Below are 115,343 nucleotides of genomic sequence, written 5' to 3'. Positions count from 1 at the left end.
ATTGACGCCACGGATCGCGGCCACCCGCCCGCGCGAGACGGGCTGGCGGTAGGCGATGACGGCGAGGGTCTCGAGGGAGGCCTGGGTGAGGCGCGCGGTCTGGCCGTCGACGACGAAGCGGCCGACGACGTCGGCGTACGCGGGTGCGGAGTAGACGCGCCAGCCGCCGGCGACCTCGCGCAGCTCGAAGCCGCGCGGGCGCCCGCCTCGCGCCCCCGCGTAGTCCGCGGCGAGCTCGGTGAGCAGCTCGACGACCTGGCCGGTGGGCAGGCCGAGGACGCCGGCGAGCTGGGCTGCGGGGACTGGCTCGTCGACGACCATGAGGATCGCCTCGAGGGCGGCCAGGTGCTCGCGGGGCATGACGTCGTCGGGCACCGCCTCGTAACGGGGTGCCTCCTGCTCGGCGGCCTCAGTCATCCGTGGGTTCCTCGTCCTCGTTCTCAGCGTCGTAGTCGTCGGCGACGGCGACGTCGCCCTCCTCGCTGCCCGACCACCGTACGGTGAGCTCGCCCAGCGGCTGGGCCTGGTCGAAGGCGATGGCGCCCTCGCGGAAGAGCTCGAGCAGCGCGAGGAACCGGGAGACGACGACGGCGGTCGACTCGGCGTCGGCGGTGAGCGCCCGGAAGGTGGCGGTGCGCTGGCGGCGCAGGCGGTCGACGATGAGGGCGGCCTGCTCGCGCACGGGCACGACCGGCGCGTGGAGGTGGCCGAGGTCGACCTGCGGCGGGCCGGGGCGCGGGGCGAAGGCCGCGGCGGCGAGCTGGGCGAGGCGCTCGGGGCCGACGCGGATGACGAGCTCGGGCAGCAGGGCCGCGAAGTGCGGCTCCAGGGCCACCGAGCGCGGGTAGGAGCGGGTGCCCACGGCCCAGCGGCGCTCGAGGTCGCCGGCGACCTCCTTGTAGGCGCGGTACTGGAGGAGCCGGGCGAAGAGGAGGTCGCGGGCCTCGAGGAGCTCGAGGTCCTCCTCGTCCTCGACGCTGCCGCGCGGCAGGAGGCGGGCGGCCTTGAGGTCGAGGAGCGTGGCGGCGACGACGAGGAACTCGCTCGCCTGCCCGAGGTCCCACTCCGCCTGGTCGGCGAGGTGGGCGATGAACTCGTCGGTGACCTTCGCCAGCGCGACCTCGGTGATGTCGAGCTTGTGCTTGGCGATGAGCGAGAGCAGGAGGTCGAAGGGGCCGGAGAAGTTCTCCAGCGTCACCGCGAAGGCGGTGCGGTCGGGCGCGGCGCCGGCGGCCGCTGGCTGCGGGGTGGGGGGTGCGGCCGCGGCCGCGTCAGGCGACGTCACCGCGGGCGACGAGCTCACGGGCCAGGCGCCGGTAGGCGTGCGCACCGGCGTGGTTGGGTGCGTAGCTCGTGATCGGCTCGGTGGCGATGGTGGCGTCGGGGAACTTGATGGTGCGGGCGATGAGCGTGTCGAAGACGCGGTCGCCGAAGCCCTCACGGACCCGCTCGAGGACCTCGCGGGCGTGGAGGGTGCGGCCGTCGTACATGGTCACGAGGATGCCGTCGAGCTGGAGGCGCGGGTTGATCCGCTCGCTCACCTTGTCGATGGTCTCCATGAGGAGGGCGACGCCGCGCAGGGCGAAGAACTCGGCCTCGAGCGGGATCATCACCCCGTGCGCCGCGGTGAGGGCGTTGACGGTGAGCAGGCCCAGCGAGGGCTGGCAGTCGACGAGGATGAGGTCGTAGTCGTCCAGGACGGGGCGCAGCACGCGGGTGAGGGCCTGCTCCCGGGCCACCTCGGTGACGAGCTGGACCTCGGCGGCGGACAGGTCGATGTTCGCCGGGACGATGTCGAGGTTCTCGACCGCCGTCTCGTGGATGATCTCCCGCACGTCCGAGCGCGGCTCCATGAGGACGGAGTAGATCGTGCGGTCGAGCTCGTTGGCGTTGACGCCGAGGCCCGCGGAGGCGGCGCCCTGCGGGTCGAAGTCGACGATGAGGACGCGGCGCCCGTACTCGGCCAGCGCGGCGCCGAGGTTGATCGTCGTCGTCGTCTTGCCGACCCCGCCCTTCTGGTTGCACATCGCGATGATGCGCGCCGGGCCGTGGGCGTCGAGCGGCGCCGGCTCGGGGAAGTCGGCGACCTGCCCGTCGCCGGAGGCGTCGATCAGGGTCGGCTGGTGTGCGTCGCTCACCCCTCCACGTTAGTTCGCCGACACCGTCCGAAGCGAGCGGCACGCGGAAGCACCCCCCCACTTCCCGCCGACGCACCCCTCCTCCCCCGCCGACAGCACACTTACCGCCGACAGCACACTTACCGCCGACAGCACACTTACCGCCGACAGCCGGAGTCTCCGCGACGTCGCCCCCATCCTCGCCGACAGCCGGAGTCTCCGTGAGCAGGAGCTCGTCGGCGGACGTCGGCTGCCGGTTCAGTGACGGGCCGGGAGGTCAGGCGCGGTGGCGGCCGGTGGGCTCGTCCGGACCGGGCTGCTCCGCCCCGGCGGCGGTCGTCCCCGTGCCGTGCCCGCTGCCGCCGGCGTTGCCGACCGCGTTGACGCCGTCCGTCCCGCCCGTGCCGTGGGTGGTGGTGCTCGTGGGGCCCGTCGCGGTGGTGCCGGTGCGGTCGTCGGTGCCGATCCGCTCGTCGGCGGCGTCCCGGCCACGCTGGATCTTGTCGGCGTGCTTGCCTCCGGTCACCTTGTTCGCGAGGTTCGCCGCGCCGTCGAGCACCCGGTCGCTCGTCTGCTCGCCCTTGTCGCTGCTCAGGGCGTCCTTGGCCTTCTTGGCCATGTCACCAAGTCCCATGAGTCCTCCTCGGTCGGGGTGCAGCCAGGATGGGCGCCACGGGCGGGGGCCGCACGCCGAGCACAACCGCAGCCGATGTGCCTGCGGGACTGACGCGGCGCACCGCAGTGCAGGGAGGCGCCGGGTCGCGACCAGCGCGGAGAATCCAGCTCTCGGCGGTAAGTGTGCTGTCGGCGGTAAGTGTGCTGTCGGCGGTAAGTGTGCTGTCGGCGGTAAGTGTGCTGTCGGCGGTAAGTGTGCTGTCAGCGCGGAGGGTGTGTCAGGCGCGGGCGCGGGGATGGGCGGTGGCGTAGACCTCGCGCATCGCCTGGACGGTCACCTGGGTGTAGATCTGCGTCGTCGTCACCGAGGCGTGGCCGAGCAGCTCCTGGACGACGCGCACGTCGGCGCCGCCGGCGAGCAGGTGCGTGGCGAAGGAGTGGCGCAGGGTGTGCGGGGAGACGTGCTCCCCCAGGCCGGCGCGAGCGCCGGCGGTCTGCAGCACCGCCCAGGCGCTCTGCCGGCTCAGCGGCCCGCCGCGCTGGTTGAGGAACAGGGCCGCGGTCCCCCGGCCGGCGCGCGCCAGCTCCGGGCGGGCCCGCACGACGTAGGCCTCGACCGCCTCGATCGCGTAGCGCCCCACCGGCACCACCCGCTCGCGCCGGCCCTTGCCGAAGAGGCGCACCGTACCGCCGTCGAGGTCGAGGTCGTCGGCGGACAGCCCCACGGCTTCACTGATCCGGGCACCGGTGCCGTAGAGGACCTCGAGCAGCGCCCGGTCGCGCAGCGGCACCGGCCCCTCACCGAGGGACGCGGCCTCGAGGAGCCGTTCAACGTCGTCGGTGCTCAGTGCCTTGGGCAGCCGCCGCGTCGTCGAGGGGGCACGCACGTCCGCGCTCGGGTCGTGGGCGGCCTGGCCCTCGAGGACGGCGAAGCGGTGCCAGCCCCGCACCGCCACCACCGCCCGTCCCGCGGAGGAGACGGCCAGCGCGCGGCCGCCGTCGGACCCGGTGCGTAGCGCCTCGACGTACTCCGCGACGTCGCTCTCCGCGACCTCCCCCAGCTCCCGGCGGCCCCGCGCGGCGAGGTACGCCGCGTAGCGGCTGAGGTCGCGGCGGTATGCCGAGAGGGTGTGCTCGCTCAGGCCCCGCTCCACCCCGAGGTGTGCGAGGTACTCCTCGAGGGCGCGCTCGAGCGGCGCGGGTCCCGGCCGCGCGGCAGACGTCGTCGTCGTGCCCGTCACGTCGGTGCCTACAGCGGGAGGAAGGGGTCGACCGCGACGGCGACGAAGACGATCGTCAGGTAGGTGATCGAGGCGTGGAAGACCTTCATCGCCGCGAGCTTGCCGCGCTCGGGGTGGCGGGCGCGGGCCAGCAGCCGCAGGCACCCGGCGATGAACCACGCCCCTGCCGCGCCGGCGATGACGGCGTACACCCACGTCATCCCCGCGACCGGCACGAGGACGAGGGAGCAGGCGACCATGGCCGCGCCGTAGACGAGGATCTGGACGGCGACCTTCGTGTCCGAGGCGACGACGGGCAGCATCGGCACCTCGGCGCGCGCGTAGTCCTTCTTGAAGCGCATGGACAGGGGCCAGTAGTGCGGCGGCGTCCAGAAGAAGATGATCCCGAAGAGCACCAGCGCCGGCCACTCCACCGTGCCGGTCACCGCGGACCAGCCGATGAGCACGGGCATGCAGCCCGCCGCGCCGCCCCAGACGATGTTCTGGGTGGTGCGCCGCTTGAGCAGCAGCGTGTAGCCGACGACGTACATCGCGACGGCGGCGAAGGAAAGCCATGCGGACGCCCAGTTGACGAGCAACCCGAACCAGAGGAACGAGAACACCCCGAGGACGACGGCGAAGACGGTCGCCTGCCGCACGGACAGCACGCCGGTGACGAGCGGGCGCTGCTTCGTCCGGTTCATCAGCCGGTCGATGTCCCGGTCGATGATCATGTTCCACGTGTTCGCCGAGCCGGCGGACGCGTAGCCGCCGATCATCGTCGCGACGGTGAGCCACAGGCCCGGCCAGCCGTCGGCGGCGAGGAAGAGCGTGGGGACGGTCGTGATGAGGAGGAGCTCGACGATGCGCGGCTTGGTCAGCGCGACATAGGCCTTGACGCGGTCGGCGCGGGTCGTCGTCGGTCCGGACGGGCCGGGGCTGGACCGCAGCGTCGATCGGTCGGACACGTGGGGTGCCACCTCCTCGGTCTGGCGCCCGGGCGCCGGCTGCACACTACGCACGCGTCGTTCACATCCAATCTCGCGCTCCGCCTGTCGCGCGGGCAACCCCCATCCTACGGGGCCGTCCCCCGGGCGGGGCCAGTCATCCGCGCCGGAAGCGGGTGGCTACTTGCTCACACCGGGTGCGCCGTGTGCACCATCTGGCAACAATCTCACTGGGGTGGGCGGCGGCGATAGGGTCGACACATCCGTAGACGTACCGGCCGGGGTCCCGGCCGGCCGTGACCCACACCGAGGGAGACCTAGTGAGCGACACCAGCACCCAGGCCGGGTGGACCGACCTCGACCGTCGGGCGGTCGACACCGCGCGCATCCTGGCAGCCGACGCCGTCGAGAAGGTCGGCAGCGGCCACCCGGGGACGGCGATGAGCCTGGCCCCGGCGGCCTACCTGCTCTACCAGAACGTCATGCGTCACGACCCCGCCGACCCGCACTGGCTCGGCCGCGACCGCTTCGTGCTCTCCGCCGGGCACAGCGCGCTGACGCAGTACATCCAGCTCTACTTCTCCGGCTACGGCCTCGAGCTCGACGACCTCAAGGCGCTGCGCACCTGGGGCTCCAAGACCCCCGGCCACCCCGAGTACCGCCACACCGAGGGCGTCGAGGTCACCACCGGGCCGCTGGGCCAGGGACTGGCCAACGCCGTCGGCATGGCCGTGGCGTCCCGCCGTGAGCGCGGCCTGCTCGACCCGGAGTCCGGCGCGGGCACCAGCCCCTTCGACCACCACGTGTACGTCATCGCCTCCGACGGCGACCTCCAGGAGGGCGTCACCTCCGAGGCCAGCGCCATCGCCGGCGTGCAGGAGCTGGGCAACCTCATCGTCATCTGGGACGACAACCGGATCTCGATCGAGGACGACACGAACATCGCCTTCACCGAGGACGTCCTCGCGCGCTACGCCGCCTACGGCTGGCACACCGAGCGCGTCGACTGGACCGACGGCGGCACCGGCTACACCGAGGACGTCGACGCCCTCGCCGCCGCCATCGCGGCCGGCAAGGCCGAGACCAACCGCCCGACGATCATCGCGCTGCGCACGATCATCGGCTACCCCGCCCCCACGAAGCAGAACACCGGCGCCATCCACGGCTCCGCGCTCGGTGGCGACGAGGTCCGCGGCCTCAAGGAGGTCCTCGGCTTCGACCCCGAGCAGACCTTCGAGGTGAGCGACGAGGTCATCACCCACGTGCGTCAGGTCCGCGACCGCGGCGCCGCCGCCCGCGCCGAGTGGGAGACCTCCTACCAGGCGTGGCGCACCGCCAACCCCGAGGGTGCGGCGCTGCTGGACCGCCTGCGCAACCGTGAGCTGCCCGAGGGCTGGGCCGACGCGCTGCCCACCTTCGAGGAGGGCAAGGCCGTCTCCACGCGCTCCGCGTCCGGCTCCGTGCTCAGCGCGCTCGCGCCCGTGCTGCCCGAGCTGTGGGGCGGCTCGGCCGACCTCGCCGGCTCGAACAACACGACGATGAAGGGCGAGCCGTCCTTCCTCCCCGTCGAGCGCTCCACGAAGATGTTCCCCGGCAACCCCTACGGCCGCACGCTGCACTTCGGCATCCGTGAGCACGCCATGGGCTCGATCCTCAACGGCATCACGCTCCACGGCCTCACCCGCCCCTACGGCGGCACCTTCCTCACCTTCTCCGACTACATGCGCCCGCCGGTGCGTCTGGCCGCCCTCATGGGCATCCCGAGCACCTTCGTGTGGACCCACGACTCCATCGGGCTCGGTGAGGACGGCCCCACCCACCAGCCGATCGAGCACCTGGCCGCGCTCCGCGCGATCCCGGGCCTCGACGTCGTTCGTCCCGCCGACGCCGCCGAGGTGGCCGTCGCGTGGCGCACGATCCTCGAGAACACCGAGCGCCCCGCCGGCCTCATCCTCACCCGCCAGAACGTGCCCAACCCGGCGCGCGGCACGGGTGCGGCCGAGGGTGACACGCTGGCCAGCGCCGAGGGTGTGGCCCGCGGTGCCTACGTCCTGGCCGAGGCGACCGGCGGGACGCCGCAGGTCATCCTCATCGCCACCGGCTCCGAGGTACAGATCGCGCTCGAGGCCCGCGAGACCCTCCAGGCCGAGGGGGTGGCCACGCGCGTCGTGTCCATGCCCAGCCGCGAGTGGTTCGCCCTCCAGGACGAGGCCTACCAGGAGGAGGTGCTCCCCGGTTCGGTCAAGGCCCGCGTCTCCGTCGAGGCCGCGATCGCCCAGGGCTGGCACGAGATCGTCGGCGACGCCGGCCGCTGCGTGAGCATCGAGCACTACGGCGCCTCGGCCGCCTACGAGCGCCTGTACGAGGAGTTCGGCATCACCGCCGAGGCGACCGTCGCCAAGGCGCGTGAGTCGCTGGCCGCGGCCGGCCAGGACTCCCCCGGCACCGAGCAGGACGCCGCCCCGGGCGGCACGGGCGACCTGCCCAAGTAGTACCCCTGGGCCCCGGCGGCACCCCGCCGCCGGGGCCCACCCCACGCGAGGAGGAGCAATGACGAACCACCTGGCCGAGCTGAGCGAGCTCGGGGTCTCCGTCTGGTTGGACGACCTGTCCCGCGAACGCCTCGAGGGCGGTGGGGCCCAGTCCCTCGCCTCGCTCCTCACCGAGGACCACGTCGTCGGCGTGACGACGAACCCCTCGATCTTCGCCGCGGCCCTCTCCGAGGGCACCCGCTACGACGCCGACCTCGCCGCCCTCGCGGCCGACGGCGCCGACGTCCCCACCGCGATCACCGCCCTCACCACCGCCGACGTCCGCGCCGCCTGCGACCGCTTCCTCGAGGTCTTCGAGCGCACCGGCGGCGTCGACGGGCGCGTGTCGATCGAGGTGGACCCGTACCTCGCGCACGACACCGAGGGCACGATCGCCCAGGCCCGCGAGCTGTGGCAGCTCGTCGACCGGCCCAACCTCCTCGTCAAGATCCCCGCCACCGTCGAGGGGCTCCCGGCGATCACCGAGGCGATCGCGGAGGGGATCAGCGTCAACGTCACGCTCATCTTCTCCCTCGACCGCTACCGCGCCGTCGCCAAGGCCTACACCGACGGCCTCGAGCGCGCCCAGCTCGCCGGCGTCGACCTGTCGACGATCCACTCGGTCGCCTCCTTCTTCGTCTCCCGCATCGACGCCGCGGTCGACAAGAAGCTCGACGCCATGGACGACGACGACGCCCGCGCCCTGCGTGGGCAGGTCGCCGTCGCCAACGCCCGCCTCGCCTACGAGGCCTTCGAGGACATCTTCGGCACCGAGCGGTGGGACGCGCTGGCCGAGGCCGGGGCGCACCCGCAGCGCCTGCTGTGGGCCTCCACGGGCGTCAAGGACCCCGCCTACCCCGACACCCGCTACGTCGACGAGCTCGTCACCTCCGGCGTCGTCAACACGATGCCGGAGGCGACCCTCCGCGCCGTCGCCGACCACGCGCAGCTGCACGGGGACACCGTCCGCGGCCGCTACGACGAGGCCCGCGAGGTCCTCGACCGGCTCGAGCGGCTCGGGATCTCCTACACCGAGGTCATGGACACCCTCGAGACGGAGGGCGTGGAGAAGTTCCAGCAGAGCTGGGACCAGCTGAGCGAGCGGGTCACCACCGGCCTGCAGGCACCGGGCCGGCAATGAGCCCCGGGGTCGTCACCTGGGCGGGTGAGGAGGGCACCGCCGTCGTCGAGGTGAGCGCGACCGGTGCGGCGGCCCAGGCCGTGCACGACGCCGTCCCCGCCCTCCTCGAGGAGCGGGTCGCCTCCCGGCTCGCGGCCCAGGACACGGGCCTGTGGGGCGAGGAGGTCGCCCCGCACGTGGCCGACCGGCTCGGCTGGACCGACCTCCACCAGACCTCCCGCGAGCTCGTCGGACAGCTGACGGCGCTGCGCGAGGAGCTCGCGGCCGAGGGGCTGGACAGGGTCGTGCTCGCCGGCATGGGCGGCTCGTCCCTGGCGGCCGAGGTGATCACCGGCACGGTCGGGGCGCCGCTCACGGTCCTCGACTCCACGGTCCCCACGCAGGTGGAGCGCGCTCTGGAGGGCGACCTCGCCCGCACCGTGCTCGTCGTCGCCTCCCGCTCCGGCACCACCGTGGAGACCGACTCCCACCGGCGCGCCTTCGTCGCGGCACTCCACGCCGCCGGCCGGGACGCTGCCCGGCACGTCGTCGTCGTCACCAAGCCCGGCTCGCCGCTCGAGGAGCTGGCCCGCGAGGAGGGCTACCGCGCCGTCTTCACGGCCGACCCGCGGGTGGGCGGGCGCTTCTCCGCGCTCTCCGCCTACGGTCTCGTGCCCAGTGCCCTGGCGGGCGTCGACGTCGGCCGCCTGCTCGACGAGGCCGCCGAGGTCGCGCCCTTCTTCGGCGAGGACACCGAGGCGAACCCCGCGCTCGTCCTCGGCGCGGCGCTGGCGGCCACCCGCCCGCTGCGCGAGACCGTCCTCCTCGTCGACGCAGGCAGCGGGCTCTACCACTTCGGCGCCTGGGCCGAGCAGCTGCTCGCGGAGTCGCTGGGCAAGGACGGGCGTGGGCTCGTGCCCGTCGTCGTCGACGAGCACGCCCCCGAGCTCGCCGCGGACGGCACGCTCCCCGTGCTCCTGCCCCCCCTCACCGACGACGACGCGTCGGCCGAGCTCGACGACGTCGCCGACGACGCACGCCGGGTGGCCGTGAGCGCGGACCTCGACACCGCGGCCGAGTCCACGGAGGTCACGGTCGCCGGCTCCCTCGGCGGGATGTTCCTCCTGTGGCAGCATGCCGTCGCCGTCGCCGGGCGCCTCCTCGGCGTCAACCCCTTCGACCAGCCCGACGTCGAGGCGACGAAGGAGGCCACCCGGGAGTTCCTCGGCGGCATGCCCTCCCTCGAGCCGCCCGCGTTCAGCGACTCGGGCGTCGAGGTGCGGGCCCCGCGCGCCCTCCTCGCGGGCGCCCGGACCGTGCCCGACGCCGTCACCACCCTGCTCGACCAGCTGGACCCGGAGCACGGCTACCTCGCCGTCCTCGCCTACCTCGACAGCGAGGGACGCGCCGCGGAGCTGCTACGGGGCGTGCGCGACGCCCTGGCCGCCCGCGCCGGCCGCCCGGTGACCTTCGGGTGGGGGCCGCGCTACCTGCACTCCACCGGCCAGCTCCACAAGGGCGGCCCGCCCCACGGCGTGTTCCTCATGATCACCGGCGGAGTCCCCGCGCACGTGTCCGTGCCGGGGCGGGACTTCGACTTCGCCGAGCTCGTCACGGCCCAGGCCGACGCCGACGCGCGCGTGCTCACCGGCCTCGGCCGGCCGGTGCTCCGCCTGCGCGTGGACACCCCCGACGCCCTCGCCTGGCTCACGGGTAGTCTGACGCGCCGGACCACCTGACACAGGGCCGTGAGGAGACCATGAGCACCGCACCGACCCCACCCGAGAACCTGCTGCGCGACCCCAGGGACCGGCGCCTGCCCCGCATCGCGGGGCCCGCCGGCCTGGTGATCTTCGGCGTCACCGGCGACCTCGCCAAGCGCAAGCTGCTCCCGGCGATCTACGACCTCGCCAACCGTGGCCTGCTGCCGCCGTCCTTCGCGCTCACCGGCTTCGCGCGGCGCGACTGGTCGACCGAGGACTTCGCGCAGATCGTCCACGACGCGGTGCGCGAGCACGCCCGCACGGAGTTCAACGAGCGGACCTGGGAGCAGCTCGCCTCCGGCTTCCGCTTCGTCCAGGGCGAGTTCGACGACGACGCCGCCTTCGACACGCTCGCCGAGACGGTCGCGGCCCTCGACGCCGAGCGGGGCACGGGCGGCAACCACGCCTTCTACCTCTCGGTGCCGCCGCGCTCCTTCCCGCTCGTGCTCAACCAGCTCAAGCGCTCGGGCCTGTCCAAGCCCACGGCCGACACGTGGCGCCGGGTGGTCATCGAGAAGCCCTTCGGGCACAACCTCGAGTCGGCCCGCGAGCTCGACGCCGTCGTCTCCCAGGTGTTCCCCGAGGACTCGGTCTTCCGCATCGACCACTACCTGGGCAAGGAGACCGTCCAGAACATCCTCGCGATGCGCTTCGCGAACCAGCTCTTCGAGCCGGTGTGGAACAACCACTACGTCGACCACGTCCAGATCACCATGGCCGAGGACATCGGTATCGGCAGCCGCGCCGGCTACTACGACGGCATCGGCGCCGCCCGCGACGTCATCCAGAACCACCTCCTCCAGCTCCTCGCGCTGACCGCGATGGAGGAGCCCTTCTCCTTCGACGCCGACTCCCTGCGCCGCGAGAAGGAGAAGGTGCTCTCCGCCGTCCGGCTCGGGGAGGACCTCGGGACGACGACGGCGCGGGGCCAGTACGCCGCCGGCTGGCAGGGGGGCGAGCACGTGCGGGGCTACTTCGACGAGGACGGCATCGCACCGGACTCGATCACGGAGACCTACGCCGCGATGCGCCTGGAGGTCGACTCGCGCCGCTGGGCCGGGGTGCCGTTCTACCTGCGGGCCGGCAAGCGGCTCGGACGGCGCGTCACGGAGATCGCCGTCGTCTTCAAGCGCGCCCCGCACCTGCCCTTCGACCTCGGCTCGTCCGGCGAGCTCGGGCAGAACGCCATCGTCTTCCGGGTCCAGCCCGACGAGGGCGTGACGATCCGCTTCGGCGCCAAGGTCCCGGGCACCGCGATGGAGGTGCGCGACGTGTCGATGGACTTCGGCTACGGCAACGCCTTCACCGAGAACTCCCCCGAGGCCTACGAGCGGCTCATCCTCGACGTCCTCCTCGGCGACCCGCCCCTGTTCCCCCACCAGCGGGAGGTCGAGCTGTCCTGGCAGATCCTCGACCCCATCACCGAGTTCTGGGAGTCCACCGGGCAGCCAGAGCCCTACCGCCCCGGGTCCTGGGGCCCGGCGGGCGCCGACGAGATGCTGGCACGCGACGGCCGCCGCTGGCGGATGCCGTAGAGGAGACGAGCATGATCACCACGATGCACGCGACGACGGCGGCCGCGGTCAGCAACCGCCTCGCCTCCATGCGCCGCTCGAGCGGCGCCAACACCTTCACCCGGGTGCTCACCCTCATCATCGTCGCCGACGACCTCGACGGCGCCGAGCACGGGATCCGCGCCGCCAACGGCGCCTCCCGGGAGCACCCCTGCCGGATCATCGCCGTCGTCCCGCAGGACGGCGAGGGGCCGGCGAGCATCGACGCCGAGATCCGCGTGGGCGGGGACGCCGGGCTGAGCGAGGTCGTCATCCTCCAGCCCAACGGCGAACCGGCCGACGCGGTCGACACGCTCGTCATGCCCCTTCTGCTGCCGGACGCGCCGATCGTCGTGTGGTGGACCGGTCAGCCGCCCGCCGAGCCGAGCCGCGACCCGCTGGGCGCGATGGCGCAGCGCCGGATCACCGACGTCACCGCCTCCGCCGACCCGCTCGCCACGCTCCACTCCCTCGCGCCGGGCTACGCCCCCGGCGACACCGACCTCGCGTGGGCCCGGGTGACGCTGTGGCGCGGGCTGCTCGCCGCGACCCTCGACGAGCCGCCCCACGCGCCGATCACCTCGGCCCGGGTGACCGGTGCGGCCGGCCGCCCCTCGGTGTACATGCTCGCCGCGTGGCTCGCCGACTCCCTCGGCGTGCCGGTGGAGATCGGCGTCGAGGAGTCCACCGCCGTCACCCGGATCGACCTCGAGCGCGAGCCCGGCCCGATCACCCTGCGCCGCACGCCCGGCACGAGCGTCGCCTTCCTCAGCCGGCCCGGCCGCATCGACCAGCGCATCAACCTGCCCGAGCGCACGATCGCCGACTGCCTCACCGAGGAGCTGCGCCGGCTCGACGCCGACGAGACCTACGGTCGGGCGCTCACGCGCGGGCTCCCCCTCGTCGTCCCCGCGGAGGTCCGCTCATGAGCACGCACGCCCCCGTCGTCGTCCACCCGGACGGCGAGCTCCTCGCCCGGGCGACGGCGGCCCGCTTCCTCCTCGCGCTCGTCGACGCGCAGTCGGTGTCCACGCCGGTGCACGTCGCCCTCACCGGCGGCAGCATCCTCGTCGACGTCCTGCGCGCCGTGGCGGCCGACCCGCTGCGTGACGCCGTCGACTGGGGCTCGGTCCACGTGTGGTGGGGCGACGAGCGCTTCGTGCCCGCGGGCCACGAGGACCGCAACGACGTCGACGCCGCCGCGGCGCTCCTCGACCACCTGCCGCTGCGGCCCGAGCACGTCCACGCCGTCCCCGGCCCCGACTCGGTGGCCGACGTCGACGCCGCTGCGCGTGCGTACACCGAGGAGCTGGCGCGGTACGCCGCGCCGGGCGCCACGGTGCCGGAGATCGCCGTCGTCCTCCTCGGGATGGGGCCGGACGGGCACGTCGCCTCCCTCTTCCCCGGCCGGCCGAGCCTCGCCGAGGAGTCCCTCGGCGCCCTCGCCGAGCCCGACTCCCCCAAGCCCCCGCCCGAGCGCGTCAGCCTCACCCTGCCGACGCTGAACGCGGCGCACCAGGTGTGGCTCGTCGTGTCGGGTGAGGGCAAGGCGCCCGCGGTGGCCGCCGCGCTGGCCGGGACGTCGCTGCCCGAGGAGCAGGGTGGCACCGGCGACGGCGAGTCCGTCCCCGCCGGCCGCGTCCAGGCTGCGGGCCGCACCCTCTGGCTCGTCGACCTCGCCGCGACGTCCGCCCTCCCCTGACCCGGGCCACCCCTCATCCGCCGAGAGCACAGTTACCGCCGACAGCACAGTTAATGCCGAGAGCCGGATCCTCCGTGGAGGATCCGGCTCTCGGTGCGTGCGGGGGTGCTGCTAGCGGGTGGAGCCGCCGCGGCGTTCGCGGAGGGCGGTGAGCGCCTCCTCGAGGAGGGCCTCGCCGTCGGCGTCGGTGCGACGCTCCTTCACGTACGCGAGGTGGGTCTTGTACGGCTCGTTGCGCGGGGGCTCCGGCGGGGCGTCCCGGTCCTGGCCGGCGGGCAGCCCGCAGCGCGGGCAGTCCCACGTCTCGGGGATGACGATCTCCGGCTCCTTGGCGAAGCTGGGGCTCGTCTCGTGCCCGTTGGCGCACCAGTAGGACATCCGGATACGAGGGGCGGCCTCGCCGCGCTCGGCCTCGCCCATGGGGCCCGCTCCGACGCGGGACCCGCGGATCGCACTTCCTCCAGCCATGGTTCGTTCTCCCCGCTCAGACGAATCGCTGCATGAGACCGAGCAGGATGATGGCCGTCGCCCAGAGGACGGAGATCCCGATCGTGATGCGGTTGAGGTTGCGCTCGGCGACCCCGGAGGAGCCGATCGAGGAGCTGATCCCGCCGCCGAACATGTCCGAGAGGCCACCGCCCTTCCCCTTGTGCATGAGGATGGACAGGATGAGGAAGATGCTGGTGAGGACCAGCAGCACCTCGAGAATGATCCGGAGGGCATCCACGAGCCGGAGGCTCCTTTCGGTGTCGGGCGGGCGGCCAGGGCCGCAACTCGTCAAGGATAGGTGATGACGCGCACGTCGCGGACCACCTTGGACGTCGACACGCCACGGTCCCCGGGTGCGTGCACCCGGGGACCGTGGCTGAGCGTCAGGCGTGCTGCTGGTAGCGGACGATCGCCGCGAACTCCTCGGCCTGGAGGCTGGCGCCCCCGACGAGGGCGCCGTCGACGTCCTCCTTGGCCATGATCGAGGCGACGTTCCCGGACTTCACCGAGCCGCCGTAGAGGACGCGGACGGAGTCGGCGACCTCCTGGCTGTAGAGCTCGGCGAGGCGGCCGCGGATCGCGCCGCAGACCTCCTGCGCGTCCTCGGGGGTGGCGACCTCGCCGGTGCCGATGGCCCACACGGGCTCGTAGGCGATGACCGTCTTGGCGGCAGCCTCCGCGTCGAGCCCGGCGTAGGCGCCGTCGACCTGCGCGAGGGTGTAGGACACCTGCTCGCCGGCCTGGCGGACGTCGAGCCCCTCACCGACGCAGATGATCGGGACGATCCCGTGCGCCAGGGCAGCCTTGGCCTTCGCCCCGACGAGGGCGTCGTCCTCGGCGTGGTACTGCCGACGCTCGGAGTGCCCGACGACGGCGTAGCTCACGCCGAGCTTGGCGAGCATCGCCGCGGAGATCTCGCCGGTGTAGGCGCCCTTCTCGTGCGCGGAGACGTCCTGGGCGCCGTAGCGGACCTCGAGCTTGTCGCCGTCCACGAGGGTCTGCACGGAGCGCAGGTCGGTGAAGGGCGGGACGACGACGACCTCGACGGCCGAGTAGTCGTGCTCCTTGTCCTTGAGCTCCCAGGCGAGCTTCTGCACGAGGTGGGTGGCCTCGTGGTGGTCGAGGTTCATCTTCCAGTTGCCCGCCATGAGCGGGGTGCGGTTGGTCATGGGCTCAGTCTTCCAGAACCGCGACGCCGGGCAGGACCTTGCCCTCGAGGAACTCGAGGCTGGCGCCGCCACCGGTGGAGATGTGGTCGAACTTCGACTCGTCGAAGCCGAGGACGCGGACGGCCGCGGCGGAGTCGCCACCGCCGACGATGGTGAAGCCCGCGGCGTCCTGCATGGCCTGCGCGACGGCCTTGGTGCCGGCGGAGAAGGCGTCGAACTCGAAGACACCCATCGGGCCGTTCCACACGACGGTCTTCGCGTCGGCGATCTTCTCGGCGAAGAGGCGGCCGGACTCGGGGCCGATGTCCAGGCCCATCTGGTCGGCGGGGATCGCGTCGGCGGGGACGACGGTCGCGGGGGCGTCGGCCTTGAACTCCGGCGCCACGACGATGTCGGTAGGCAGGACGATCTCGACGCCGTTGGCCTCCGCGTCGCGCAGGTAGCCCTTGACGGTCTCGACCTGGTCCTCCTCGAGGAGGGAGGTGCCGACGTCGTAGCCCTTGGCCGCGAGGAAGGTGAAGACCATGCCGCCGCCGATGAGGAGGCGGTCGGCCTTGGTGAGGAGGTTGCCGATGACGCCGAGCTTGTCGGAGACCTTCGAGCCGCCGAGGACGACGACGTAGGGCCGCTCCGGGTCGCCGGTCGCCCTGCTCAGGGAGTCGATCTCCTTGAAGACGAGGGTGCCGGCCGCGTGCGGGAGGCGCTGGGCGACGTCGTAGACGCTGGCCTGCTTGCGGTGGACGACGCCGAAGCCGTCGGAGACGTAGGCGTCGGCGAGGGCCGCGAGCTCGTCGGCCAGCGCGCCGCGCTCGGCCTCGTCCTTGGAGGTCTCGCGGGCGTCGAAGCGGATGTTCTCGAGGAGGAGCACCTGCCCGGGCTCGATGTACTGGGCCTTGGCCTTGGCGTCCTCACCGACGGTGTCCTCGGCGAGCAGCACCTCGCGGTCGAGGAGCTCGCCGAGCCGCTTGGCGACCGGGGCGAGGGAGTACTTGGGCTCCGGGGCGCCCTTGGGGCGGCCGAGGTGCGCGGTGACGATGACCTTCGCGCCGGCGTCGAGCAGGGCGTTGAGGGTCGGCAGGGCGGCGCGGATGCGGCCGTCGTCGGTGATCGTCGTCCCGTCGAGCGGGACGTTGAAGTCGGAGCGGACGAGGACGCGCTTGCCGCGCAGGTCGCCCAGGGTGTCGATGGTCTTCATGGCTCTCCTAGGGAAGGGTCCGGACGCACGAACGTCCGCGTGCCGCGTTCGGCGGCACGCGGACGTCCGTGTTCACTGCGGGAGGCGGTGCCTCAGAGACGCTCGCCCACGTAGGTGGCGAGCTTGACCAGCGAGCTGGAGTAGCCGAACTCGTTGTCGTACCAGCTGAGCACCTTGACCTGGTCGCCGATCACCTTGGTGAGGCCAGCGTCGAAGATCGAGGTGTGCGGGTCACCGACGATGTCCTGGGAGACGATCGGGTCCTCGGTGTACTTGAGGATGCCCTTGAGCTCGGGGCTCTCGGCGGCGGCCTTCATCGCGGCGTTGACCTCCTCGACCGTGACCTCCTTCTCGACCGTGAAGGTGAGGTCGGTGGCGGAGCCGGTCGGGGTCGGCACGCGCATGGCGTAGCCGTCCAGCTTGCCCTTGAGCTCGGGGAGCACGAGGGAGACGGCCTTGGCCGCACCGGTGGTGGTCGGGACCATGTTGAGGGCGGCGGCGCGGGCGCGGCGCAGGTCCTTGTGGGGGCCGTCCTGGAGGTTCTGGTCGGCGGTGTAGGCGTGGATCGTGGTCATGAGGCCACGGACGATGCCGAAGTTCTCGTGCAGGACCTTGGCCATCGGGGCGAGGCAGTTGGTCGTGCAGGAGGCGTTGGAGAAGATGTGGTGCTGCTCGGCGTCGTAGTCCGTGTGGTTGACACCCATGACGAAGGTGGCGTCCACGTCCTTGCCGGGCGCGGAGATGATGACCTTCTTGGCACCGGCGTCGAGGTGGGCCTTGGCGGCGTCACGGGCGACGAAACGGCCGGTGGACTCGATGACGATGTCGACACCGAGCTCGCCCCACGGGAGCTGGGCCGGGTCCTTCTCGGCGGAGACGTGGACCTTCTTGCCGCCGACGGTGATGGAGTCCTCGTCGTAGGAGACCTCCTGGTCGAGCACGCCCATGATCGAGTCGTACTTGAGGAGGTGGGCGAGGGTCTTGTTGTCGGTGAGGTCGTTGACGCCCACGATCTCGAGGTCCGCACCGCTGTTGAGCGCGGCGCGGAAGAAGCTGCGGCCGATGCGGCCGAAGCCGTTGATACCGACGCGGATGGTCACTATGTCCTCCTCTAGTGCGCCGCTCGGCGCACACACAAGTCGACTGCGGAAGTAGCGCCTGAGGGGCGCTGTGGCGGGCCCGCCGTGGGGACTGGGCCGCCAGCACCACCAAACCTACACCGGGACAAAAGGGGCCGCAGGGACGTAGGTCCGACGTGGACACCGGCGATCCGTCCGCTCTGGGCGAACCGCCCGCCGCCGAGCGTGACGCGGTTCACGCGCGGGCTCAGAGGTCGTACATGTCCGGGGTCAGCACGGCCTCGGTGTCACCGATCCCGAGCTCGTGGGCACGCTTGTCCGCCATGGCTAGCAGCCGCCGGATCCGGCCGGCGATCGCGTCCTTCGTCAGCGGCGGGTCGGACAGCGCCCCGAGCTCCTCGAGGCTCGCCTGCTTGTGCGCGAGACGCAACTGGCCGGCCTGGAGGAGGTGGTCGGGGACGCCCTCGCCGAGGATCTCGAAGGCGCGCTCGACGCGTGCGCCGGCGGCGACCGCGGCGCGCGCCGAGCGGCGCAGGTTCGCGTCGTCGAAGTTGGCCAGGCGGTTCGCCGTGCCACGCACCTCGCGGCGGGTGCGTCGCTCCTCCCAGGTGAGCACGGTGTCGTGCGCGCCCATCCGGGCGAGGATCGCGGAGATGTCGTCACCGTCGCGGACGACGACGCGGTCGACGCCGCGCACCTCGCGCGCCTTGGCGGACACGTCCATCCGGCGGGCCGCGCCGACGAGCGCGAGGGCGGCCTCGGGCCCGGGGCAGGTGATCTCGAGGGCCGAGGAGCGGCCGGGCTCGGTGAGCGAGCCGCGCGCGAGGAAGGCCCCGCGCCACGCGGCCACGGCCTCACCGACACCGCCGGACACGACGCCCGGGGGCAGGCCGCGCACGGGGCGGCCGCGGCCGTCGAGCAGGCCGGTCTGGCGGGCGAGGGACTCGCCGTCCTTGACGACGCGCACGACGTAGCGGTTGCCCCGCTTGAGACCACCGCCGGAGACGACGACGACGTCGCTCGAGTGGCCGTAGAGCTCCGCCATCGCCTGGCGCAGGCGCCGGGCGGCGACGCCGACGTCGAGCTCGGCCTCGATGACGATGCGCCCGGAGATGATGTGCAGCCCGCCCGCGAAGCGCAGCATGGCAGCGACCTCGGCCTTGCGGGCGGACATCTTGTCCACCTGCAGCCGGGCCAGCTCGTCCTTGACGGACGCCGTCAGCGACATGGCCGACTTCCTCCCACTCACCGTGCTCCCTCGTCCCTGGGCCCCCGCACGGGGGCCAGCCTGCACCTTCTCATGCCCTGCGGCGCGATCCTCACCCTGCTCCCGTGGCCTCCCCCACATCACCCAGCACGCCGTCGAAGGCGTCCCGGTAGGCCGCGGCCAGCCGCAGCGGGTCGTGCCGGGGCGTCCCGTCGCCCGCGCTCACCTGGCGCAGCAGCACGCGTGCACCGAGCTCCCGCGCCGTGGCGAGGAGGCCGTCGATGTCCTCGACGGCGGCCGGGTCGGCGATGACGACGTCGATGCGCAGGTCCGGCGCGTGCTCGAGGAGCGTGTGGAGGTGGTCGGCGGCTGACATGCCCTCGGTCTCCCCCGGCTGGGCGGAGAGGTTGAGGGTGACGGCTCGCCGCGCGTCCGTCTCCTCGATCGCCCGCGCGAGCTCGGGGACGAGCAGGTGCGGGATGACGGAGGTGTACCAGGAGCCCGGGCCGAGGACGACCCACTCGGCCTCGCGCACCGCCCGGACCGCCTCCGGGTGGGCGGGGGGCTCCTCGGGGATGAGCCGCACCGAGCCGATGTTCCCGCTCGTCACCGCGACCCGGGACTGCCCGCGGACCACGCGCTCCTGCTCCGAGGCGCCCATCCGCACGCGCGCCTCGATGTCGAGCGGGACCGAGGCCATGGGCAGCACGCGACCGCGGGCGCCGAGCAGCCGGCCCACCCAGTCGAGGCCGGCGACCTCGTCACCGAGCAGGTCCCACAGCGCGACGATGAGGAGGTTGCCCAGCGCGTGGCCGTCGAGCGGACCCGCGGAGCTGAAGCGGTGCTGGAGGACGTCGCGCCAGGTCAGGCCCCACTCGGAGTCGTCGCACAGCGCGGACAGCGCCATGCGCAGGTCGCCCGGGGGGAGCTTGCCCAGCTCGTGCCGCAGGCGGCCGGAGGAGCCGCCGTCGTCGGCGACGGTGACGACGGCGGTGAGGGCGCTGCACACGTGGCGCAGCGCCCCGAGGGTCGCGGCCAGACCGTGCCCACCACCGAGGGCGACGACCCGCGGCCCCCGCGCGCCCGCCGTCGGCCACTGCTCGGCGCTCACTCCCGCCCCACGTCGCGGTGGAGGGTGCGGACCTGCAGCCCGTGCTCCCGCAGGCCCGCGGCGATCTCCTCGGACACGGCCACCGAGCGGTGGCGTCCGCCCGTGCAGCCGACGGCGATCGTCACGTAGTTCTTCAGCTCGCGCTCGTAGCCGGCGATGACGGGCTCGAGGGTCTCGACGTAGCGGTCGATGAACTCCCGGGCGCCGGGCTGGTCGAGGACGTAGCGGTTGACCGCCTCGTCCTTGCCGGAGAGGTGGCGCAGCTCGGTCACCCAGTACGGGTTGGACAGGAAGCGGACGTCGACGACGTGGTCAGCGTCGAGGGGCAGGCCGTGCTTGAAGCCGAAGGAGACGAGGGTGATCTGGACCGGCTGCGCGCCGGCCTCCCCCACCCGCTGGCGGATGTGCCGGGCGAGGTCGTAGGGGCTGAACTTCGTCGTGTCGATGATGGTGTCGGCGCGGCGGCGCAGCTCGGCGAGCAGCTCGCGCTCCTGGGCGATGCCGTCGAGGATGCGGCCGTCCCCCTGGAGCGGGTGGGCGCGGCGGACCTGCTCGTAGCGGCGGACGAGCTCGGCGTCGTCGGCCTCGAGGAAGAGGATGCGGTAGTCCAGGCCGTGGCCGCGCAGCTCGTCGAGGACGTTGAGGAGCTCGGCGAAGAACTCCCCGCTGCGGACGTCGACGACGGCGGCGAGGCGCTGGACCCCTCCCCCGGACGCGGTCATCATCCGCGCGAGCGGCTCGAGCATGCGCGGCGGCAGGTTGTCGACGACGAACCAGTCCATGTCCTCGAGCGTGTTGGCGACCCGGGTCCGCCCGGCACCGGACATGCCGGTGATGATGAGGAGCTCGCGGCGGTCAGCCTCGGGGGGCGTCGTCTCCGCCTCGAGGAGCGGGATCCCCTCGGGAACGGTCTGCGGGCTGCGCTCGTCGCCCTCGTCGGCAGGGCGCTGTCCTCCTGAGGTGCTCATCCCTCTAGGATGCCAGGCCGGGACCGCCGCCGTCCGCGTCCTCGGCGCCGGCGGGCTCCTCCGGCGAGGCCCCGGTGCCGTCCTCGGCGGTGGGCACGGTCGGTGCCGTGGGCGCGGTCCGCAGGGCGTCGACGACGGCCTGCGCGGTGCGCGGGCCCAGGCCCTTGACGGCGGCGACCTCCTCCGCCGTCGCCTTCCGCATGGCGGCCACCGAGCCGAAGTGGTCGAGCAGCGCCTTGGCGCGGGTGGGCCCGAGCCCGGGGACCTCGTCGAGGACCGACCTGGTCATCGCCTTGCTGCGGCGGCTGCGGTGGGCGGTGATCGCGAAGCGGTGGGCCTCGTCGCGCAGCCGCTGGAGGAGGAAGAGCCCGGGGCTGGTCCGGGGCAGCACGAGCGGGAAGTCCTCCCCCGGCAGCCACACCTCCTCCAGGCGCTTGGCGAGCCCCACGAGGGCGACGTCCTCGACGCCGAGCTCCTCGAAGACCCGCTGCGCGGCGGCGACCTGCGGCTGGCCGCCGTCGACGACGACGAGGTTGGGCGGGTAGGCGAAGCGGGTCGGCTTCCCGGTCTCGGGGTCGACCGGACCCGAGGTCAGCGGCTTGCCGTCGTCGTCCACCGCGCCCTCGCGCGCGGAGCGGTAGTGGCGGAAGCGGCGGGTGAGGACCTCGGCGATCGCCTCGGTGTCGTCCCGGGCCCCGCTGCCGTCCACGCCGCGGACGACGAAGCGCCGGTAGGCGTTCTTGCGCGGCAGGCCGTCCTCGAAGACGACCATCGAGCCCACCTGGTGGGTGCCCTGCGTGTGCGAGATGTCGTAGCACTCGATGCGCAGCGGCGCCTCCTCGAGGTCGAGGGCCTCGGCGAGGTCGGCCAGCGCCTGGGAGCGGGTCGTGAGGTCACCGGCGCGCCGGCTCTTGTGGAGCACGAGGGCGTGCTCGGCGTTGCGCTGGACGGTCTGGGCGAGCGCGCGCTTGTCGCCGCGCTGCGGGATCCGCACCGAGACCGCCGAGCCGCGCAGGCCGCTGAGCCAGTCCGTCACCTGCGGGAGGTCGGCGGGCAGGACGGGCACGAGCACCTCGCGCGGGACGGCGGAGGTGCGCGCCGACTCGGCCTCGTCCTCCGTGTCGGTGCCGAGGTCCCCGTAGACCTGCTGGAGGAGCCGCTCGACGAGCTCGGCGTCGGTCACCTCCTCGACCTTCTCCACCACCCAGCCGCGCTGGCCGCGGACCCGGCCGTCACGGACGTGGAAGACCTGGACGGAGGCCTCGAGCTCGTCGGAGGCCATCGCGAAGACGTCCGCGTCCGTCCCGTCGGGCAGGACGACCTCGTTCTTCTCGACGACGCGCTGCAAGGCACCGAGGTCGTCGCGCAGGCGCGCCGCGCGCTCGAAGTCGAGCTCGCCGGCCGCCTCCTTCATCTCCTTCTCGAGGCGGCGCACGAAGGGGCGGGTCTGGCCGCCCATGAAGGCGCAGAAGTCCTCGGCGAGGCGGCGGTGGTCCTCCACGGAGATGCGCCCGACGCAGGGCGCGGAGCACTTGTCGATGTAGCCGAGCAGGCAGGGCCGGCCCGAGCGCTCGGCCCGGCGGTACACGCCGTTGGAGCACGTGCGCACGGGGAAGACCCGGAGCATGAGGTCGACGGTCTCGCGGATCGCCCAGGCGTGGCCGTAGGGGCCGAAGTAGCGGTTGCCCTTGCGCCGGGCGCCGCGCATGACCATGGCGCGGGGCACCGTCTCGGACATCGTCACCGCGAGGTAGGGGTAGGACTTGTCGTCGCGGTACTTGATGTTGAAGCGGGGGTCGTACTCCTTGATCCAGGAGTACTCCAGGGCGAGGGAGGCGACCTCGGTCTCGACGACCGTCCACTCGACGGAGGCCGCCGTCGTCACCATCTGCCGGGTGCGCGGGTGGAGGTTCGCGATGTCCTGGAAGTAGCTGCCCAGCCGCGAACGGAGGTTCTTCGCCTTGCCGACGTAGATGACCCGGCCGTGCGCGTCGCGGAACCGGTAGACCCCGGGCGATGTCGGGATGTCGGACGGTCGCGGGCGGTAGGTGGACGGGTCGGCCATGCCCCTCAGCCTACGTGCGCCCCCCGGGCGGGCGGCGCCGGCTGCACCCGGACGGGGCAGCTGAGGGAGCGGGCGATGTGGTTCTGCACCCGGGCGTCCTCGTGGAGGCGCGCGGCCGCCTCGTCGCTGATCGGGTCCGCGTAGGTGACGCGGGGGCGGAGCACGATGTCGGAGAAGGGACCCGAGTTGGCACCCTCGATCCGCTCGGTGGCGGTCGCGACGTCGGTATAGCCGACGACGACGACGCCCTGGGCCGCCGCCGTCCGCAGGAACCAGAGCATCTGGGACTGCGAGACCGCGCCGACGAAGAGCTCCTCGGCGCGGTAGCGCGACACGTCGGCGGCGACCTTGCGGTCGGAGGTCGCGAGCAGCGTGGGCTTGCCCTCGACGCGCACCTCGTGGTCCCGGGAGTAGGAGGTGTAGCTCCGCGTCCCGGTGTCGTCCGCGCCGGTCCAGTCGACGGTCACCGTGTAGGTGTGGAGTGCGCCCATGGCGCCACCCTAGCCCGCTGTGACGGCCGCCACCCCGGCTTTGTCGACCTCCAGCACCTCGGCGAGGAACCGGCCGGTGTGGGAGCCCTCGACGGTCGCCACGTGCTCCGGGGTGCCCTCGGCGATGACCGTGCCACCGCCCGAGCCGCCCTCGGGGCCCATGTCGATGACCCAGTCGGAGTTCTTGATGACGTCGAGGTTGTGCTCGATGACGATGACGGTGTTGCCCTTGTCGACGAGGTTCTGCAGCACCTCGAGCAGGCGGCGGATGTCCTCGAAGTGCAGGCCCGTGGTCGGCTCGTCGAGGACGTAGGCGGTGCGGCCGTTCGTGCGCCGCTGCAGCTCGGAGGCCAGTTTGACGCGCTGCGCCTCACCACCGGAGAGGCTGGTGCCGCTCTGCCCCAGGCGCACGTAGCCGAGGCCGACGTCGACGAGAGTGTTGAGGTAGCGGGAGATCTTCTGCGAGGCGGAGAAGAACTCGGCGGCCTCGGAGATCGGCATGTCGAGCACCTCGGCGACCGTCTTGCCCTTGAAGCGCACCTCGAGGGTCTCGCGGTTGTACCGCGCCCCGTGGCAGACCTCGCAGGGGACGTAGACGTCCGGGAGGAAGTTCATCTCGATCTTCAGCGTGCCGTCGCCCTTGCACGCCTCGCAGCGCCCACCCTTGACGTTGAAGGAGAAGCGGCCGGGCCCGTAGCCGCGGACCTTGGCCTCCGGGGTGTCGGCGAAGAGCTTGCGCACGTGGTCCCACACGCCGGTGTAGGTCGCCGGGTTGGAGCGCGGCGTACGCCCGATCGGGCTCTGGTCGACGTGGACGACCTTGTCGAGGTGCTCGAGGCCGGTGACGCGGGTGTGGCGCCCGGGGACGCGGCGGGCGCGGTTGAGCTCGTTCGCCATCACCGTGTAGAGGATGCCGTTGACGAGGCTCGACTTGCCCGAGCCGGACACGCCCGTGACGGACGTGAGGACCCCGAGCGGGAAGTCCACCGTGACGTTCTTGAGGTTGTTCTCCCGGGCGCCGACGACGCGCACCTTGCGGTTCTTGTCGACCGGACGACGGGCCTCGGGCTGCGGGATGGACCGCCGGCCGGAGAGGTAGGCGCCGGTGAGGGACTCCTCGTTCGCCAGGAGCTCGGGCAGGTGGCCGGAGTGGACGATGTGGCCGCCCTGCTCCCCCGCGCCCGGGCCGATGTCGACGATCCAGTCGGCAACGCGGATGGTGTCCTCGTCGTGCTCGACGACGATGAGCGTGTTGCCGAGGTCGCGCAGCCGCACGAGGGTGTCGATGAGCCGGCGGTTGTCGCGCTGGTGCAGCCCGATGCTCGGCTCGTCGAGGACGTAGAGCACGCCGACGAGTCCCGAGCCGATCTGGGTGGCGAGACGGATGCGCTGGGCCTCGCCACCGGACAGCGTGCCGGCGGGGCGGGCGAGGGTGAGGTACGTGAGACCGACGTCGACGAGGAAGCCGAGGCGCGCGTAGATCTCCTTGAGCACCTGGCCGGCGATGGCCCGCTCCCGGGCGCCGAGCTCGAGGGTGTCGAGGAAGGGGGCGATGCTCTCGATGGGCAGCGCGCACAGCTCGGCGATGGACAGGCCACCGAGCTTGACGGCGAGGACCTCGGGCTTGAGGCGGGCGCCCTTGCAGACCGAGCATGCGACCTCGCGCATGTAGCCCTCGTAGCGCTCCCGCGAGGAGTCGGACTCGGTCTCGGCGTGCTTGCGCTCGACGTAGGTGACGGCGCCCTCGAAGCCGGTCGAGTAGGCGCGCTCCCGGCCCCACCGGTTGCGGTACCGCACGTGGACCTCGTGGTCCTTGCCGTGGAGGATCGCCTCCTTGGCGCGTGCCGGCAGCGCGCGCCACGGGACGTCGACGGAGAAGCCGAGCTCGTCGCCCAGCGCGCGGAGCAGCCGCAGGAAGTACTCCGAGGAGGCCCGGGCCCAGGGCTGGACGGCGCCGTCGGCCAGGGAGAGCTCCTCGTCGGGGACGATGAGCTCGGGGTCGACCTCGAGCTTGGAGCCGATGCCCGAGCACTCCGGGCACGCGCCGTAGGGCGCGTTGAAGGAGAAGGTGCGGGGCTCGATCTCCTCGAGCTGGAGCGGGTGGTCGTTGGGGCAGGCACGCTTCTCGGAGAAGCGGCGCTCCCGCTCGGGGTCGTCCTCGGGGAGGTCGACGAGCTCGACGACGAGCAGCCCCTCGGCGAGGCGCAGCGCGGTCTCGACGGAGTCGGTGAGCCGCTGGCGCATGGACTCGCGCACGACGAGACGGTCGACGACGACGTCGATGTCGTGCTTGAGCTTCTTCTCCAGCGTCGGCGGCTCGGCGAGGGAGACAACGGCGCCGTCGACCCGGGCACGGGAGAAGCCGGTGGACTGCAGCTCACGGAAGAGGTCGACGTACTCCCCCTTCCGGCCGCGGACGACGGGCGCGAGGATCTGAAAGCGGGTGCCCTCGGGCATCTCCTGGAGGCGGTCGACGATCTGCTGCGGCGTCTGCGCGGTGACCCGCTCCCCGCACACGGGGCAGTACTGGGTGCCGGCGCGCGCGTAGAGCAGGCGCAGGTAGTCGTAGATCTCGGTGATCGTGCCGACGGTCGAGCGCGGGTTGCGGCTCGTGGACTTCTGGTCGATGGCGACGGCGGGGCTCAGGCCCTCGATGAAGTCGACGTCGGGCTTGTCCATCTGCCCGAGGAACTGCCGGGCGTAGGAGGACAGCGACTCGACGTAGCGACGCTGACCCTCGGCGAAAATCGTGTCGAAGGCGAGGGAGGACTTGCCCGAGCCCGACAGCCCGGTGAAAACGACGATGCTGTCGCGAGGAAGCTCGAGGTCGACGTTGCGGAGGTTGTGCTCGCGCGCACCACGGACGAGAAGCTGATCACTCACCCCGCGATGATACGAGCCCGGCCGCTCGCGCGCGTGTACATGTGTTCGACGTCACGGGCGTGTCGCGCCTGGCACGATCGGGGCATGAGCGACCTGACCCCGATGGGCGGCACCACCCTGCAGCGGATCACCGTTTCCGAGATGGACAACAACGTCTACCTGCTCACCGCACCGAGCGGTGAGCAGCTGCTCGTCGACGCGGCCGACGACGCCGGCGCCATCCTCGCCATGCTCGGCGAGGGCGGGCTGCGGACCGTCGTCACCACCCACGGGCACTGGGACCACCACCGCGCGCTGCCCGCCGTCGTCGCGGCGACGGGGGCGCGGACCGCCGCTGGCCGCGCGGACGCGGCGGACCTGCCCGTCCCGATCGACCTGCTCCTCGAGCACGGGGACCGGCTCGCGGTCGACGACGCGGGCACGGTCGTCCTCGACGTCGTCGCGCTGCGTGGCCACACCCCCGGGTCCGTCGCCCTGGTGCTCACCGAGCCCGCCGACGCGCCCCGGCCCGGGCGCGTCCACCTCCTCACCGGGGACAGCCTCTTCCCCGGCGGGGTCGGCAGGACCCGCTCCCCCGAGGACTTCGACAGCCTCCTCAGCGACGTCGAGGAGCGGCTCTTCGCCGTCTACCCCGACGACACGGTGGTGTGGCCGGGCCACGGGCGGCCGACGACGCTCGGCGCCGAGCGTCCGCACCTCGCGGAGTGGCGCGAGCGCGGCTGGTAGCACGCGGCCCGGGCCACCCCCTGCGGGGTGCCCGGGCCGGCGGGTGTCCGGTCAGCTGCCGACCTGGTCGGCCTCTCGGGCGTCCTTGCGGTTCTTGGCGATGCTCGCGAGCACCGTGATCGTCAGGACACCGACGATCCACAGCAGCGAGACGACGATGCCGGGCTCGGGGACGGCGTGCCACTCCTCGCCGCCGTTGATGAAGGGCAGCTCGTTCGTGTGGAGCGCGTGGACGATGAGCTTGAGGCCGATGAAGCCGAGGATCGCCGCGAGGCCGTAGTGGAGGTAGACGAGCTTCTCGAGCAGGCCGTCGATGAGGAAGTAGAGCTGGCGCAGGCCGAGCAGCGAGAAGGCGTTGGCCGCGAAGACGAGGTAGGGCTCGCGGGTGAGGCCGAAGATCGCGGGGATGGAGTCGACGGCGAAGAGGATGTCGGCGCTGCCGATCGCGAGGATCGCGAGGAGCATCGGGGTGATCATGCGCTTGCCGTCGACCTTGGCGACGAGCTTGCCGCCGACATAGTCGTCGGTCACCGGGAAGAAGCGGCGCACGAGCCGCACGAAGCCGTTCTCCTCGTACTCCTCGTCCTCCGAGACCGTCTCGACGCCCTGCCGGGCCTGCGAGATGGCGGTCCACACGAGGAAGGCGCCGAAGATGTAGAAGATCCAGGAGAAGTTGTCGATGGCGGCCGCGCCCAGGGCGATGAACACACCGCGCAGGACGATGGCGATGATGATGCCGGCGAGCAGGACCTCCTGCTGGTAGTTCCGTGGTACCCGGAACGCGGCGATGATGATGACGAAGACGAAGAGGTTGTCGACCGACAGGCTCTTCTCGGTGATGTAGCCGGCGAAGTACTCACCGCCGTACACCGGGCCCCAGACGAACCAGACGACGACGCCGAAGACGAGAGCCATCGCGACGTAGGCGACCGACCACCAGGCGGCCTCGCGCAGGGAGGGGGCGTGCGGGGTCTTGACGTGGCCGACGATGTCGACGGTGATCATCGTGAGGATGATGCCGATGAGGGCGATCCAGGCAATGGCATGGACGTCCACTGTGCCTCCGGTACGTAGGTGTCGAGGTACCGGAGGTCTCTTCCGCGCTCCGAGCAGCGGTGGGTCCGCCGTCGTGCGCCGGTGGCACCGAGCGGGCACTGACCCGCTGTGATGACGACACCACCGTTGGGGAATACTCCCCTCCGCCGCGCCACCCTACGACATGTCGGGCACCCCGGCACCCAGCCGCCCGGTGAGTGGCGTCACTGGGCGGCCTGCATCTGGCGCAGCTCCTTCTTGAGGTCGCCGATCTCGTCACGCAGCCGGGCGGCCAGCTCGAACTGCAGCTCCTCGGCGGCGCCGCGCATCTGCTCGTCGAGCTGCTGGATGAGCTCGGCGAGGTCGCTGGCGGCGGCGGTGCCGAGCCGGTTGCGCAGGGCGGACCCGGTGGCCTGCTTCTCCTTGGCGCTGGGGCCCTTTCCGGCCTTGCGGTAGCCGCCCTCGAGGAGCTCGGCGGTGTCGACGGCCTCGCGGGCGAGCATGTCGGTGACGTCCGCGATCCGCTTGCGCAGCGGGGTCGGGTCGATGCCGTGCTCCTCGTTGTACGCGATCTGCTTCTCGCGGCGCCGGTTCGTCTCCTCGATGGCCTCGGCCATCGCCGCGGTGACGGAGTCGGCGTACATGTGCACCTCGCCGGAGACGTTGCGGGCGGCGCGCCCGATCGTCTGGATGAGGGAGGTCGCCGAGCGGAGGAAGCCCTGCTTGTCCGCGTCGAGGATCGCGACGAGGGACACCTCGGGCAGGTCGAGACCCTCGCGGAGGAGGTTGATGCCGACGAGGACGTCGACGGTCCCGACCCGCAGCTCGCGCAGGAGCTCGACGCGGCGCAGGGTGTCGACCTCGGAGTGGAGGTACTGCACCTTGACGCCCCGCTCGAGGAGGTAGTCGGTGAGGTCCTCGGCCATCTTCTTCGTCAGCGTGGTGACAAGGACGCGCTCGTCGCGCTCGGTGCGCTCCCGGATCTCCCCGAGGAGGTCGTCGATCTGGCCCTGGGTGGGCTTGACGACGACCTTCGGGTCGACCAGGCCGGTGGGCCGGATGATCTGCTCGACGACGCCGTCGGACTGGGACAGCTCGTAGGCGCCGGGGGTGGCGGACAGGTAGACGGTCTGCCCGATGCGCTCGAGGAACTCCTCCCAGCGCAGCGGCCGGTTGTCCATGGCGCTGGGCAGCCGAAAGCCGTGCTCGACGAGCGTGCGCTTGCGCGACATGTCGCCCTCGTACATCGCGCCGATCTGCGGGACGGTCACGTGCGACTCGTCGATGACGAGGAGGAAGTCCTCGGGGAAGTAGTCGAGCAGCGTGTGCGGGGCGGTGCCCGGACCACGGCCGTCGATGTGCCGCGAGTAGTTCTCGATCCCGGAGCAGCTGCCGATCTGGCGCATCATCTCGATGTCGTAGGTGGTGCGCATGCGCAGCCGCTGGGCCTCGAGGAGCTTGCCCTGGGACTCCAGCTCCTCGAGCCGCTCCGCCAGCTCCTGCTCGATGGTGGCGATGGCGCGCTCCATGCGCTCCGGGCCGGCGACGTAGTGGCTGGCCGGGAAGAGGTGGATCGACTCCTCGCGGCGCACGACGTCCCCGGTGAGGGGGTGGAGGGTGTAGAGCGCGTCGATCTCGTCGCCGAACATCTCGATGCGGATCGCGAGCTCCTCGTACACGGGGATGATCTCGATCGTGTCCCCCCGCACGCGGAAGGTGCCGCGGGTGAAGGCGAGGTCGTTGCGCGTGTACTGCATCTGGACGAAGCGCCGCAGGAGGTCGTCGCGCTCGATCTGGTCGCCGACCTTGAGCTGGACCATGCGGTCGACGTACTCCTGGGGCGTGCCCAGGCCGTAGATGCAGGAGACGGAGGCGACGACGACGACGTCCCTGCGGGTGAGGAGGTTGTTGGTGGCCGAGTGGCGCAGCCGCTCGACCTCGTCGTTGATCGAGGAGTCCTTCTCGATGAAGGTGTCCGTGCTCGGCACGTACGCCTCGGGCTGGTAGTAGTCGTAGTAGGAGACGAAGTACTCGACGGCGTTGTTGGGCAGCAGCTCGCGGAACTCGGTGGCGAGCTGGGCGGCGAGGGTCTTGTTCGGCGCCATGACGAGGGTGGGGCGCTGCACCTGCTCGATGAGCCACGCCGTCGTCGCCGACTTGCCGGTACCGGTGGCGCCGAGGAGGACGATGTCCTTCTCCCCCGCCCTCAGACGTTCGGTGAGCTCGGCGATGGCCGCCGGCTGGTCACCTGAGGGGGTGTACTCCGAGACGACCTCGATGGGCGCGACGGACCGCTGCAGGTCGGTGACAGGACGCATGGCACAACGGTACGTCGGGGCACCGACATCGGTGGGGCGACTTCGCGAGGGGCGGACGCCGCGCGGCTACCGGCGACGGGCGGCGGGGAGGAGCCGCTCGTGCCACAGCTCGCGGACCTGCGCGAGGAGCGCGTCCGGGCTGCCGGAGTTGTCGAGCCACACGTCGGCGACGGCGCGGCGCTCGGCGTCGGTGGCCTGCGCGCCGATGCGGGCCAGCGCGTCCTCCCGGGACATCCCGCGCTCCCTGACCAGGCGCTCGAGGCGCACGTCCTCGTCGGCACCGACGACGGCGACGAGGTCGTAGCGGTCGGCGAGTCCGCGCTCGACGATGAGCGGGACGTCGTGGACGACGACGGTTCCCGCGGGCAGCTGCGCCACCCGGCGAGCGGTCTCAGCGGCGATGAGCGGGTGGGTGATCTCCTCGAGACGGGCGCGCGCGGCGGGGTCGGCGAAGACGATGCGGCCGAGCGCCGCCCGGTCGAGCCCACCCTCCGGGGTGAGGACACCGTCGCCGAACTCCGCGACGACCGCGGCCAGCCCGGGGGTGCCGGGCGCGACGACCTCGCGGGCGATCGCGTCTGCGTCGACGACGACGGCGCCGAGCCGCTCGAGCTCGCGCGCGACGGTCGACTTGCCGGCACCGATCCCGCCGGTGAGGCCCAGGCGCAGCACCTCAGTCCTCCCTGCCGCCGGGCACGACGTCGTCGACCGGGTCGGCGAGCACCGTGTCGAGGACGATGCCGAGCGCGGTGACGACGTCGGCGACGGCGACGACGTCCGCCGGCGGGACGTGGACGAAGCCGGCGGGGACGCCGTCGGGGACCGCCGCCAGCGCCGCGTACATGACGGCGTTGCACACGTAGCTGCCCGCGGACAGGGACAGCTCGGCCGGCAGGTCGACGGCGCGCAGCGCCGCGAGGGCGGCCTTGACCGGCAGCGTCGTGAGCCGGGCGAGGGGCTCGCCGGCCAGGACGGGGACGTCGACCGGCTGGGCGCCGTCGACGTCCGGGATGCGCGCGTCGGCAAGGTTGAGTGCCACCCGCTCGAGGGAGATGCGGTCCCGCCCGGCGGCGAGGCCGACCCCGATCACGACGGCGGGACGGTGCTCGGCGACGAGCGCCGCCAGCCGCTCGGTGGCCCGGGCGAAGGAGACGGGCAGCGTCTCGGTGACGAGGGTGACGCCGTCGGGCGCCGGCCACTCCTGGGCGAGGGCGTCGACGGCGAGGGCGGAGGGGTTGTCCGCATGGTCGGCGAACGGGCCGAAGCCCGTGACGAGGACGGTAGGCACCGGCCGAGCCTAACGCGGCCGGAAAGGCCAGCGGCCCGCCACCCTCTCGGGTGACGGGCCGCTGGTCAGCTCGGGTCAGTTACCGGTGAGCTTCTCACGCAGTGCTGCCAGCGCCTCGTCGGAGGCGAGGGTGCCCGCCGCCTCGACCGGGGCCGAGGTGTAGGACGTCGCCGCACCGGCGCTGCTGGAGGAGCTGCTGCTGCTGCTCGTGGTGGTCGACGCCTCGACGTCGGCCTCCATCGCGGCGGCAACCTGCTGCTTGTGCGCCTCCCAGCGGGCGTGGGCCTCGGCGTACTGCGCCTCCCAGGCCTCGCGCTGAGCGTCGTAGCCCTCGAGCCACTCGTTGGTCTCCGGGTCGAAGCCCTCGGGGTACTTGTAGTTCCCCTGCTCGTCGTACTCCGCCGCCATGCCGTACAGCGAGGGGTCGAAGTCGTCGCTGCTCGGGTCGACGCCCTCGTTGGCCTGCTTGAGCGACAGCGAGATCCGGCGACGCTCGAGGTCGATGTCGATGACCTTGACGAAGACCTCGTCACCGACCTTCGCGACCTGCTCGGGCACCTCGACGTGGCGCACGGCCAGCTCGGAGATGTGGACGAGGCCCTCGATGCCGTCCTCGACGCGCACGAACGCACCGAAGGGGACGAGCTTGGTGACCTTGCCGGGCACGACCTGGCCGATGGCGTGCGTGCGGGCGAAGGCCTGCCACGGGTCCTCCTGCGTCGCCTTGAGCGACAGGGAGACACGCTCGCGGTCCATGTCGACGTCGAGAACCTCGACGGTGACCTCCTGGCCGACCTCGACGATCTCGCTCGGGTGGTCGATGTGCTTCCAGGACAGCTCGGAGACGTGGACGAGACCGTCGACGCCGCCGAGGTCGACGAACGCACCGAAGTTGACGATCGAGGACACGACGCCGGAACGGACCTGGCCCTTCTGCAGGGTCTGCAGGAAGGTGGAGCGGACCTCGGACTGGGTCTGCTCGAGCCACGCGCGGCGCGAGAGCACGACGTTGTTGCGGTTCTTGTCGAGCTCGATGATCTTCGCCTCGAGCTCCTTGCCCACGTAGGGCTGCAGGTCGCGCACGCGGCGCATCTCGACGAGCGAGGCGGGGAGGAAGCCACGCAGGCCGATGTCGAGGATGAGGCCACCCTTGACGACCTCGATGACGGTGCCGGTGACGACGCCGTCCTCCTCCTTGATCTTCTCGATCGTGCCCCAGGCCCGCTCGTACTGCGCGCGCTTCTTGGACAGGAGAAGACGACCCTCCTTGTCCTCCTTCTGGAGGACGAGAGCCTCGATCTGGTCACCGACGGAGACGACCTCGTCGGGGTCGACGTCGTGCTTGATCGACAGCTCGCGGGAGAGGATGACGCCCTCGGTCTTGTAACCGATGTCGAGGAGAACCTCGTCCCGGTCGACCTTGACGACGGTGCCCTCGACGATGTCGCCATCGTTGAAGTACTTGATGGTCTCGTCGATAGCGGCGAGGAGCTCCTCGGCCGACCCGATGTCGTTGATGGCGACCTGCGGGGCAGTCGGCTGAGTGGGCGTAGTGATGGTCATTGAGTTACGGACTCCGATGCGGACAGGGAATAGTGCGGATATGGGTTGTCGGCTCGCACGCCGCGACCCACCACACGCCCAGCGGAGCTCGTCCACCAAGGTGTCGCCAGCCGCGAGCACACGTCACCGGCAGCAATCCTACTCGCCGCGAGGGGTGCGGACAAGAATCGCTCAGGCCAGGGTGTTGGCCACCCGGATGAGCTCGGCCGGCACGCGCTTCGCCCTGCCCGCCACCTCCTCGAGCGGCACGAGGACGACCTCCTCGCCGCGGAGGGCCGTCATGACGTTCGTACGGCCCTGCTGGAGCGCGTCGACCGCCGCGACGCCGAAGCGTGAGCCGAGGATGCGGTCCGAGGGTAGCGGGGTGCCGCCGCGCTGGACGTGACCGAGGACCGTGACGCGGGTGTCGAAGCCGGTGCGCAGGGCGATCTCCTCGGCGACCCGCTCGCTCACGGCGCCCGAGACGATCTCCCCGAACTGCCCGTACTTCGTCTCCCACTCCATCGAGCTGCCCTCGGCGGGGACGGCACCCTCGGCGACGACGACGATCGAGAAGGAGGCGTGGGCGCGGTGCCGGTGCTTGAGGAAGCGGGTGATCCTGTCGATGTCGAAGGGCTCCTCGGGCGTGAGGACCACCTCGGCGCCGCCGGCGATCCCGGCCTGGACGGCGATCCAGCCCGCGGAGCGGCCCATGAGCTCGATGACCATGACGCGGTTGTGGCTCTCCGCCGTCGTGTGGATCCGGTCGATCGCCTCGGTGGCGATGTGGACGGCGGTGTCGAAGCCGATCGAGCGGTCCGTGCCCGCGACGTCGTTGTCGATCGTCTTGGGGATCGCGACGATCTTGATGCCCGTCTCGGCGACCTTGCTCGCGGCGTGGAGGGTGCCGTCACCGCCGATGCAGATGAGCGCCTCGATCCGCTCGGCCTCGAGGGTGGCGCGCACCGCGTCGAGGCCGCCGTCCGCGGAGTGCGGGTGGTAGCGCGCGGTGCCGAGCAGGGTGCCACCGGTGTCGAGCACGCCGCGGATGTCCTCGCGGGTCAGGGGCATGACGTCCCCCTCGGCCACGCCCTTCCAGCCGTTGCGGAACCCGATGATCGAGTGCCCGTACTCCCCCAGGCCGTGCTTGACGACCGCCCGGATCGCGGCGTTGAGGCCGGGGCAGTCTCCTCCGCCGGTGAGCAGACCGATTCGCACGTGGGGGCTCCTAGCTTCGGGGGTGGCGCACAGCGCCGGGGACCGCAGCCAGCCTATCGACGTCGGCGGCAGCCTCCCGCCGCCGAAGGTCCCGCGCCCCGCCGCTCAGGGACGGTGGGTGACGAAGATGGCGGTGCCGGGGACGTAGCGTCCACGGTGCGGGCCCCAGCCGCCCCAGACCTGCCGGTTGTCCTCCTGCCACTCCGGCTCGACGACGTCGTCGAGGACGAGGCCGGCCGAGGTCACCTCCCGGACGTGGTCCCCCATCGTCCGGTGGTACTCGGCGTAGAGGGGTGCGCCGTCGTCGTCGGTCTCGACGTAGGGGGTGCGGTCGAAGTACGAGCGCAGCACCCGCATGCCGCCCGACGTGGGGTCGTCGGGGAAGACCCACCGCACCGGGTGGACGACGGCGAAGACCCAGCGCCCACCCGGCCGCAGCACGCGGGCCACCTCCGAGTGGACGCGGGCGGCGTCGGGCACGAAGGCGATCGCACCGAAGGAGGTGAAGGCGAGGTCGACGCTCGCGTCGGCCAGGGGCAGGGCACGAGCGTCGGCGACGACGGCGGGCACGCGCCGTCCGGTGCGCCGGTCGAGCTCGGCCGACTGGGCGACCATGCCGGGGGCGATGTCCGTGGCGAGCACCTGCGCGCCGCGGCCGGCCAGCCAGCGCGAGCACTGGGCCGCGCCCGCTCCCACCTCGAGGACCCGGAGACCGGTCACGTCGCCGAGGAGGCCGGCGTCCTCCTCCCGCAGCCCCTCGGGGCACCAGCGGAAGTCCGCGTCCCCGAGGAAGTCGCCGTGCTCGCCGATGTACTCGGCCGCGTTCTCGCTCCACCAGCGGCCGTTGGCACGCGCCGCCGCGACGGAGTCGACCTCCCAGAATCCGACACCACTCATGCCCCCATCATCCCCGTCGGGAGCGCCCGCCGGCCGGACGGGGCCTGAGAATCCGACTGTCGGCGATAAGTGTGCTGTCGGCGACACGTGTGCTGTCGGCGGTCAGTGGGCGGCTTCGTGCCAGGAGCGGCCGTGGCCGACCGAGACGTCGAGGGGCACCTCGAGCTGCGCGGCGCCGGCCATCCGTTCGCGGACGAGGGTCTCGACGGCCTCCTCCTCCCCCGGTGCGACCTCGAGGACGAGCTCGTCGTGGACCTGGAGCAGGAGGCGCGAGCGCAGGCCGGCGGTGTCAAGACCGCGCTCGACCTCGACCATGGCGACCTTGATGATGTCGGCCGCGCTGCCCTGGATGGGCGCGTTGAGCGCCATCCGTTCGGCCATGTCGCGGCGCTGGCGGTTGTCGCTCGTGAGGTCGGGCAGGTAGCGGCGCCGGCCCATGATCGTCTGGGTGTAGCCGGTGCGGCGCGCCTCGTCGACGACGCCGGCGAGGTAGTCGCGCACCCCGCCGAAGCGCTCGAAGTAGTCGTCCATGAGGGTGCGTGCCTCGGAGACCTCGATGCGCAGCTGGCGGGAGAGCCCGAAGGCCGACAGACCGTAGGCCAGGCCGTAGCTCATCGCCTTGATCTTCGCGCGCATGGCGCTCGTCACCTGGTCGGTGGGCACCTCGAAGACGCGCGAGCCGACGTAGGAGTGGAGGTCCTCGCCGCTGCGGAAGGCCTCGATGAGCCCCGGGTCCCCCGACAGGTGCGCCATGATGCGCATCTCGATCTGGGAGTAGTCGGCGGTGAGCAGCGAGGCGTAGCCCTCGCCAACGACGAAGCCGCGACGGATGCGCTGCCCCTCCTCGGTCCGCACCGGGATGTTCTGGAGGTTCGGGTCGGTGGAGCTGAGCCGGCCGGTGGCGGCGATGGTCTGGTGGAAGGTCGTGTGGATGCGGCCGTCCGAGGCGACCGAGCGCAGCAGGCCCTCGACCGTCTGCCGCAGCCGGATCGCGTCACGGTGCGCGAGCAGGTGGGCGAGGAAGGGGTGCTCGGTCTTGACGAAGAGGTCCGCCAGGGCGTCGGCGTCCGTGGTGTAGCCCGTCTTCGTCTTCTTCGTCTTCGGCATCTCCAGCTCGGTGAAGAGCACCTCCTGGAGCTGCTTCGGGGAGGAGAGGTTGACCTCGTGGCCGATGACGGCGTACGCGGCGGAGGCGGCGTCGTCGACGGCGGCGCCGAAACGGGACTCGAGCTCGCGCAGGTACTCGAGGTCGGCGGCGATCCCGGCCCGTTCCATCCGGGCCAGCGCACCGAGCACCGGCAGCTCGAGGTCGGCGAGGAGGTGCCCGGCGCCGCGGTCCTCGAGCTCGCCCTGCAGCACCTCGGTGAGGTCACGGACGGCGACGGCGCGCACCCCCGCCTGGCGGCCGGCGTCGCCGTCGTCGAGGGCAAGCATGCCCTGGCCGGAGGCGTCCTCCTCGGCGGCGAGCTCGCGGCGCAGGTGGCGCAGGGTGAGGTCGGCCAGGTCGTAGCGGCGCTGGTCGGGGCGGCACAGGTAGGCGGCGACGGCGGTGTCGAAGGCGATGCCCTCGAGGGCGAGGCCGCGGCCGGACAGCGCGTGGGCGGCCGCCTTCGCGTCGTGGAGGGTCTTCCGAGCGGCAGGGTCGGCGAGCCAGGCGGCGAGGACGGCCTCGTCCTCGGGCGTGACCGAGGTGAGGTCGAGGGTGACGGCAGTGGCGGCGTCGTCGGCGATCGCCAGCGCCCACGCGTCCCCGGTGCCCTGCGCGGCGGTGCCGGTGACCTCGAGGCCGAGCAGCTGTCCGCGGCGCGGCTCGAGCCACCCCGCGAGCTCCCCCGGCCCGAGGCCGGTGACGGACACGTCGACGCTCTGGTCGGCCGCGGGCGCCGCCTCCGCCGGGAGGCTGGCGAAGAGCCGCTCACGCAAGACGGCGAACTCGAGCGCGTCGAAGACGGAGTGGACGGCCTCCCGGTCGACCGGCCGGCGGCCGAGGTCGTCGACCTTGAACGGCAGCTCGACGTCGGTGAGCAGCCGGTTGAGCTTGCGGTTGAGGGCCACCTGCTCGAGGTTGTCCCGCAGCGACTGGCCGGCCTTGCCGCCGACCTCCTCGGCGCGCGCGAGGATCCCCTCGAGGCCGTCGTAGGCGGCGATCCACTTGGCCGCCGTCTTCGGGCCCACGCCGGGCACACCCGGCAGGTTGTCGCTGGTCTCGCCGACGAGCGCGGCGAGGTCCGGGTAGCGCTCCGGGCTGACGCCGTACTTGTCGAGGATGGCCTGGGGCGTCATCCGCGCGAGCGAGGAGACGCCCTTGACCGGGTATAGGACCGTGACGTCCTCGCGCACGAGCTGGAAGGAGTCGCGGTCACCCGAGCAGACGAGCACGTCGAGGCCCGCGGCGGCGCCCTGGGTGGCGAGCGTGGCGAGAATGTCGTCCGCCTCGAAGCCCTCCTTCGTGAGGTGCGGGATTCCCATGGCGTCGAGCACCTCGACGATGAGGTCGACCTGGCCGCGGAAGGGCTCGGGGGTCTGGTCGCGGGTGGCCTTGTACTCGCTGTACTGCTCGGTGCGGAAGGTCGTGCGCCCGGCGTCGAAGGCGACGGCGACGTGCGTGGGCTCCTCCCCCGCGAGCAGGTTGATCAGCATCGACGTGAAGCCGAAGACGGCGTTGGTCGGCTGACCGGTGGTGGTCGAGAAGTTCTCCACGGGCAGCGCGTAGAAGGCGCGGAAGGCCATGGAGTGGCCGTCGACGAGGAGGAGGCGGGGGCGGTCGGTGCTCGTGCTCACGCCCCCAACCCTAGGTGGCGCCACCGACAGCGCGCTCCACCGCCGGGCCACCCGTGGCACCCTGAGGCGCATGACCGGCACCGACCCGCAGCTCCTCGCCCGCCTCCAGGACTCCGTGGGAGGGGTGGGCACGCTGACCGAGCGGCTCGGCATCGAGTTCCTCACCGCGAGCCCCGAGCACGTCTCCGCGCGCATGCCCGTGGAGGGCAACACGCAGGTCGTCGGTCTGCTCCACGGCGGCGCCTCGGCCGCCCTGGCGGAGACCGTCGCCTCCGTCGCGGCCACGCTCCACGCCGGCGAGGGGCGCGGCGCCGTCGGCGTCGACCTCAACGCCACCCACCACCGCGCGGTGAGCGAGGGCTGGGTCACCGCCGTCGCCACCCCGCTGCACCGCGGGGGGCGGCTGGCGACCTACGAGGTCGCCGTGGACGACGAGAACGGGCGGCGCGTGTGCACCGCCCGTCTCACGTGCATGCTCGTCGACCGCCCGTAGGCGGCCGACCGACTACTTGGCGCCGACCTGGTCGATGACGGCGTCGGCAACCTCACGCATGGTGAGGCGACGGTCCATCGAGGTCTTCTGGATCCAGCGGAAGGCCTCGGGCTCGGTCAGGCCCATCTTCGTCATGAGGAGGCCCTTGGCGCGGTCGACGCGCTTGCGGGTCTCGAAGCGCTCGTTGAGGTCGGCGATCTCCGACTCGAGGGAGCTGATCTCCTGGAAGCGCGAGATGGCGATCTCGAGCGCGGGCAGGAGGTCCGCCGTCGTGAAGGGCTTGACGACGTAGGCCATCGCCCCGGCGTCGCGGGCCCGCTCGACGAGCTCGGCCTGGGAGAAGGCGGTGAGCATGACGACGGCGCAGGTGCGGTCGGCCATGATCTTCTCGGCCGCGGAGATGCCGTCCATGCCGGGCATCTTGACGTCCATGACGACGACGTCGGGCTCGAGCTCGGTGACGAGTCGCACGGCGGTCTCGCCGTCCGGCGCCTCGCCGACGACGTCGAAGCCGGCCTCCTTCAGCGTCTCGACGATGTCGAGACGGATGAGGGTCTCGTCCTCGGCGACGACGACGCGGCGGGCGTCGCCCTCGGGGGCCTTCGGCACGTCCTCGCGGACGGGCAGGACGATGTCATCGGCGGTGGCAGCCTCGACCGGGCCGGCTTCGTTGTTCTCACTCACGGCGACAAGCCTACTCGCCCGGGGGCCCGTCCGGCCCGGCGCCACCCCCGTCGCGGACGTGATCTTCGGGGCATTTCGCCCGGCGGAGGTCCCGGACCCGGGTTGGGCCGTGGCAGACGCCGCCGCTAGGGTGGTGGCGCGCTCGCCCCGGTAGCCCAATCGGCAGAGGCGGTTGACTCAAAATCAGCACAGTGCGGGTTCGAGTCCCGCCCGGGGCACCGAGCGCGGCTCAGACCTTCCCCTTGAGCAGCCGGTGGTAGTAGACGACGGGCTCGACGTAGCGGTCGAAGAACCACAGCGCCCGGCGCGGGACGGTGAGGTCGACCGCGCTGATGCTCGGCGTCGGGGTGCCGTGGCGGTCGAACTCGGCGAGCGACAGCCGGCGGCGGTCCACGGTGACGGGGATGACCGTGTAGCCGTCGTAGCGCCGCGGCTCCCTCCCCTTGCGGGCCGCCTGGATGTTGTCCGCGAGGATCTCCACCTGCCGGCGCAGCGCCCCGCCGGAGGGACGGGTGCCGGTGTCCGCGACGTCGCCGAGCGCCCACACCCGGGGGACCGTGCGGTGCGCGAGGGTCTCGGGGTCGACGTCGACGAGTCCCGCCGGGTGGTCCCCCGCGAAGGGGCGCACCCACTCCGGTGCCCGGTAGCGCGGGACCACCGACGCCCAGCGGACGTCCTCGAGCTCGCGGGTGCCGTTGTCGCTGTCGATCGTCAGGGATCGGCCCCTGGCGTCGACCGCGGCGACGGTGGCCCGGTGGTGCACGGTGAGGCCGAAGCGCTCGAGGGCCGGCGCGAGGTGCCGGTCGAGGAAGGGCAGGTCGAGGACGGCGTCGTAGGGGGTGACGAGGTGGACGTCGACGCGGTCGAGCACGCCGCGCTCCCGCCAGTGGTCGCAGGCGAGGAGGAGCGGCTTGAGCGCCGTCCCGCCGGCCGGTGCCGGCTCGGGCGGGACCGTGAACACGACCCGGCCGCCGTCAGTGGCGCGGATCGCGTCCCAGGTCTCCTCGACGGTCTGGCGCAGGTAGGAGGTGCGCGCCCACCCGAGGTCGATCGCCTCCCCCAGTCCCGGCGTCGCCGCGATGTCGGGCTCCATGCCCGGAGCGAGCACGAGGTCGGTGTAGCCCACCCGCTCGCCGTCGTCGGTGGTCACCTCGCGCGCCGCCGTGTCTACGGACACGGCCAGGCCGCGCACCCACGTGCAGCCGTCGGGGACGACGCTGCTCATCGGCCGGGTCAGCCGCTCGAAGGGCGCCTGGCCGCCCGCGACGAAGTTGAGCAGGGGCCGGTAGAGGTGGTCCGTGTCGGGTGCGACGACGCACACGTCCGGGCAGCCGAGCCGGCGCAGCCGCGCGGCCAGGGAGATCCCGGCGTTCCCGCCTCCGACGACGACGACGTCGTGCCGCCTGACCATCCCGTCTCCTCCCGTCGGGGTGCGCTGGACGGGGGCCGCGACGAACGCGGCCCCCGTCCAGCGGACTACTCGCGGTGCAGCTTGTCCTGGACCGTCCCGGCGATCTTCTCGACGCGATTGGGCACGTCCGTGGTGCCGTAGAGCCGCGCGTCGGGGCGGGTGGGCGGCGGCATGGGGGCCGACGTCGTCGGACCGTCGTGGTACGTGTGCTCGCCCTTGCCGTCGAGCGACGGGCCCGAGGCCCAGCTGCCCTCCTTGGCCTGCTGGCCGTCAGAGAAGTTGAGGTACTGGTACGAGACCTCGGTGTGCTCCTTCTTCTGCGGGAAGTTGCTCGGCGTGGGCAGCTCCTCCAGGCCGTCGGCCTTGAGCTCCTCGACCGCCCGCAGCCACTGGTTCTGGTGCATGGTGTCGCGCGCCAGGAGGAAGGCGAGCATGTCCCGCACGCCGGAGTCGTCGGTCATGTGGTAAAGCCGGGCGACCTGGATCCGGCCCTGCATCTCGGCGTTCGCGTTGGCCGTGAAGTCGGCCAGGAGGTTGCCGCTCGCGGTGATGTAGGAACCCTGCCAGGGGTTGCCCATCGAGTCGACCGGACGCGCGCCCGCACCCGAGACGATGGCGTGCTGGACGTCGGTCCCACCGATGACGGCGGCGACGGTGGGGTCGGACTGGACCGCCTCGTCGGTGATCCCGAGGGGCGACTTCTCGAGGAGCTGGGCGATCATGACGGCGAGCATCTCGACGTGGCCGAACTCCTCGGCGCCGATGCCGAACACGAGGTCGCGGTACTTGCCGGGGATGTGCATGTTCCAGCCCTGGAACGCGTACTGCATGGCGACGCTGATCTCGCCGTACTGGCCGCCGAGCACCTCCTGGAGCTTGCGGGCGTAGACGGCGTCCGGCTTGTCGGGAGTGGCCTTGAACTGCAGCTCTTGCTTGTGGAAGAACATCGTGCCTCCTCGTGGGTCGCCCGGTCGGCTGTGTGGGCCGGGTCGTGGACCCCGCCCACTATCACGCGGCGGTCACGACCCCGCACTCCGACGGGAGCGCCAGTGTGACGCCGGGGACCACTGCCGGGAGCGGACGTAGGCGGGGTCGCGCACCAGCCGCACCCAGGGGTACTGCGTGACGCCCGCCGGCAGGTGGCGGACCGGGTCGAAGCGGATCGGGGGGTCCGGGTCCGGGTGGCGGGGCTGGGCTGCGGCGACGAGCCGGCCCACGGGTTCCCACGGTCCTGTTCCGCGAGCGGCGCTCAGCAGCCACGTGCGGGCCCCGGCGGCCGCAGCGGCCGGGGTCAGGCGCAGCTGGAGCGGACCGGCGGCGGTACGGACCGGCAGGAGCGTCGTCATCGCCCGGCGCTCGGTACGGCGCGGCAGCAGGACGAAGCGGGTGACCCGCCCGACGCCGGTGGTGCTGAGGAGGAGGTCGACGGTCGGGTCCTCCAGGCGTATCGCGAGGCCCTGCACGTCCGGCAGGGGCGGGGGCAGTCCGGCTCCCCGGGAGGCGCGCACGACGCACCGGTACTCACCGGGCTCGTCGAGCAGCGGCACCCGCCACGCCCGTTCGGCACCCCAGACCGTGAGCGTCGCGTCGTGGACCGTGCCGCGCGGGTGGAGCGGTTTGCCGCGCCGGACCCGGCCCACCGCACCGAGGGCGACGCCGAGGACCTGCCCGCCGGCCGCCGCGACGGCGCGCAGCGCGGAGGCGGGCGCGAAGCGTGTTGACGTACGTGCCATCGGCCCAGCATCGGCGGCCGGGCCGTCCGCCGCACGCCCGGAGGAGCTGAAGGACGCACCGCGGACGGCCCGGGTGTGGAAGCATTCGCCGTGATGGACGTGAGAGACCGGATCAGCGCGGCCACTGCCCGGGCCGCCTCGCGGATGGGCCGGGAGCCGGACACCCAGACGCGGTGGGCGGCGCGCGCCCGCCTGCTCCTCTACGTCGCCGTCACCTGCCTCCTCGCGTGGGAGCTGTACATCAGCGAGGTCGACGACCTGCCGACGAGCCTGACGATCGTCCAGGTCGCCGCCGTCCTGGTCCTCTACGGCCTGGGGCGCTGGCCGGTCGTGGCCGCGGCGATCTCACTCCCGCTCGCCGTCGCCGACATGCTCATCGGCTTCCACCCCTTCTCCGTGACGACCGTCGCGTCCTTTGTCGTTGCCGGTGTGCTCATCGCCGTGCGTCCACGGCCCATCGGCTACGCGTACGTCGTCGCCGTCATCGCGGCGCTGACCACGGTGCAGCGCACCGAGCAGCCACTCGCCGACCTCGCCACCTGGGTAACCGTCTTCCTCGTGCCGTGCGTCGTCGGCGAGGGCGCTCGTTTCATGTCGACGTCCGTGGACCGGATCCGCCGCAGCTCCGCCGCGCAGCTCACGCGCCAGCGGCGCGACCTCGCCCGCGAGCTGCACGACACCTCCATCCACGACATCACCTCGATGATCATGGCCCTGGAGCGTGCCAAGCTCTCGGGGATCAAGGATCCCAAGGTGGTCGAGGAGATCGACCACGCCATCGCCGTCGGGCGCCAGTCCGTCGTGAGCATGCGGGGCGTGCTCAAGATCCTCCGCGCGGAGGACGGCAGCAGCCGCCGGCCCGGGGCGGAGCCCGTTCCAGCCCCTGTCGCTGTTGCCGCTCCCACCCTCCAGCGCGCGCTCGACGACGCCCGCGTCTCCCTCGAGCGCGCCGGGCACACTCTCCAGGTGCACGTCGAGGACCGGGTGGACTCACCACTGCCGGTCTCCGTGCGCACGGCGCTCGTGCGCGTCATCCAGGAGTGCACCGCCAACATGGCGAAGTACGCCCGCCCGGGCGCGCCGTGCACGGTGATGATCGAGCGCACCGAGGTCGAGACCCGGGCCCTCTTCCTCAACGACGCCCGCGACGGGACCACCGAGGACGGCGCCCTCAGCTCCGGCGTCGGCCTCATCGGCGTGCGCGAGCGCGTCGAGGCGGTCGGCGGCAGCCTCCTCGTACGTCATCATGATGGGAGATGGATCATCCAGGCCTCCATCCCGACGATCGGCTCGACGAGTGAAGGACAGGTAGAGCGTGCCGCACAGCACTGAGGCCAGCGAGGGCCCCACCGACAACGCCACGATCCGCGTGCTGCTCGTGGACGACGACCCCATGGTCCTCACCACGCTCCAGAGCTACATCGCGACGGCGGACGACATCGACGTCGTCGACACCGCGGAGGACGGCTCGCAGGTACGCGACCTCGTGCGCCGGCACGACCCCGACCTCGTCATCATGGACATCCAGATGCCGACGATGACGGGGATCGAGGCGACGGTCCAGCTGCGCAAGGAGTTCCCGCAGCTGCGCATCGTCCTCCTCACGACCTTCGACGAGGACGAGTTCCTCCTCGAGGCGCTCGATGCCGGGGCGGCGGGCTTCCTGCTGAAGAACACGAGCCCCCAGGACCTCGTCCAGGCCATCCGGCGGGCCCACAGCGGCAACCGGGTCGTCTCCCCCGGCCCCACCGACCGGCTCATCGACAACTACCTCCTGCGCACGCCGAGCTCGTCGGACGCCTCCGACATCGGGCTCTCGAGCCGCGAGCAGGAGGTTCTCGAGCTGCTGTGCCGCGGGCGCTCCAACGGCCAGATCGCCGAGGAGCTCTTCGTCGCCGAGACCACCGTCAAGACGCATGTCTCGTCAATCATGCGAAAGATGGGGGTCAGCTCCCGGCTCGAGATCGTCGTCTACGCCTACGAACGCCGCCTGGTCCGCTAATCGGCACCTGACCACAAATCGTCCCGACGGAGGAACGTCTTCCGACTTTAGAAGGATGACGCCCCTGTCCCGCGGTCGGGACGATGTGGTCGACCCTCCACACCCTTCTCACCCGAATGAGGATCTGATGAAGCGCACCATCGCCCGTACCGCCGCCGTCGCCCTGGCGGTCGTCGGCCTGTCCATGGCGCCGGCGGCCGCGTCGGTCCCCGGCAGCCACGAGCTGCCCGGCACGTCCGGCGGCACCGTCACGCGCCCCGTGGTCTCGAACCCGGGCGGTGGCGAGATCACCCCGCAGGCCTCCTTCTGCCAGGCCATCCCGTGGTGGCTCTTCTGCCGCATCTGAGCAGCGTGAGGTGATCGCGGGGCCGGCGGCCCCGCGATCACGGTCCGCTCAGCCCGCCGGTGGCGGCACTCTGGCCACCAGCGGGGACCACGCGATCCGCGCCGTCGGCGCGGTCTCCTGTTCCGCACTCCCGCTCGCAGCGGCAGGCCGTTCTCCCAGTTCGACGACGAGCCGGACGAGGGTCGTGACGACGATGACGACGACGACCGGTGGCGCAGCCACGAGGACGAGCGCACACGCCGCCAGCAGGCCACCCAGGCTGCGCAGCCGCAGTCGGACGGCTCCCCCGTGCTCCTCGACGCTCGTGACGACGAGCGAGGCGAGCAGCCCGCCGAGGGCGACACCGCCCGCGGCCAGCGCCAGCGACGGCACCGTGAGCTGCCCGGCCAGTTTCAGCACGCCCAGGGCGAGGAGCACGACCCCGAGGACGACGAGCGGCACGACGACGGCCGGACTCCCGAAGGAGCGGACCCCCGCCCACATGAGCCACTGCCGCACCGGGCCCGCCCCGGTCTCCCGGAGGGTGGCACAGAAGAGCTCGTCCGCCTCGCGCCGCACCCGACGCGCGTGCGGGGCGGTGGGAGCTGCGCGCGCGGCGGCGTAGTGCAGGTCGTGGAGGACGGCCGGGAGGGTCTGGCGGCCGTAGCTCGCGATGACGCCCCACAGCGGTGCCGGGACGGAGGCGAGGTCGGTGACGAAGCCGGCCGGCACGACGTGCTGGACGGCTGCCCGTGACCACGTGCGGCCGGCGGGGTCGCGCCCGTCCGGAGGCAGGCGCGTGTGCCCGAACTCGTCGAGCACCTCGAAGAGCACCTGCGTCCGGCGGCGCTCGGGCAGCTGACGCAGGTCCACGGTGGCGCACGGACGCCAGCGGCCCTCGGTCTCCCTGATGAACGGCATGTCGCCTCCCCCTGGTCCCGAGGCTAGGCGCGGGTACCGACATCCGCAGTGACGTGCGTCGCTACACTCCCGAGCGTGAACCTCTTCGAGTTCATCGGCGACTACTGGTGGCTGGTGTTCCCCGTGGGCGCCATCTTCGGCAGCTCCGTCGGCGCGGCCGCCAAGAACCTCCGGAAGTGGGACGAGCGGCGCCGGCGCGACCGGCTCGAGCTCGCGCGCATCAAGTACGGTGCCACGGCCGCCGCAGCCGAGCAGGCCACCGCCACCCGCACGGCGGTCGAGCGCGCCCTCGCCCGCCACGACGCCGTCAACGCCCGGTGGCTGCGCTACGAGCTCGACATCGCCGCGCTCATCGACTACCCGCTCATCACCGACATGCGCGAGCCCCTCACCGTCGACTTCCACCGCGCGCGCCGCGACGCGGACGCGGCCCGCCCGGACGACCCGGACCAGCTCCTCCGGGAACCTGCGGACCTCGCCGCGTACCAGGAGGCGGTACGACGCTACGAGACCGCCTTCGACCGGGCCGAACAGGAGGCCCGCCGGCGGCGCAGCTCGGACTTCTCCCCGGCGGAGCAACAGGCACTCGCCCGGGCCAAGCGCTTTCTCGCGCTGGCCGAGGACCCCGGCGCCGGACGGCACGAGCGGCAGTCCGCCTACCGGCGCGCCACCAGGGAGCTCGAGGGGCTGGTCGTCCTCCCGACCGCCGCGACCGACGCCATCGAGCAGCGCATCGCCGGCGAGCTCGACGCGCCACCGCCGGCCTGACCACCCGCCCGGGAGGCGGGACGAGTCAGCCCCGCCGGGAGGACCCGGCGGGGCTGACTGCGTGCGTGCGTGGGGTCAGCTGGAGCTGGGCAGCTCGCCGACCTTGTGGACGCGGATGGAGTTCGTGCTGCCGACCTGGCCGGGGGGCATGCCCGCGACGATGACGATGCGGTCGCCGTCCTCGGCGAGGCCCGAGCTGGTGAGGACCTTGTCGACCTGCGCCACCATCTCGTCGGTGTGCGCGACCTCGGGCACCTCGTAGGTCTGCACGCCCCAGCTCATCGCCAGCGTGTTGCGCGTGGCGGCGAGGGGGGTGAAGGCGAGGAGCGGGGTCGAGGAGCGCAGTCGCGACATGCGGCGCGCGGAGTCACCCGACTGGGTGAAGGTGACGAGGTACTTCACGCCGAGGAGCTCGCCGATCTCGGCGGCCGCCTTGGTGATGACGCCACCGCGGGTGTGCGGGGTGGTGCCGAGCGGCGCGATGCGCTCGCGGCCGTCCTCCTCGGTGTGCTCGACGATGCGGGCCATCGTGCGGACCGCCTCGATCGGGAACTGGCCGACCGAGGTCTCGCCGGAGAGCATGACCGCGTCGGCGCCGTCGAGGATGGCGTTGGCGCAGTCGGAGACCTCCGCGCGGGTGGGGCGCGGGTTGGTGATCATCGAGTCGAGGACCTGGGTGGCGACGATGACCGGCTTGGCGTTGCGGCGAGCGAGCTCGACGGCGCGCTTCTGGACGATCGGCACCTCCTCGAGCGGCAGCTCGACGCCGAGGTCACCGCGGGCGACCATGATGCCGTCGAAGGCGTCGACGATCTCGACGAGGTTCTCCACGGCCTGCGGCTTCTCGATCTTGGCGATGACCGGGACGCGACGACCCTCCTCGTCCATGATCGCGTGGACGTCGTCGATGTCCGCGGCGAAGCGGACGAAGGACAGGGCGATGAAGTCGGCGCCCAGGCGCAGGCCCCAGCGCAGGTCCTCCTTGTCCTTCTCGGACAGGGCGGGCACGCTCACGGCGACGCCCGGGAGGTTGAGGCCCTTGTTGTTGGAGACGGGGCCGGGGACCTCGACGCGGGTGATGACGCGGGGGCCGTCGACCTCGAGGATCCGCACGGCCACGCGGCCGTCGTCGATGAGGATGCGGTCACCGGGGGTGCAGTCTCCCGGCAGGCCGGCGTACGTCGTCGACGCGATCTCCGCGGTGCCGGGGACGTCCTCGGTGGTGATGGTGAAGGTCTGGCCCTCGGTGAGCTCGACCTCCCCCTCGACGAACCGCCCGAGGCGGATCTTGGGGCCCTGGAGGTCGACGAGGACGGCCACCGCGCGGCCGGAGGCCTGGGCGGCCTCACGCACGCGGTGGTAGACGACCTCGTGCTCGGCAGCGGAGCCGTGGCTTCGGTTGATCCGGGCCACGTCCATGCCGGCATCGACGAGCGCCTGGATCTGGTCGGCCGACTCTGTCGCCGGGCCAAGGGTGCACACGATCTTTGCTCTACGCATGGTGCTCAGCCTATCGTCCGATCCCGACGGCCGAGAGGGACGTTCGCCATGGTGGACGCCCCTCCCGGTCCGTTAGGCGCCCAGGCCCGGGGTACCGACGCCGAGCGGCGCGCTCGACGCGGTGACGGGAACGGGCAGCGCGCTGCCGCCGTCGAGGTACTCGTCCACCGCTGCCGCGCAGGAGCGGCCCTCCGCGATCGCCCACACGATGAGCGACTGGCCGCGGCCGGCGTCACCCGCGACGAAGACGCCGGGGACGGACGTGGCGAAGGTCTCGTCGTGGACGACACGCCCACGATCGTCCACGGCCACGCCCAGCTGGTCCAGCAGGCCCTCGCGCGGGACCCCCTGGAAGCCGATGGCGATGAGGACGAGCTGGGCGGGGATAAGTCGCTCGGTGCCCTCGACGGGCGTGGTGGAGCGGTCGGCGTGGCGCACGACCTCGACCATGCGCACGTGGGTCACCTGGCCCTCACCCGCACTGCCGTCGGAGACGAACTCGAGGGTCGCCGTCCCGAAGATCCGCTCCCCGCCCTCCTCGTGGGAGGTGGAGACCGTGAAGACGCGCGGGTCCATCGGCCACGGCTCCCCCGGCGCCCGCTCCTCACCGCGGCGGACGTTGATGTCGATCTGGGTGACCGAGCGCGCGCCCTGGCGGCGGGCCGTGCCGAAGCAGTCGGAGCCGGTGTCGCCGCCGCCGATGACGACGACGTCCTTCCCGGCCGCCGTCACCTGGTCCGGGACGTCGTCGCCCGCGACGGCACGGTTGGACTGGACGAGGTAGTCCATCGCGACGTGGATGCCACCGAGCTCACGGCCCGGGACGGGCACCTCGCGCGGCACGGTGGCCCCGAGCGCGAGCACGACGGCGTCGTACCGCTCCCGCAGCTCCTCGCCGGTGACGTCGGTGCCGACGTCGACACCCGCCCGGAAGACCGTGCCCTCGGCCTCCATCTGCGCGATGCGGCGCTCGACCTGGGTCTTCTCCATCTTGAAGTCCGGGATGCCGTAGGTGAGCAGGCCGCCGACGCGGTCGTCCCGCTCGAGCACGGCCACGGTGTGGCCGGCGCGGGTGAGCTGCTGGGCCGCGGCCAGGCCGGCCGGGCCGCTGCCGACGACGGCGACCGTGCGGCCGGTCTGCCGGTCCGGCACCTGGGGGGTCACCAGGCCCTGGTCCCAGGCGGTGTCCGCGATCGACTGCTCGATGTTCTTGATCGTCACCGCGGGCTGGTTGATACCGAGGACGCACGCGCTCTCGCAGGGTGCCGGGCACAGGCGGCCGGTCCACTCCGGGAAGTTGTTCGTCGCGTGGAGCCGGCCGATGGCCCCCTCCCAGTCCTCGCGGCGGGTGAGCTCGTTCCACTCCGGGATGAGGTTGCCCAGCGGGCACCCGGCGTGGCAGAAGGGCACGCCGCAGTCCATGCAGCGGGTCGCCTGGCGGGTGAGCGCCGCCGCGTCCTCCTGCCGCCGCTCGTAGACCTCACGGAAGTCGAGGATGCGGACCGGGACCGGGCGGCGGGCGGGCAGCTCCCGCTCGCGGTAGGTGAGAAAACCGCGGGGGTCAGCCATTGGACACCTCCAGGATGGTGCTCCACACGTCCGGGGAGCCGGCGTCCAGGCCCTCCTGGGCGGCGTCGGCGAGGGCGGCGGAGACGGCCGCGAAGCGGCGGGGCAGGACCTTGGTGAAGCGGGCGCACGCGGCGTCCGCGGCGGCGAGGAGCTCGGCGGCCACGGCCGAGCCGGTGTGCTCGTGGTGGCGGCGGAGCAGGTCGAGGACGATCGAGCGGTCCTCGGCGTCGAGCTCGGCAAGGAGGAGCTCGCCGTCGGCCACGGCCGGGGCGTTGACCCGCCCGCGGTCGAGGTCGAGGACGTAGGCGGTGCCACCGGACATGCCGGCCCCGAGGTTGCGGCCGGTGGGCCCGGCGATGAGCACGGTGCCGCCCGTCATGTACTCGAGGGCGTGGTCGCCCACCCCCTCGACGACGGCGGTCGCGCCGGAGTTGCGCACGCAGAAGCGCTCGCCGACCCGGCCGGAGAGGAACAGCTCCCCGGAGGTCGCGCCGTAGCCGATGACGTTGCCGGCGATGGTGTTGTCCGCAGCGACGAGCCGCGACTCCTCCTCGGGCCGGACGACGACACGGCCGCCGCACAGGGACTTGCCGACGTAGTCGTTGGCGTCGCCGAGCAGCCGCAGGGTCACCCCTGGGGGCAGCAGCGAGCCGAAGGACTGCCCGGCGGTGCCGCGCAGGGTGATGTCGACGGTGCCGTCGGGCAGGCCGGCGGCGCCGTGGCGCTTGACGATCTCGTGGCCCAGGCGGGTGCCGACGGTGCGGTTGACGTTGCGCACGGGCAGGTCGAGACGAACCGGCACGCCGTCGTCGAGGGCGGGACGGGCCTGCTCGATGATCGTGACGTCCAGGCTCTTGTCGAGCCCGTGGTCCTGCGCGCGGACGCGGCGGCGGGCGGTGCCGGGTGCCGGGTCGATGCTCGCGAGGATGGGCGAGAGGTCGAGGCCGGCCGTCTTCCAGTGGCCGAGCGCGGCGTCGGTGTCGAGCAGGTCGACCCGGCCCACGGCCTCGTCGAGGGAGCGCAGCCCGAGGGAGGCGAGCAGCTCGCGGACCTCCTCGGCGATGAACTCGAAGAAGTTGACGATGTGCTCGGCCCTACCAGTGAAGCGCTCGCGCAGCTCGGGGTTCTGCGTCGCGATGCCGACCGGGCAGGTGTCCAGGTGGCACACCCGCATCATGATGCAGCCGGCGACGACGAGCGGCGCCGTCGCGAATCCGTACTCCTCGGCGCCGAGCAGCGCCGCGATGACGACGTCGCGGCCGGTCTTGAGCTGGCCGTCGGTCTGGACGGTGATCCGGTCGCGCAGGCCGTTGACGATGAGCGTCTGCTGGGTCTCGGCCAGGCCGAGCTCCCACGGGCCGCCCGCGTGCTTGAGCGAGGTGAGCGGGCTCGCGCCCGTGCCGCCGTCGTGCCCGGAGACGAGGACGACGTCGGCGTGCGCCTTGGCGACGCCCGCCGCGACCGTGCCGATGCCGACCTCGCTGACGAGCTTGACGTGCACCCGCGCCTCGGGGTTCGCGTTCTTGAGGTCGTGGATGAGCTGGGCGAGGTCCTCGATCGAGTAGATGTCGTGGTGCGGCGGCGGGGAGATGAGCCCGACGCCCGGCGTGGAGTGCCGGGTGCCGGCGACCCACGGGTAGACCTTGGTGCCGGGCAGCTGGCCGCCCTCACCGGGCTTGGCGCCCTGGGCGACCTTGATCTGGATGTCGTCGGCGCTCGTGAGGTAGTCCGCCGTCACGCCGAAGCGGCCGGAGGCGACCTGCTTGATCGCCGAGCGGCGCCGCGGGTCGTGCAGCCGGTCGGTGTCCTCCCCGCCCTCGCCGCTGTTGGACTTCGCGCCGAGGGAGTTCATCGCGATCGCGAGGGTCTCGTGCGCCTCGGCGGAGATCGAGCCGTAGGACATCGCGCCGGTGGAGAAACGCTTGACGATCTCGCTCACCGGCTCGACCTCGTCGAGCGGGATCGGGGCGCGCTCGCGGAGGCGGAACAGGCCGCGCAGGGTCATGAGCCGCTCGGACTGCTCGTCCACGCGCCGCGTGTAGTCACGGAAGATGTCCATCCGGCGGGTCCGCGTCGCGTGCTGGAGGCGGAAGATCGTCTCCGGGTCGAAGAGGTGCGGCTCGCCGTCCCGGCGCCACTGGTACTCCCCGCCGGTGCGCAGCTGGCGGGAGGCGGGCGAGATGCCCGACGGCGGGTAGGCGGTCGCGTGCCGGGCGGCCACCTCCGCGGCGAGGACGTCCAGGCCCACGCCGTCGAGCGGGGCAGGCGTCCCGGTGAAGTAGCGGGCGACGAGCTCGCGGGACAGGCCGAGGGACTCGAAGACCTGCGCGCCGCGGTAGGAGGAGACCGTCGAGATCCCCATCTTGCTCATCACCTTGAGCACGCCCTTGCCGAGCGCCCGGATGACGTTCGAGACGGCCTGCTCCGGCGTGAGGCCGGTGACGACGCCGTTGTGGACGAGCTCCTCGGCGCTCTCCATCGCGAGGTAGGGGTTGACCGCCGCCGCGCCGTAGCCGACGAGGAGCGCGACGTGGTGGACCTCGCGCACGTCCCCGGCCTCGACGAGGAGGCTGACCTTGGTCCGGGTGCGCCGGCGCAGCGTGTGGTGGTGCACCGCGGCGGTGAGCAGGAGCGAGGGGATCGGTGCGAGGGCCGCGGTCGAGTGGCGGTCGGACAGGACGATGAAGCTGGCGCCGTTCTCGATCGCCGCGTCCACCTCGGAGAAGATCTCCTCCAGCCGCTGCTCGAGCGCCGCTCCCCCGCCGGCCACCGGGTAGAGCCCGGAGACGACGACGGAGCGCAGGCCCTTGCCCGCGCGTGCGCTGCCGACGTGGGCGATCTTCGCGAGCTGGTCGTTGTCGATCGTCGGGAAGGGCAGGACGAGCTTGCGGGCGTGCTCGGGCACCTCGGCGAGCAGGTTCGGCTCCGGGCCGATCGCCCCGCCAAGGGAGGTGACGAGCTCCTCGCGGATCGAGTCGAGGGGCGGGTTCGTCACCTGGGCGAACTGCTGGGCGAAGTAGTCGAAGAGCAGCCGCGGGCGCGTGGACAGCACGGCCAGCGGGGTGTCGGTGCCCATCGAGCCGAGCGCCTCCGCGCCGGTGAGCGCCATGGGTGCGAGGAGGATGCGCAGCTCCTCGTCGCTGTAGCCGAAGACCTGCTGGCGGCGCACGACCGAGGAGCGCGAGTGCAGGACGTGCTCGCGGTCGGGCAGGTCGGCGAGGTGGAGCGTGTGCTCGGCCAGCCAGTCGCCGTACGGGGCGGCTGCGGCGAGCTCGTCCTTGAGGGCCTCGTCGTCGACGACCTCGCCCGCGGCGGTGTCGACGAGGAACATGCGGCCCGGCTCGAGGCGGCCCTTGCGCACGACGGTCGCGGGGTCGATGTCGAGGACGCCGGACTCCGAGGCGAGCACGACCAGACCGTCCTCGGTGACGACGTACCGGGCCGGGCGCAGACCGTTGCGGTCGAGGACGGCGCCGATGAGGGTGCCGTCGGTGAAGGTCATCGCCGCCGGGCCGTCCCACGGCTCCATGATCGTCGCGTGGTACTCGTAGAAGGCGCGGCGAGCCTCGTCCATCTCGGCGTGGTTCTGCCACGCCTCCGGGATCATCATGAGCACCGCGTGGGGCAGCGAACGGCCGCCGAGGTGGAGCAGCTCGAGCACCTCGTCGAAGGAGGCGGAGTCGCTCGCGCCGGGCGGGCAGACCGGCAGCAGCGGCTCGAGGTCGCCGAGCAGCTCGCTGGACGCGACGCCCTCGCGTGCCCCCATCCAGTTGCGGTTGCCGCGCACCGTGTTGATCTCCCCGTTGTGGGCGACCATCCGGAAGGGCTGCGCCAGCGGCCAGGACGGGAAGGTGTTCGTCGAGAAGCGGGAGTGGACGAGCGCGAGGGCGCTGACGAGGCGCGGGTCGCGCAGGTCCGGGAAGAAGTCGGCCAGCTGCGCCGTCGTGAGCATGCCCTTGTAGACGAGCGTCCGGGAGGACAGCGAAGCGAAGTAGACGCCGAGCTCGTGCTCGGCGCGCTTGCGCAGCCGGTAGGTGAGGCGGTCCAGGGCGACGCCGGAGCGCTCGCCGTCCGCGTCGGTGACGAGGAGCTGGCGGAAGGCGGGCATGGTCGAGCGCGCCATCTGGCCGACGATGTGGTCGACGACGGGCACCTCGCGCCAGCCGAGCACGCGCAGGCCCTCCTCGCCGGCGATGCGCTCGATGCTCGCGACGGCGGCGGCGCGCTCCGTCGAGGCGCCGTTCCCGCCGGGGAGGAAGGCCAGCCCGACGGCGTAGTGGCCCGGCTCGGGCAGGGCGAAGGGCAGCTCGGCGCGCAGGAAGGCGTCGGGGACCTGGAGGAGCATCCCGGCGCCGTCGCCGGTGTCCTGCTCGGCGCCGACGGCGCCACGGTGGTCGAGGTTGGCGAGGGCCGTGAGAGCCGCATCGACGATGTCGCGGCCCGGGGTCCCACGCAGTGTGGCGACGAAGGCGACGCCGCAGGCGTCGTGCTCGTACGCGGGGTCGTAGAGACCCTGGCGGGGCGGCGCCCCCGGCTGCGGCGTGGTTCCGTGGATCGGGCCCATGGTGCATTCCCCTTGCTGTGCGACTGTCTTGACCAGAAGTGGGGCACCGTTGACCCAGCCAGCGGGGACTTTACTCCTCGGTTACCCCCTGATGAACGAGATGGCCCCCAACACGCCCAATGTCTTGCATCGTGGACAGGTGTGCGCCGCCCTCACGGGCAGGGTGCGCCGATCTCGCGCCCAGGTCCAGGGCTGCGCCCGCTGCTCGACAGGTGTCCCGGCGTGTTGCGGGCTTGTTGCGCCGGGCAGGGAACGACGAGAGCCGGGCCCCCTTGCGGGGACCCGGCTCGTCGGTGGGCGGCTCAGCGACCGCCGGCCTCCAGCTGGAGGATGCGGCCGAGGAGGCCGTTGACGAAGCGCGGCGACTCGTCGGTGGACAGCTTGGTGGCCAGGGCCACCGCCTCGTCGACGGCGACGGCGCCGGGGACGTCGTCGTTGAACACGACCTCCCACACGCCCAGGCGCAGGATGGCGCGGTCGACGGCAGGCATCCGCGGCAGCGTCCAGTCCTGGGCGTAGGTGGTGATGAGCTCGTCGATCTCGGTGGCGTGGTCCGCCACGCCCTCGACGATCTCCACCGCGTACTGCGGGAGCGCGGTCTGCGCGGCGGTGTGCTGGAGGCGCTGCGCGAGGAGCTCGCGCAGCTCCACCTCCCACCCGGCCAGCGCCCGCTGGTCGGCCTCGTAGAGGACGTCGACGGCGCGCGTGCGCGCCTTGCTGCGTGCTGCCATGTCAGTCGTTCACGCGGCCGAGGTACTCCCCGGTACGCGTGTCGACCTTGATCTTGGTCCCCTGCTCGAGGAAGAGCGGCACCTGGACCTCGTAGCCGGTCTCGACGGTGGCAGGCTTGGTGCCGGCCGAGGAGCGGTCGCCCTGGAGGCCCGGCTCGGTGTAGGTGATCTCGAGGACGACGGAGGCGGGCAGGTCGATGTAGAGCACCCGGCCCTCGTGCGTGGCGACGGTCGCGATCTGCCCCTCGAGAAGGAAGTTCGCGGCGTCCCCGACGATGTCGGCACCGACGAGGATCTGGTCGTAGGTGGAGGTGTCCATGAACACGTAGTCCGCACCGTCCTGGTACAGGTACTGCATGTCACGGCGGTCCACCGTGGCCGTCTCGACCTTGACGCCGGCGTTGAAGGTCTTGTCGAGGGTCTTGCCGGAGAGCACGTTCTTGATCTTGGTCCGCACGAAGGCGGGGCCCTTGCCGGGCTTGACGTGCTGGAACTCGACGACGGACCAGAGGTTCCCGTCGATGACGAGCACCATGCCGTTCTTGAGGTCGTTCGTGGTGGCCACTGAGTTGTCCTTTCGAGAGAGCGGCAGTCAGCCTAACGCGTCGAGCACCCGCAGACCCAGCACGGCGCACGCCCCGGCCCACGTGTAGGAGGTGAGCGTGCCGATGATGAAGCGCTCCGCGGCGGGGCTCACGTGGTCGGGGCGACTCTCCCGCAGCTCCGGGTAGCGCCCCAGGCCCTTGATCGCGAGCACGACGGCCACCCCCTCCGGGAGCCCGGCCATGACCGTGCCGGTGATCGCGGCGCGCTCGAGCATCCCGATCCACGTGCCTCCGCGCAGCACCCCGTTGCCGGGCGGGCCGGACTCCACCCGGCGCAGCACGAGCCCGGTCACCCACCGCCCGAGAAGGACGGAGACGAGGAGCGCAGCGGTGACGACACCGGCACCGGCCCAGCTCATGCCGCCTCCCCCGCCGTGGTGAGCAGGCGGGCCGCCAGCGGGTGCAGGCGGGCCTCCTCCTGCCACAGCGCGGCGTCGAGCCGCTGGCTGACGGCCTGGGCGCTGATCCCCAGCCGCTCGGCGACCGCCCGCTGGGTGCCGAGCTCCTCGAGCAGGTCGACAACCTCCCAGCCGGCGTCGCTGCGACGGCGGACGACGGCGGCGAGCAGCTGGAGCAGCGCCTCGGCCTCCTCGGCCGCCGCGGGCGAGGCGCCGTCGACGGCGAGCGGCACGCTCACCGCGCGACCACGCGCACGCTCGACGGCGGTGCGGGCGTGGATGAAGGCCTCCCCCGAGCTGGCGGGGGCGGACGCGGCCAGCGGCTCGACGACCGCACCGGCACCGATGCCCACGCTCCAGCCACCCAGCCGCTGGAGCAGCAGGGCGAGACCGACGACGGCGCGCGCGTCGGAGAGCACGCCCTGGACCTCGTCGCCGACCGTGCGCTCGACGGGCAGCACGAAGGGGTCGGCCGGCTGCCGCTCGCGCCAGGCCGCGACCGCCTCGAGAAGCGCCGGGACGGCGTCACCGCGGGTGCGGCTCGCCTTCTGGTCGACCGTCACGACGAACATGACACAAGGCTAGACACTTGATGTTCACCGATCAAGGGCTCAGCCTTTGGCAAGGGCGGCGTAGGCCGTCTCGAGCAGCGCGGGGTCGGGGCCCTCGAGGCGTCCGGGGTGCCCGATGCCGTCGAGGACGACGAGGCGCAGGGTCGTGCCGCGGGTCTTCTTGTCCCTGCCCATGGCCTCGAGCAGCTGCGGCCACCGGTCCTGGCGGTAGGTGGTCGGCAGGCCGAGAGAGCGCAGGACGTCGCGGTGCCGGGCGACGTCGGTGTCGCCGAGCCGGCCGGCCGCGCGGGCGAGCTCGGCGGCGAAGACCATGCCCACCGCGACGGCGTCCCCGTGCCGCCAGCGGAAGTCCTCGCTCAGCTCGATGGCGTGGGCCAGGGTGTGCCCGTAGTTGAGGAACTCCCGGCGCCCGGCCTCGCGCAGGTCGGCGGAGACGACCTCCGCCTTGACCTCCACGGCGCGGCGGACGAGCTCGGCCAGCACGGGCGAGCCCGGGTCGCGCGCGGCGGCACCGGCGTCCGCCTCGACGAGCTCGAGGATGCGAGGGTCGGCGATGAAGCCGCACTTGACGACCTCCGCCAGCCCTGCGGCGTGGTCCTCGGGCGGCAGCGTGGCGAGGGCGTCGAGATCGCAGACGACGGCGCGCGGCGAGTGGAAGGCGCCGACGAGGTTCTTCCCCTCCGGCGTGTTGATCGCGGCCTTGCCGCCGACGGCGGCGTCCACCATGCCGAGAAGGGTCGTGGGGACGTGGACGACGGCGACCCCGCGCAGCCACGAGGCCGCGACAAAGCCGGCGAGGTCGGTCGCGGCGCCGCCGCCGAGGCCGACGACGAGGTCCTGCCGGGTGAAGGCGGCGCGGCCGAGGCGTGACCACAGCTCGGCGAGGACGTCGACGGTCTTGGCCGCCTCGCCGTCGGGCACGAGCGCGGGGTGCACCTCGTGACCGGCCGCCTCCAGTGCCGCCCCGAGGCGGGCTGCCTGGTCCGCGAGCGGTCCCTGGTGGACGAGCAGCACGCGGCGGGGCTCGGACCCGACGGCGCTCACCACCTCGCCGTCGAGGCCGCGGCCGATGACGACCTCGTACTCGTGCTCGGCCCGCACCCGCACCCGCGCCTCTGTCATGCGGCGTCCCGGGGGACGAGGTCGCCCCGCTCGAGCGCCTCGGCGACGAGCGTGGCGAGCCGCTCGACGGGCTCGGTGTCGGTGTCGACGGTGAGGCCGGCGACCTCCTGGTAGAGCGGGCGCCGGGCGTCCATGAGGGCCTTCCACCGGGCGCGGGGGCTCTCGACGAGGAGCGGCCGGGCGCCGGAGAGGCCGACCCGGGGCAGCGCCTTGGCCATGGACACCTCGAGGTAGACGACGGGCACGGAGAGGAGCACCGCGCGCGTGTCGGGGTGCTCGACCGCTCCCCCGCCCAGTGCCACGACGCCGTCGTGCTCGGCCAAGGCCCGCAGCACCGCCGCGTGCTCGAGCTCGCGGAAGCGGGGCTCGCCGTCCTCGATGAAGATGTCGCTGATCGTGCGCCCCTCGAGGCGCTCGACCTCCTCGTCGGTGTCGAGCAGCTCGACGCCTAGGCGCCGGGCGAGCTCGAGTCCCACGGTGGTCTTGCCGGCGCCGGGCGGCCCGACGAGGACGACGCGGGCTCGGGAGACGGTCTGGCTCATCGCATGCTCTCCGGGATCGACTCGAGGTAGGCGCGCAGGTTGCGGGAGGCCTCGGCGACGGAGTCGCCGCCGGTCTTCTCCAGCAGGGCCTCGGCGAGGACGAGGGCGACCATCGCCTCGGCGACGACGGCGGCCGGGGCCACCGCGCAGACGTCCGAGCGCTGGTGGATCGCCGTGGCGGCCTCCCCCGTGGTGACGTCGATGGTCTGCAGGGCGCGCGGCACCGTGGAGATCGGCTTGAGCGCGGCGCGCACGCGCAGCACCTCGCCGTTGCTCATCCCGCCCTCGACGCCGCCGGCGCGGTTGGTGGTGCGCTGCACGCCGTCGGCCCCGCGGACGATCTCGTCGTGGGCGACGGAGCCGCGACGGCGTGCGGTGCGGAAGCCGTCACCGATCTCGACGCCCTTGATCGCCTGGATGCCCATGACGGCGCCGGCGAGGCGGGCGTCGAGCTTGCGGTCCCCGTGGACGAAGGAGCCCAGGCCCGGGGGCAGGCCGTAGGCGAGGACCTCGACGACCCCGCCGAGGGTGTCCCCGTCCTTGCGGCAGGCGTCGATCTCCTCGACCATCGCGGCGGAGGTGGCGGGGTCGAAGCAGCGGATCGGGTCAGCGTCGAGCGCGGCGACGTCGTCCGGCCCAGGGGCGGGGGCCTCCTCGGGCACGTCGACCGGACCGACGGCGACGACGTGGGAGACCAGCCGCACGCCGGCGACCTGCTCGAGCACGGCGGCCGCGACGGCGCCGAGCGCGACGCGCGTGGCCGTCTCGCGGGCGCTGGCCCGCTCGAGCACCGGGCGGGCGTCGTCGAGGGCGTACTTCGTCATGCCGACGAGATCGGCGTGGCCGGGACGCGGCCGGGTGAGGGGCCGGTTGCGGGCGATCTCCCTGGTGTCCCCGGTACCGGCATCCACCTCGAGGAGGCTGGGGTCGACCGGGTCCGCCGACATGACGGTCTGCCACTTGGGCCACTCGGAGTTGCCGATCTCGATGGCGACGGGCCCGCCCATCGTGCGGCCGTGCCGGACGCCGCCGAGCAGGCGGACCTCGTCCTGCTCGAACTTCATCCGGGCGCCGCGGCCGTAGCCGAGCCGGCGCCGCGCGAGCACGGTGCGCAGCTCCTCCGTGCTCAGTGCCACCCCGGCCGGCACCCCCTCGACGACACCGACGAGGGCCTCGCCGTGGGACTCACCTGCTGTCAACCAACGCATGTCCGGCATCCTGCCACGGCCCGCCGACACGACCCCGGCGCGTCCGGCAGACGGCGCGGCTCACAGGCCGACGACGGGCCCCAGCCGCACCGTGACGGCACTGGCGACGGCCGCACCGAGGAGCATCCACGGACCGAAGGCGATCGCCGTCGTGCGCGTGGCGCGGCCGGCGACGATGAGGACGAGCCCGGCGACCCCGCCGAGGACGAAGCCCGCGAGGGCCCCGAGGACGACGGCGCCCCAGCCCAGCCACCCCAGCCACGCGCCCAGCACCGCCGCGAGCTTGACGTCGCCCATGCCGAGCCCGGCGGGCCGCAGCAGGGCGAGGACGAGGTAGCCCAGGCCGCTCGCCACCGCGGCGAGGGCCGCCCGCAGCAGGCCGTCCCACGCGCCCGTGGCGAGGGCGGCGACGGTCAGGAGGAGCGTGAGGGCGACGGCGGTGGGCGCGAGGACGGCGTTGGGCAGCCGGTGGCTGGCGAGGTCCTCGGCCGCGAGCAGCACCCCGGCGACGGCGAGGAGCAGCGCCGCGGGCAGGTCGGGCCGCCAGCCGTGGACGAGCAGCGTCACGAGGACGGCGACGACGCAGGCCGCAGCGAGGACGCCCGGGGCCTGCCACCGGGTGGCGGCCGGCTCAGCCGGCACGGAGGGCCAGGGCGTCGGTGAGCGCCGCCCGCATGGCCTCGAGCGGCGCGGGACGCCCGGTCATGAGGCGCACCTGCTCGGCCGCCTGGTGCAGGAGCATGGCCCAGCCAGGGGCGACGGTGCCGCCGCCGGCGGTGAACCCGGCGGCGAGGCGGCTGGGCCACGGGTCGTAGGCGACGTCGAGGAGCACCCGCCCGGCCGTGCCGCCGCGCGCCGCGAGGTGGTCGCCGAGCTCGTCCCCGGCGTGGGCGGGCAGGGTGGAGACGGTGACGTCCGCGCCCAGGACGGCCTCGGCGGCCTGCTCGACGGCCGTCCACCGGCGCAGCGTCACGTGGACGCCCATCCGGTGCGCGGCGCGCTGCAGCGCCCCGGCGCGGGCGGGGTTGCGGACGAGGACGAGGGAGTCGGTGATCCCGAGCTCGGCGAGGGCCGCGAGCGTCGACGCGGCGGTCGCCCCGCCCCCGAGGACGACGGCGCCGCTCGGGCGCCACTCCTCCCGGGCGGCGGCCTCGCGCAGGGCGGCGACGACGCCGTGGACGTCGGTGTTGGCGCCGACGACGAGCCCGGGCTGGACAATGAGCGTGTTGACGGCGCCGACGACCTCGGCGAGGGGGTCGACGACGTCGGCCACCTCGAGGGCGACGTGCTTGAGCGGCATGGTGAGCGAGAGCCCGGCCCACTCCCCGTCCAGCGCCGCGACGACGCCGGCGAGCTCGGCGTCGTCGACCTCCGCGAGGCCGTAGACCCAGTCGAGGCCGAGCGCTGCGTAGGCGGCGCCGTGGAGGACCGGGGACAGCGAGTGGGCGACGGGCTTGCCGAGCACGGCGGCCCGGCGCGCCCCGGCCGGCAGGGCGCTGGCCGGGTACACGTCGTAGGTGGGCAGCGCGGGGCCGCCCGGCTCACCGCCGCTCACGTCAGCCCTCGTCGGCGTTCTCGGAGTACCAGCGACGGAACTCCGCCCGGTCCTCCTGGAACTGCTCGTAGTCGGCGCTGAACCGCGTCTCCCCCGTGTCGAGGTTCACCGTGACGAAGTAGCACCAGTCACCCTCCGGCGGGTTGAGGACCGCCTCGATGGCCCCGGAGCCTGGGGCGCCGATCGGGGTGGGCGGCAGACCGGGGTGGATGCGGGTGTTGTACGGGTTGCTCGCGTCCTCGAGGGCCGCAGCGTCGGGTACGCCAGTCAGTCCCAGGCCGTAGTTCACCGTGGAGTCCATGCCGATGAGGCCGTCGCCACTGCAGTTCTGCAGGCGGTTCTCCAGCACCCGCGCAACCTTGCCGCGGTCCTCGTCGTGAATCACCTCGTGCTCGATGATCGAGGCCCGGGTGAGCACGTCGTGCTGGCGCTCCGCAGGCACCCCGAGCGACTCGAAGGTGGACTTCGTCTGCTCGACCATTGCCGCGAGGATCTCGGTGGCGCCCGCGTCGGGCTCGAGGGTGTAGGTCGCGGCCGCGAACCAGCCCTCGGGATTCTCGGCGGCGTGGGCGGGCAGCCCGATCGCCTCGCGGTTCGCGGCGGCCGCCTCGACCTCCTCGAGGGGGATCTGGGCGACGCTGGCGATGCGCTCGTAGATCTGGGAGGCGCGCCAGCCCTCGGGCACGGTGATGCGCAGCTCCGACTTGTTCGCCGGGTTGAGGAGCGCGTTGAGCGCGTCGACGGCGCGCATCTCGGCCATGAGCTCGTAGGTTCCGGGCTGGATCTGGGCGGCGTCCGGGTTGGCGCTGAACGCTTCGACGAAGGCCTGCCGGGAGGCGACGACGCCGGCCTCGGTGAGCGTGTCACCCATCGCGGTGCCCGTCGCGCCCTCCTCGATGACGACGGAGACGCTGCCCGAGCCGGGGCCGGGGAAGTCCTCCGCGCTGGTCTCCTCGCCCCCGTCGAACAGGGTGCGGAAGGCGACGAAGACACCGACTGCGAGAGCGGCGACGAGGAGCAGGCTGAGCACGACGGCGATGGCGGTCCGCCGGCGGCGGCGCCGCTTGCGCTCGGCGCGGTCACGGCGCGCCGACCGTCGCTCGGCGGGCGCGCGGGGCTCGGGCTCGTCGGCCAGCAGCGCCTGGTCGAAGAGGTCGCTCACGACTCAGCCTCCGTTCCGTGGTCGACGAGCTCCCCCGCCGGGTGACCTGTCCGGCGCTCCTGGTCCAGGGCTGCCTGGAGGATCATGACGGCGGCGACCTGGTCGACCACCGCCCGGTGGCGCCGCCCCGGGCGGCCCGACCGGTGCAGCGCCTGGTGGGCACTGACGGTCGTCAGCCGCTCGTCGACGAGCCTGACGGGCACGGGGTCGCACACTCGCGCCAGCTCCTCAGCGTACTCCCGCGCCAGCGCGGCGGCATGCCCTTCGGCGCCGGACAGCTGGCGCGGCAGACCGACGACGACGGCCGTGGCCCCCGACTCGCGGACGACCTCGGCCACGCGCGCCAGCTGGGTGGCACGCTCACCGGTCACGGTCTCCACGGGGGTGGCGAGCAGCCCGTCGGCGTCGCTGCGCGCGAGACCGACCCGCACCGCACCGACGTCGACGCCGATGCGGGGGCCGCGCGCGAAGGCCGGAGCCTGGTCACTCATCGAGCGACCACGCCCCTCACGTCGGCCAGCACGCCGTCGAGGGCTGCCGGCACCGCCGCCGGGTCGGTGCCACCGCCCTGGGCGACGTCGTCCTTGCCACCACCGCCGCCGCCGAGGCGTCCGGCGGCGCCGCGCACGAGCTGACCGGCCCGCAGGCCCGCCTCGCGCGCGCCGGCGTTCGTGGCGACGACAACCGACGGGCGGCCGTTGCTCGTGCCCGCGACGGCGACGACGGCGGGACGCGCGTCCCCGAGCCGTCCCCTGACGTCGAGGGCGAGGGTGCGCAGGTCGTCTCCCCCGGCGACCTCACCGGCGTCGTGGACGACGACGAGGGTGCCCTCGACGTCCTGCGCGGAGTCGACGAGCGAGCCGGCGCCGGCGAGGAGCTGCTGGCGGCGCACCGCGGCGAGCTCCTTCTCGGCGGCCTTGAGCCGGCTCATGAGGGAGGAGATGCGCTCGGGCAGCTCCTCGGGGCGCCCGCCGAGCAGGCTCGTCACCTGGCCGACGAGCGCGTGCTCGCGGGCCTGGAAACCGTAGGCGCCGGCCCCGACGAGCGCGTCGACGCGGCGCACGCCCGAGCCGATGGAGGACTCCCCGAGGAGCGTGACCCGGCCGATGTTGCCGGTGCGCGGCACGTGGGTGCCCGCGCACAGCTCCTTGGACCAGTCGCCACCGATGGACACGACCCGCACCCGCGAGCCGTACTTCTCCCCGAAGAGAGCCATCGCGCCGGACGCCTTGGCGTCCTCGATGTCCATGATCTCGTCGGTGACCTCGAGGTCCTCGGCGAGGAGCGTGTTGACCCGCTCCTCGATCTCGCCGATGACGGCGGCGGGCACCTGGCTGCCGTGGCGGAAGTCCAGGCGCAGGCGCGAGGGCGCGTTCTCCGAGCCGGCCTGCGTGGCCTGCTCGCCGAGGGACTCGTGCAGCGCCTTGTGGACCATGTGGGTGGCCGAGTGGGCGCGTGCGATCGCGATGCGGCGGTCGGTGTCGATCGCCGCGACACCGGTCTCGTCGAGGGTCACTGTGCCCTCGGTGAGCCGGCCGCGGTGGACGACGAGGCCCTTGACCGGGGCCTGGACGTCGTCGACCGTGACGATGCCGCCGCCCTGGAGCCGGATCGTGCCCTGGTCGGCGAGCTGGCCACCGGCCTCGGCGTAGAAGGGCGTGCGGTCGAGGACGACCTCGACGTCGGCGGGCGCCGTGGCGGCCGGCACCGGCTGGCCGTCGACGAGGAGGCCGACCAGCCGGGCCTCCGCCGTCGTGTCGGTGTAGCCGAGGAAGATCGTGCTGCCGCCCAGGCGGTCCTGGAGCTCGCGGTAGTGGGCCGGGTCGACGTGACCCGACTTCTTCGCCAGTGCGTCGGCGCGGGCGCGCTCGCGCTGCTCGGCCATGAGGTCCCGGAAGCCCTGCTCGTCGACGGCCACGCCCTGCTCGGCGGCCATCTCGAGGGTGAGGTCGATCGGGAAGCCGTAGGTGTCGTGGAGCGCGAAGGCGTCCGTTCCCGGCAGCTGGGCGCGGCCGGTGTCGCCGGCGGCGGCCTTGGCGCGGCTCACCGCGGTGTCGAGGATGGTGGTGCCGGCGACGAGGGTGCGGCGGAAGGCCTCCTCCTCGCCGTAGGCGACGTCGCTGATCGTCGCGAAGTCACGCTCGAGCTCGGGGTAGGACGGGGCCATCGCGTCCTTGACCACCGGGAGCAGCTCGGGCAGCACCGGCTCGTCGACGCCGAGGAGGCGCACCGAGCGGACCGCGCGGCGGATGAGACGGCGCAGGACGTAGCCGCGGCCGTCGTTGCCCGGGCGCACGCCGTCGCCGATGAGCATGAGCGCGGAGCGGACGTGGTCGGCGACGATGCGCATGCGCACGTCGTCCTCCTCGTCGGCGCCGTAGCGGCGGCCGGTGAGCTCCTGCGTCGTCGCGATGAGGGGGTAGACCTCGTCGGTCTCGTACATGTTCGCCTTGCCCTGCAGCAGGTAGGCGATGCGCTCGAGACCGGCGCCGGTGTCGATGCTCTTGTGCTCGAGCTCGCGCAGCAGCGGGTAGTTCTTGCCGGTGCCCTCACCGCGCAGGAACTGGTCGAAGACGAGGTTCCAGATCTCGAGGTAGCGGTCGCCGCCCGGGTCCACGGTGCCGCCCTCGGCCTCGGGGCCGAACTCGGGGCCGCGGTCGTAGTGGAACTCGGCGCAGGGGCCGGCGGGGCCGGGCTGGCCGGTGTCCCAGAAGTTCTCCTCGCGGGGCAGGCGGACGATGTGCCGCTCGTCCACACCGATCGCCTTGAGGGCGGCGTGGGCCTCGGTGTCCTGGTCCCAGGTCGTCACCCACAGGCGGTCGCCGTCCAGCCCGTAGCCGCCGTCGGCCTGGGAGGTGGTGAGGAGGTCCCAGGCGTAGCCGATCGCCCCCTCCTTGAAGTAGTCACCGAAGGAGAAGTTGCCGTTCATCTGGAAGAACGTGCCGTGGCGCGTGGTGCGCCCGACGTTCTCGATGTCGTTGGTGCGCAGGCACTTCTGGACCGAGGCCACGCGCGGCCACGGCGCCTCCTGCGTCCCGACGATGTACGGGATGAAGGGCACCATGCCGGCGATCGTGAAGAGGATCGAGGGGTCCGGCGACACGAGCGGCACGCTCGGCGCGATGTGGTGGTCGTGCTTGGCGAAGTACTCGAGCCAGCGGGAGCGGATCTCGGCGGTGCGCAATGGGACCTCGGGGGAAGGGTCGGAGGGGACGGAAGGTCAGTGGTGGTCGGCGCGGGTGCGGGCGGCGGCCGCGACGACGGCGTCGTCGGGCAGCAGGCGCTCGCGCAGCTCGGCCTCGCGCTCGGCGTAGTCGGTGCGGAAGCCCTCGACGCGGGACCGCACGCCGGCGGCGACGGACCCGAACCGGGCGCCCACCCCCCGACGCACACCGGGGGCGGCGAGCACGACGACGGCGAGGACGACGACGCCCACGACGGCGGTGCGACGCATCACGCGCCTCGCCGGAAGGCCCGCCGCACGGCGTAGGAGAAGGCGGCGACCTTGATGAGCGGGCCGCCCACGGTCGCGGAGACGAGCGTCGTGAGGGCCGAGACGTTCTGCGAGACCTCGGTGGCGGCGGTGGTCACGGCGTCGACCTTCGCGAGCTGGGCGTTGCTCGCCGCGATCGTGGCGGCGGCCTCGTCGACGACGGGCAGGGCGTGGGCGGTGACCTCACGGACCGAGTCGGTCGCGGCGTCGAGCACCTTGCCGACCTTGAGGAGAGGGACGGCGAGGAAAGCCACGAGCGCGAGGAACGCGACGGCGGCCACGATCCCGGCGATGTCGCCGATGTTCATCTGCAGGCTCCTTGGGCTGGCGGGTGTGCGCTGCGGGCAGGCTACCCGGAAATGTCCGCGCCCCGGGTACCGGCGGGGCCGGCGCCCGGGGCGCGGTGACGGGCAGGGTGGGTCAGCGCGAGTAGTACTCGACGACCAGCTGCACGTCGCAGGTCACGGGGACCTCGTCGCGCTTGGGGCGACGGACGAGCTGGGCGCGCAGCTTCTCCAGCGCGACGTCGAGGTAGCCCGGGACATCCGGCAGGACGTCGCGGTGCGCACCGGCGGCGGCGATCTGGAAGGGCGTCATGGTCTGGCTCTTCGGCTTGACCTGGATGACCTGGCCCGGCTTCACGCGGAAGGAGGGGCGGTCGACGAGCTTGCCGTCCACGAGGATGTGGCGGTGCACGACGGCCTGGCGGGCCTGGGCGATCGTGCGGGCGAAGCCGGCGCGCAGGACGAGGGCGTCCAGACGCATCTCGAGCAGCTCGACCAGCGACTCACCGGTCAGGCCGGACTCCTTGCGGGCCTCCTCGAAGGTGCGGAGCATCTGCACCTCGCGCAGGCCGTACTGGGCGCGCAGACGCTGCTTCTCCTTGAGGCGGACGGCGTAGTCGGACTCGGTCCGACGACGGGCGCGGCCGTGCTCACCGGGCGGGTAGGGGCGCTTCTCGAAGTGCTTGACCGCCTTGGGGGTCAGCGCGATGCCGAGGGCGCGGGACAGGCGCACCTGGCGGCGCGACCGTGCCTGGTTGTTCTTGCTCATGCGTGTACTTCCTGTCGTTGTGACGTCACGCGTGCGGGAGATCTCCCGCCGCGCGGGGCCGACCATGAAGGCTGGGACCCCAGGTGGCTGCCCGAAGGCAACCGGACAAGACTACCAGCGCCCTCCCCCGCTCCGGGGAGCCCCCCTGTGACCTCCACCGCACCCGGGCCCCGCCCCAAACCCCGCCGACAGCACAGATACCGCCGACAGCACAGTTATCGCCGAGAGTACAGATATCGCCGAGAGGGCGACGGCGCGTCAGCCGTTGTCGAGGATGTCGCGGATGCGGTCGAGGCGGGTGGCGATGTCGCGCTCCAGCCCACGCGGGCGGGGCTCGTAGTAGCGGCGCCCCACGAGCTCGTCGGGCAGGTACTGCTGGGAGGCGATGGCGTGGGGGACGTCGTGGGCGTAGACGTACTCGGTGCCGTGGCCGAGCTTCTTCGCCCCCGCGTAGTGCGAGTCGCGCAGGTGCGGCGGGACGGGCCCGGCCTTGCCGGCCCGGACGTCGGCGATGGCCTCGCCGATCGCGCGGTAGGAGGCGTTGGACTTCGGCGCCGTCGCGACGTGGACGACGGCCTGGGCCAGGACCAGCTGACCCTCGGGCATCCCGATAAAGGCGACGGCCTCCGCGGCGGCGACGGCGGTGTGGAGCGCCGTCGGGTCGGCCATGCCGACCTCCTCGGCCGCCGCGATGACGATGCGGCGCGCGATGAAGCGGGGGTCCTCCCCCGCGACGATCATCCGGGCGAGGTAGTGGAGCGCGGCGTCGACGTCGGAGCCGCGCATCGACTTGATGAAGGCACTCGTGACGTCGTAGTGCTGGTCGCCGTCGCGGTCGTAGCGGACGGCCGCGACGTCGATGGCACGCTCCATCGTCGGGAGGTCGATCTCGCCGTCGTCACCAGCGGCGCCCGCGGCCGCCTCGAGGATGGTGAGCGCCTTGCGCGCGTCGGCGCCGGCAAGCCGCACGAGGTGGTTGAGCGCGTCGTCGGCGAGCTCGTACCGGCCGTCCAGGCCGCGCTCGTCGGCCAGTGCGCGCGCCACGAGGGCACGGATGTCCTTCTCCTCGAGCGGCTGGAGGGTGAGGAGCAGGGAGCGGGACAGGAGCGGGGAGATGACGGAGAAGCTCGGGTTCTCCGTCGTCGCCGCCACGAGCGTGACCCAGCCGTTCTCGACCGACGGAAGGAGAGCGTCCTGCTGGGTCTTGGAGAAGCGGTGGACCTCGTCGATGAACAGGACGGTCTCCCCGCCGGTGCTCACCAGCCGGCGCCGGGCGTCCTCGACGACCTGCCGGACGTCCTTGACGCCCGCCGTCACCGCGGACAGCTCGACGAAGCGGCGACCAGAGGCGTGCGCGACGAGGTAGGCGAGCGTCGTCTTCCCGGTGCCCGGCGGGCCCCAGAGGATGACCGAGGAGGCACGGGAGCTGCCGCCCGGCTCGACGAGCCGCCGCAGCGGAGCGCCCTGCTTGAGGAGGTGCTCCTGGCCGACCACCTCGGCGAGGGAGGCGGGACGCATCCGCACGGCGAGCGGCGCGTCCGGACGAGCGGCGGGGGTGCCGGCGTCGTCGGCGCCCACGGAGTCGAAGAGGTCCACGGTCGGAGCCTACGTCGGGCCACCGACTCGGGCGCCGACGAGGAGTCCGGCTGTCGGCGGTCAGTGCACTGCCGGCGGTAACTGTGCTGTCGGCGCGGGAGAGGTACCGCTAGATGCGGGCGCCGCGGGCGCGGCGGCGGGCGCGGCGCTCCCAGCGGTCCATCTCCGAGCGCAGTGGCGAGGCGCTGAACTCCCCCAGCGTGACGCCGGCCGCGAGGGCCAGGCCGATCGACAGCGCCCGGATCGCCAGCTGGCCGCCGCCGATGACGTCGCCGCCCTCGATGAAGTCGAACATCGCGGCGTAGATCGACAGGCCGGGCAGCATCGGGGTCACGCCGCACACCGAGACGACGAGGCTGGGCAGCCGGCCGCGATCCCCGATGACCCCGGCGAGCAGGCCGACGAGCAGCGCCGCGAAGAACGCGGCACCGGCCGGCCCGAGCCACAGCGCGTCGACGCCGTAGTAGACCCCCGCCGCGACCGCGCCGACGAGCGAGATGAGCCAGATGTTCGCCGCCCGGGTGTAGGACGCCACCGCCCACGACCCGGCGATGACACCGCCGCAGACGACCTGCACGAGCCCCGGCGGCGCGTTGCCGAAGACGTCGCCGATGTACAGCGGCACGCCCAAGCGCCGCCCGAGGTCGAGGACGAAGCCGATCCCCACGACGAGACCCACCGTGTAGAGCGCCACCTCGAAGGACTTCGCCGCCGCGGTGAGCGGGTATCCGGAGATCGCGTCCTCGGCCGCGCCGACGAGCTGCATCCCGGCCAGCAGGACGACCATCCCGGAGGCGACGACGAGGGAGGGGGGAAGCACGGACCTGTCCCAGCCGAACAGGTCCTGGCCCCACAGGATCGCGATCGCCACGAGCGTCGCGATGGCCGCGCCCGTCGCCTGCTGGAAGAGGTAGGGCAGGCCCCAGCGGCGCAGCACGCGCAGCACCCGGTCGATGAGCGCCGTCGTCGCGGCGGCGACGGCGGCGACCAGCCAGCCGCCCCCGAGCAGGCCCGCCACCCCGGCCGCCATGACGCCGAGCGCGAGGGTGACGACCCAGCGCCGGTAGGGGTGCGGGGAGTCGAGGACCTCCTCCAGGCGCGTGTGGGCACGCTCGAGCGGCAGGTGCCCGGCCGCGGCGGCGTCGACCATCGCGAAGAGGTCGGCGAGCCGGCTGTAGTCGGAGGTGCGCACGTTGATGACCCGCATCTTGGTGATGGGGTCGTCGTCGCGGTCGATGGACGCCGAGATCGAGATGAAGGTGATGTCGACGTGGCAGTTCGTCACGCCGTACGCGGCGGCCAGGCGCAGGAGGGCGGCGGTGACGTCCGCGACGGGCGCACCCGTCGCGATCATCGCCTCACCCACCCGCAGGACGAGGTCGAGGACCGAGCGCTCGGTCTCGGCGGTGAGCTCGGACTGGCGGCGCCGGGCGGAGATGGCGAGCGTGGGCGGGCCGCTGCCGGCCACCACCCGACGGGCGCGCTCACGCAGGATCGACTCACGGCGGACGTGGCCGGCAGCGCGGGGCGGGTCGAGGGATGCGGTGTCGGGTTCGGGAGTCGTCGCCACGACGACGACGCTACGTCACGCGGCCAACGCCGACGACGTGGACGTGCCGGTTCGCCCGCGCGCGCGGTGAGAGACTGGTCGCCGTGTTCGATCCACTCGCCCGCGGCGTCATCCGTCGCCCCCGCACGACCCTCGCCGTCTGGGCGGTCCTCGTCGTGACCTGCCTCGCGCTGGCCCTCGGAGTGATCGGCGAGGGCCTGTTCCCGCGCCTGCACTCCGGTGAGCCGCGGGTCCCCGGCGCCGAGAGCCAGGAGGGGCGCGACATTCTCGAGGCCTCCGCCGAGGGCGGAGAGGAGGTCACCCTCTTAGTTCAGGGCACCGACCTCACCGACCCCGCGGTCGTCGAGGGGCTGGCGGCCGAGCTCATCCCCGTACGTCAGGAGGTCGAGCGCCTCGATGGCGTCGCCTCGGTCATCGACCCGTTCCTCTCCCCCGAGGGCCCCTCCGACCCGCTCGTCGCCTCCCTCGTGTCCTCCGCGGAGGACGGCTTCCTCCTCATCGCCGAGCTCGAGCCCGACCTCGAGGACGACACCGCCCGCACCGCCGTCGAGAACCGGCTGGAGGAGGTGCCTGCCGAGCTCACGGAGGTCGCCCCGGAGGCCACCGGTCTCGTCTCGAGCACCGAGCGCATCGTCTCGGCGGTCACCGGTCAGGTGGAGGCCGACCTCGTGCGCGGCGAGGCGATCGCACTGCCGCTGTCACTCGTCGTCATGGTCGTCGTCTTCGGCGGCTTCCTCGCCGCCAGCATGCCGCTCGTCGGCGCCCTCGCCTCCATCGCCGGCGGCCTCGGCGCCCTCCTCGGCTTCGCGCAGGTCATCGACCTCGACGCCGTCGTCGTCAACGTCGTCACGGTCCTCGGCCTGGGCCTGTCCATCGACTACGGGCTCCTCATGGTCTCGCGCTACCGGGAGGAGGTCGCCGACCTCGTCGCCTCGACGGCCAGCACCGGCCTGCCGCTGCGCCGGCGCAAGCGCCGCGCCCACGGGCGCGCCGTCGTCGAGGAGGCGGTGCGCAGGACCGTCCTCACCGCGGGGCGCACGGTGACCTTCTCGGCGGTGACGATCGCCGTCGCCGTCAGCTCCCTCATGGTCCTCTCCCCCGACATCCTCCGGTCCCTCGGTGCGGCGGGGGTGTCCGTCGTCGTCATCGCGCTCGCCTCGGCGCTCACGCTCGTGCCCGCGCTGCTCGTGCTCCTCGGCGGCCGGCTGCAGCGGCCCTCGCTGCTCTCCCGCGTCCCCGCGCTCGACCGCCAGCTCGCGCGGCTCGGCGACGTCGCCCCCGAGAACGGTGTCTTCGCGCGGCTGGCCCGCGGTGTCCACCGGCGTCCGTGGTTCGTCATCGTCGGGGTCGTCGCCGTCCTCGGCCTGCTCGCCTCGCCCGTGCTCGGCCTGCAGCTGCGCAACTCGACGACGGACCTCATCCCCGCGAGCTCGGACCAGCGGGAGTTCATCTCCGTCCTCGGGGAGAACTACCCGGCGGCGACCACTCCGCCCGTCCTCGTCGTCGCCGAGACGGACGTCGAGACGGCCGACGCCTGGGCGCAGGAGGAGGTCGCCGGCCTGCCGGACGTCACCGGGGCCATCAGCACCGGCACCACGGGCGAGCATACCGTCGTCGGCGTCGAGATCGACTCGACCGACGCCGGGGGCGAGGTCGCGACCGACGTCGTCACGGCCGTGCGCGCGCTCGACCCGCCCTTCCCCACGTGGGTCGTGGGCCAGGCCGCCAACCAGGTCGACTTCCTCGGCGCCGTCGCCGACGGGCTGCCCCTGGCCGGCGGCCTCGTCCTGCTCGCCGTCGCCGTCCTCCTCTTCCTCATGACCGGCTCCGTGCTCATCCCCCTCAAGGCGGTCGTCGTCAACGCGCTCGGCCTCGCGGCGGCGCTGGGCGTGACGACGTGGGTCTTCCAGGAGGGGCACCTCGCGGACCTCCTCGGCTTCACGCCGATCGGCGGGCTGGAGACCTACGTCGTGGTCGTCGTCGTCGCCTTCGGCTTCGGCCTGGCGATGGACTACGAGGTCTTCCTCCTCGCGCGGATCAAGGAGTACTGGGACGCCGGCCACGACAACGACGCCGCCGTCGAGCAGGGGCTGCAGCGCTCCGGGCGGATCATCACCTCGGCGGCGCTCATCATCACCCTCGTCTTCCTCGGCTTCGTCGCCGGGGAGCTCATGGTCATCAAGCAGGTGGGCCTCGCGCTGGCGGTGACCGTGCTGATCGACGCGACGCTCGTGCGCATGCTGCTCGTCCCCGCGACGATGACGGTGCTCGGCCGGTGGAACTGGTGGGCTCCGGCGCCGCTGCGTCGCCTCCACGAGCGCATCGGCATCACGCACTGACGGGGGCGGCCGCCGGGCCGTGCCACAAACGCGGCCGTCAGGGGCCGGCGACGAGGGCTGAGCCTTGCCGGATCGCGCCTCCGGGCCTCGTGCGCGCCCGTTTGTGGCACGTCCCGGACGAGCCGCGACGCCCGCGAGAAGCGCTCAAGCCTCAGTGCTTGATGCCAGCAGATCTAGGCGCTGGACTTGCTCATCACGTTCTCGACCTCATGGCCGACGGCGTACCCGAGGCGCGTGTAGATGCGCCGGGCGGCGTCGTTGTCGGTCCAGATGCCGTAGTGGACGAGCGGGTGCTCGGTGAGCGCCCACCGGGTGACGGCGGCCATCATCGCGCTGCCGACGCCGCGGCGGCGGAAGCCCGTGTCGGTGCCGAGCCCGGAGAGGTGGACGGGACCACCCGCGGGGGCGTTGACGGCGACGACGCCGCGCAGCACGCCGTCGTCGTCCCGGTAGCCCCACCACGTGAGGTCGGGGTCGGCGGGGTCGGCGCTCGTGTCCGGGTTCGCGCGGGCCAGGCAGGCCCGCACCTCCTCGCCGGCTCCGGCGCCGGTCACCGGGCCGACGCGCTCCTCCCCCGGCTGGGCGGGTGGCACGGTCCGCGACCACATCCAGTCCCACACCGGGCCGGTGCGCAGGCCGAGGTGCTCCCGCGTCGCGGTGCCGACGCGGTCCCAGGTGCCGCGCGTGAGCAGGCCGAAGGGCACGGCGGGCGCCCCGTCGGCGGCGGCGCGGGCGAGCGCGGACGCGAGTGCGCCCGGCTCCCCCGCGCCGACGAGCTGACGGCGCTCACCGCCGGCGCGGCGCACCCGCACGAGCAGGAGCGTCGCGCCGTCGGCGTCCCAGGCCTGCTCCTCCTGCCAGCGGTCGGCGTTCGCGCGGAGGAAGAGGTGGCGCCCCACCTCAGGCGGTGGGGGCGGCCGGCTCGGCCTTCTTCGGCTTGGCGTCCACGCCGGCCTCGCGCCGCTGCTCGGGCGTGATCGGCGCCGGCGCCTGGGTCAGCGGGTCGTAGCCGCCACCGGACTTCGGGAAGGCGATGACCTCGCGGATCGAGTCCGAGCGGGTGAGCAGGGCGACGATCCGGTCCCAGCCGAAGGCGATGCCGCCGTGCGGCGGGGCGCCGTAGGCGAAGGCGTCGAGCAGGAAGCCGAACTTCTCGCGCGCCTCCTCCTCGCCGATGCCCATCATCGCGAAGACGCGCTCCTGGACGTCGCGGCGGTGGATACGGATGGAGCCGCCGCCGATCTCGTTGCCGTTGCACACGATGTCGTAGGCGTAGGCCAGGGCGTTGCCCGGGTCCTCCTCGAAGCGGTCGACCCACTCCGGGGTGGGCGAGGTGAAGGCGTGGTGGACGGCGGTCCAGGAGCCGGAGCCGACGGCGACGTCGTCGTCCTCGCCCGTGGGCTTGAACAGCGGCGCGTCGACGACCCAGACGAAGGACCACGCGTCCTCGTCGATGAGGCCGGTGCGGCGGCCGATCTCCAGGCGCGCGGCGCCGAGCAGGGCACGCGCCTCGCTCTGCTTGCCGGCGGCGAAGAAGATCGCGTCGCCCGGCTGGGCGCCGGTGGCGGCGGCCAGGCCGGCGCGCTCCTCGTCGGTGATGTTCTTGGCGACCGGCCCGCCGAGCGTGCCGTCCTCGCCCACGGTGACGTAGGCCAGACCCTTGGCGCCGCGCTGCTTGGCCCACTCCTGCCAGGCGTCGAACTGGCGGCGGGGCTGGCTCGCGCCGCCGGGCATGACGACGGCGCCGACGTAGGGCGCCTGGAAGACGCGGAACGGGGTGCTCGCGAAGTACTCGGTGAGCTCGGTGAGCTCGAGGCCGAAGCGCAGGTCGGGCTTGTCGGTGCCGTAGCGGGCCATCGCGTCGGCGAAGGTCATCCGCTGGATCGGGGTGTCGATCTCGTGGCCGATGAGCGCCCACAGCTCGCGCAGCACCTGCTCGGCGACGCCGATGACGTCCTCCTGGTCGACGAAGCTCATCTCGACGTCGAGCTGGGTGAACTCCGGCTGGCGGTCGGCGCGGAAGTCCTCGTCGCGGTAGCAGCGGGCGATCTGGTAGTAGCGCTCCATGCCGGCGACCATGAGCAGCTGCTTGAACAGCTGCGGCGACTGCGGCAGGGCGTACCAGGAGCCGGGCGACAGGCGCGCGGGCACGAGGAAGTCGCGCGCACCCTCGGGGGTGGAGCGGGTGAGGGTGGGGGTCTCGATCTCGACGAAGCCCTGGTCGTCAAGCACGCGCCGCGCGGCCTGGTTGACCTTGGCGCGCAGCCGGATCGCGTGGGCGGGCTCCTTGCGGCGCAGGTCGAGGTAGCGGTACTTGAGGCGCGCCTCCTCGCCGACCTGGCCACCGTCCTCGGCGTGCTCGGACACCTGGAAGGGCAGCGGGGCGGCCGCGTTGAGGACGACGACGTCGCTCGCGATCACCTCGATGTCACCGGTCGCAAGGTTCGGGTTGGCGTTGCCCTCGGGCCGCTGGGCGACCTCACCGGTCACCTGGACGACGTACTCCGAGCGCAGCTCGTGGGCCACGTCCTCGTCGCGGATGACGACCTGGGCGATGCCCGAGGCGTCCCGCAGGTCGATGAAGGCGACCCCGCCGTGGTCACGGCGGCGGTCCACCCACCCGGCGAGGGTGACGGTGGTGGCGATGTCGGCGGAGCGCAGCGAACCTGCGTCGCGAGTGCGGAGCACGAGGATCCTTCCCTTGGTCGGGCGCACCGCTAGACGGGCGGGCGCTCGGCCAATCCTAGTTGCCCGCCGGGGACCGGCTACCACCACAGGTCCCCGAGGCGCCATGATCCGGGCATGACCCGCACGCCCGCCCCGGCCACGGCCCCGCCCGACCTCGTGCGGCTCCTGCTCGTCGCGTCCGTCGCGCTCATCACGATCGTCGCCTTCGAGAACCTCGCCGCCAGCGCCGCCCTGCCCGCGGTGAGCGCCGAGCTCGAGGGCCTGCGGCTCTACCCGGTCGCGGCGGGGGCGCCGCTGGCGGCGCAGCTCGTCGCGACGGCGGTGGCCGGGCGGTGGGCCGACGTGCGGGGACCGCGGCCCGTCCTGCTGCTCGGGCTGGTCCTGTTCCCGCTCGGGCTCGTGCTCGCGGGGACGGCGCCGTCGATGGCGGTGCTCGCCCTGGGACGCGGCGTGCAGGGCCTGGGCGGCGGGCTGCTCATCGTGCCGCTGTACGTGCTCGTCGGCGCGATCGTGCCCGCCGCACGGCAGCCGGGCTTCTTCGCGTGGTTCTCCGCCGCCTGGGTGGTCCCCGCCCTCGGCGGGCCGGCGCTCACCGGGCTCGTCGTCGACCACGCCTCGTGGCGCTGGGTGTTCCTCGGGGCGGCCGTGCTCATGGCCGCCGTGACGCTCGCCTTCGCCCCGCTCCTGCGCCACATGCCGGGCCGTGACGAGTCGCGGGCGGCGCAGCCGGCCGTCCGCGGCCTCGTCCTCGCGGCGACGGCGGCCGGTGCCGCGGTGGCCGTCCTCCAGGTGGCGGGGAGCGCGCAGGAGGGGTGGTCGCTGCCCGCGGTGGGGGCCGCCGTCGTCGTCCTCGCGGTGTCCCTGCCCCGACTGCTGCCGCCCGGGACGGTGCGGCTGGGCCGCGGCGTGCCCGCCGCCGTCGCCTGCCGGGCGCTGCTCAACGCGACCTTCATGACCAGCCAGACCTTCCTGCCGCTCCTCCTCGTGCGTGAGTACGGGTCGTCGGTGACGGCGGCCGGCTTCGTCGTCGCCGTCTCCTCCCTCACCTGGGCGGTCGGCGCCTTCGTCCAGGGGCGGGTGAGCACCGCGGCCGGGCGGGGGCGCCTCGCCTGGGCGGGCCCGCTCGTGCTCGCGGTCGGGACGCTGGTGACGGCGGGCGCGGCGCTGCCCGGCACGAGCCCCTGGGTCGCGGTGCCGGGAGCCGCCGTGGCCGGGCTGGGCATCGGGATGGTCTACCCGGCGCTCACCGTGCTCGCCCTGCGCCTGACGCCGACGGCGCAGCACGGGGCCGTCAGCGCCTCCCTCCAGGTGGCCGACGCGCTCGGCGCCGCCGTGGGCCTGGCGGCCTCGGGTGCCATCGTCCTCGCGCTCATCGACACCGGCGGGACCGTCGCCTACCTCGCAGGGCTCCTGCTCGCGACCGCCGTCGGCCTCCTCGCCACCGCCGCCGGCGCCCGCGCCCGGGAGGCCGGGTGACACGTCCGCGCCCGGCGACAAGTCAGCTCTTGGCGACAAGCCGGCTGTCGGCGACAACTCGGCTTTCGCCGAAAGTACAGTTACCGCCGAGAGTGCAGTTACCTCCCTGTGCGGAGGGTCACCGCGCCCTGTCCGACCGTTGGGGGCGTCCTGCCGATAGTCTGGGGGCTCCTGGAGTGTGTATGTGCCGCCTCAGGTCCCGTGCGGAAGTGTCGCTGGTCGGGGCCCATCGCGGAGGGTGCGTCGCCTGCCTGGCGCTCGCGTAGCCCCACTCCGCTATCTGATGGGTTGTCTTCTTGACTGCTGTTCTCACCGACCTTGCCGACGCACGCCCGGAGACCGGTTTCGCCGGCCTCGGCCTGCCCGACGACCTGCTCTCCGCCGTCGTCGACCTCGGCTTCACCACCCCGACCGACATCCAGACCGAGGCGATCCCGCTGCTGCTCGCCGGCCGCGACGTCGTCGGCGTCGCCCAGACGGGCACCGGCAAGACGGCCGCCTTCGGCCTGCCGCTGCTCGCCGCCGTCGACCCCCGCGTGCGCTCGGTCCAGGCCCTCGTCCTGGCCCCCACCCGCGAGCTCGCCCTCCAGGTGAGCGACGCGATCGCGACCTTCGCCGCCCACCAGCGCGGGCTCACCGTGCTGCCGATCTACGGCGGCTCGAGCTTCACCCCGCAGCTGCGCGGCCTGCGCGACGGCGCCCAGGTGGTCGTCGGCACCCCCGGCCGCGTCATGGACCTCATGGAGAAGGGCAGCCTCGACCTCTCGGGCGTGCGCTTCCTCGTCCTCGACGAGGCCGACGAGATGCTGCGCATGGGCTTCGCCGAGGACGTCGAGCAGATCGCCGCCCGCGTCCCCGCCGACCGCCGCACCGCGCTCTTCTCCGCGACCATGCCCGCCGCGATCAAGAAGGTCGCCGCCACCCACCTCAACGACCCGGTCCGCGTGAGCGTCACCCCGCAGTCGTCCACGGTGAGCAACATCGAGCAGACCTACGCGGTCGTGCCCTTCCGCCACAAGACCGGTGCCCTGGCCCGCGTCCTGGCCGTGAGCGACGCCGACGCCGCGATCGTCTTCGTCCGCACGAAGTCGGCCGCCGACGAGGTCGCCATCGAGCTCGCGGGCCGCGGCATCCAGGCCGCCGCGATCTCCGGCGACGTCGCGCAGAAGGACCGTGAGAAGCTCATCGACCGGCTCCGCTCGGGCACGCTCGACGTGCTCGTCGCGACCGACGTCGCCGCCCGCGGCCTCGACGTCGAGCGCATCGGCCTCGTCGTCAACTTCGACGTCCCGCGCGAGACCGAGACCTACGTCCACCGCATCGGCCGCACCGGCCGCGCCGGCCGCAGCGGCCGCGCCCTCACCTTCCTCACCCCCCGCGAGCGGGGGCGCCTGAGCCAGATCGAGCGCGCGACGGGCAGCCGCCTCAAGGAGGCCGACATCCCCAGCCCGGCGGACGTCTCCGCCCACCGGGCCAACGCGATGCTCGCCAAGGTCGGGGACCGCCTGTCCGCCGGCCGCCTGGACCTCTACCGCGAGATCCTCGACGGCTCCGAGCACGAGCTGCGCGAGCTCGCCGCCGCCCTGCTCGCCATCGCCGTCGGCGACGCCGGCCCCGCGCCCCGCGAGGAGCGCACCGTCGAGGACGCCGGCCCCCGCAAGCGCCGCGAGGAGCGCTACGACGACTCCGGCGAGTTCATGGGCGCCACCTTCGAGGAGGGCCGCGACACCGGTCACCGCCACGCCGGCCCGCGCACCGGCCGCGCCGGGACCCGCTCCTTCCACCGCGACGGCTCCGGCACCCGCTACCGGGTCGAGGTCGGCCACCGCGACGGCGTCCAGGCCGGTGCGATCGTCGGCGCGATCACCGGTGAGGGCGGCCTGCGCGGCCAGGACCTCGGCAAGATCGACATCTTCCCGAGCTTCTCCCTCGTCGAGATCAGCCAGGAGCTGAGCCCGGAGACGAGCCGGCGCATCGCCGCCGCGCGCGTCGCCGGCCGCCCGCTACGGATCCGCCCCGACACGGGCCCCCGCAAGCCGCGCCGCTGACACCTCAGCGTCCGAGCCGGTCGTCCGCGAGAGCGGGCGGCCGGCTCTCGGCGTTCAGCGGGCGGCGCGCTCTACGGCGGCGGAGAACTCGCGGTAGCGCTCGAGGTCCGCAGCCAGCGGCTCGGCGACGACGCGCACGGCCGCCTCCTCCACCCCGGTGGACAGCCGGGCGCGGGCCCGCCGTGCGGCCCGCCGGGACCCGACCCGCGCGAGCAGCCGTCCGACGAGCGCGAGCAGCAGTCCCGCGAGCAGCCCGCCGACGAGCAGCGCGGTGGGCCACGGGAACGGGCCGGCCATCGGCGTCTCCGGCTCGGGCAGGCGCAGGTAGCCGAAGCCGGCGAGGACGCCGAGCCACGCCGCCCCGGCCAGCGCCGTGGCGAACAGCAGCACGCCGAGCACCGACCACAGCCGCCACCAGCCGGGGCGGTGCTCGCCGCGGACGTCGGTGGCGGCGACGGCGGTGTCGAGGGCGTCGACCAGGGCGGGGACCCGCTCCTCGGCGCGGCGGGTGACGACCCGGCGCCACGGCTCGGCCATACCCGCGGTCGCCGCCCACGCGAGGTCGTGGACGCCGGTGCGCACCCCGGCCTCCTGCGCGGGGGTGGGGGCGGGCAGGGAGGTCGCGCTCGCCGTCTCCAGGTGCAGCCGGCGCAGCGGGTCGGGGCGCAGGCGCCCCAGCCACCGCAGCGGGGGCCAGCCCACCTGGCGTCCGGCGCGCTGGCGGTAGGAGCGACCGACGGCCGTGACCACCTCCCCCACCCCGGCGGCGGACGCGCAGGCCGCGACGAGGGCCTCGGTGCCCCCGCGCTGCCCGGCCGGCTCGCCACCGGAGGTCTCGAGGAGCTCGCCGGCGACGGTCCGGACGTCGGCCTCGAGCCGAGCGCGGGCCGCGCGCCCCTCCGCGGCGAGCCGGGCGAGGCGACGACGCAGGTCGGGTACGCCGTCGCCGGTACGGGCGGAGGCGGTGAGCAGCTCGACGTCGCCGATCCCGTCGGCGGCGAGGAGCCGGCGCAGGTGGTCGAGGACGCCGGCGAGGTCCTCCTCGGCGAGCCGGTCGGCCTGGTTGAGGACGACGAGGCTGACAGCGGCGTGCTCGCGCAGCGGGCGCAGGTACTCCTCGTGGACGACGGCGTCGGCGTACTTCTGCGGGTCGAGGACCCACACGAGCGCGTCGACCCGCTCGGCGAGGCGGGCGGCGATCGCGCGGTTCTCCACCCGGGTGGAGTCGATGTCGGGCAGGTCGAGCAGGACGAGTCCGGACAGCGCGGGGTCCGCCGGGCGGAGCCGGCGGTCGGGGACCTCGAGCCAGTCGAGCAGCCCGGTGGCGCCGGGGGCCTCCCACACGGCGGCCTGCGGCTGGGTGGTCGTGGGGCGGCGTGCGTGGACGGCCGCGAGCGGCTCCCCGACGAGGGCGTTGAAGAGGCTGGACTTGCCCGAGCCGGTGGCGCCGAGGAGCGCGGCCACCGTCACGCCGGGCGCGAGGGCGGTGCGCGTGCCCGCGCGCTCGAGCAGCTCGCGGGCGGGCGTCAGGCGGGCGGCGGGCAGGACGCCGTCGCCCAGCTCGACCGCGGTGCCGAGCGCGGCGATGCGCGCCTCGAGCTCGGGGGCGCGGGAGCGGCGCCTCATCGGCCCACCTCGGCGCTGCGGACGGCCTCGACGGCCGCGTGCAGGGTGTCCGCGCCGGCGGGGTCGACGCCGAGCTCGGCGACGCGCTCGAGCCACGGGCGGCGGTGCTCCTCGAGGAGCCGCTCGACCCGCTCGCCGAGGTCGCGCTGGGCGTGGCGCGCGAGATCGCGCACGGCCTGGTCACCGAAGACCATCTCGAGCACCTTCTGGCCGACGACGGCGGTGCCGCCCGCGACCCCGACCTCGATCCCGGTGAGTCCGCCCGAGAAGGCGAAGACGACGAGCATGAGCGTGACGCCCGAGGCGTTGACGCCCAGGGAGAGCATCCGTGCCCGCACCCGGCGGTCCTCCCCCTCGGCACGGACCCGCTCGAGCAGCGCCCGCTGCCACTCGCGGACCTCGGCGCCCACCTCCTCGGCCAGCCGCGGCCGCTCCTCGGCGGCAGGGCGCGCCGGCAGCGTCTCGAGCGCCGTCGTCCCCCCGGGCAGCGACTCCCAGGCGCGGCGGGTCTCCCGCTCCGCGCGTTCCACCTCGGCCACGACGAGCGTGACCAGGCCGCTCTCGATGGCCTCCTCCGCACGCTCGTGGGTGGGTGGGCGCCCTCGCAGGAAACCGGTGATCCGGTCGCGCAGGCGGCCGACGGCGGCCTCGACGCCACGCAGCCACTCCCCCGTGCCGACGAACTCCTGCCAGCGGGCCAGCACCTCCCCGCGCAGCAGGGTGCCGTCCTCGGTGGCCTCCATGACGGCGCGGGCGGCGGCCGCGTGGTGCTCGACGACGGCGGCGTGCAGCTCCTCGCTCGCCTCGGCCTGGGCGCGGGCCGCCGTCGCGACGTGGGCGGCACCGCTCAGCACGCCCGCGACGGCGCCGGAGAGCGTCTGGCGGGCGACGCCGGCGCGGGTGGCGGCGTCGGCGGCGAGACCGGTGATCCAGGAGCGGACGGGGCCGACGTCGGCCGCCGGGAGCTGCGCCGTCGCGGTCGGCTGCTCGGAGACGACGAAGAGGGGGGCGTGGGCCAGGCCCTCGGCCTCCAGCCGCTCGGCGAGGTCGGACCGGATCTCCCCGGCTGTGCCCGGTGGGACGCGGTCGAGGACGACGGCGACGACGACGCGCCGGGCAGCGGCCTCGCGCAGCAGCTCCCAGGGCACCGCGTCGGCGTAGCGGGCGGCCGTCGTGACGAAGATCCACAGGTCGGCGGCGGCGAGCAGCTGGGTCGCGAGCCGCCGGTTGGCGGCGACGACGGAGTCGATGTCGGGCGCGTCGAGCAGCGCGAGCCCGCGCGGGACGGAGTCGGCCCCGACGAGGCCGAGCTCGGTGATGGGGTCCTCCTCGGCGTACGGGGCCGCGGGCGCGGCGCCCTGGACGCGGGCCAGCCCGGGCAGGACGCGGTCGCCGGTAAACCAGGCGGCGTCGTCGGGGTGGTGGACGAGGACGGGGCGGCGCGTCGTCGGGCGGATCGCCGACGCGCGCGAGACCTCCTGGCCGACGAGGGAGTTGACAAGCGTCGACTTGCCCGCCCCGGTGGAGCCGCCGACGACGGCGAGGAGCGGCGCGTCGAGCCGCTCGGCCCGGGGCAGGACGTAGTCCTCGAGCTGGTCGACGAGGCTGCGGCGCAGCCGCCTCGCCTCCTCGGCGCCCGGCAGGTCGAGCGGCAGGGTCGTGCCCGCGAGCCGCGCGTCCAGCTCCCGCAGGCGCGCGACGACGTCGAGCGGTCCGCTGGGAGCCGGGCGCTGGGTCATCGTCAGGTCCGCTGCACCGTAGGTGCGAGGTCCTGCGCGGGCGGCGCCCAGGACGCGGGGTCGGCGGCCACCTGGTCCCCGGAGCGGATGTCCTTGACCTCGTGGCCCTCCTCGCCGGGGAACCAGACGAAGGGGATGCCGAGGCGGTCCGCGTGGCGGATCTGCTTGCCGAACTTCGCGGCCGTGGGGGCGACGTCCGTGGGGATGCCGCGGGCGCGCAGGGCGGCGGCGACGTCCTCGCTGCGGCGGCGCTCCTCCTCGGAGCCGACCGCGACGAGCACGGCGGTGGGCACCTGGCGGCTCGCGGTGGCCAGGCCCGCCCCGAGGATGCGGGCGACGAGCCGGGAGACGCCGATGGACAGCCCCACGCCGGGGTAGGTCCGCGAGCCGTCGGAGGCGAGGGAGTCGTAGCGGCCGCCGGAGCAGATCGAGCCGAGGTCCTCGTGCCCGACGAGCGTCGTCTCGTAGACCGAGCCGGTGTAGTAGTCCAGGCCGCGGGCGATCGACAGGTCCGCGACGACGGTGCCCGGGACCCGCTGCTCGGCGGCCTCGACGAGCGCGACGAGCTCGCCCAGGCCCTCCTCGAGCAGCGGGGTGCTCACGCCGAGGGCGCGCACACGCTCCGCGACACCGGCGTCGCTGCCGCTGATCGCGGCGAGCTCGAGGGCCTGGCGGGCCTGCTCGGGCGTGGCGCCGGCGTCGCTCTGGAGCAGCTCGGCGACGGCGTCGGGGCCGATCTTCGCGAGCTTGTCGATGGCGCGCAGGGCGCCCTCGACGTCGTCGAGGCCGATGCCGGTGTAGAAGCCCTCGGCGATCTTGCGGTTGTTGACGGCGATGCGGACCGGCGGGATCGGCAGGGCCGCCAGCGCCTCGGCCATGACGAGCGGCAGCTCGACCTCGTAGTGGAAGGGCAGCGTCTCCGAGCCGACGACGTCGACGTCCGCCTGGGTGAACTCGCGGAATCGGCCCTCCTGCGGGCGCTCCCCGCGCCAGACCTTCTGGATCTGGTAGCGCTTGAAGGGGAAGACGAGCTTGCCGGCGTGCTCGAGGACGTAGCGGGCGAGCGGGACCGTGAGGTCGAAGTGGAGGCCGAGGCGCTTCTCGGAGCCGGCGCCGTCCTCGTCGTGGAGGCGGCTGACGGCGTAGACCTCCTTGGAGGTCTCCCCCTTGCGGAGCAGCTCCTCGACGGGCTCGACCGCACGCGTCTCGATGCCGGCGAAGCCGTGGAGCTCGAAGGTGCGGCGCAGGACGTCGAGGGCGTGGGTCTCGACCACGCGCTCGGCGGGGAGCCACTCGGGGAAGCCGGACAGGGGGGTGGGTCGTGCCATGGAAGTGATCCTAGTGAGGTTCGGGCGGTGGGCCGGTTTCAGGCCAGCGCGCGGGCGATGAAGGGGTTGGACGCGAGCTCGAGCTCCGTCGTCGTCACCGGTCCGTGGCCGGGCACGAGCAGGGCGTCGGCCGGCAGCGAGGTGGCGAGCTCGCGGAGCGTGCGGCGCATCGTCGGCTCGTGCCCGCCCGGGAGGTCCGTGCGCCCGACGGATCCGGCGAAGACGACGTCCCCGGTAAGGACGACCGGCCCGTCGTGGGAGGTGAGACCCGCCTCGTCGAAGACGGGTCCGGTGAAGGAGGTGACGCCGTCGACCCGCCAGACGGTGCTGCCCGGCGTGTGGCCGGGCGCTGCGACGGCGTGGAGGACGACGCCGGGAACGGGCTCGACGGGTCCGGGCGCGACCGGACGGACGTCGTCGACCGGGTGCCACGGGCTGCCGGCGAGGGTGACGAAGGCGTCGCCGACCGCGCCCAGGTGGGACGCGGGGTCGGGGAGTCGGTCGGCGTCGTCGGCACCGACGAGGACGGGTGCGCCGCCCGCGACGGCCGCGCAGTCCCAGAGGTGGTCGGCGTGCCCGTGGGTAAGGACGACGGCGCCCACGTGCAGCCCGTGGCGGTCAAGGACCTGGCGGACGAGAGGCGCGGAGCCGGCGCCCGGGTCGACGACGACGGCGGAGTCGCCCGTGCCCGGCGCCAGGACGAGGGTGTTGGTGCCGAAGACCGGCGACCGCAGGCCGTGGAGGAGCATCAGGCCACCCTAGCCAGCACCACGGGTGACGCCCGCCGGGACACCCGGCACTACTCCCCCGTGAGGACGGTCACGGCGAGGCCCGGTTCCGCCTAGACTTGTCGGCGTTCGTTCGTCGCGGTGCCGCCGGGCACCACCACCGGGAGGGCACGTGACCCGCAGCACCAAGCAGGAGCGCGCGTACCAGAAGCGGCGCCAGGAGAGCTGGGAGCGCCGCAGCCGCGAGAAGGCGGCCCAGCGGCGACGCCGGACGATGGTCGTGGCCTTCCTCCTCGGGCTCGCCGTGGTGGCCGCTGTCGTCGCCCTCCTGCTGGTCAACCGTGCCGACGAGACCGAGCCGCAGGCGACTGACACGTCGGCTGCTCCGACGGCCCCGGCCGAGCAGGCCGCACCGCTGCCCACGACGGACCCCGAGCGCTACGAGGCACCGCCGGACCCCGCCGAGGCGGAGGGACGCACGTGGCAGGTCACCGTCCAGACGAGCGCCGGCGACATCGGCATGGAGATCGACGGGGAGAACGCACCGCAGGCGGCGGCGAACTTCCTGCGGCTGGCGCGCGACGGCTTCTACGACGGCACGGCCTGCCACCGGCTGCTGCCGACGTCCCTCCTCCAGTGCGGCGACCCGACGGCCACCGGCACCGGCGGTCCGGGCTACGGCTTCGGGCCGATCGAGAACGCCCCCGAGGACGACCTGTACCCGGCGGGCACGCTGGCGATGGCGCGCCAGATGAACAACGCAGAGTCGATGGGCAGCCAGTTCTTCATGGTGTTCGCCGACACTCCTCTTCCGTCGGACAACGCCGGCGGTTACAGCGTCTTCGGTCGTGTGACCGAAGGGCTGGACATCCTCCAGCAGGTCGGCTCGGCGGGCACCGTCGAGGGCACTGAGCACCCGGCCCTTCCCGTCACCATCGAAGGAGTGACCATTGACTGAGCAGCAGACCCCGCACCCCGCGGCGGACGAGCCGACAGCGGACGCCATCGAGAGCGTCGCGCTGACGGAGCAGGGGGGACCGCCGCCTGCTGCGACGCAGGACGCTCCCGCCGAGGACACGGAGACCACCGCCGGCACCGCGGCGGCTGAGGACAGCGCGCCCGCTGAGCAGACCGAGCACGCTGCTCCGGCTGAGCAGGCCGCCCCGGCCGAGCCGGCTGCACCGGCTGAGCAGGCCGCCCCGGCTGAGCAGGCCGCCCCGGCCGAGCAGGCTGCACCCTCCGAGCAGGCCGCACCCGCCGAGCAGGCCGCACCCGCGGACGAGGCGGCGGCGTCGGTCGAGCCGGGAGGCGCGGCCGAGACCGAGGCTGCCCGCCCGGCGGCACCGCGCCCCGCGGCCGTGCCGAAGCCGTCCTCGCTCCCCAAGCCGTCCGCGCTGCGCAAGCCGGCGGTGCGCGCACCGCAGCAGCAGGCGCCAGCCGTCGTCGCGCCCGTGCTCGACGATGCCAAGGAGGCGGCGGCCGCTGCCGCCTGGGGCCGTGTCGACCCGGACGGCACCGTGTGGGTCCGCGAGGCCGCCGGTGAGCGCACGGTGGGCCAGTACACCGGTGCGGACATGGAGGAGGCCCTCGCCTTCTACGTGCGACGCTTCCTCGACCTCCAGGCGCAGGTCGTGCTCTTCGAGACGCGGCTCCCCCAGCTGCAGACCAAGGAGATCGACCAGACCCTGGCGACCCTCACCGAGGCGCTGGCCGAGCCGGCCGCCGTCGGTGACCTCGACGGCCTGCGTGCCCGCGTCGAGACCCTGCGCGAGCGGGCGGCCGCCCGCCGCAAGGAGATCAGCGCCGAGCGGGAGGCCGCCAAGGCCAAGGCCCTGGAGGAGCGCACCGCGATCGTCGAGCGCGCCGAGGCCATCGCGGCCGCGGACCCCGCGAGCACCCACTGGCGCTCCAGCGGCGACGAGCTGCGCACCCTCCTCGAGCAGTGGAAGCAGGCGCAGCGCTCCGGCCCGCGCCTCGACCGCCCCACGGAGGACGCGCTCTGGAAGCGGTTCTCCCGCGCGCGGACGACCTTCGACCGCAACCGCGGCCACTTCTTCTCCCAGCTCGACGCGACCCAGTCCGAGGTGAAGCGCGCCAAGGAACAGCTCATCGCCGAGGCGGAGGCGCTGTCGACCTCGACCGATTGGGGGGCCACGTCCGCCGCCTATCGCGAGCTGATGGACCGCTGGAAGGCCGCCGGGCGCGCGAACCGCAAGGAGGACGACGCCCTGTGGGCGCGCTTCCGGGCCGCCCGCCAGGCCTTCTACGAGGCCCGGGAGACGCAGAACGCCCAGATCGACGCCGAGTACGCCGCGAACCTCGAGGTCAAGCTCGCGCTCCTGGAGCAGGCCGAGGCGCTGCTCCCGGTCACCGACCCCGAGGCCGCGAAGGCGGCGCTGCGCCCGATCCAGGACAAGTGGGACGAGGCGGGCAAGGTGCCGCGTAACGACGTCCAGCGGGTCGAGGGCCGGATGCGCGCCGTCGAGCAGGCGGTGCGTGAGGCTGACCAGGAGCGGTGGAGCCGCACCGACCCGGAGAAGAAGGCCCGCGCGGAGGGTGCCGCGGCGCAGCTGTACGAGGCGATCGACGCCCTCGAGCAGCAGCTGTCCGAGGCGCGCGCCGCGGGCGACGCCCGGGCGGAGAAGGAGGCCGCTGCGGCGCTGGAGGCCCGCAAGGCCTGGCTCGACCAGATCCTGCGCTCCACCGGCAGCTGACCGGCAGGACAGACGGGGCGGCGACGTCATGAACGTCGCCGCCCCGCTGCGTCCCCGGCCACCGCGAGGAGGGCCGTGGCGCGCCGTACGGGCGCCCGGCGACCGGGACGGCCGAGGACCTCCTGGACCAGAGGCTCCTCGAGGCCGGCGAGGAGCAGCGCACACGTACCGGCGACCGCCACCGGCTCGGACGCGAAGCACAGCAGGTCGACGGCGGTACGCAACGGCGTCGTCGTCGGGACGCCACCGAGGTGGACGACGTCCGAGACGGCCAGGTGCTGGCGGTGGACCACCACCGTGGTGTGGAGCCGCCGCCCTGCCCCGACGACGACGTCCGGGCGGTCCGGGCACAGGCGCCCGGTGTGGACCCACACCGCCGTGCAGCGCGCCAGTGCCGCGCCCGGCGGCACGGCGGCACGCAGGGCGCCCGCTCTGCCCTCGGGCCCGGCGAGCAGGTCGACCGGTACGAGGCCACCGTCGGGGGTACGTCCGAGCAGGCCGTCGTAGCGCTCACCGGCACGCCCGGGCAGCGCGGGCTGCACCGCCGCCACCGGGTCGAGCTGCGGCGCCGCCAGCCACGCGAGCGCGCTCGTCATGCTCCGAGCGTGCCGCGCCGTCGTCGCCGGCGGGGCGGGCCGTCACGCGACTGTGGACGGCATCCCACCCGGGTGAGGACTGTGGAGTAGCCGCTCAGCCGTGCCGGGTCGTCGAGCGCGCGCCGGTGATCCGGTAGACGTCGAAGACGCCGTCGATCCGGCGCACCGCGGACAGCACGTGGCCGAGGTGGGAGGGCTCGGCCATCTCGAAGACGAACTTCGACAGGGCCACCCGGTCACGGCTCGTCTGCACCGAGGCGGACAGGATGTTGACGTGGTTGTCGGACAGCACCCGGGTGACGTCGGACAGGAGGCCGGCGCGGTCGAGCGCCTCGACCTGGATCTGGACGAGGAAGGAGCTCTGCCCGTGCAGCGACCACTCGACGTCGACCATGCGCTCGGGCTCGCTGCGCATGCTCTCGAGGTTGCCGCAGTCGGTCCGGTGCACCGATACCCCCGAGCCGCGGGTGACGAAGCCGACGACCGGGTCCCCAGGCACGGGCGTGCAGCACCGCGCGAGCTTGACCCACAGGTCCCCGGAGTCCATGCCCTTGACGGTGATCCCGGGGTCCCCGGCGCGCAGGCGCGGGCGGGTCTCCCCCGGCATCGTCGCCTCGGCGAGGTCCTCCTCGGCGCCGGACTCCCCGCCCATGGACTGGACGAGCTTCTGGACGATGTTCGTCGCCGACACCTGGCTCTCGCCCACCGCGGCGTACAGCGCCGAGACGTCCGCGTAGTTGAGCTCGTGCGCCAGGGCGGTGAGCGAGTCGTGGGACATGAGCCGCTGGATGGGCAGGTTCTGCTTGCGCATCGCGCGGGCGATGTGCCCCTTGCCGGCCTCGATGGCCTCCTCGCGCCGCTCCTTGGTGAACCAGGCACGGATCTTGTTGCGGGCACGCGGGGTGGTGACGAAGTTGAGCCAGTCGCGGCTCGGTCCGGCCGACTCGGACTTCGAGGTGAAGACCTCGACGGTGTCACCGTTCTCGAGCTGGGACTCCAGGGACACCAGGCGCCCGTTGACGCGCGCCCCCACCGTCCGGTGACCGACCTCGGTGTGGACGGCGTAGGCGAAGTCGACCGGGGTGGCTCCGGGCGCCAGGGCCATGACGTCGCCCTTGGGGGTGAAGACGTAGACCTGGGAGCCGGAGATCTCGAAGCGCAGGGAGTCGAGGAACTCGCCCGGGTCGGACGTCTCGCGCTGCCAGTCGACGAGCTGGCGCAGCCAGCCCATCTCCTCCACGCCCTGCGGCACGTCCGTGCGGCCGCGCGCGGCCTCCTTGTACTTCCAGTGCGCCGCGACGCCGTACTCGGCGCGGCGGTGCATGTCGTGGGTGCGGATCTGGATCTCCACCGGCTTGCCACCCGGACCGATGACGGTCGTGTGGAGCGACTGGTAGAGGTTGAACTTCGGCATCGCGATGTAGTCCTTGAACCGCCCGGGCAGGGGGTTCCAGCGCGCGTGCATCGTGCCGAGGACGGCGTAGCAGTCCTTGACCGAGTCGACGAGGACCCGGACACCGACGAGGTCGAAGATGTCGTCGAAGTCGCGGCCCCGCACGATCATCTTCTGGTAGATCGAGTAGTAGTGCTTGGGCCGGCCGGTGACCGTCGCGCGGATCTTGTTGGACCGCAGGTCCGTCTCGATCTGACTGCGGACGGTCGAGAGGTACTCGTCGCGGGCGGGGGCACGCTCGGCGACGAGGTGGACGATCTCGTCGTAGACCTTGGGGTAGAGGGTGGCGAAGGACAGGTCCTCCAGCTCCCACTTGATCGTGTTCATGCCCAGCCGGTGGGCGAGCGGGGCGTAGATCTCGAGCGTCTCGCGGGCCTTGCGCCCGGCGGACTTGGCCGAGACGTACTTCCAGGTCCGCGCGTTGTGGAGGCGGTCGGCGAGCTTGATGACGAGCACCCGGATGTCGCGGGCCATCGCGACGACCATCTTGCGGACGGTCTCGGCCTCGGCGGCCTCCCCGTAGGTCACCTTGTCGAGCTTGGTGACGCCGTCGACGAGCAGGGCGATCTCCTCGCCGAACTCGCTGCGCAGCTGCTGGAGGGAGTAGTCGGTGTCCTCGACGGTGTCGTGCAGCAGGGCGGCGGCGAGGGTCGGCACCGTCATGCCGAGCTCGGCGAGGATCGTCGTCACCGCGACGGGGTGGGTGATGTACGGGTCACCGCTCTTGCGCATCTGCCCGCGGTGCGCCCGCTCGGCGACCGTGAAGGCGCGCTCGATCAGCGCGGTGTCGGCTCGCGGGTGGTTGGAGCGCAGCGCGTGGAGGACCGGCTCGATCGCCGGGGAGACGGTGTGCCCGCGCGATCCGAGCAGCGCGAAGCGCGACCGCACCCGGGGACCGCGTGCGTCCGTGGCTGCGCCGGTGACCGTCTCCTCCGCCATTGGCCCATTCTAGGCAGTCGGCGGGCACATCCGGGGACCGAGGCCCCGTCAGTAGCGCAGGATGCTGTCCAGCGGGTAGCCGGCCAGGCGCTCCCGGCCACGCAGCTCGTCGAGCTCGAGCAGCATCGCGAGGCCCGCGACGACGCCGCCGGCGCCCTCGATGAGCTCGATCGCCGCCCGCGCGGTCCCGCCGGTGGCGAGGACGTCGTCGATGATGAGGATGCGGTGGCCCTCGGTGACCGTCTCGGGACGCAGCTCCAGGCGCGCCGTCCCGTACTCGAGGGAGTAGTCGACCCCGGTGACCGGTCCGGGCAGGCGCCCGGCCTTGCGGATGGTCACCATCCCGACGCCGAGCGCGTGCGCCAGCGGCGCCGCGAGGATGAAGCCGCGCGACTCGAGCCCGGCGACGGCGTCGATGTGGCCGCGGTAGCGCTCGGCCAGGGCGTCGACGAGGGCCGCGAAGGCGGGCCCGTCCGCCAAGAGCGGGGTGATGTCCCGGAACAGGACACCCGGCTCGGGGAAGTCGGGGACCTCACGGACGTGGGAGTCGAGAAGCTCGGTGAGCTCCGCGGGAAAGTCGGTCATCGTCGCCCCTTCCGGCGCTTGGGCTGGGCCGCCTGGCCGCGGTGCGTGCCGGCGACGACGGCACCCTCCTCGGTCGTGGCGGGCACGGTGTCGGTGCCGCTGCGGCGGCGACGGCGCTCGAGGACGTCGGCCGTGTGCTGGCGGATGCGCTCGTCGCGCTGCTGGAGGACCACCTGCAGGGGCGTCGCCACGAAGACCGAGGACACGGTCGAGACGAACATGCCGACGAAGAGCGCGAGCGCGATGTCGCGCAGGGTGCCCGCACCGAGCAGCAGCGCGCCGACGAAGAGGATCGACCCGACGGGCAGCAGCGAGGTGAGGGAGGTGTTGATCGAGCGCACGAGGGTCTGGTTGACCGCGAGGTTCGACAGCTCGGCGTAGGTCCGCTCGTGCTGCTCGTCGAGCTCCTGGGTGTTCTCCCGAACCTTGTCGAAGACGACGACGGTGTCGTAGAGCGAGTAGCCGAGGATCGTCAGCAGACCGATGACCGTGGCCGGGGTGACCTCCCAGCCGATGAGCGCGTAGACGCCCACCGTGAGCACGAGGTCGTTGATGAGCGACACGAGGGCCGCACCGGCCATCTGCCAGCTGCGGAAGTAGACCGACAGCACGATCGTCACGAGGACGATGAAGACCAGGAGACCCACGAGCGCCTGACGGGTGACGTCCTGACCCCAGGAAGGTCCGATGAAGGTGGAGGCGACGTCGGCCTCCGGTACGTCGTAGGCCTCGGCGAGGCCCTGCCGGACGGCGTCGGTCTGCTCGGTGGTCAGCTCCTCGGTCTGCACGCGGACCGAGGTCGAGCCGACCGTCGACACCCGGGCGACCTGCCCCGAACCGACCTCCGTGACGACGTCGTGGGCGGGCTGCTCCTCGAGGTTCTGCGTGCCCGTCACGGTGAACTGCGAGCCACCGGTGAACTCGATGCCCGCGTTGATGCCCTTGAAGGCGACGAGGAGCACGGAGATCAGGACGAGCGCGGCCGCGGCCGTGAGCCAGGTGCGGCGGCGCTGGACGAAGGGGAAGGAGCGGTCGCCGGTGTGGAGCTCGTTGCCCAGCTGGGACAGGCGGGTCATCGGCCCTCCTCCTCTGTGGTCGTCGCCTGCTCGGCGGCGCGGCGTTCGGCCGCTCGACGCTCCGCGATGGTCATCCGGCCGGCGCCCACGGGCTGCTTCTCACGCGCGGGCTCCTTCCGGGACGCGGCCGGAGGGCGGGTCCGTGCCTCGCCGACGCGGCCGCGGCCGCGGTAGCGCGCAGGATCGACGCCGATGCTCTCCGGGTTGAGCCCGGACAGCTTGTGGCCCTCGCCGAAGAAGCGGGTGCGGATGAGCAGCTGCATGGTCGGGTGGGTGAAGAGGTAGACGACGACGAGGTCGATGAGCGTGGTGAGGCCGAGGGTGAAGGCGAAGCCCCGCACACCGCCGACGGCGAGGAAGTACAGGATGACCGCGGCCAGCAGCGTGACGAGGTCGGAGACGACGATCGTGCGCCTGGCCCGTGCCCAGCCGTGCTCGACGGCGCCCTCGAGGGTGCGCCCGTCGCGGATCTCGTCGCGGATGCGCTCGAAGTACAGGATGAAGGAGTCGGCGGTGATGCCGACGGCGACGATGAGTCCCGCGACGCCGGCGAGTGACAGGCGGTAGCCCTGCAGCCACGACAGCACGATGATGGCGCCATAGGTGGTGACGGCGGCGATGAGCAGGCTGCTCACGGCGACCACCGCGAGGCCGCGGTACTGCCACAGGAGGTAGAGCGCGACGAGCAGCAGGCCGCCGATGCCGGCGATGAGGCCGCTGCGCAGGTGCTCGGAGCCGAGCGTCGCGGAGATCTGCTCCTCGCTCTGCACCTCGAAGTTGAGCGGCAGCGAGCCGAAGTTCAGCTGGTTGGCGAGCGTGTTGGCCGTCTCCCGGGTGAAGCTGCCGGAGATCTGGGCGCGCCCGTCGAGGATCGGCTCGTTGATCCGGGGCGCGGAGATGACCAGGCCGTCGAGGACGACGGCGAACTGGTTCTGGGGCGGCGCCTGCCCGAAGAGCCGCTGGGAGACCTCGCCGAAGCGCTGCCCGCCCTCGCCGGTGAACTCGATGTTGACGAGCCACTGGCTGGAGGTCGGCTCCAGGCCGGAGCTCGCGGCGTCGATCTGCGTGCCCTCGACATCGACGGGCCCGAGCACGAACTTCGTCAGCCCGTCCGGTGAGCAGGTGACGAGGGGCTGGTCGGCGCTGTCCTCGAGGCCGCCGACGAGGTTCGCCGGGTCGGTGCAGTCGAGGACGAGCATGTCGTAGAGAACCTGCTCGGTGATCAGCGCCTCGGCGTCGCTGTTGCTCGTCGGCTCGGTGGCCGGGGTGGACGAGAGCTCGCCGTCGCCGTCAGCGTCGGCTTCCGCGAAGGCGGCCTCCTCGAGCGCCGCACGGTCGACCTCCCCCTCCGGCTCGGCCGCGGGTGCGTCGGTCGCGGTGTCAGCGGGAGCGTCGTCGGTAGCCGGGTCGCTGGGTGCGTCGGTGGGCGCCGCGGTCTCCCCGGGGGCCGCGGCCTCGGCGTCGGCCTCGGGGGCGGCGGGCTGCTCGGCCTGGCCGGGATCGATCGGCGCGGGGTCGACCATCATGAGCACCGGGCGGAAGCGCAGCTCCGCCGACTGCCGGACGAGGTCGAGGGTCGCCTCGTCGGGGCGGCCGGGCAGGCCGACGACGATGTTGCTCGCGCCCTGGCGGGTGATCTCGGCCTCGGCGACGCCGGAGGCGTCCACGCGCTGGCGGATGATCTCGATCGCCTGGTCGATGTCCTCGTCGGTGATCTCGCCGTCGCCGCCCTCGGCGTCGGCGTCGAGGCGCGGGGTGAGGATGAGCTGGACACCACCCTCGAGGTCGAGGGCGAGGCCGGGCGCGAAGGAGGCGCCCCCCTCGCCGTCGTCGTCACCCAGCTGCTGGGCGACCGCGACGGAACCGAACAGTGCGGCGACGAGGACGAGCAGGACGAGGATCCTGCGCAGGGGGCGTGGGGCGGTGGTCGCCAACGCGGTCTTCTCTCTGCTGTGGGAGGGCGGGCGCGCTCAGGCGCGCCGCTCGTCGCTCTCGTCGCCGGGGCGCTCGTCGGTCACGGCCGGCTCGTCCGCGCGGGTGAGCGAGGAGGCGTCGTCGGGGACCTCGACGGTGGTGACGTCGTCGTCCTCGGTGGTCTCCTCGTCGTCCTCGACGGCGAAGGGCGGCTCGGTGACGGAGTGGATCGCCTCGCGCTTCCACAGGGTCTCGACGCCGGGGGTGGACTCGAGGGTGATGACGTCGCCGTCGACGTCGACGATCGTGCCGTAGAAGCCGGAGGCGGTCATGACCTGCTGGCCGACCTCGAGGCTGTTGCGCAGCTCGGCGGCCGCCTGCCGCTGCTTCTTCGCCCCTCGGGACATCATCCACATCATGAGTCCGAAGACGGCGATCAGGATGAGAAGTTCCACGGCACTACTCCCTCGGTGGCGGTGGGCTCACGCGTGCGCGGCGCCCACCGGCGGCAAAATACTGATTGAGTCTAGGTGACGGCGCTGACAGGACGAAACCGCCCTCAGCCCCACAGCGCGCCGTCGTCCGGGCGGGTGAGGCCCAGGTGCTCGTAGGCGGCCGCCGTGGCGACACGTCCGCGCGGCGTGCGCGAGACGAAGCCCTCGCGGACGAGGAAGGGCTCGGCGACGGTCTCGACCGTCTCGGGCTCCTCCCCCACGGCGACGGCGAGGGTGGACAGGCCGACCGGCCCCCCGCCGAAGCGCTCGCACAGGGCCCGCAGCACCGCACGGTCGAGGCGGTCGAGGCCGCGGGCGTCCACCTCGAAGAGCTCGAGGGCGGCGTGCGCGGCCGCGAGGTCGAGGGTGCCGGTCCCCCGCACCTGGGCCCAGTCCTGCACGCGCCGCAGCAGGCGGTTGGCGATGCGGGGCGTGCCGCGGGAGCGGCCGGCGAGCTCTGCGGCAGCCGCGGGGTCGAGCTCGGCACCGAGGAGGCGGGCGCTGCGGCCGAGCACCTGCTCGAGCTCGGCCGGTGAGTAGAACTCGAGGTGGCCGGTGAAGCCGAAGCGGTCGCGCAGCGGCGCGGGCAGCAGGCCGGCGCGCGTGGTGGCCCCGACGACGGTGAAGCGGGGCAGCGTCAGCGGGATCGCGGTGGCCCCGGGCCCCTTGCCGACGACGACGTCGACCCGGAAGTCCTCCATCGCGAGGTAGAGCATCTCCTCCACCGGCCGAGCCAGGCGGTGGATCTCGTCGATGAACAGGACGTCGTGCTCCTGGAGGGAGGACAGGATCGCCGCGAGGTCCCCGGGGTGCTGGACGGCCGGCCCCGAGGTGAGGCGCAGCGCCCCCTCGGTCTCCGCGGCGATGATCATCGCGAGGGTCGTCTTGCCCAGGCCGGGAGGGCCGGAGAGCAGGACGTGGTCCGGTGCCGCGCCGCGCGCCCGGGCGGCGTCCAGGACGAGGGCCAGCTGGTCGCGCACGACCGCCTGGCCCACGAAGTCCGTCAGCCTCCGGGGGCGCAGGGCCGCCTCGGCGGCGCGCTCGAGCTCGTCGGCCTCGGCGTCGAGGAAGGCGGCGTCGTCAGCCACGGGCGTGTCCTCCCAGGTGCTGCAGGGCGCCGCGGAGGACGGCGGCGACGTCACGGTCGGCGGCCGGCTCGGCGAGCACCGTCGCGACGGCGTCCTCGGCGGCCTTGGCGGACCAGCCGAGCTGGACGAGGGCGTCGACGACCTCGGGCTGGGTGTCGGTGGTGGCCGGGGCGGCGCGCACCTCGCCCCGGGCGGGGCCGAGCTTGTCCCCGATCTCGAGGAGGATGCGCTGGGCGCCCTTCTTCCCGATGCCGGGGACGCGGGTGAGGGCGGCGACGTCCTCGGCGGCGACGGCGGCGCGCAGCTCGTCGGGCTGGTGGACGGCGAGCACGGCCAGGGCCAGGCGCGGGCCCACCCCGCTGACGGTCTGCAGGATCTCGAAGACCGCGCGCTCGTCGTCGTCGGCGAAGCCGAAGAGGGTGAGGGAGTCCTCGCGCACGACGAGGGCGGTGGCCAGGCGGGCGTCCGAGCCGGTGCGCAGGCCGGCCAGGGTGGCGGGGGTGGCCTGCAGGCGCAGCCCGATCCCGCCGACCTCGACGACGGCGGAGTCGAGTCGCACGGACTCGACGGTCCCCCGGACGCTGGCGATCACGGCTGCTCCAATCCCGGCCCGGAGCACAGCCGGGCGAACGTGTGTGCGAAGAAGGTTACCGGGTGCGGCTGACAGGCCGCGCCCGACGCGCCGCGAGCTCGGCCCGCGCCCAGGCCTCCTGCGCCGGCGTGGCCTGCCGGGCGGCGGGACCGGCACCGGGCGTGCCGCCGCGCCACAGGTGGCACACCGCCAGGGCCAGGGCGTCGGCGGCGTCGGCGGGCTCGGGCCGCTCGGCGAGCCGGAGGATGCGGCGCACCATCTCCTGCACCTGGGGCTTGTCGGCCCGCCCGGAGCCGGTGACGGCGGCCTTGACCTCACTGGGCGTGTGCATGCCGAGCGGCAGGCCGGCGCGCGCGGCGGCGACCATGGCCAGCCCGGCCACCTGCGCCGTGCCCATGACCGAGGCGACGTTGTGCTGGGCGAAGACGCGCTCGACGGCGACGGCGTCGACGTCGTGGCGCACGATCCACTCCTCGATGCCCGCCGAGATGGTGAGCAGCCGCTGCTGGATCGGCATGTCCGGCGGGGTGCGCAGCACGCCCACCTCGACGAGCGACAGGGCGCGCCGCGAGTCGGAGTCGACGATCCCCAGGCCGCAACGGGTGAGGCCGGGGTCGACTCCGAGGACGCGCATGGCCCCAGTGTCGCAGCCGGGTGGGACGTGCCGCGGGAGCGACACCGCCCGGCGTCAGTCCTCGTCGAGCGCGGCGAGGACCTCGTCGGAGGCGTCGAAGTTCGCGAAGACGTTCTGGACGTCGTCGCAGTCCTCGAGCGCGTCGATGAGGCGCAGCACCTTGCGGGCGCCCTCGACGTCGACCTCGACCTCCATCGACGGGACGAACTGCGCCTCGGCCGAGTCGTACTCCAGCCCGGCCTCCTGCAGCGCGGTACGCACGGCGACGACGTCGCTGGCCTCGCTGAGGACCTGGAAGGCCTCGCCGTGGTCGTTGACCTCCTCGGCGCCCGCGTCGAGTACGGCGCCCAGGACGTCGTCCTCGGTGAGCCCGTCGGTCTTGGGCACGATGACGACGCCGCGGCGGTTGAACAGGTAGGACACCGAACCGGGGTCGGCGAGCGTCCCGCCATTGCGGGTGAAGGCGACGCGCACGTCGGAGGCGGCGCGGTTGCGGTTGTCGGTGAGGCACTCCACGAGGACGGCGACGCCGCCCGAGGCGTAGCCCTCGTACATGATCGTCTCGTAGTCGGCGCCGCCGGCCTCGGCACCGGAGCCGCGCTTGACGGCGCGGTCGATGTTGTCCGCCGGGACCGAGTTCCGCTTCGCCTTCTGGATGGCGTCGAAGAGGGTCGGGTTGCCGGCCGGGTCGCCTCCGCCCGTGCGGGCGGCCACCTCGATGTTCTTGACGAGGCGTGCGAAGAGCTTGCCGCGCTTCGCGTCGATCGCGGCCTTCTTGTGCTTGGTGGTGGCCCACTTGGAGTGACCGGACACTGTGTGCTCCTTGCTGACGACGGGGTCCCTCACGGGACGCTGGGACAGGTTGCGCTAGGCGTGTGCACGCACCTGGTCGACGAACGCGCGGTGCACCCGTGCGTCGTCGCTGATCTCCGGGTGGAAGGCGGTGGCGAGCAGCGCGCCCTGTCGAGCTGCCACGATCCTACCGGCGGCGGGTCCCGACCTCACGCGTGCGAGGACCTCGACGCCGTCGCCGGCCTCCTCCACCCACGGTGCGCGGATGTAGACGGCGCGGAGTGGGTCGCCGTCGATGCCGAGCCCGGGGGCCAGGAGGTCCTCCTCGAAGGAGTCGACCTGCCGCCCGAAGGCGTTGCGCCGAACGGTGACGTCCATGCCGCCCACGAGCGGGCCGTGCGCGTCGGCCACCCGGTCGGCGAGCAGCACCATCCCGGCGCACGAGCCGTAGACGGGCAGACCCTCGCCGACGAGCTGCCGCAGCCGGGCGAGCAGGCCGAAGGCGACGAGCAGCTTGCCGATCGTCGTCGACTCCCCGCCCGGCAGGACGAGACCGTCGACGGCGGCGAGCTCACCGGTGCGCCGCACGGGGACGGCACGTGCACCGGCGGCCTCGAGAGCCGCGAGGTGCTCGCGCACGTCACCCTGGAGAGCCAGGACGCCGATGCGAGGGGAGGTCACGAACCACCAGTCTACGACGGCGCGGGCGTGCTACTCGACGACGTGCTCGCTGGTCCCGTCCCAGCCGCCCGCGAGACGGCGCGCGAGCCCGGGCAGGAGGCGCGGGTACACGACCGCGCCGGCGGCGACGGCCGCGTCGAGCTCGTCGAGGTGCCACCAGCGCAGCTCGTCGAGGACGTCCTGCTCGAGCTCGGTCCAGCCCGTGTCGTCCAGGTGCGTGTCCGTGCCGCGGGCGAGGAAGAACTCCTCGTCCTGGCGGCACGTCACGGCGGCGAAGTCGAAGACGGCGCTGCGGGTGAGGACCGGCCCCTCGAGCTGCTCGGTCGCCACCTGCAGACCGGTCTCCTCGCGCAGCTCCCGCAGCGCGCCCGCACGGGGGTCCTCCCCCGGCTCGAGGCCACCGCCCACCGTGAACCACCACGAGCGGCTGGTCTCCCCCGCGTCGTGGCCGCGCACGAGGAGGAGGCGGTCGGCGTCGTCGAGGAGGATGACGCGTGCGGCGCGCCGGAAGGGTACGCCGTCCGGGCCCGGGACCCAGTCGGGACCCAGGCCGTACGTCGTCACCAACCGCGCTCGGCGAGCCGGTGCGGGACGGGCACCTCGTCGACGTTGAGGCCGACCATCGCCTCACCCAGCCCGCGGGAGACCTGGGCGACGACGTCGGGGTCGTCGTGGAAGGTCGTCGCCTTGACGATGGCGGCCGCGCGCTGCGCCGGATTGCCGGACTTGAAGATGCCCGAGCCGACGAAGACGCCCTGGGCGCCGAGCTGCATCATCATCGCGGCGTCGGCGGGGGTGGCGATGCCGCCGGCCGTGAACAGGACGACGGGCAGCTGCCCCGTGCGCGCCACCTCGGCGACGAGGTCGTAGGGGGCCTGCAGCTCCTTGGCGGCGACGAAGAGCTCGTCCTCGGGCAGCGAGGTGAGGCGGCGGATGTCCTGGCGGATGCGGCGCATGTGGGTGGTGGCGTTGGAGACGTCACCGGTGCCGGCCTCGCCCTTGGAGCGGATCATCGCCGCGCCCTCGGAGATGCGGCGGAGCGCCTCGCCGAGGTTCGTCGCCCCGCACACGAAGGGCACGGTGAACTGCCACTTGTCGATGTGGTGCTCGTAGTCGGCGGGGCTGAGCACCTCCGACTCGTCGACGTAGTCGACGCCAAGGCTCTGGAGGACCTGCGCCTCGACGAAGTGGCCGATGCGGGCCTTGGCCATGACGGGGATCGAGACGGCAGAGATGATGCCGTCGATCATGTCCGGGTCGCTCATGCGCGACACCCCGCCCTGGGAGCGGATGTCGGCGGGGACGCGCTCGAGGGCCATGACGGCGACGGCACCGGCGTCCTCCGCGATCCGGGCCTGCTCGGGGGTGACGACGTCCATGATGACGCCGCCCTTGAGCATCTCGGCCATCCCACGCTTGACGCGTGCGGTGCCGACCGTTGGGTTTTCCTGGGACACGATGACCTCGAGAGGATCGGGGGAAGGACCCGGTCAGTCTAGATGACGGGATGGCGCGTCTCACCGATGAGCGTCGCGGCCGTCGGGAAGAGCCACGTGAGCGAGCGCAGCGTCTTGGTCACGTAGCCGGTGCGGCTGGTCTGCAGCCCGTAGGCGAGGTCCTCGAGGGCTCCGCACCGTGCGTAGAGCTCGGCGCGGCGGACCACGTCGTCCCCCACCTCGCCGTAGACGGTGAGGGCGGCGTCAAGCCCCTGAGGGCCGAGGTCGCGGTATATCAGTCCGAGGTCACGGGCGGGGTCGGTGAGCGCGGCGTCGCTCCAGTCGATGACGCCGGTGACCCGCCCGGACGCGTCGACGAGGACGTGCTCGACGCCGAGGTCGTTGTGGGCGAGGACCTGGGCGGCGCCGTCGGGCGGGGGCTCCTGGGCGAGGAAGTCCTCGACGGCGGGACGGTGCGCGGCGGGAACCGCCTCCCGGAGGCCTGGCCACGTGTCCCGCGCCTCGGCGACCCACTCGGTGAGCGGTGTCGCGTCCACGCCGACGACGCCGCCCAGCTCCTCGACCGGCAGCGCGTGCACGACGGCGAGGAGCTCGCCGAGCGCGGCCCCGACGGCGGTGGCGAGCCGGGGCGCGTCGGGGAGCTCGATGAGGGGCCGTCCCGGGAGCTTCCGGTACGCGAGGCACCCGGGGGCGACGATCAGCGGGACCGGGACCGGGAGCGGTGCGACGGCGCCGACGGCGCGGAGGAGGCGCGCCTCCCGGGGTGCCTCGCCGTCGGCCGCGGTGAGGCGCACGACGAGCTCGCCGTCGACCTCGTAGGCGGCATGGTCGAGGCCGGCGCCCAGCAGCCGTACCGTCCCGGCCTCTCGGCCGTGGTCGGCGAGGAGGCGGCGGACGGTGCGCTCGTCGGTCATCGTGGTCTGCCAGTGCTCGCCGTGGTGGAGTGCCAGGTCCGCTTCGGCGTCCGGTCGAGCGGGCGAGCCGCGTCGGCGAGCCAGTCCGCCAGGCGCGGAGTCGGCACACCGAGCCGGGCGGGGTCGACGTGCGCGAGGAGACGTCGCCATGACTCGGCCCGGTGGAGGCTGGCGAGCCGGTCCGCGGCGTCGACGAGCCGGTCGGCGTTGCGGCCCGGGGTCACCTGTGGCCACTGCTCGACGTAGGCGCGGACGAGCCGCTCCCGAAGTCTGCTCTCCCTGGCAGGCGGGCCGGGCCAGCTCCCGGTCGCCATCCGGAGCGGGACCTGCAGGACGGCGAAGGGGTGGGACCAGAACGCGTCCCCGAGGTCGAGGAACCGGTAGCCGGAGCGGTCCGCCGCCCGGACGGCGTTGGCCGGGCTCGTGTCGTTGGGCTGGAGCGTCGGTGGCACCCCGGACGACGCGAGCTCGGCGAGGAGCGGCGCCGTCTGTGCCAGGCCGCGCAGGAGCCGGTGCGCCTCCTCCCCAGTGAGGTGCTGGGGGTGGCCCGCAGGGAGCCGGGCGAGCGACTCGACGAGCGAGGTGGCGTACTCGTCCGCATGGCCCGGGAGGAGGGATGGCAGCCCTAATGCTGCCAGCTCCTTCCCGTGGCCCACGAGCTCGGTCTGGAGGCGCGCGACCTGGACGACGAGCTCCTCCCACCTCGCGGCATCGACGTCGGCGGCCACGGACGGTCCGCCGTCGGGCAGGAGGAACCACCCCCGGGTCTCGTCCACGGCGGCGGGGGCGACGATGTGGCGGTGCACCAGTCGGCCGAGGCACTCGAGCAGCGGTCCCTCGAAGGCCTGCCCGGGGTTCGTCGCCTTGAACCAGTACACGCCGCGGTCGGTGCGGACCGTGAGGACGGCGGACCAGAACCGGACCCGGTGGGTCGTCAGCTCCCCCAGGACGGCGGTCCCCCGGGCGGCGAGGACGTCCCGCACCCAGCCGAGCGCCGCGTCTCGGAACGCGGCTGACTGCCAGGTGCCGGCGGGGTCACCGGAGCCGTCGACGACCTCAGGGCGCTGCATCGTGAGGGATGTCGAGGACACTGGCACTGCTCCGCAGGACCCGGCGCGGGTCCCGTTCGGTCTTGATCCGGCGTAGCCGGTCGAGCGACGCCGCGGGCAGCGCCTGGCCCAGGTGCTCCCCCGGTCCGAGAAAGGTCACCGGCTTGCGGCCGTTGGACGGCAGGGCACGGGCCAGCTCCTGCTGCGCCGTCGCGATGGCGCCGGCGCTGTCCGGGGAGGCCGGCACGCCCAGGAGGTAGAGGAGGTGCGGCTCCTCGAGCGGCCCGTGAGGTGAGTCGCTGGGCTCGGCGAGGGCGCCGCCGAGGTGACGGACCTGGACGAGGTTGAGCGGTCCGGGGTCGGCGACGAGAGCCGAGACGACGTCGTCGTCGATCCGGGTGAGGACCTCGCCGCGCGACACGCCGGGGGCCGGTTCTGTCGGCTCGTCGGTGATCGTGCCGAGCTCGGCGACTGACATCGGCCGGCGGCTGTCCGCCAGCGGTTGCGGGAGGTGGTCGAGGAGCGCCATCGCCTCGCGTGCGTCCTCCTCGGTCCCCAGGAAGGTCACGTCGAGGGCCACCATGGGGTCCGACCAGGGGAAGCGCATGAGCTCGAGCCACACCGTGAGCTCGCGGGGCGCGTCGGCGGTGAGCGCCCGGTACGCCTCGGCGACCCGGCGGGCGTGGCGGCCCTCCCACAGCACCCGGCCGCCGACGACGGAGGGTGCCGCGTGCAGCGTGAGCTCCAGGCCGGTGACGACCGCGTAGTCACCGCCGCCCCCGCGCAGCGCCCAGAACAGATCCGGGTCGCTCTCCGGGCTGACCGTGCGGGCCGCGCCGTCGGCGTCGACGACGTCGAGGGCGGTGACGCTGTCCGAGACCCAGCCGAAGGCGCGTCCGAACCAGCTGAGGCCGCCCCCGAGGGCGACGCCGGCGACACTCACCTCCGGCGAGCTGCCCGGGAGCGCGGTGAGACCGTGCTCCGCGACGGCGCGCTGAAGGTCGCCCGAGCGCACGCCGGCGCCGATCCTCGCGGTCCGGGCGACCGGGTCGACGTCGATCCGGTCCAGCTGGCCGGTGCGCAGGAGGACGGTGCCCGCCGCCGAGCCTGTGGCACCGTGCCCGATCGGCTGCGGGGAGACCCCGACGCCGACACGGGCGGCGTAGCGGACGAGCTCCGCGACGTCGGCCGCGTCGGCGGCGGAGACGACGGCCGCGACGCCCTGCTCGACGCTGAGGTTCCACGGGCGGCGGACGTCGTCGAAGTCGGGGTCCCCGGGGAGCCGGACCGGGCCGCGAAGCACGCCGCGGAGGCCCTCCAGCGCGGCAGCGTGTCCTGCGAGTGTCATGGGGCCCCCTTCGTCGCGGCGAGGCGTTCATCGTGCCGCGCCCCCGGCTCGGGCGGAAGGCATTCGAGAGATCCGGCGTCTGCCGTGCCGACGGCTCCTCCTCCCCCGCTCCCCGCCCGCTTTCCCGCCGAGCGCAGAGTTCTTCCGGGAGGTGTGGATACCGCCGTCGTCCACATCGCCCGTCCCGCCCAGCCTGCGTGTCAGACCCCGGCACTACGCTTAGTACAAGCGTTCGACCACGGGAGGTGGAGGCAATGACCACGTCGGAGTCACCCGCGCCCGCTCTCCTCGCCGACACGGTGCGACGCAGCGTTTCCGCCCTGCGGGACTCGGCGCCCGGCGGCGCGGCCGGCTCGTGGGCGAACGAGACCCGGGAGAGTGTCATCGCGAGCCTGGACGCCGCCATCCAGGAGCTGACCGTCTACCGCGGCCAGGTGCTGCTGGCTCACCGGGAACAGGGCCGGTGGGCTTCGGTCCGCGACCGGGACTTCGCCGACTGGAGGTCCCGGAAGACCGGGACGGGTCGCGGCTCCGCGGTGGGCGACGTGCAGCTGGCACAGGGGCTCGCGGAGATGCCGGCGGTGGCCGAGGCTGTCGAGCGCGGTGAGCTCAACCTCGAGCACGCGAGAACTCTCACCCGGCTGCGGGACAAGGCCTCCACCGAGGTCCAGGCGGCCCTCGACGCCGGCGGCCTGGACGACCTCGTCACGCGTGCCACCCGTGGCCAGCTGAGCGCTCCCGAGCTCGCCAAGCAGGCGCGTGCCTGGTCCGCCACCATCGACTCCGCCGCGGCGCAGGCCGAGTTCGACGCGGCCCGGCGCCGCCGGTCGCTGACCATGCGGAAGCACGCCGGCGGCGTTGCCGGTGAGTTCTTCCTCGACGCCGTCGCGGGCGAGGAGCTGCGCACCGCGCTGGAGGCGATCGTCGGACGCCCGGCCGCGGACGACGATCGCACCCGCGAGCAGCGCATGGCCGACGCCCTCACCACCATGGCCGGCCGCACCCTGCAGGTCGGCTCCGCCCTCGTCGGTGCCCAGGTCCGCCCCCACCTGTCGCTGATCGTCACCGAGGAGACCTGGGTGGGCGTCCTGGCCCGCCGCCGACGCTTCGAGGCCTGTCCCGACCAGCCGCGCCCGGCCTGGCCGCAGGTGCCGCCCGCCCAGCTCGAGGACGGCACCGTCGTTCCGCTCGGCGAGCTCGAGCGGCTCATGTGCGACAGCGAGTTCACGCGCATGGTCATGAACGCGAAGGGCGTCCCCCTCGACGTCGGGCGCACCCAGCGCACCTACACCAAGGAGCTGCGCCGGGCGATCATGACCCGCGACCGCCGGTGCCAGTGGCCCGGCTGCCGGCTGCGCGCCTCCTGGTCCGAGGTCCACCACATCACCTGGTTCTCCCGCGGCGGGAGCACCTCGCTGACCGAGGGCATCTGCCTGTGCAGCTACCACCACCACCTCGTCCACCAGATCGACGTGCGCATCACGCCGCGGCCGGACGGCTTCGACTTCCACCGCCCCAACGGCACCCACATCGGCACGACGTTCCGAGATACCGAGGGCACTCGCCTGCCCGACCCCAGCACCGTCCCCCACCAGCTCGCCGACCGGTCCGTCGGCAGGGCGGAGCTCTCCCGGCCGTCCGGCAGCGAGAGGTCCGCGAAGAGCGAGGTGACGGTCCCGCCGACCCCGGCGAGGACCACGGGACAGCGTGCGGGATCCTCGGGGGCGCCTGCGCCCACTCGCTCGCCCGGGACGGCACCGGCGACACTGTGGGGCTCCGAGCCACCGTTCTAGGTACGGCGTACTCGCGCGCTCGCAGGGAGCGCTCGCCGCAATGCTGGGAACGCGATCGGTGCCGTTCGCCGTGGGCGGACGCCCTCACGGCACCGGCACGGCGCCCCTAGTCTCTGTGCATGGCACCGGTGGCGCGAAGGGACCTGGCCCTCTGGCGCGACGTCGCGGGGGCGGTCCTTCGAGAGGCCCGACGCTGCCGTGGCGAGCGCTTGGCCGACGTGGCCGCGCGTGCGGGTGTCTCCCCGCAGTACCTCTCCGAGGTGGAGCGTGGCCGCAAGGAACCATCGTCGGAGGTCCTCGCCGCCGTCGCGGGCGCACTGGACCTCACCCTCGCCGACGTCACACGCCGGGTGACCCTCGTCCTCGACGCCCAGCGGCCACGTCACCTCAGCGTCGTCGACGGCGCAGCACACAGCGGGAGCCGGCAGGAAGCCCTCCGCCGCCAGGCGACCGCCCGCCGTCCGGACGCCGTCCTGCTCGCCGCCTGATCCGGCCCGCCGCCTGATCCGGGCCGAGGCCACTCCCCCGACTCGCCGAGGACTCCGCCGCCCACGCGGCAGCCGACCTGCGCGTCCGGCGGTCGCCGCACGCCCTCGAAGAGACCGCTATCGGCGTACTGCCGCGGGTCGTGGCCGCACGGTGAGCACATGGTCGGCCAGGCCGTAGTCGACGGCGGCCTGCGCGGTCAGGACGCGGTCACGGTCCGTGTCTCGGCGCAGCGTCACGACGTCCTTGCCCGTGTGCCGTGCGAGGACCTCCTCGAGCTCGGCGCGCACCCGGGCGAGCTCGTCTGCGTGGAGGATCAGGTCCGGGATCGTGCCCTCCCCGCGGGCGGATGGCTGGTGGAGCACGACCCTGGCGTGGGCGAGCACCGCCCGCTGCCCAGGCGCCCCGCCGGCGAGCAGGACCGCTGCCGGTCCCACCGCCTGCCCCACGCAGACGGTTCCTACCTCTGGGGCGATGTACTGGAGCGTGTCGTACACGGCGAGCATCGCCGACGGCGACCCGCCGGGTGAGTTGATGTAGAGGCTGATCGGCAGGTCGGGCCCGACCGACTCGAGATGGAAAAGCTGGGCGATGAGGGCGTTGGCGACGCCGTCGTCGATCTCCGTCCCGAGGTAGACGATCCGCTCGGCGAGCAGCCTGCTGTAGACGTCCAGCGACCGTTCGACGCCGCCGCTTCGTTCGGTCACGTACGGGATCGTGTAGCTGCTCATCGCGCACTCACCCCGGCGGGGACGGGTGCTGCGGGGACGATCGCGTCGAGCCGGTCGGCGACGTGGTCGATGAAGCCGTAGTCGACCGCCTGCTCGGCGGTGTACCAGCGGTCGCGCTGGGAGTCCGCGACTATGCGCTCGAGCGGCTGTCCGGTGTGCTCGGCAACGAGGCCGAGGACAGTGTCCCGGGTGTGCCGCAGGTCCTCCGCCTGGATCTCGACGTCGACGGCCGTGCCCCCGATGCCTGCCGATCCCTGGTGCATGAGGATCTTGGCGTGGGGCAGCGCGGACCGCTTGCCCCTCGTGCCTGCCGAGAGCAGGAACTGCCCGGCGCTGGCCGCCATCCCGAACGCCACGGTGCGCACGTCGTTGGGGATCGTGCGCATGACGTCCATGATCGCGAGCATCGCGGGCACCGAGCCGCCCGGCGAGCTGATCCACAGGGTGATGTCCTTGCGCGGGTCCTCCGCGGACAGGAGGAGGAGCTGGCCGCACAGCCGGTTGCCGAGGTTCTGGTCGAGCTGGTCGCCGAGGACGACGACACGTTGGGTCAGGAGGCCGGAGACGAGCTGGTCGTCGATGGTCGGGGCGTGGTTGCTCATGGCCCGAGTTTGTGGCGGGGCGGCCTCAGTAGGGAGCCCACGCTGCTGTGGGCAGATCGGCTGAGAGCGGACGCCCCGACGGCGAGGGGGTCAGCGCGCGCCGGACAACGCCTGGAGGAAGGCGGTGCGGGAGGAGGTGACGGTGTCGAGGAGGACGCGCTCGTCGTGGTGGTAGGTCGACTCACCGCGGCCGGTCGCGAAGCGCTGGCGTGCCAGGGCGAGGGCGGTGGCGGAGCGCTGGAAGGTCTTCATCGCGGCCTTCGCCGACGGGCCGCCGCGGGCCGCCCAGGCGAGTGCGGCGCGCCGGCCGGGGAAGGAGCCGAGCATGGTGACCTCGTGCGGGGCGAGCCACCCGGCGCGGGCGTACTCGACGAGGCGGGCGGTAATGATCCGCCGTTCGCGGCGGCGCAGCCACGCGACGAGGATGATCGCCGAGACGAACAGCGGGACCTGGACGATGACGTAGATGCCGAAGAAGGACCCGGTGAAGGTGCTCCCGTTCCACAGGGCGTGGAGGCACACCGCCACCACCCAGCCGATCGGCAGTGCCCAGAGCCAGGCCAGCGACGAGCGGCTGCGCGCCGCGAGGCCGAGCGCGATGCCGATGGCCACGGTGAACAGCACGTGCGCGAAGGGCGAGAGGATCCCGCGCATGACGAAGATCTGCGGGAGGATCTCGATCGAGCGGCCGAAGTAGAGGATGTTCTCGACGAAGGCGAAGCCCGCGGCCACCATGGCGGCGTAGACGATGCCGTCGACCGGCCCGTCGAAGTACCGGCGCCGGGCGAGGAAGAGGATGAGCACGCCCAGCCCCTTCGCGGTCTCCTCGATGAGCGGCGCCCCGAGCGCGGCGCCGAGGATCTCGGAGGTCTCGACGTTGCCGGTGCTGTAGTAGACGGCCGTGGTGAAGGCGGTGTTGAGCCAGATCGACACGAGCGTGGAGACGCCGGCGCCCCACAGGAAGGCGAAGAGCAGCGCGTACCTGGGCTCGGGCTCCCAGCGGTCGATCCACCGGATGCCGAGGAGGACGGCGGTCAGCGGGACGAGGGCGACAAGGCCGCCGATGAGCGCGGCGCCGGCGCTGGTGAGGACGGCGATCTGCGCGATCGTCGCGATGAGCGCGAGCACCGCGACGCCGATCCCGACGACGACGAGGACCGTGCCGCCGCGCCGCCGCCGGGGCGGCTGCCAGGGCGCCTGGGCCGGTGCCGGTGGTCCACCCGCTCCCCACGGTGCGGTCTGCGGCTGCTGGCTCGGGGGCTGCAGCGGGCGCCCGGAAGGTGCGTAGGGCTCGGGAGGAAAGGCCATGGCGTTCAGCGTAGAGCCAGCCGACGGCGCCGCCCGCGCTCGTTCGGCGGGCGGGACCTGCGGGCGGGCGCAGCGGAGGGGCTCAGCGGGCGGGCCGGGCGTCGTCCATGTCGAAGGCGTGCGGCATCGGCGCTCGCCCGGCGAGGTGGAGCACCCGCACGACCGGGTTGGCGCGCATGCGCCGCACCTCGGCGACGTGGGCGTTGTGGAAGCGCCGGGCCAGCTCGAGGCGGTACCAGGCGGCGTCGAGGCGGTGGAGCGGCTCGACGGCGAGCGGGTTGTCGCCGAGCGGCTCGGCGTCGGCGTGCGACTCGAGCAGCGCACGCAGGGTCCGGGACAGCTCGGACTCCACGAGCGAGCGGTCGACGTCACCGGTCGGCTCGTCGACGTCCGGCTCGCCCTCGAGACCGTCGCGGACGACCCGGCCGGGAGCCACCGCACTGGCGCGCTGCGCGACGTCGGCGAGCAGCACCGACTCCACGGGGTCCAGCGCCCCGCTCATCGCCAGCTCGTGCGCCGCGGCGGCGCGCTGGGCGAGCTGGAGCTCGAGGGTCGCCCGGGAGCGCAGCACCTTGCGGTGCAGTCGGTCCACCCGCGAGGCGAGCAGCCACAGCACCCACCCGAGGACGAGCACGAGCAGCACGACGACGAGCGTCCACCCCTCCCAGGTCATCGCTCCACCTCCGTGCGCCCGTCCAGCGCCGCGCGCAGCCGACCGACGACCGTGCGGGAGCGCGGGTCCTCGTGCACGTGCACGCCGGTCGACGCCGTCACCATCTCGTAGACGGCGAGCACCTGCCGGGTGACGACCGACCAGTCGTAGCGCCGCACGCCCTCGCTGGCCGCCTCCCGCAGCGGGCGGGAGGCCTGTCGGTCGCGCAGCGCAGCGACGAGTGCCGCGGCGAGGGCCGCGGCGTCGCCGGTCGGGAAGAGGGTGCCGTAGCGGCCGCCGTCGAGCACGGCACGGAAGGCGGGGATGTCGCTGGCGACGACGTGCGCACCGGCGCTCATCGCCTCGACGAGGACGATCCCGAAGCTCTCCCCGCCGGTGTGCGGGGCGACGTAGACGTCGACGGACGCGAGGAGGGACTCCTTCTCGGCGTCGCTCACCGGGCCGAGGAAGGTGACGGAGTCACCGCCGAGCGTTGAGCGGTACTCCTCGACGTCGCCGCGGCCTGCGACGAGGAAGCGGGCGCCGGGGACCTGGGCGAGGACCTGCGGGATCGCCTCGGCGAGGACGGGCAGCCCCTTGCGCGCCTCGTCGAGGCGGCCGAGGAAGGCGACCGTGGGCCGCTCGTCGGTCCCCTGCCACGCCTCCGCGCGGGGCGCCTGCGCGAAGCGGTCGACGAACACGCCGTTGGGGACGACGACGGCGTCCCCGCCCAGGTGCTCGACGACGGTGCGCCGCGCCTCCTCCGAGACGGCGATGCGTCCACCGATCTTCTCCAGCAGCGGCCGCACGAGCGGCGAGGCGACCTGCAGCGCCCGGGAGCGGTCCATGGCGGTGTGGAAGGTGCCCACGATCGGGCCGTCGGCGATCCACAACGCGAGCATCGACAGACTCGGGGTGATGGGCTCGTGGAGGTGGAGGACGTCGAAGTCGCCCTCCTCGAGCCAGCGGCGGGTGCGCGCGGCAGCGACCGGGCCGAAGTTGAGGCGCGCCACCGAGCCGTTGTACGGGAGGGCGACGGTCCGGCCCGCGGGCACGACGTAGTCCGGCACCGGGGTCGCGTCCTCGGCGGGGGCGAGCACGCTCACCTCGTGGCCGGTGGCGATGAGGTGCTCGGCGAGGTCGCGGACGTGGAACTGCACGCCGCCCGGCACGTCGAAGGAATAGCCGCAGACGATCCCGACGCGCATCAGGCCACGCTCCCGGCCGGCTTGAGCCGTGCGGGGTCGAGGTCGGCGACGAAGACGGGCTGGAGCATGTGCCAGTCCTCGGGGTACTCGCGGACCGCGCGGCCGAGCTCGTCGCCCCAGGCCTGGGTCATGGCGGCGACGGCCTCCTCGCGAGCGACGCCCTCGGGTGCGGCGATGGGGTCGGAGAAGGTGATGACGATCCCCCAGCGGCTGCCGGCCGCCTGGCGGCGCGGACCCGAGAGCCGCTCGTAGCGGATGCCGACGAAGGCCAGCGAGCTGCCCGTGGCCAGCGCGAGGGTCGCCGGTCCGGGCGCCACGCGGGCGCGCTCGCCGAGGAGCTCGACGTCGACGTTGGTCCGCGACAGGTCGCGGTCGGCGAGCAGCGGCACGAGCGGGGTGCCGGCGCGGGTCTCCCGCAGCAGGGCGCGGAAGGTCGAGCCGTCCTTCTCGAGCGGGATGATCGTCATGCCCAGCCCGCGGCGGAAGTCGAGGAAGCTCTGGAAGAGCTCCTCGGGCTCGAGGTGCTCGGCGACGGTGACGACGGGGGCGAGGAAGCGGGTGGCCCAGGCGCCGGCGAGGTCCCAGTTGCCGAGGTGCCCGAGCGCGGCCACGACCGGGCGGCCGGCGGCGAACTCCGCGCGGACCCAGTCCGCGTTGACCGCGCGGACGCGCTGGCCGAGCTGGGCCTCGCTCACCGCCGGGAGCCGCAGCGACTCCTCGTAGTAGCGCAGGTAGGACCGCATGCCGCGGCGGGTGAGCCGGCGCAGCTCGCGCGGCGACGCGTCGGGGACGGCGCGGGCGAGGTTGGCGCGCAGCTGCCCCACCCCGGCCAGGCCGGTGAGGGTGGCGAGCTCGGCGGCACCGGCGAAGATCCCGGCGGAGAGCCAGGAGGGCAGCCGGGGCACGACGCGCGCGGCGGTCAGCAGCAGCGCTGCGGGGTCCGGGCTCATGCGCTCTGCCCCGTGTCCCCGCGCGTCTGACGGTACACCGTGCCCATCCGCTGGCCGACGGTGTAGAGGCTGGCCAGGGCGAGCAGGCCGAGGGCGACGACGAGCACGGGCAGCGGGGCGCCGAGCCCGACGGCGAGCACGGCCGCGAGGGCGACGAAGAGGCGGTCGGCGCGCTCGGCGATCCCACCGGACGCAGTCATGCCGAGCCCCTCGGCGCGGGCCTTGGCGTAGGGGACGACGCTGCCGAGGACGAGGCAGGCCAGCGCCGTGCCGAGCACCCAGGGCTCGTCGGCGGAGATCCCCCACAGGAGGATGCCGGAGAAGATCGCGGCGTCCGCGAGGCGGTCGAGGGTGGAGTCGAGGAAGGCGCCCCACCGGGTGGACCGCCCGAGCATGCGGGCCATGAGCCCGTCGACGCTGTCGATGAGGACGACGACGGCGATCGCGAGCGGGCCGGCGACGAAGTGCCCCGTGGGGAGCAGCCACAGCGCGACGGCGACGGTGAGAACCGTGCCCGTGACGGTGACGGTGTCCGGGCTGACCCCGGCGCGCACCAGCGTGCGGGCGACGGGGCCGAAGATCGCGTTGGTGACGACGCGCCCCTTGGTGCTCAGCACGTCGCCCCCGGCCACGCGGCGGCGATGAGGTCGCGGGTCTCGCCGAGCACCTGGGGCAGGGCCTTGGTGCCGGCGACGATCGGGAAGAAGTTCGCGTCCCCGCCCCACCGCGGCACGACGTGCTGGTGGAGGTGGGCGGCGATCCCGGCACCGGCGGCCTCGCCCTGGTTCATGCCGAGGTTGAAGCCGTGCGGCGCACTCACCTCGCGCAGCACGGTCATCGCGGTAGCGCTGAGCGCACCGACCTCGTCCCGTTCCGCCGTCGTCAGCTCGGTGAGGTCGGCGACGTGGCGGTAGGGGCACACGAGCAGATGCCCGGGGTTGTACGGGTAGAGGTTGAGGACGACGAAGGCCAGCTCACCGCGGTGGACGATGAGCGCCTCGGCGTCCTCCCGCTCCGGCGCCCGGCAGAAGGGGCACTGCCCGGTGCTCGCGTCCTCGGGCTTGTCGTGCCCGTCGACGTAGGCCATCCGGTGCGGGGTCCACAGCCGCTGGAAGGCGTCGGGCACGCCGACGAGACCCTCCGCCGGCTCGCCGCTCGGCGGCTGGAGCTCGCTCACGCCGTCGACACCTGCCAACGCTCGGCGATGGCCGAGGTGATGAGCCCGACCGCCTCCGCCACGGGGACGCCGTTGCGCTGGGTGCCGTCGCGGAAGCGGAAGGAGACCGCTCCGGCGTCGGCGTCCTCGCCGCCCGCGATGAGGACGAAGGGCACCTTCTCCTTGGTGGCGTTGCGGATCTTCTTGTTGAAGCGGTCGTCGCTGCGGTCGAGCTCGGCGCGGACGCCGCGGGCCCGGAGCTGGGCGACGACGTCGGCGAGGTAGTCGTCGAAGACGTCGGCGACCGGCACGGCGACGACCTGGACGGGCGCGAGCCAGGCCGGGAAGGCGCCGGCGTAGTGCTCGAGGAGCACGCCGAAGAAGCGCTCGATGGAGCCGAAGAGCGCGCGGTGGATCATGACCGGGCGCTGGCGGGTGCCGTCGGCGGCCTGGTACTCGAGGTCGAAGAGCTCGGGGAGGTTGAAGTCGAGCTGGATGGTCGACATCTGCCAGGTGCGGCCGATGGCGTCCTTGGCCTGGACGGAGATCTTCGGGCCGTAGAAGGCGGCGCCGCCCGGGTCGGGGACGAGGTCGAGGCCGGAGGCGGTGGCGACCTCCTCGAGGACGCGGGTGGCCTCCTCCCAGGTCGCCTCGTCACCGACGGACTTCTCCGGGTCGCGGGTGGACAGCTCGAGGTAGAAGTCGTCGAGCCCGTAGTCCTTGAGGAGGTCGAGGACGAAGGTGAGGAGCGAGTTGAGCTCGTCCTTCATCTGCTCGCGGGTGCAGTAGATGTGGGCGTCGTCCTGGGTGAAGCCGCGGGCGCGGGTGAGGCCGTGGACCACGCCGGACTTCTCGTAGCGGTAGACGGTGCCAAACTCGAAGAGCCGCAGCGGCAGCTCGCGGTAGGAGCGGCCGCGGGACCCGAAGACGAGGTTGTGCATCGGGCAGTTCATCGGCTTGAGGTAGTAGTCCTGCCCCTGCCGCTTGACGTTGCCCTCGGCGTCGCGCTCCTCGTCCAGGTGCATCGGGGGGTACATGCCCTCGCGGTACCAGTCGAGGTGGCCGGAGACCTCGAAGAGGTGGCCCTTGGTGATGTGGGGCGTGTTGACGAAGGAGTAGCCGGCCTCGACGTGGCGACGGCGGGAGTACTCCTCCATCTCCATGCGGATCATCGCGCCCTTGGGGTGGAAGACGGGCAGGCCGGAGCCAATCTCGTCGGGGAAGGAGAAGAGGTCCATCTCCGAGCCGAGGCGGCGGTGGTCGCGGCGCTCGGCCTCGGCCAGGCGCTCCTGGTAGGCCTTGAGCTCGTCCTTGGACGGCCACGCCGTGCCGTAGATGCGCTGGAGCTGGGGGTTCTTCTCGCTGCCGCGCCAGTAGGCGGCGGCCGAGCGCATGAGGGCAAAGCCGTTGCCGATGAGCTTGGTGCTCGGCAGGTGGGGGCCGCGGCACAGGTCCTTCCAGGCGACCTCTCCCCCGCGGCGGACGTTGTCGTAGATCGTCAGCTCGCCGGCGCCGACCTCGACCGAGGCGCCCTCGGCGGCGTCCTCGGCGCTGGAGCCCTTAAGGCCGATGAGCTCGAGCTTGTAGGGCTCGTCGGCGAGCTCGGCGCGCGCCTCCTCGTCGGTGACGACGCGGCGCACGAAGGTCTGGCCCTCGCGGATGATCCGGTTCATCTGCTTCTCGAGGTCCTTGAGGTCCTCGGGCGTGAACGGGGTCTCGACGTCGAAGTCGTAGTAGAAGCCGTCGGTGATGGGCGGGCCGATGCCGAGCTTTGCGTCGGCGCGGACCTGCTGCACCGCCTGGGCGAGCACGTGGGCGGCGGAGTGGCGCAGGATGGCCAGGCCGTCCTCGCTGGCGATCTCGACCTTCTCGACGACGGCGCCGGCCGGGAGCCGCGACACGTCGGTGGAGAGGTCCTTGAGCTCGCCGTCCACGCGGAGGGCGACGACGGCGCGGTCCTCGCCGAACAGGTCCGTCCCGGTGGTGCCCTCGGTGACCGTCCGCTCGGCGCCGTCGACGGTGAGGACCTGCTCTGAGACGGATGACACGGTGGGCTCCCGCTGTGGTTCGGACATGACTGACCGATCGTACTCAGGTTGCGCTCGCGTCCCCCGGCCCTGGTCCCCGCGCGCCGACAATCGTCACCGATCCGTTGCCGGTGTCGCCAGGATCACACTCCTCACAGGATCGCGAAGCCCGGCGGCAGGGTCGCGCGGCCGGTGAGCGCGGCGAGCACCTGCGGGCCGTGCCCCGCAGCGGCAGCCGTCTGCGCCGCCAGCTCGAGCGCGCCGTCCACGGCCGGACGCGGGAGCAGGTCGCCGGGCAGGTCGAGCGCCCGGACGAGGTCGAACCCGTGGACGACGAGCTCGAAGGTGCGGGTGCGCAGGTACTCCTCGAGCCGGAGGCGGCCGAAGCGGGTTGCGACGAGCCGCCCCGCCGGGACGCTGGCCAGCGCACGCACCGCCTCGTCGGCGAGCTCCGCGGTCCGCCCGGCCGGGTCCGCGCCGAGCGCGAGCCCCGCCTCGCGCCCGCGGGCGGCCACGGCGGCGTCCGCGGCCGCCTTGTCCGGCGACGCGGCGAAGGCGAGTAAGTAGGCGGGGGCGGTGAGGACGCCGTCGCCGTCCGAGGGCTCGGGTGCCGCGAGGTACTCGACGACCGTCGTGAGGGCACGGGCCGTGTGCCCGACGAGCGAGCGCACGTCCCACACGCCGAGCGCCGGACGCGCCCAGTCCCCCGGGCCGACGAGGCGCACAACGTCGACGTAGGCGCGGGCGGTGTCGAGGTAGAGCGTGACCTGGTCCACAGCGGTCCTCCTCCTGCCGAGGGCACGACGGTAGACCTCCGCCCGGGAACGACGAAGCCCCCCGGCCTGGTGGCCGGGGGGCTTCGTGCTGGTGGGCGATACTGGGATCGAACCAGTGACCTCTTCCGTGTCAGGGAAGCGCGCTACCGCTGCGCCAATCGCCCTTTCGGGTACTGCTACCGAGAGGTGGCGACGGGATTCGAACCCGTGTGTACGGCTTTGCAGGCCGCTGCCTCGCCTCTCGGCCACGCCACCCTGAGGCTTGTACTGCCCCACCGGGGGGTGGTACCTCGAGCGGATGACGGGACTCGAACCCGCGACCCTCACCTTGGCAAGGTGATGCTCTACCAACTGAGCCACATCCGCGTTGCTGCCGGGCTTCCCCGGCGGCGTTGACAACATTAGCCGAGGGAACGGCCGCTCGTCCAACTCGCCCACTAGCGTGGCGCGGGTGACCTCAGCAGCCCTCCCCGAGCCTCCCGACGAGGCCTTCGCGAGCTTCCCCGGGGTGCACGCCACGAGCCTCGCCCAGTGCGCTGACCTGCGTAAACACCCTGAGCTGCTGGGGTCAGGGTGGTGGGCCGTGGTGGCCGACTTCGAGGGTGCGATCACGGGCTGGAACTTCACCGATGTAGCCCGAAACGTCCACGATGTGACAAGAACCACGGGTGGAATCCCGGCCGGGGTCGCCGGCAGGTGGTCCGGCCCCGATCCCGCGTCCTGGCGCTCGTCCCTCGACGAGGGCGAGTACGTGGCCGCCGTCCGGCGCGTCCGCGCGGCGGTGCGGGAGGGCGAGGTCTACCAGGCCAACATCTGCCGGGTGCTGTCCGCCCCGCTCGGCTCCGCGGCCGCCGAGCCGGACGCGGCCGCGCTCACCGCGGTCCTCGCGGCCGGCAACCCCGCGCCCCACGCGGGGACGGTCCACGTGCCGGTCGGCACGGCGGAGCGGGCGGCCTGGGTGGTCAGCGCCTCCCCCGAGCTCTTCCTGTCCGTGCGGGACGGCCGCGTCGTGTCCGGCCCGATCAAGGGCACCGCCACCCGCCCGGAGGACCTCGGCGAGAAGGACCGCGCCGAGAACGTCATGATCACCGACCTCGTGCGCAACGACCTGCAACGCGTCTGCCTGCCGGGAACCGTGGAGGTGATCGACCTGTGCGCGGTCGAGCAGCACCCCGGCCTGGTCCACCTCGTCTCGCGGGTGGGCGGGACGCTGCGCGGCCCGCTCGACGCCCCCGGCTGGGCGTCCCTGCTCGACGCGACCCTGCCGCCCGCGTCGGTGAGCGGGGCGCCGAAGTCGAGCGCGCTGCGTCTCATCGCCGAGCTCGAGACCGCGGCCCGCGGGCCGTACTGCGGCGCCGTGGGGTGGATCGACGCCGATGCCGGCCGCGCCGAGCTCGCCGTCGGCATCCGCACCTTCTGGTGGACCCCGCCGGCCACCGACGGTCCCGGCACCCTCCGCTTCGGCACGGGCGCCGGCATCACGTGGGGCAGCGACCCGGAGGCGGAGTGGCGCGAGACCGAGCTCAAGGCCGCCCGCCTCGTCGCTCTCGCCTCCCAGCCCCGACGCTGAGCTCCCCGGACGCGGGTGCGCCCGCGCCGGGTGGGGTGGAAGGCTGCACCCCATGAGCACCCTCGTGTGGTTCGACGGTGAGGTCCGGCCCGCCGACGAACCCGTCGTCACGGCCCTGGACCGGGGCCTCATGGTGGGCGACGGCGTCTTCGACACCTGCGTCGTCGTCTCCGGGCGGC

At 73.2% G+C, this 115,343-nt stretch carries 103 protein-coding genes and 4 tRNA genes (2 of these 107 only partly in view); 22 read left to right on the top strand and 85 right to left on the bottom strand.

Features of this window, described 5'->3' with window-relative positions; genetic code table 11:
* The 6 genes from scpB to AA0005_RS09775 all read right to left on the bottom strand — a co-directional run.
* Positions 1–417, bottom strand: the 5' portion of a protein-coding gene (gene scpB, locus AA0005_RS09800) for an SMC-Scp complex subunit ScpB (RefSeq protein WP_413449986.1). Its footprint begins 204 nt before the window's first position; the window shows 417 of its 621 coding nt (coding positions 1–417); it begins with the start codon at positions 415–417; its stop codon lies off the left edge, out of view.
* Positions 410–1,285, bottom strand: coding sequence for a segregation and condensation protein A (locus tag AA0005_RS09795; protein ID WP_413449985.1), 876 nt, complete (start codon positions 1,283–1,285; stop codon positions 410–412). Before AA0005_RS09795 ends, scpB begins: the two co-directional genes overlap by 8 nt.
* Positions 1,272–2,138 carry a ParA family protein gene (locus AA0005_RS09790; protein WP_413449984.1) on the bottom strand — a complete coding sequence of 289 codons (867 nt, stop codon included), beginning with the start codon at positions 2,136–2,138 and terminating at the stop codon, positions 1,272–1,274. Before AA0005_RS09790 ends, AA0005_RS09795 begins: the two co-directional genes overlap by 14 nt.
* 256 nt (positions 2,139–2,394) lie before the next feature.
* Complete coding sequence (locus AA0005_RS09785; protein WP_413449983.1) at positions 2,395–2,751, bottom strand: antitoxin; 357 nt, start codon at positions 2,749–2,751, stop codon at positions 2,395–2,397.
* Between the two features lie 259 nt (positions 2,752–3,010).
* On the bottom strand, positions 3,011–3,973 hold the full coding sequence (gene xerD / locus AA0005_RS09780) for a site-specific tyrosine recombinase XerD (RefSeq protein WP_413449982.1): 963 nt from the start codon (positions 3,971–3,973) through the stop codon (positions 3,011–3,013).
* Positions 3,974–3,981: 8 nt separating this feature from the next.
* Positions 3,982–4,920, bottom strand: coding sequence for a heme o synthase (locus AA0005_RS09775; protein ID WP_413449981.1), 939 nt, complete (start codon positions 4,918–4,920; stop codon positions 3,982–3,984).
* Positions 4,921–5,219: 299 nt separating this feature from the next.
* Here AA0005_RS09775 and tkt point away from each other — a divergent pair, with 299 nt between their 5' ends.
* The 6 genes from tkt to pgl are packed head-to-tail and all read left to right on the top strand — an operon-like array spanning position 5,220 to position 13,568.
* Positions 5,220–7,391, top strand: coding sequence for a transketolase (gene tkt, locus AA0005_RS09770; protein ID WP_413449980.1), 2,172 nt, complete (start codon positions 5,220–5,222; stop codon positions 7,389–7,391).
* A 58-nt stretch (positions 7,392–7,449) separates the two neighbouring features.
* Entirely contained in the window at positions 7,450–8,571 is a 1,122-nt protein-coding gene (tal, locus tag AA0005_RS09765) for a transaldolase (protein WP_413449979.1), read from the top strand.
* Complete coding sequence (locus AA0005_RS09760) at positions 8,568–10,289, top strand: glucose-6-phosphate isomerase (protein ID WP_413449978.1); 1,722 nt, start codon at positions 8,568–8,570, stop codon at positions 10,287–10,289. The genes tal and AA0005_RS09760 overlap by 4 nt, the downstream gene beginning before the upstream one ends.
* Positions 10,290–10,309: 20 nt before the next feature.
* The gene (zwf, locus tag AA0005_RS09755) at positions 10,310–11,848 is read left to right on the top strand and encodes a glucose-6-phosphate dehydrogenase (RefSeq protein WP_413449977.1); all 1,539 of its coding nucleotides are present in this window, start codon (positions 10,310–10,312) and stop codon (positions 11,846–11,848) included.
* Positions 11,849–11,859: 11 nt separating this feature from the next.
* Positions 11,860–12,795, top strand: coding sequence for a glucose-6-phosphate dehydrogenase assembly protein OpcA (locus tag AA0005_RS09750; RefSeq protein ID WP_413449976.1), 936 nt, complete (start codon positions 11,860–11,862; stop codon positions 12,793–12,795).
* Positions 12,792–13,568, top strand: a complete 777-nt coding sequence (gene pgl / locus AA0005_RS09745; RefSeq protein ID WP_413449975.1) for a 6-phosphogluconolactonase — start codon at positions 12,792–12,794, stop codon at positions 13,566–13,568. The genes AA0005_RS09750 and pgl overlap by 4 nt, the downstream gene beginning before the upstream one ends.
* Before the next feature lie 111 nt (positions 13,569–13,679).
* Here pgl and AA0005_RS09740 read toward each other — a convergent pair whose 3' ends face one another.
* The 11 genes from AA0005_RS09740 to uvrA all read right to left on the bottom strand — a co-directional run bounded on the left by AA0005_RS09740 (position 13,680) and on the right by uvrA (position 26,225).
* Positions 13,680–14,036 (bottom strand): RNA polymerase-binding protein RbpA, encoded by a 357-nt coding sequence (locus tag AA0005_RS09740; RefSeq protein WP_413449974.1) that lies wholly within the window; start codon positions 14,034–14,036, stop codon positions 13,680–13,682.
* 16 nt (positions 14,037–14,052) lie between these two features.
* Positions 14,053–14,295 (bottom strand): preprotein translocase subunit SecG, encoded by a 243-nt coding sequence (gene secG, locus AA0005_RS09735; RefSeq protein ID WP_413449973.1) that lies wholly within the window; start codon positions 14,293–14,295, stop codon positions 14,053–14,055.
* 145 nt (positions 14,296–14,440) lie between these two features.
* A complete protein-coding gene (tpiA, locus tag AA0005_RS09730; RefSeq protein ID WP_413449972.1) occupies positions 14,441–15,226 on the bottom strand; it encodes a triose-phosphate isomerase in 786 nt (261 codons plus the stop codon).
* 4 nt (positions 15,227–15,230) lie between these two features.
* Positions 15,231–16,421, bottom strand: coding sequence for a phosphoglycerate kinase (locus AA0005_RS09725; protein WP_413449971.1), 1,191 nt, complete (start codon positions 16,419–16,421; stop codon positions 15,231–15,233).
* 92 nt (positions 16,422–16,513) lie between these two features.
* The gene (gap, locus tag AA0005_RS09720) at positions 16,514–17,521 is read right to left on the bottom strand and encodes a type I glyceraldehyde-3-phosphate dehydrogenase (RefSeq protein WP_413449970.1); all 1,008 of its coding nucleotides are present in this window, start codon (positions 17,519–17,521) and stop codon (positions 16,514–16,516) included.
* Positions 17,522–17,747: 226 nt separating this feature from the next.
* Positions 17,748–18,728, bottom strand: a complete 981-nt coding sequence (whiA, locus tag AA0005_RS09715) for a DNA-binding protein WhiA (RefSeq protein WP_413449969.1) — start codon at positions 18,726–18,728, stop codon at positions 17,748–17,750.
* A gap of 91 nt (positions 18,729–18,819) precedes the next feature.
* Entirely contained in the window at positions 18,820–19,818 is a 999-nt protein-coding gene (locus tag AA0005_RS09710; RefSeq protein ID WP_413449968.1) for a gluconeogenesis factor YvcK family protein, read from the bottom strand.
* The gene (gene rapZ, locus AA0005_RS09705) at positions 19,815–20,786 is read right to left on the bottom strand and encodes an RNase adapter RapZ (RefSeq protein ID WP_413449967.1); all 972 of its coding nucleotides are present in this window, start codon (positions 20,784–20,786) and stop codon (positions 19,815–19,817) included. Before rapZ ends, AA0005_RS09710 begins: the two co-directional genes overlap by 4 nt.
* A gap of 4 nt (positions 20,787–20,790) precedes the next feature.
* A complete protein-coding gene (gene uvrC / locus AA0005_RS09700; RefSeq protein WP_413449966.1) occupies positions 20,791–22,851 on the bottom strand; it encodes an excinuclease ABC subunit UvrC in 2,061 nt (686 codons plus the stop codon).
* Between the two features lie 5 nt (positions 22,852–22,856).
* Complete coding sequence (locus tag AA0005_RS09695; RefSeq protein WP_413449965.1) at positions 22,857–23,342, bottom strand: OsmC family protein; 486 nt, start codon at positions 23,340–23,342, stop codon at positions 22,857–22,859.
* 9 nt (positions 23,343–23,351) lie between these two features.
* On the bottom strand, positions 23,352–26,225 hold the full coding sequence (gene uvrA, locus AA0005_RS09690) for an excinuclease ABC subunit UvrA (RefSeq protein ID WP_413449964.1): 2,874 nt from the start codon (positions 26,223–26,225) through the stop codon (positions 23,352–23,354).
* Between the two features lie 84 nt (positions 26,226–26,309).
* Here uvrA and AA0005_RS09685 point away from each other — a divergent pair, with 84 nt between their 5' ends.
* Complete coding sequence (locus AA0005_RS09685; RefSeq protein ID WP_413449963.1) at positions 26,310–26,951, top strand: MBL fold metallo-hydrolase; 642 nt, start codon at positions 26,310–26,312, stop codon at positions 26,949–26,951.
* 51 nt (positions 26,952–27,002) lie between these two features.
* On the opposite strand, the gene AA0005_RS09680 is transcribed toward AA0005_RS09685, so the two are convergent.
* The 8 genes from AA0005_RS09680 to polA form a co-directional block, all read right to left on the bottom strand.
* Positions 27,003–28,007: a TerC family protein gene (locus AA0005_RS09680; RefSeq protein ID WP_413449962.1), complete on the bottom strand. Its 1,005-nt coding sequence runs from the start codon at positions 28,005–28,007 to the stop codon at positions 27,003–27,005.
* A gap of 203 nt (positions 28,008–28,210) precedes the next feature.
* Positions 28,211–30,304: an excinuclease ABC subunit UvrB gene (gene uvrB / locus AA0005_RS09675; protein ID WP_413449961.1), complete on the bottom strand. Its 2,094-nt coding sequence runs from the start codon at positions 30,302–30,304 to the stop codon at positions 28,211–28,213.
* 66 nt (positions 30,305–30,370) lie between these two features.
* On the bottom strand, positions 30,371–30,976 hold the full coding sequence (coaE, locus tag AA0005_RS09670) for a dephospho-CoA kinase (protein ID WP_413449960.1): 606 nt from the start codon (positions 30,974–30,976) through the stop codon (positions 30,371–30,373).
* A gap of 1 nt (position 30,977) precedes the next feature.
* Complete coding sequence (locus AA0005_RS09665; RefSeq protein WP_413449959.1) at positions 30,978–31,592, bottom strand: pyroglutamyl-peptidase I; 615 nt, start codon at positions 31,590–31,592, stop codon at positions 30,978–30,980.
* Between the two features lie 75 nt (positions 31,593–31,667).
* A complete protein-coding gene (gene rpsA / locus AA0005_RS09660) occupies positions 31,668–33,155 on the bottom strand; it encodes a 30S ribosomal protein S1 (protein WP_413449958.1) in 1,488 nt (495 codons plus the stop codon).
* A 171-nt stretch (positions 33,156–33,326) separates the two neighbouring features.
* Complete coding sequence (locus AA0005_RS09655; RefSeq protein WP_413449957.1) at positions 33,327–34,352, bottom strand: 6-phosphofructokinase; 1,026 nt, start codon at positions 34,350–34,352, stop codon at positions 33,327–33,329.
* Positions 34,353–34,457: 105 nt separating this feature from the next.
* The gene (locus tag AA0005_RS09650; RefSeq protein ID WP_413449956.1) at positions 34,458–35,249 is read right to left on the bottom strand and encodes a class I SAM-dependent methyltransferase; all 792 of its coding nucleotides are present in this window, start codon (positions 35,247–35,249) and stop codon (positions 34,458–34,460) included.
* A gap of 102 nt (positions 35,250–35,351) precedes the next feature.
* Entirely contained in the window at positions 35,352–37,979 is a 2,628-nt protein-coding gene (gene polA / locus AA0005_RS09645) for a DNA polymerase I (protein ID WP_413453083.1), read from the bottom strand.
* Between the two features lie 121 nt (positions 37,980–38,100).
* Here polA and AA0005_RS09640 point away from each other — a divergent pair, with 121 nt between their 5' ends.
* Entirely contained in the window at positions 38,101–38,523 is a 423-nt protein-coding gene (locus tag AA0005_RS09640; RefSeq protein ID WP_413449955.1) for a PaaI family thioesterase, read from the top strand.
* 12 nt (positions 38,524–38,535) lie between these two features.
* Here AA0005_RS09640 and AA0005_RS09635 read toward each other — a convergent pair whose 3' ends face one another.
* The gene (locus tag AA0005_RS09635; RefSeq protein ID WP_251303383.1) at positions 38,536–39,156 is read right to left on the bottom strand and encodes an ANTAR domain-containing response regulator; all 621 of its coding nucleotides are present in this window, start codon (positions 39,154–39,156) and stop codon (positions 38,536–38,538) included.
* Positions 39,157–39,351: 195 nt separating this feature from the next.
* Here AA0005_RS09635 and AA0005_RS09630 point away from each other — a divergent pair.
* Positions 39,352–39,425 (top strand) — tRNA-Leu (locus tag AA0005_RS09630).
* An 11-nt stretch (positions 39,426–39,436) separates the two neighbouring features.
* Here the strand turns inward: AA0005_RS09630 and AA0005_RS09625 are convergent.
* The 3 genes from AA0005_RS09625 to AA0005_RS09615 all read right to left on the bottom strand — a co-directional run bounded on the left by AA0005_RS09625 (position 39,437) and on the right by AA0005_RS09615 (position 42,351).
* Complete coding sequence (locus AA0005_RS09625; protein ID WP_413449954.1) at positions 39,437–40,618, bottom strand: NAD(P)/FAD-dependent oxidoreductase; 1,182 nt, start codon at positions 40,616–40,618, stop codon at positions 39,437–39,439.
* Positions 40,619–40,683: 65 nt separating this feature from the next.
* Positions 40,684–41,565: a manganese catalase family protein gene (locus AA0005_RS09620; protein WP_413449953.1), complete on the bottom strand. Its 882-nt coding sequence runs from the start codon at positions 41,563–41,565 to the stop codon at positions 40,684–40,686.
* Positions 41,566–41,637: 72 nt separating this feature from the next.
* Positions 41,638–42,351: a hypothetical protein gene (locus AA0005_RS09615; protein ID WP_413449952.1), complete on the bottom strand. Its 714-nt coding sequence runs from the start codon at positions 42,349–42,351 to the stop codon at positions 41,638–41,640.
* Positions 42,352–42,444: 93 nt separating this feature from the next.
* Here AA0005_RS09615 and AA0005_RS09610 point away from each other — a divergent pair, with 93 nt between their 5' ends.
* The 3 genes from AA0005_RS09610 (at position 42,445) to AA0005_RS09600 (ending at position 44,699) form a co-directional block, all read left to right on the top strand.
* Complete coding sequence (locus AA0005_RS09610; protein WP_413449951.1) at positions 42,445–43,683, top strand: sensor histidine kinase; 1,239 nt, start codon at positions 42,445–42,447, stop codon at positions 43,681–43,683.
* Positions 43,667–44,353: a response regulator gene (locus AA0005_RS09605; protein WP_413449950.1), complete on the top strand. Its 687-nt coding sequence runs from the start codon at positions 43,667–43,669 to the stop codon at positions 44,351–44,353. The genes AA0005_RS09610 and AA0005_RS09605 overlap by 17 nt, the downstream gene beginning before the upstream one ends.
* Before the next feature lie 127 nt (positions 44,354–44,480).
* Complete coding sequence (locus tag AA0005_RS09600) at positions 44,481–44,699, top strand: hypothetical protein (RefSeq protein ID WP_413449949.1); 219 nt, start codon at positions 44,481–44,483, stop codon at positions 44,697–44,699.
* Between the two features lie 48 nt (positions 44,700–44,747).
* Here AA0005_RS09600 and AA0005_RS09595 read toward each other — a convergent pair whose 3' ends face one another.
* On the bottom strand, positions 44,748–45,599 hold the full coding sequence (locus AA0005_RS09595) for a DUF1353 domain-containing protein (RefSeq protein ID WP_413449948.1): 852 nt from the start codon (positions 45,597–45,599) through the stop codon (positions 44,748–44,750).
* 75 nt (positions 45,600–45,674) lie between these two features.
* On the opposite strand from AA0005_RS09595, the gene AA0005_RS09590 reads away from it, so the two are divergent.
* A complete protein-coding gene (locus AA0005_RS09590) occupies positions 45,675–46,367 on the top strand; it encodes a hypothetical protein (RefSeq protein WP_413449947.1) in 693 nt (230 codons plus the stop codon).
* Positions 46,368–46,442: 75 nt separating this feature from the next.
* On the opposite strand, the gene pyk is transcribed toward AA0005_RS09590, so the two are convergent.
* From pyk to AA0005_RS09490, 20 genes are all read right to left on the bottom strand, one after another.
* Positions 46,443–47,867: a pyruvate kinase gene (gene pyk / locus AA0005_RS09585; RefSeq protein ID WP_413449946.1), complete on the bottom strand. Its 1,425-nt coding sequence runs from the start codon at positions 47,865–47,867 to the stop codon at positions 46,443–46,445.
* Between the two features lie 72 nt (positions 47,868–47,939).
* Positions 47,940–49,436: a glutamate synthase subunit beta gene (locus AA0005_RS09580; RefSeq protein WP_413449945.1), complete on the bottom strand. Its 1,497-nt coding sequence runs from the start codon at positions 49,434–49,436 to the stop codon at positions 47,940–47,942.
* Complete coding sequence (gene gltB / locus AA0005_RS09575) at positions 49,429–54,000, bottom strand: glutamate synthase large subunit (RefSeq protein WP_413449944.1); 4,572 nt, start codon at positions 53,998–54,000, stop codon at positions 49,429–49,431. Before gltB ends, AA0005_RS09580 begins: the two co-directional genes overlap by 8 nt.
* Positions 54,001–54,302: 302 nt before the next feature.
* On the bottom strand, positions 54,303–54,731 hold the full coding sequence (nusB, locus tag AA0005_RS09570) for a transcription antitermination factor NusB (protein ID WP_413449943.1): 429 nt from the start codon (positions 54,729–54,731) through the stop codon (positions 54,303–54,305).
* A 1-nt stretch (position 54,732) separates the two neighbouring features.
* Positions 54,733–55,296: an elongation factor P gene (gene efp / locus AA0005_RS09565; protein WP_413449942.1), complete on the bottom strand. Its 564-nt coding sequence runs from the start codon at positions 55,294–55,296 to the stop codon at positions 54,733–54,735.
* 27 nt (positions 55,297–55,323) lie between these two features.
* Positions 55,324–55,695 carry a hypothetical protein gene (locus AA0005_RS09560; protein WP_413449941.1) on the bottom strand — a complete coding sequence of 124 codons (372 nt, stop codon included), beginning with the start codon at positions 55,693–55,695 and terminating at the stop codon, positions 55,324–55,326.
* Entirely contained in the window at positions 55,692–56,306 is a 615-nt protein-coding gene (locus AA0005_RS09555) for a hypothetical protein (protein WP_413449940.1), read from the bottom strand. The genes AA0005_RS09560 and AA0005_RS09555 overlap by 4 nt, the downstream gene beginning before the upstream one ends.
* Before the next feature lie 39 nt (positions 56,307–56,345).
* On the bottom strand, positions 56,346–57,428 hold the full coding sequence (aroB, locus tag AA0005_RS09550; RefSeq protein WP_413449939.1) for a 3-dehydroquinate synthase: 1,083 nt from the start codon (positions 57,426–57,428) through the stop codon (positions 56,346–56,348).
* Positions 57,425–57,970, bottom strand: a complete 546-nt coding sequence (locus tag AA0005_RS09545; protein ID WP_413449938.1) for a shikimate kinase — start codon at positions 57,968–57,970, stop codon at positions 57,425–57,427. The genes aroB and AA0005_RS09545 overlap by 4 nt, the downstream gene beginning before the upstream one ends.
* Positions 57,967–59,178, bottom strand: a complete 1,212-nt coding sequence (gene aroC, locus AA0005_RS09540) for a chorismate synthase (protein ID WP_413449937.1) — start codon at positions 59,176–59,178, stop codon at positions 57,967–57,969. The genes AA0005_RS09545 and aroC overlap by 4 nt, the downstream gene beginning before the upstream one ends.
* Positions 59,179–59,238: 60 nt before the next feature.
* A complete protein-coding gene (locus AA0005_RS09535) occupies positions 59,239–59,820 on the bottom strand; it encodes a prepilin peptidase (protein WP_413449936.1) in 582 nt (193 codons plus the stop codon).
* Positions 59,810–60,733 carry a shikimate dehydrogenase gene (locus AA0005_RS09530; protein WP_413449935.1) on the bottom strand — a complete coding sequence of 308 codons (924 nt, stop codon included), beginning with the start codon at positions 60,731–60,733 and terminating at the stop codon, positions 59,810–59,812. The genes AA0005_RS09535 and AA0005_RS09530 overlap by 11 nt, the downstream gene beginning before the upstream one ends.
* 1 nt (position 60,734) lies before the next feature.
* The gene (gene mltG, locus AA0005_RS09525) at positions 60,735–61,895 is read right to left on the bottom strand and encodes an endolytic transglycosylase MltG (RefSeq protein WP_413449934.1); all 1,161 of its coding nucleotides are present in this window, start codon (positions 61,893–61,895) and stop codon (positions 60,735–60,737) included.
* Complete coding sequence (gene ruvX, locus AA0005_RS09520; RefSeq protein ID WP_413449933.1) at positions 61,892–62,386, bottom strand: Holliday junction resolvase RuvX; 495 nt, start codon at positions 62,384–62,386, stop codon at positions 61,892–61,894. Before ruvX ends, mltG begins: the two co-directional genes overlap by 4 nt.
* Positions 62,383–65,079 (bottom strand): alanine--tRNA ligase, encoded by a 2,697-nt coding sequence (gene alaS / locus AA0005_RS09515; protein ID WP_413449932.1) that lies wholly within the window; start codon positions 65,077–65,079, stop codon positions 62,383–62,385. Before alaS ends, ruvX begins: the two co-directional genes overlap by 4 nt.
* Before the next feature lie 36 nt (positions 65,080–65,115).
* The gene (locus AA0005_RS09510) at positions 65,116–65,349 is read right to left on the bottom strand and encodes a hypothetical protein (RefSeq protein ID WP_413449931.1); all 234 of its coding nucleotides are present in this window, start codon (positions 65,347–65,349) and stop codon (positions 65,116–65,118) included.
* A complete protein-coding gene (locus tag AA0005_RS09505) occupies positions 65,349–65,696 on the bottom strand; it encodes a DUF948 domain-containing protein (RefSeq protein WP_110851041.1) in 348 nt (115 codons plus the stop codon). The genes AA0005_RS09510 and AA0005_RS09505 overlap by 1 nt, the downstream gene beginning before the upstream one ends.
* A 112-nt stretch (positions 65,697–65,808) precedes the next feature.
* Positions 65,809–66,441, bottom strand: coding sequence for a 30S ribosomal protein S4 (gene rpsD / locus AA0005_RS09500; RefSeq protein WP_413449930.1), 633 nt, complete (start codon positions 66,439–66,441; stop codon positions 65,809–65,811).
* 258 nt (positions 66,442–66,699) lie between these two features.
* The gene (locus AA0005_RS09495; RefSeq protein ID WP_413449929.1) at positions 66,700–68,037 is read right to left on the bottom strand and encodes a replication-associated recombination protein A; all 1,338 of its coding nucleotides are present in this window, start codon (positions 68,035–68,037) and stop codon (positions 66,700–66,702) included.
* Positions 68,038–68,146: 109 nt separating this feature from the next.
* Positions 68,147–69,607: a threonine/serine ThrE exporter family protein gene (locus AA0005_RS09490; protein ID WP_413449928.1), complete on the bottom strand. Its 1,461-nt coding sequence runs from the start codon at positions 69,605–69,607 to the stop codon at positions 68,147–68,149.
* An 83-nt stretch (positions 69,608–69,690) separates the two neighbouring features.
* Here AA0005_RS09490 and AA0005_RS09485 point away from each other — a divergent pair, with 83 nt between their 5' ends.
* Positions 69,691–71,946 (top strand): MMPL family transporter, encoded by a 2,256-nt coding sequence (locus AA0005_RS09485; RefSeq protein ID WP_413449927.1) that lies wholly within the window; start codon positions 69,691–69,693, stop codon positions 71,944–71,946.
* 173 nt (positions 71,947–72,119) lie between these two features.
* Here AA0005_RS09485 and AA0005_RS09480 read toward each other — a convergent pair whose 3' ends face one another.
* Together AA0005_RS09480 and aspS are read right to left on the bottom strand one after the other, a co-directional pair.
* Positions 72,120–72,845 (bottom strand): GNAT family N-acetyltransferase, encoded by a 726-nt coding sequence (locus AA0005_RS09480; RefSeq protein WP_413449926.1) that lies wholly within the window; start codon positions 72,843–72,845, stop codon positions 72,120–72,122.
* 1 nt (position 72,846) lies between these two features.
* A complete protein-coding gene (gene aspS, locus AA0005_RS09475) occupies positions 72,847–74,634 on the bottom strand; it encodes an aspartate--tRNA ligase (protein WP_413449925.1) in 1,788 nt (595 codons plus the stop codon).
* Positions 74,635–74,748: 114 nt separating this feature from the next.
* Between aspS and AA0005_RS09470 the strand changes: the two genes are divergently transcribed.
* Complete coding sequence (locus AA0005_RS09470; protein ID WP_413449924.1) at positions 74,749–76,110, top strand: MFS transporter; 1,362 nt, start codon at positions 74,749–74,751, stop codon at positions 76,108–76,110.
* Between the two features lie 296 nt (positions 76,111–76,406).
* Positions 76,407–78,158 (top strand): DEAD/DEAH box helicase, encoded by a 1,752-nt coding sequence (locus AA0005_RS09465; RefSeq protein ID WP_413449923.1) that lies wholly within the window; start codon positions 76,407–76,409, stop codon positions 78,156–78,158.
* 54 nt (positions 78,159–78,212) lie between these two features.
* On the opposite strand, the gene AA0005_RS09460 is transcribed toward AA0005_RS09465, so the two are convergent.
* Genes AA0005_RS09460 through AA0005_RS09445 form a run of 4 tightly spaced genes read right to left on the bottom strand, consistent with a single transcriptional unit; the run spans position 78,213 to position 83,600 of the window.
* Positions 78,213–79,784: a GTPase gene (locus AA0005_RS09460; protein WP_413449922.1), complete on the bottom strand. Its 1,572-nt coding sequence runs from the start codon at positions 79,782–79,784 to the stop codon at positions 78,213–78,215.
* A complete protein-coding gene (locus AA0005_RS09455) occupies positions 79,781–81,523 on the bottom strand; it encodes a dynamin family protein (RefSeq protein ID WP_413449921.1) in 1,743 nt (580 codons plus the stop codon). The genes AA0005_RS09460 and AA0005_RS09455 overlap by 4 nt, the downstream gene beginning before the upstream one ends.
* 2 nt (positions 81,524–81,525) lie before the next feature.
* Positions 81,526–82,851 (bottom strand): histidine--tRNA ligase, encoded by a 1,326-nt coding sequence (gene hisS / locus AA0005_RS09450; protein WP_413449920.1) that lies wholly within the window; start codon positions 82,849–82,851, stop codon positions 81,526–81,528.
* 38 nt (positions 82,852–82,889) lie between these two features.
* On the bottom strand, positions 82,890–83,600 hold the full coding sequence (locus AA0005_RS09445) for an MBL fold metallo-hydrolase (protein WP_413449919.1): 711 nt from the start codon (positions 83,598–83,600) through the stop codon (positions 82,890–82,892).
* Positions 83,601–83,751: 151 nt separating this feature from the next.
* On the opposite strand from AA0005_RS09445, the gene AA0005_RS09440 reads away from it, so the two are divergent.
* Together AA0005_RS09440 and AA0005_RS09435 are read left to right on the top strand one after the other, a co-directional pair.
* On the top strand, positions 83,752–84,537 hold the full coding sequence (locus tag AA0005_RS09440; protein WP_413449918.1) for a peptidylprolyl isomerase: 786 nt from the start codon (positions 83,752–83,754) through the stop codon (positions 84,535–84,537).
* Positions 84,530–86,293, top strand: coding sequence for a DUF349 domain-containing protein (locus tag AA0005_RS09435; RefSeq protein WP_413449917.1), 1,764 nt, complete (start codon positions 84,530–84,532; stop codon positions 86,291–86,293). Before AA0005_RS09440 ends, AA0005_RS09435 begins: the two co-directional genes overlap by 8 nt.
* Positions 86,294–86,319: 26 nt before the next feature.
* Here the strand turns inward: AA0005_RS09435 and AA0005_RS09430 are convergent, their stop codons facing one another.
* From AA0005_RS09430 to AA0005_RS09355, 16 genes are all read right to left on the bottom strand, one after another.
* Complete coding sequence (locus AA0005_RS09430) at positions 86,320–86,889, bottom strand: hypothetical protein (RefSeq protein ID WP_413449916.1); 570 nt, start codon at positions 86,887–86,889, stop codon at positions 86,320–86,322.
* Between the two features lie 94 nt (positions 86,890–86,983).
* Entirely contained in the window at positions 86,984–89,281 is a 2,298-nt protein-coding gene (locus AA0005_RS09425; protein ID WP_413449915.1) for a RelA/SpoT family protein, read from the bottom strand.
* Positions 89,282–89,329: 48 nt separating this feature from the next.
* Entirely contained in the window at positions 89,330–89,866 is a 537-nt protein-coding gene (locus AA0005_RS09420) for an adenine phosphoribosyltransferase (RefSeq protein ID WP_413449914.1), read from the bottom strand.
* Positions 89,863–90,942, bottom strand: coding sequence for a protein translocase subunit SecF (gene secF, locus AA0005_RS09415; RefSeq protein WP_413449913.1), 1,080 nt, complete (start codon positions 90,940–90,942; stop codon positions 89,863–89,865). The genes AA0005_RS09420 and secF overlap by 4 nt, the downstream gene beginning before the upstream one ends.
* On the bottom strand, positions 90,939–92,876 hold the full coding sequence (gene secD, locus AA0005_RS09410) for a protein translocase subunit SecD (protein WP_413449912.1): 1,938 nt from the start codon (positions 92,874–92,876) through the stop codon (positions 90,939–90,941). Before secD ends, secF begins: the two co-directional genes overlap by 4 nt.
* 36 nt (positions 92,877–92,912) lie before the next feature.
* The gene (yajC, locus tag AA0005_RS09405; protein WP_413449911.1) at positions 92,913–93,311 is read right to left on the bottom strand and encodes a preprotein translocase subunit YajC; all 399 of its coding nucleotides are present in this window, start codon (positions 93,309–93,311) and stop codon (positions 92,913–92,915) included.
* 104 nt (positions 93,312–93,415) lie between these two features.
* Positions 93,416–94,438 (bottom strand): Holliday junction branch migration DNA helicase RuvB, encoded by a 1,023-nt coding sequence (ruvB, locus tag AA0005_RS09400; RefSeq protein ID WP_413449910.1) that lies wholly within the window; start codon positions 94,436–94,438, stop codon positions 93,416–93,418.
* Positions 94,431–95,030, bottom strand: a complete 600-nt coding sequence (ruvA, locus tag AA0005_RS09395) for a Holliday junction branch migration protein RuvA (protein ID WP_413449909.1) — start codon at positions 95,028–95,030, stop codon at positions 94,431–94,433. The genes ruvB and ruvA overlap by 8 nt, the downstream gene beginning before the upstream one ends.
* Before the next feature lie 55 nt (positions 95,031–95,085).
* Entirely contained in the window at positions 95,086–95,664 is a 579-nt protein-coding gene (ruvC, locus tag AA0005_RS09390; protein WP_413449908.1) for a crossover junction endodeoxyribonuclease RuvC, read from the bottom strand.
* A 54-nt stretch (positions 95,665–95,718) separates the two neighbouring features.
* Positions 95,719–96,477, bottom strand: a complete 759-nt coding sequence (locus AA0005_RS09385) for a YebC/PmpR family DNA-binding transcriptional regulator (protein WP_413449907.1) — start codon at positions 96,475–96,477, stop codon at positions 95,719–95,721.
* 54 nt (positions 96,478–96,531) lie between these two features.
* Entirely contained in the window at positions 96,532–97,137 is a 606-nt protein-coding gene (pdxT, locus tag AA0005_RS09380) for a pyridoxal 5'-phosphate synthase glutaminase subunit PdxT (RefSeq protein WP_413449906.1), read from the bottom strand.
* Between the two features lie 30 nt (positions 97,138–97,167).
* The gene (locus AA0005_RS09375; protein ID WP_413453082.1) at positions 97,168–97,701 is read right to left on the bottom strand and encodes an NUDIX hydrolase; all 534 of its coding nucleotides are present in this window, start codon (positions 97,699–97,701) and stop codon (positions 97,168–97,170) included.
* Complete coding sequence (pdxS, locus tag AA0005_RS09370; RefSeq protein WP_413453081.1) at positions 97,698–98,597, bottom strand: pyridoxal 5'-phosphate synthase lyase subunit PdxS; 900 nt, start codon at positions 98,595–98,597, stop codon at positions 97,698–97,700. Before pdxS ends, AA0005_RS09375 begins: the two co-directional genes overlap by 4 nt.
* A gap of 35 nt (positions 98,598–98,632) precedes the next feature.
* Positions 98,633–99,508 (bottom strand): phosphotransferase family protein, encoded by an 876-nt coding sequence (locus AA0005_RS09365; protein WP_413449905.1) that lies wholly within the window; start codon positions 99,506–99,508, stop codon positions 98,633–98,635.
* Positions 99,505–100,599 carry a hypothetical protein gene (locus AA0005_RS09360; RefSeq protein WP_413449904.1) on the bottom strand — a complete coding sequence of 365 codons (1,095 nt, stop codon included), beginning with the start codon at positions 100,597–100,599 and terminating at the stop codon, positions 99,505–99,507. The genes AA0005_RS09365 and AA0005_RS09360 overlap by 4 nt, the downstream gene beginning before the upstream one ends.
* On the bottom strand, positions 100,565–101,905 hold the full coding sequence (locus tag AA0005_RS09355; protein ID WP_413449903.1) for an FAD-binding oxidoreductase: 1,341 nt from the start codon (positions 101,903–101,905) through the stop codon (positions 100,565–100,567). Before AA0005_RS09355 ends, AA0005_RS09360 begins: the two co-directional genes overlap by 35 nt.
* 254 nt (positions 101,906–102,159) lie before the next feature.
* Between AA0005_RS09355 and AA0005_RS09350 the strand changes: the two genes are divergently transcribed.
* The gene (locus AA0005_RS09350; protein ID WP_413449902.1) at positions 102,160–103,698 is read left to right on the top strand and encodes a DUF222 domain-containing protein; all 1,539 of its coding nucleotides are present in this window, start codon (positions 102,160–102,162) and stop codon (positions 103,696–103,698) included.
* Between the two features lie 218 nt (positions 103,699–103,916).
* Positions 103,917–104,186, top strand: a complete 270-nt coding sequence (locus AA0005_RS09345) for a helix-turn-helix domain-containing protein (protein ID WP_413453080.1) — start codon at positions 103,917–103,919, stop codon at positions 104,184–104,186.
* 117 nt (positions 104,187–104,303) lie between these two features.
* Here the strand turns inward: AA0005_RS09345 and AA0005_RS09340 are convergent, their stop codons facing one another.
* The 13 genes from AA0005_RS09340 to AA0005_RS09280 all read right to left on the bottom strand — a co-directional run bounded on the left by AA0005_RS09340 (position 104,304) and on the right by AA0005_RS09280 (position 113,960).
* Positions 104,304–104,915, bottom strand: coding sequence for a ClpP family protease (locus AA0005_RS09340; RefSeq protein ID WP_413449901.1), 612 nt, complete (start codon positions 104,913–104,915; stop codon positions 104,304–104,306).
* Complete coding sequence (locus tag AA0005_RS09335) at positions 104,912–105,517, bottom strand: ClpP family protease (protein WP_413449900.1); 606 nt, start codon at positions 105,515–105,517, stop codon at positions 104,912–104,914. The genes AA0005_RS09340 and AA0005_RS09335 overlap by 4 nt, the downstream gene beginning before the upstream one ends.
* A 90-nt stretch (positions 105,518–105,607) precedes the next feature.
* Positions 105,608–106,825, bottom strand: coding sequence for a PrsW family intramembrane metalloprotease (locus AA0005_RS09330; RefSeq protein ID WP_413449899.1), 1,218 nt, complete (start codon positions 106,823–106,825; stop codon positions 105,608–105,610).
* Between the two features lie 82 nt (positions 106,826–106,907).
* Positions 106,908–107,498 carry a hypothetical protein gene (locus tag AA0005_RS09325; protein ID WP_413449898.1) on the bottom strand — a complete coding sequence of 197 codons (591 nt, stop codon included), beginning with the start codon at positions 107,496–107,498 and terminating at the stop codon, positions 106,908–106,910.
* Positions 107,495–108,685 carry a glycosyltransferase family 4 protein gene (locus AA0005_RS09320; protein ID WP_413449897.1) on the bottom strand — a complete coding sequence of 397 codons (1,191 nt, stop codon included), beginning with the start codon at positions 108,683–108,685 and terminating at the stop codon, positions 107,495–107,497. The genes AA0005_RS09325 and AA0005_RS09320 overlap by 4 nt, the downstream gene beginning before the upstream one ends.
* Complete coding sequence (locus AA0005_RS09315; RefSeq protein ID WP_413449896.1) at positions 108,685–109,635, bottom strand: phosphatidylinositol mannoside acyltransferase; 951 nt, start codon at positions 109,633–109,635, stop codon at positions 108,685–108,687. Before AA0005_RS09315 ends, AA0005_RS09320 begins: the two co-directional genes overlap by 1 nt.
* Positions 109,632–110,252: a phosphatidylinositol phosphate synthase gene (pgsA, locus tag AA0005_RS09310; protein WP_413449895.1), complete on the bottom strand. Its 621-nt coding sequence runs from the start codon at positions 110,250–110,252 to the stop codon at positions 109,632–109,634. Before pgsA ends, AA0005_RS09315 begins: the two co-directional genes overlap by 4 nt.
* On the bottom strand, positions 110,246–110,812 hold the full coding sequence (locus AA0005_RS09305) for an HIT family protein (RefSeq protein WP_413449894.1): 567 nt from the start codon (positions 110,810–110,812) through the stop codon (positions 110,246–110,248). Before AA0005_RS09305 ends, pgsA begins: the two co-directional genes overlap by 7 nt.
* Positions 110,809–112,866 carry a threonine--tRNA ligase gene (thrS, locus tag AA0005_RS09300; protein WP_413449893.1) on the bottom strand — a complete coding sequence of 686 codons (2,058 nt, stop codon included), beginning with the start codon at positions 112,864–112,866 and terminating at the stop codon, positions 110,809–110,811. Before thrS ends, AA0005_RS09305 begins: the two co-directional genes overlap by 4 nt.
* Before the next feature lie 104 nt (positions 112,867–112,970).
* Positions 112,971–113,594, bottom strand: coding sequence for a maleylpyruvate isomerase N-terminal domain-containing protein (locus AA0005_RS09295; RefSeq protein WP_413449892.1), 624 nt, complete (start codon positions 113,592–113,594; stop codon positions 112,971–112,973).
* An 89-nt stretch (positions 113,595–113,683) separates the two neighbouring features.
* A tRNA-Val gene (locus AA0005_RS09290) sits at positions 113,684–113,758 on the bottom strand.
* 20 nt (positions 113,759–113,778) lie between these two features.
* Positions 113,779–113,849, bottom strand: a tRNA-Cys gene (locus AA0005_RS09285).
* Between the two features lie 38 nt (positions 113,850–113,887).
* A tRNA-Gly gene (locus tag AA0005_RS09280) sits at positions 113,888–113,960 on the bottom strand.
* A gap of 85 nt (positions 113,961–114,045) precedes the next feature.
* Between AA0005_RS09280 and AA0005_RS09275 the strand changes: the two genes are divergently transcribed.
* Positions 114,046–115,164, top strand: a complete 1,119-nt coding sequence (locus tag AA0005_RS09275; RefSeq protein WP_413449891.1) for a chorismate-binding protein — start codon at positions 114,046–114,048, stop codon at positions 115,162–115,164.
* A 52-nt stretch (positions 115,165–115,216) separates the two neighbouring features.
* Positions 115,217–115,343: the 5' portion of an aminotransferase class IV gene (locus tag AA0005_RS09270; protein WP_413449890.1), read on the top strand. 731 nt of this gene lie beyond the right edge of the window; the window shows 127 of its 858 coding nt (coding positions 1–127); its start codon is at positions 115,217–115,219; its stop codon lies beyond the right edge, outside the window.

Origin of the sequence: Georgenia phoenicis, from assembly GCF_047302425.1 — a bacterium.
In the GTDB taxonomy this organism is placed as follows: domain Bacteria; phylum Actinomycetota; class Actinomycetes; order Actinomycetales; family Actinomycetaceae; genus Oceanitalea.
This window is presented reverse-complemented; position numbering and strand designations above follow the sequence as displayed.

Coding starts and splice junctions, on each gene's coding strand:
- AA0005_RS09425 (WP_413449915.1), bottom strand. CDS start 89,281: ATGGCGGAGGAGACGGTCACCGGCGCAGCCACGGACGCACGCGGTCCC.
- ruvX (WP_413449933.1), bottom strand. CDS start 62,386: ATGAGTGACCAGGCTCCGGCCTTCGCGCGCGGCCCCCGCATCGGCGTC.
- pyk (WP_413449946.1), bottom strand. CDS start 47,867: ATGCGTAGAGCAAAGATCGTGTGCACCCTTGGCCCGGCGACAGAGTCG.
- gltB (WP_413449944.1), bottom strand. CDS start 54,000: ATGGGCCCGATCCACGGAACCACGCCGCAGCCGGGGGCGCCGCCCCGC.
- AA0005_RS09325 (WP_413449898.1), bottom strand. CDS start 107,498: ATGACCTGGGAGGGGTGGACGCTCGTCGTCGTGCTGCTCGTGCTCGTC.
- rpsD (WP_413449930.1), bottom strand. CDS start 66,441: ATGAGCAAGAACAACCAGGCACGGTCGCGCCGCCAGGTGCGCCTGTCC.
- aroC (WP_413449937.1), bottom strand. CDS start 59,178: ATGCGTTGGTTGACAGCAGGTGAGTCCCACGGCGAGGCCCTCGTCGGT.
- tpiA (WP_413449972.1), bottom strand. CDS start 15,226: ATGACCAACCGCACCCCGCTCATGGCGGGCAACTGGAAGATGAACCTC.
- nusB (WP_413449943.1), bottom strand. CDS start 54,731: ATGGCAGCACGCAGCAAGGCGCGCACGCGCGCCGTCGACGTCCTCTAC.
- ruvC (WP_413449908.1), bottom strand. CDS start 95,664: ATGCGCGTCCTCGGAGTCGACCCCGGCCTCACCCGTTGCGGCCTGGGG.
- AA0005_RS09460 (WP_413449922.1), bottom strand. CDS start 79,784: ATGAGGCGCCGCTCCCGCGCCCCCGAGCTCGAGGCGCGCATCGCCGCG.
- AA0005_RS09595 (WP_413449948.1), bottom strand. CDS start 45,599: ATGCCGTTCATCAGGGAGACCGAGGGCCGCTGGCGTCCGTGCGCCACC.
- pgl (WP_413449975.1), top strand. CDS start 12,792: ATGAGCACGCACGCCCCCGTCGTCGTCCACCCGGACGGCGAGCTCCTC.
- AA0005_RS09555 (WP_413449940.1), bottom strand. CDS start 56,306: ATGTTCGTCGTGACGGTCGACCAGAAGGCGAGCCGCACCCGCGGTGAC.
- AA0005_RS09510 (WP_413449931.1), bottom strand. CDS start 65,349: ATGCGTCGCACCGCCGTCGTGGGCGTCGTCGTCCTCGCCGTCGTCGTG.
- AA0005_RS09725 (WP_413449971.1), bottom strand. CDS start 16,421: ATGAAGACCATCGACACCCTGGGCGACCTGCGCGGCAAGCGCGTCCTC.
- whiA (WP_413449969.1), bottom strand. CDS start 18,728: ATGTCGCTGACGGCGTCCGTCAAGGACGAGCTGGCCCGGCTGCAGGTG.
- AA0005_RS09685 (WP_413449963.1), top strand. CDS start 26,310: ATGAGCGACCTGACCCCGATGGGCGGCACCACCCTGCAGCGGATCACC.
- AA0005_RS09320 (WP_413449897.1), bottom strand. CDS start 108,685: ATGCGCGTCGGGATCGTCTGCGGCTATTCCTTCGACGTGCCGGGCGGC.
- AA0005_RS09505 (WP_110851041.1), bottom strand. CDS start 65,696: ATGAACATCGGCGACATCGCCGGGATCGTGGCCGCCGTCGCGTTCCTC.
- AA0005_RS09610 (WP_413449951.1), top strand. CDS start 42,445: ATGGACGTGAGAGACCGGATCAGCGCGGCCACTGCCCGGGCCGCCTCG.
- AA0005_RS09470 (WP_413449924.1), top strand. CDS start 74,749: ATGACCCGCACGCCCGCCCCGGCCACGGCCCCGCCCGACCTCGTGCGG.
- tal (WP_413449979.1), top strand. CDS start 7,450: ATGACGAACCACCTGGCCGAGCTGAGCGAGCTCGGGGTCTCCGTCTGG.
- uvrB (WP_413449961.1), bottom strand. CDS start 30,304: ATGCGTCCTGTCACCGACCTGCAGCGGTCCGTCGCGCCCATCGAGGTC.
- AA0005_RS09330 (WP_413449899.1), bottom strand. CDS start 106,825: ATGGCCTTTCCTCCCGAGCCCTACGCACCTTCCGGGCGCCCGCTGCAG.
- AA0005_RS09430 (WP_413449916.1), bottom strand. CDS start 86,889: ATGACGAGCGCGCTCGCGTGGCTGGCGGCGCCGCAGCTCGACCCGGTG.
- AA0005_RS09445 (WP_413449919.1), bottom strand. CDS start 83,600: ATGCTCCTCCACGGCCTGCGGTCGCCGGTCTTCGGCACCAACACCCTC.
- AA0005_RS09560 (WP_413449941.1), bottom strand. CDS start 55,695: ATGAGCTGGGCCGGTGCCGGTGTCGTCACCGCTGCGCTCCTCGTCTCC.
- AA0005_RS09600 (WP_413449949.1), top strand. CDS start 44,481: ATGAAGCGCACCATCGCCCGTACCGCCGCCGTCGCCCTGGCGGTCGTC.
- thrS (WP_413449893.1), bottom strand. CDS start 112,866: ATGTCCGAACCACAGCGGGAGCCCACCGTGTCATCCGTCTCAGAGCAG.
- aroB (WP_413449939.1), bottom strand. CDS start 57,428: ATGACAGAGGCGCGGGTGCGGGTGCGGGCCGAGCACGAGTACGAGGTC.
- AA0005_RS09785 (WP_413449983.1), bottom strand. CDS start 2,751: ATGGGACTTGGTGACATGGCCAAGAAGGCCAAGGACGCCCTGAGCAGC.
- AA0005_RS09625 (WP_413449954.1), bottom strand. CDS start 40,618: ATGGTCAGGCGGCACGACGTCGTCGTCGTCGGAGGCGGGAACGCCGGG.
- AA0005_RS09545 (WP_413449938.1), bottom strand. CDS start 57,970: ATGAGCCAGACCGTCTCCCGAGCCCGCGTCGTCCTCGTCGGGCCGCCC.
- AA0005_RS09740 (WP_413449974.1), bottom strand. CDS start 14,036: ATGGCTGGAGGAAGTGCGATCCGCGGGTCCCGCGTCGGAGCGGGCCCC.
- AA0005_RS09335 (WP_413449900.1), bottom strand. CDS start 105,517: ATGAGCAACCACGCCCCGACCATCGACGACCAGCTCGTCTCCGGCCTC.
- polA (WP_413453083.1), bottom strand. CDS start 37,979: ATGGCCTTCCGCGCCTTCTACGCGCTGCCCGTGGAGAACTTCTCGACC.
- AA0005_RS09615 (WP_413449952.1), bottom strand. CDS start 42,351: ATGGCACGTACGTCAACACGCTTCGCGCCCGCCTCCGCGCTGCGCGCC.
- AA0005_RS09640 (WP_413449955.1), top strand. CDS start 38,101: ATGACCGGCACCGACCCGCAGCTCCTCGCCCGCCTCCAGGACTCCGTG.
- AA0005_RS09650 (WP_413449956.1), bottom strand. CDS start 35,249: ATGAGTGGTGTCGGATTCTGGGAGGTCGACTCCGTCGCGGCGGCGCGT.
- AA0005_RS09355 (WP_413449903.1), bottom strand. CDS start 101,905: ATGACACTCGCAGGACACGCTGCCGCGCTGGAGGGCCTCCGCGGCGTG.
- secF (WP_413449913.1), bottom strand. CDS start 90,942: ATGACCCGCCTGTCCCAGCTGGGCAACGAGCTCCACACCGGCGACCGC.
- AA0005_RS09420 (WP_413449914.1), bottom strand. CDS start 89,866: ATGACCGACTTTCCCGCGGAGCTCACCGAGCTTCTCGACTCCCACGTC.
- AA0005_RS09750 (WP_413449976.1), top strand. CDS start 11,860: ATGATCACCACGATGCACGCGACGACGGCGGCCGCGGTCAGCAACCGC.
- AA0005_RS09365 (WP_413449905.1), bottom strand. CDS start 99,508: ATGACCGACGAGCGCACCGTCCGCCGCCTCCTCGCCGACCACGGCCGA.
- rpsA (WP_413449958.1), bottom strand. CDS start 33,155: ATGACCATCACTACGCCCACTCAGCCGACTGCCCCGCAGGTCGCCATC.
- AA0005_RS09580 (WP_413449945.1), bottom strand. CDS start 49,436: ATGGCTGACCCCCGCGGTTTTCTCACCTACCGCGAGCGGGAGCTGCCC.
- zwf (WP_413449977.1), top strand. CDS start 10,310: ATGAGCACCGCACCGACCCCACCCGAGAACCTGCTGCGCGACCCCAGG.
- AA0005_RS09760 (WP_413449978.1), top strand. CDS start 8,568: ATGAGCCCCGGGGTCGTCACCTGGGCGGGTGAGGAGGGCACCGCCGTC.
- uvrC (WP_413449966.1), bottom strand. CDS start 22,851: ATGGCCGACCCGTCCACCTACCGCCCGCGACCGTCCGACATCCCGACA.
- rapZ (WP_413449967.1), bottom strand. CDS start 20,786: ATGAGCACCTCAGGAGGACAGCGCCCTGCCGACGAGGGCGACGAGCGC.
- AA0005_RS09620 (WP_413449953.1), bottom strand. CDS start 41,565: ATGTTCTTCCACAAGCAAGAGCTGCAGTTCAAGGCCACTCCCGACAAG.
- AA0005_RS09350 (WP_413449902.1), top strand. CDS start 102,160: ATGACCACGTCGGAGTCACCCGCGCCCGCTCTCCTCGCCGACACGGTG.
- AA0005_RS09315 (WP_413449896.1), bottom strand. CDS start 109,635: ATGAGCCCGGACCCCGCAGCGCTGCTGCTGACCGCCGCGCGCGTCGTG.
- AA0005_RS09340 (WP_413449901.1), bottom strand. CDS start 104,915: ATGAGCAGCTACACGATCCCGTACGTGACCGAACGAAGCGGCGGCGTC.
- AA0005_RS09455 (WP_413449921.1), bottom strand. CDS start 81,523: ATGACCCAGCGCCCGGCTCCCAGCGGACCGCTCGACGTCGTCGCGCGC.
- AA0005_RS09695 (WP_413449965.1), bottom strand. CDS start 23,342: ATGGGCGCACTCCACACCTACACGGTGACCGTCGACTGGACCGGCGCG.
- hisS (WP_413449920.1), bottom strand. CDS start 82,851: ATGGCACGACCCACCCCCCTGTCCGGCTTCCCCGAGTGGCTCCCCGCC.